Source organism: Pseudomonas sp. V88_4 (assembly GCF_029967985.1).
In the GTDB taxonomy this organism is placed as follows: domain Bacteria; phylum Pseudomonadota; class Gammaproteobacteria; order Pseudomonadales; family Pseudomonadaceae; genus Aquipseudomonas; species Aquipseudomonas glycinae.
Genome location: NZ_JASCAF010000041.1, coordinates 55,470 through 170,812, shown reverse-complemented (window position 1 = coordinate 170,812; position 115,343 = coordinate 55,470). Strand labels below are relative to the sequence as shown.

The 115,343-nt window shown below is 60.7% G+C and carries 109 protein-coding genes (2 of these 109 cut by a window edge); 90 read left to right on the top strand and 19 right to left on the bottom strand.

What is annotated here, in order from left to right; all coding sequences use genetic code 11:
• From QLG12_RS18150 to flhB, 45 genes are all read left to right on the top strand, one after another.
• On the top strand, positions 1-2,197 hold the 3' portion of the coding sequence (locus QLG12_RS18150; RefSeq protein WP_282475019.1) for a glycosyltransferase. 1,397 nt of this gene lie to the left of the window's left edge; the window shows 2,197 of its 3,594 coding nt (coding positions 1,398-3,594); its start codon lies off the left edge, out of view; its stop codon occupies positions 2,195-2,197.
• Positions 2,198-2,419: 222 nt separating this feature from the next.
• A complete protein-coding gene (locus QLG12_RS18145) occupies positions 2,420-4,435 on the top strand; it encodes a calcium-binding protein (protein ID WP_282475018.1) in 2,016 nt (671 codons plus the stop codon).
• 247 nt (positions 4,436-4,682) lie between these two features.
• Positions 4,683-5,456 carry a glucose-1-phosphate cytidylyltransferase gene (gene rfbF, locus QLG12_RS18140; RefSeq protein ID WP_103385729.1) on the top strand — a complete coding sequence of 258 codons (774 nt, stop codon included), beginning with the start codon at positions 4,683-4,685 and terminating at the stop codon, positions 5,454-5,456.
• Positions 5,438-6,520 (top strand): CDP-glucose 4,6-dehydratase, encoded by a 1,083-nt coding sequence (rfbG, locus tag QLG12_RS18135; protein ID WP_282475017.1) that lies wholly within the window; start codon positions 5,438-5,440, stop codon positions 6,518-6,520. The genes rfbF and rfbG overlap by 19 nt, the downstream gene beginning before the upstream one ends.
• Positions 6,517-7,077, top strand: a complete 561-nt coding sequence (rfbC, locus tag QLG12_RS18130; RefSeq protein WP_039765543.1) for a dTDP-4-dehydrorhamnose 3,5-epimerase — start codon at positions 6,517-6,519, stop codon at positions 7,075-7,077. Before rfbG ends, rfbC begins: the two co-directional genes overlap by 4 nt.
• Positions 7,074-8,300, top strand: coding sequence for a class I SAM-dependent methyltransferase (locus tag QLG12_RS18125; RefSeq protein WP_282475016.1), 1,227 nt, complete (start codon positions 7,074-7,076; stop codon positions 8,298-8,300). The genes rfbC and QLG12_RS18125 overlap by 4 nt, the downstream gene beginning before the upstream one ends.
• On the top strand, positions 8,297-9,148 hold the full coding sequence (locus tag QLG12_RS18120) for an NAD(P)-dependent oxidoreductase (protein ID WP_282475015.1): 852 nt from the start codon (positions 8,297-8,299) through the stop codon (positions 9,146-9,148). Before QLG12_RS18125 ends, QLG12_RS18120 begins: the two co-directional genes overlap by 4 nt.
• Entirely contained in the window at positions 9,145-10,218 is a 1,074-nt protein-coding gene (locus tag QLG12_RS18115; protein ID WP_282475014.1) for a class I SAM-dependent methyltransferase, read from the top strand. Before QLG12_RS18120 ends, QLG12_RS18115 begins: the two co-directional genes overlap by 4 nt.
• A 17-nt stretch (positions 10,219-10,235) precedes the next feature.
• Positions 10,236-10,973: a cephalosporin hydroxylase family protein gene (locus QLG12_RS18110; RefSeq protein WP_282475013.1), complete on the top strand. Its 738-nt coding sequence runs from the start codon at positions 10,236-10,238 to the stop codon at positions 10,971-10,973.
• A gap of 54 nt (positions 10,974-11,027) precedes the next feature.
• On the top strand, positions 11,028-13,943 hold the full coding sequence (locus QLG12_RS18105) for a TIGR00180 family glycosyltransferase (protein ID WP_282475012.1): 2,916 nt from the start codon (positions 11,028-11,030) through the stop codon (positions 13,941-13,943).
• Positions 13,944-13,973: 30 nt separating this feature from the next.
• A complete protein-coding gene (gene pseB / locus QLG12_RS18100; RefSeq protein WP_064594325.1) occupies positions 13,974-14,975 on the top strand; it encodes a UDP-N-acetylglucosamine 4,6-dehydratase (inverting) in 1,002 nt (333 codons plus the stop codon).
• The gene (gene pseC / locus QLG12_RS18095; protein WP_282475011.1) at positions 14,972-16,129 is read left to right on the top strand and encodes a UDP-4-amino-4,6-dideoxy-N-acetyl-beta-L-altrosamine transaminase; all 1,158 of its coding nucleotides are present in this window, start codon (positions 14,972-14,974) and stop codon (positions 16,127-16,129) included. The genes pseB and pseC overlap by 4 nt, the downstream gene beginning before the upstream one ends.
• 31 nt (positions 16,130-16,160) lie before the next feature.
• A complete protein-coding gene (locus QLG12_RS18090; protein ID WP_236193821.1) occupies positions 16,161-16,781 on the top strand; it encodes a pseudaminic acid biosynthesis-associated methylase in 621 nt (206 codons plus the stop codon).
• Positions 16,778-17,473, top strand: coding sequence for a pseudaminic acid cytidylyltransferase (gene pseF, locus QLG12_RS18085; protein ID WP_282475010.1), 696 nt, complete (start codon positions 16,778-16,780; stop codon positions 17,471-17,473). Before QLG12_RS18090 ends, pseF begins: the two co-directional genes overlap by 4 nt.
• Positions 17,470-18,972 carry a UDP-2,4-diacetamido-2,4,6-trideoxy-beta-L-altropyranose hydrolase gene (gene pseG, locus QLG12_RS18080; RefSeq protein WP_282475009.1) on the top strand — a complete coding sequence of 501 codons (1,503 nt, stop codon included), beginning with the start codon at positions 17,470-17,472 and terminating at the stop codon, positions 18,970-18,972. The genes pseF and pseG overlap by 4 nt, the downstream gene beginning before the upstream one ends.
• Positions 18,969-20,021 (top strand): pseudaminic acid synthase, encoded by a 1,053-nt coding sequence (gene pseI / locus QLG12_RS18075; RefSeq protein WP_236193816.1) that lies wholly within the window; start codon positions 18,969-18,971, stop codon positions 20,019-20,021. The genes pseG and pseI overlap by 4 nt, the downstream gene beginning before the upstream one ends.
• A 227-nt stretch (positions 20,022-20,248) precedes the next feature.
• Entirely contained in the window at positions 20,249-21,175 is a 927-nt protein-coding gene (locus QLG12_RS18070; RefSeq protein WP_108560254.1) for a ketoacyl-ACP synthase III, read from the top strand.
• Positions 21,176-21,261: 86 nt separating this feature from the next.
• Positions 21,262-22,554 (top strand): 6-hydroxymethylpterin diphosphokinase MptE-like protein, encoded by a 1,293-nt coding sequence (locus QLG12_RS18065; protein WP_236193815.1) that lies wholly within the window; start codon positions 21,262-21,264, stop codon positions 22,552-22,554.
• Positions 22,551-22,817: a hypothetical protein gene (locus QLG12_RS18060; RefSeq protein WP_236193814.1), complete on the top strand. Its 267-nt coding sequence runs from the start codon at positions 22,551-22,553 to the stop codon at positions 22,815-22,817. Before QLG12_RS18065 ends, QLG12_RS18060 begins: the two co-directional genes overlap by 4 nt.
• A gap of 243 nt (positions 22,818-23,060) precedes the next feature.
• Complete coding sequence (locus QLG12_RS18055; protein ID WP_007958307.1) at positions 23,061-23,921, top strand: flagellin domain-containing protein; 861 nt, start codon at positions 23,061-23,063, stop codon at positions 23,919-23,921.
• 71 nt (positions 23,922-23,992) lie between these two features.
• Positions 23,993-24,349 (top strand): flagellar protein FlaG, encoded by a 357-nt coding sequence (locus QLG12_RS18050; protein ID WP_236193812.1) that lies wholly within the window; start codon positions 23,993-23,995, stop codon positions 24,347-24,349.
• An 80-nt stretch (positions 24,350-24,429) separates the two neighbouring features.
• Positions 24,430-25,896 (top strand): flagellar filament capping protein FliD, encoded by a 1,467-nt coding sequence (gene fliD / locus QLG12_RS18045; RefSeq protein ID WP_108560260.1) that lies wholly within the window; start codon positions 24,430-24,432, stop codon positions 25,894-25,896.
• Positions 25,897-26,025: 129 nt separating this feature from the next.
• A complete protein-coding gene (fliS, locus tag QLG12_RS18040; RefSeq protein ID WP_007958302.1) occupies positions 26,026-26,424 on the top strand; it encodes a flagellar export chaperone FliS in 399 nt (132 codons plus the stop codon).
• Positions 26,425-26,434: 10 nt separating this feature from the next.
• Positions 26,435-26,731, top strand: coding sequence for a hypothetical protein (locus QLG12_RS18035; RefSeq protein WP_039765621.1), 297 nt, complete (start codon positions 26,435-26,437; stop codon positions 26,729-26,731).
• 172 nt (positions 26,732-26,903) lie between these two features.
• Positions 26,904-28,379, top strand: a complete 1,476-nt coding sequence (locus QLG12_RS18030) for a sigma-54 dependent transcriptional regulator (protein WP_039765583.1) — start codon at positions 26,904-26,906, stop codon at positions 28,377-28,379.
• Between the two features lie 128 nt (positions 28,380-28,507).
• Positions 28,508-29,701: an ATP-binding protein gene (locus QLG12_RS18025; protein WP_162803862.1), complete on the top strand. Its 1,194-nt coding sequence runs from the start codon at positions 28,508-28,510 to the stop codon at positions 29,699-29,701.
• 5 nt (positions 29,702-29,706) lie between these two features.
• The gene (locus QLG12_RS18020; RefSeq protein WP_282475008.1) at positions 29,707-31,098 is read left to right on the top strand and encodes a sigma-54 dependent transcriptional regulator; all 1,392 of its coding nucleotides are present in this window, start codon (positions 29,707-29,709) and stop codon (positions 31,096-31,098) included.
• A gap of 128 nt (positions 31,099-31,226) precedes the next feature.
• Positions 31,227-31,556: a flagellar hook-basal body complex protein FliE gene (fliE, locus tag QLG12_RS18015; protein WP_011333048.1), complete on the top strand. Its 330-nt coding sequence runs from the start codon at positions 31,227-31,229 to the stop codon at positions 31,554-31,556.
• 15 nt (positions 31,557-31,571) lie between these two features.
• On the top strand, positions 31,572-33,359 hold the full coding sequence (gene fliF / locus QLG12_RS18010) for a flagellar basal-body MS-ring/collar protein FliF (protein WP_221398978.1): 1,788 nt from the start codon (positions 31,572-31,574) through the stop codon (positions 33,357-33,359).
• Complete coding sequence (fliG, locus tag QLG12_RS18005; protein ID WP_007958288.1) at positions 33,352-34,371, top strand: flagellar motor switch protein FliG; 1,020 nt, start codon at positions 33,352-33,354, stop codon at positions 34,369-34,371. The genes fliF and fliG overlap by 8 nt, the downstream gene beginning before the upstream one ends.
• A 4-nt stretch (positions 34,372-34,375) precedes the next feature.
• Positions 34,376-35,182 carry a flagellar assembly protein FliH gene (gene fliH, locus QLG12_RS18000; RefSeq protein ID WP_197869635.1) on the top strand — a complete coding sequence of 269 codons (807 nt, stop codon included), beginning with the start codon at positions 34,376-34,378 and terminating at the stop codon, positions 35,180-35,182.
• Positions 35,172-36,530, top strand: coding sequence for a flagellar protein export ATPase FliI (gene fliI, locus QLG12_RS17995; protein ID WP_197869634.1), 1,359 nt, complete (start codon positions 35,172-35,174; stop codon positions 36,528-36,530). The genes fliH and fliI overlap by 11 nt, the downstream gene beginning before the upstream one ends.
• A 6-nt stretch (positions 36,531-36,536) precedes the next feature.
• The gene (fliJ, locus tag QLG12_RS17990; RefSeq protein ID WP_011333052.1) at positions 36,537-36,986 is read left to right on the top strand and encodes a flagellar export protein FliJ; all 450 of its coding nucleotides are present in this window, start codon (positions 36,537-36,539) and stop codon (positions 36,984-36,986) included.
• A gap of 101 nt (positions 36,987-37,087) precedes the next feature.
• The gene (locus tag QLG12_RS17985; protein WP_011333053.1) at positions 37,088-37,387 is read left to right on the top strand and encodes an STAS domain-containing protein; all 300 of its coding nucleotides are present in this window, start codon (positions 37,088-37,090) and stop codon (positions 37,385-37,387) included.
• 5 nt (positions 37,388-37,392) lie between these two features.
• The gene (locus QLG12_RS17980; RefSeq protein WP_197869633.1) at positions 37,393-39,096 is read left to right on the top strand and encodes a fused response regulator/phosphatase; all 1,704 of its coding nucleotides are present in this window, start codon (positions 37,393-37,395) and stop codon (positions 39,094-39,096) included.
• Positions 39,097-39,126: 30 nt separating this feature from the next.
• Positions 39,127-39,474, top strand: a complete 348-nt coding sequence (locus QLG12_RS17975) for an Hpt domain-containing protein (protein ID WP_007951942.1) — start codon at positions 39,127-39,129, stop codon at positions 39,472-39,474.
• 105 nt (positions 39,475-39,579) lie between these two features.
• A complete protein-coding gene (locus QLG12_RS17970) occupies positions 39,580-40,941 on the top strand; it encodes a flagellar hook-length control protein FliK (RefSeq protein ID WP_282475007.1) in 1,362 nt (453 codons plus the stop codon).
• Positions 40,942-41,183: 242 nt separating this feature from the next.
• The gene (fliL, locus tag QLG12_RS17965; protein WP_011333056.1) at positions 41,184-41,687 is read left to right on the top strand and encodes a flagellar basal body-associated protein FliL; all 504 of its coding nucleotides are present in this window, start codon (positions 41,184-41,186) and stop codon (positions 41,685-41,687) included.
• Positions 41,688-41,696: 9 nt separating this feature from the next.
• Positions 41,697-42,665 (top strand): flagellar motor switch protein FliM, encoded by a 969-nt coding sequence (fliM, locus tag QLG12_RS17960; RefSeq protein ID WP_003222890.1) that lies wholly within the window; start codon positions 41,697-41,699, stop codon positions 42,663-42,665.
• A gap of 54 nt (positions 42,666-42,719) precedes the next feature.
• The gene (fliN, locus tag QLG12_RS17955; protein ID WP_162831786.1) at positions 42,720-43,181 is read left to right on the top strand and encodes a flagellar motor switch protein FliN; all 462 of its coding nucleotides are present in this window, start codon (positions 42,720-42,722) and stop codon (positions 43,179-43,181) included.
• The gene (fliO, locus tag QLG12_RS17950; protein ID WP_007951949.1) at positions 43,182-43,640 is read left to right on the top strand and encodes a flagellar biosynthetic protein FliO; all 459 of its coding nucleotides are present in this window, start codon (positions 43,182-43,184) and stop codon (positions 43,638-43,640) included.
• Positions 43,640-44,398, top strand: coding sequence for a flagellar type III secretion system pore protein FliP (fliP, locus tag QLG12_RS17945; RefSeq protein ID WP_007951950.1), 759 nt, complete (start codon positions 43,640-43,642; stop codon positions 44,396-44,398). Before fliO ends, fliP begins: the two co-directional genes overlap by 1 nt.
• A complete protein-coding gene (gene fliQ / locus QLG12_RS17940) occupies positions 44,395-44,664 on the top strand; it encodes a flagellar biosynthesis protein FliQ (protein WP_007951951.1) in 270 nt (89 codons plus the stop codon). Before fliP ends, fliQ begins: the two co-directional genes overlap by 4 nt.
• A gap of 3 nt (positions 44,665-44,667) precedes the next feature.
• A complete protein-coding gene (gene fliR / locus QLG12_RS17935) occupies positions 44,668-45,453 on the top strand; it encodes a flagellar biosynthetic protein FliR (RefSeq protein ID WP_039765607.1) in 786 nt (261 codons plus the stop codon).
• Positions 45,454-45,456: 3 nt separating this feature from the next.
• Entirely contained in the window at positions 45,457-46,596 is a 1,140-nt protein-coding gene (gene flhB / locus QLG12_RS17930) for a flagellar biosynthesis protein FlhB (protein ID WP_236193805.1), read from the top strand.
• Between the two features lie 226 nt (positions 46,597-46,822).
• Here the strand turns inward: flhB and QLG12_RS17925 are convergent, their stop codons facing one another.
• The 3 genes from QLG12_RS17925 to QLG12_RS17915 all read right to left on the bottom strand — a co-directional run bounded on the left by QLG12_RS17925 (position 46,823) and on the right by QLG12_RS17915 (position 50,751).
• Positions 46,823-47,197, bottom strand: a complete 375-nt coding sequence (locus QLG12_RS17925; protein ID WP_282475006.1) for a hypothetical protein — start codon at positions 47,195-47,197, stop codon at positions 46,823-46,825.
• Between the two features lie 517 nt (positions 47,198-47,714).
• Entirely contained in the window at positions 47,715-50,150 is a 2,436-nt protein-coding gene (locus QLG12_RS17920) for an Ig-like domain-containing protein (protein WP_282475005.1), read from the bottom strand.
• A 241-nt stretch (positions 50,151-50,391) separates the two neighbouring features.
• Positions 50,392-50,751, bottom strand: coding sequence for a hypothetical protein (locus tag QLG12_RS17915; RefSeq protein WP_282475004.1), 360 nt, complete (start codon positions 50,749-50,751; stop codon positions 50,392-50,394).
• Positions 50,752-51,279: 528 nt separating this feature from the next.
• On the opposite strand from QLG12_RS17915, the gene flhA reads away from it, so the two are divergent.
• The 14 genes from flhA (at position 51,280) to QLG12_RS17845 (ending at position 65,675) form a co-directional block, all read left to right on the top strand.
• Positions 51,280-53,409 (top strand): flagellar biosynthesis protein FlhA, encoded by a 2,130-nt coding sequence (gene flhA / locus QLG12_RS17910; RefSeq protein WP_282475003.1) that lies wholly within the window; start codon positions 51,280-51,282, stop codon positions 53,407-53,409.
• Between the two features lie 11 nt (positions 53,410-53,420).
• Positions 53,421-54,761, top strand: a complete 1,341-nt coding sequence (gene flhF / locus QLG12_RS17905) for a flagellar biosynthesis protein FlhF (RefSeq protein WP_197869627.1) — start codon at positions 53,421-53,423, stop codon at positions 54,759-54,761.
• A 113-nt stretch (positions 54,762-54,874) separates the two neighbouring features.
• Positions 54,875-55,705: a flagellar synthesis regulator FleN gene (gene fleN / locus QLG12_RS17900; RefSeq protein WP_003222917.1), complete on the top strand. Its 831-nt coding sequence runs from the start codon at positions 54,875-54,877 to the stop codon at positions 55,703-55,705.
• Positions 55,702-56,442 (top strand): RNA polymerase sigma factor FliA, encoded by a 741-nt coding sequence (fliA, locus tag QLG12_RS17895; protein ID WP_007951959.1) that lies wholly within the window; start codon positions 55,702-55,704, stop codon positions 56,440-56,442. The genes fleN and fliA overlap by 4 nt, the downstream gene beginning before the upstream one ends.
• 167 nt (positions 56,443-56,609) lie before the next feature.
• Positions 56,610-56,981, top strand: a complete 372-nt coding sequence (locus tag QLG12_RS17890; RefSeq protein WP_064378627.1) for a chemotaxis response regulator CheY — start codon at positions 56,610-56,612, stop codon at positions 56,979-56,981.
• Between the two features lie 17 nt (positions 56,982-56,998).
• Positions 56,999-57,787 (top strand): protein phosphatase CheZ, encoded by a 789-nt coding sequence (locus QLG12_RS17885; protein ID WP_108560282.1) that lies wholly within the window; start codon positions 56,999-57,001, stop codon positions 57,785-57,787.
• A gap of 54 nt (positions 57,788-57,841) precedes the next feature.
• Positions 57,842-60,109: a chemotaxis protein CheA gene (locus tag QLG12_RS17880; protein WP_282475002.1), complete on the top strand. Its 2,268-nt coding sequence runs from the start codon at positions 57,842-57,844 to the stop codon at positions 60,107-60,109.
• Positions 60,110-60,158: 49 nt separating this feature from the next.
• On the top strand, positions 60,159-61,289 hold the full coding sequence (locus QLG12_RS17875; RefSeq protein WP_197869625.1) for a chemotaxis response regulator protein-glutamate methylesterase: 1,131 nt from the start codon (positions 60,159-60,161) through the stop codon (positions 61,287-61,289).
• Positions 61,289-62,029, top strand: coding sequence for a flagellar motor protein (locus QLG12_RS17870; protein ID WP_064384022.1), 741 nt, complete (start codon positions 61,289-61,291; stop codon positions 62,027-62,029). Before QLG12_RS17875 ends, QLG12_RS17870 begins: the two co-directional genes overlap by 1 nt.
• Before the next feature lie 12 nt (positions 62,030-62,041).
• A complete protein-coding gene (motD, locus tag QLG12_RS17865) occupies positions 62,042-62,932 on the top strand; it encodes a flagellar motor protein MotD (RefSeq protein ID WP_011333075.1) in 891 nt (296 codons plus the stop codon).
• A 43-nt stretch (positions 62,933-62,975) separates the two neighbouring features.
• Complete coding sequence (locus QLG12_RS17860) at positions 62,976-63,764, top strand: ParA family protein (RefSeq protein ID WP_011333076.1); 789 nt, start codon at positions 62,976-62,978, stop codon at positions 63,762-63,764.
• 2 nt (positions 63,765-63,766) lie between these two features.
• On the top strand, positions 63,767-64,720 hold the full coding sequence (locus QLG12_RS17855; protein WP_282475001.1) for a CheW domain-containing protein: 954 nt from the start codon (positions 63,767-63,769) through the stop codon (positions 64,718-64,720).
• A gap of 73 nt (positions 64,721-64,793) precedes the next feature.
• Complete coding sequence (locus QLG12_RS17850; protein WP_007959223.1) at positions 64,794-65,279, top strand: chemotaxis protein CheW; 486 nt, start codon at positions 64,794-64,796, stop codon at positions 65,277-65,279.
• Positions 65,280-65,675 (top strand): DUF2802 domain-containing protein, encoded by a 396-nt coding sequence (locus tag QLG12_RS17845; RefSeq protein WP_197869623.1) that lies wholly within the window; start codon positions 65,280-65,282, stop codon positions 65,673-65,675.
• Between the two features lie 69 nt (positions 65,676-65,744).
• Here QLG12_RS17845 and QLG12_RS17840 read toward each other — a convergent pair whose 3' ends face one another.
• Together QLG12_RS17840 and QLG12_RS17835 are read right to left on the bottom strand one after the other, a co-directional pair.
• Entirely contained in the window at positions 65,745-66,074 is a 330-nt protein-coding gene (locus QLG12_RS17840; RefSeq protein ID WP_197869622.1) for an EscU/YscU/HrcU family type III secretion system export apparatus switch protein, read from the bottom strand.
• Entirely contained in the window at positions 66,071-67,645 is a 1,575-nt protein-coding gene (locus QLG12_RS17835) for a flagellar hook-length control protein FliK (protein ID WP_282475000.1), read from the bottom strand. The genes QLG12_RS17840 and QLG12_RS17835 overlap by 4 nt, the downstream gene beginning before the upstream one ends.
• Before the next feature lie 197 nt (positions 67,646-67,842).
• On the opposite strand from QLG12_RS17835, the gene ccmA reads away from it, so the two are divergent.
• From ccmA to QLG12_RS17775, 12 genes are all read left to right on the top strand, one after another.
• Positions 67,843-68,478, top strand: a complete 636-nt coding sequence (ccmA, locus tag QLG12_RS17830) for a cytochrome c biogenesis heme-transporting ATPase CcmA (RefSeq protein ID WP_282474999.1) — start codon at positions 67,843-67,845, stop codon at positions 68,476-68,478.
• Positions 68,475-69,143 carry a heme exporter protein CcmB gene (ccmB, locus tag QLG12_RS17825; RefSeq protein ID WP_011333083.1) on the top strand — a complete coding sequence of 223 codons (669 nt, stop codon included), beginning with the start codon at positions 68,475-68,477 and terminating at the stop codon, positions 69,141-69,143. The genes ccmA and ccmB overlap by 4 nt, the downstream gene beginning before the upstream one ends.
• 78 nt (positions 69,144-69,221) lie before the next feature.
• Positions 69,222-69,977, top strand: coding sequence for a heme ABC transporter permease CcmC (ccmC, locus tag QLG12_RS17820; RefSeq protein ID WP_236193792.1), 756 nt, complete (start codon positions 69,222-69,224; stop codon positions 69,975-69,977).
• Positions 69,974-70,150: a heme exporter protein CcmD gene (gene ccmD, locus QLG12_RS17815; protein ID WP_011333085.1), complete on the top strand. Its 177-nt coding sequence runs from the start codon at positions 69,974-69,976 to the stop codon at positions 70,148-70,150. The genes ccmC and ccmD overlap by 4 nt, the downstream gene beginning before the upstream one ends.
• Positions 70,147-70,602 carry a cytochrome c maturation protein CcmE gene (ccmE, locus tag QLG12_RS17810; RefSeq protein WP_011333086.1) on the top strand — a complete coding sequence of 152 codons (456 nt, stop codon included), beginning with the start codon at positions 70,147-70,149 and terminating at the stop codon, positions 70,600-70,602. The genes ccmD and ccmE overlap by 4 nt, the downstream gene beginning before the upstream one ends.
• Before the next feature lie 3 nt (positions 70,603-70,605).
• On the top strand, positions 70,606-72,594 hold the full coding sequence (locus tag QLG12_RS17805; protein ID WP_282474998.1) for a heme lyase CcmF/NrfE family subunit: 1,989 nt from the start codon (positions 70,606-70,608) through the stop codon (positions 72,592-72,594).
• The gene (locus QLG12_RS17800; protein ID WP_011333088.1) at positions 72,591-73,127 is read left to right on the top strand and encodes a DsbE family thiol:disulfide interchange protein; all 537 of its coding nucleotides are present in this window, start codon (positions 72,591-72,593) and stop codon (positions 73,125-73,127) included. Before QLG12_RS17805 ends, QLG12_RS17800 begins: the two co-directional genes overlap by 4 nt.
• Complete coding sequence (locus QLG12_RS17795) at positions 73,124-73,594, top strand: cytochrome c-type biogenesis protein (protein ID WP_197869618.1); 471 nt, start codon at positions 73,124-73,126, stop codon at positions 73,592-73,594. Before QLG12_RS17800 ends, QLG12_RS17795 begins: the two co-directional genes overlap by 4 nt.
• On the top strand, positions 73,591-74,790 hold the full coding sequence (gene ccmI / locus QLG12_RS17790; RefSeq protein ID WP_282474997.1) for a c-type cytochrome biogenesis protein CcmI: 1,200 nt from the start codon (positions 73,591-73,593) through the stop codon (positions 74,788-74,790). The genes QLG12_RS17795 and ccmI overlap by 4 nt, the downstream gene beginning before the upstream one ends.
• Before the next feature lie 25 nt (positions 74,791-74,815).
• Positions 74,816-75,223: a hypothetical protein gene (locus QLG12_RS17785; RefSeq protein ID WP_282474996.1), complete on the top strand. Its 408-nt coding sequence runs from the start codon at positions 74,816-74,818 to the stop codon at positions 75,221-75,223.
• 236 nt (positions 75,224-75,459) lie between these two features.
• Entirely contained in the window at positions 75,460-75,672 is a 213-nt protein-coding gene (locus tag QLG12_RS17780; protein ID WP_085611511.1) for a type II toxin-antitoxin system HicA family toxin, read from the top strand.
• On the top strand, positions 75,672-76,076 hold the full coding sequence (locus tag QLG12_RS17775) for a type II toxin-antitoxin system HicB family antitoxin (RefSeq protein WP_085666700.1): 405 nt from the start codon (positions 75,672-75,674) through the stop codon (positions 76,074-76,076). Before QLG12_RS17780 ends, QLG12_RS17775 begins: the two co-directional genes overlap by 1 nt.
• Before the next feature lie 46 nt (positions 76,077-76,122).
• Here QLG12_RS17775 and QLG12_RS17770 read toward each other — a convergent pair whose 3' ends face one another.
• Positions 76,123-77,310, bottom strand: coding sequence for an MFS transporter (locus QLG12_RS17770; RefSeq protein WP_064378641.1), 1,188 nt, complete (start codon positions 77,308-77,310; stop codon positions 76,123-76,125).
• A gap of 240 nt (positions 77,311-77,550) precedes the next feature.
• Between QLG12_RS17770 and QLG12_RS17765 the strand changes: the two genes are divergently transcribed.
• The gene (locus QLG12_RS17765) at positions 77,551-78,171 is read left to right on the top strand and encodes a DUF5666 domain-containing protein (RefSeq protein ID WP_282474995.1); all 621 of its coding nucleotides are present in this window, start codon (positions 77,551-77,553) and stop codon (positions 78,169-78,171) included.
• A gap of 55 nt (positions 78,172-78,226) precedes the next feature.
• Here the strand turns inward: QLG12_RS17765 and QLG12_RS17760 are convergent, their stop codons facing one another.
• From QLG12_RS17760 to gcl, 8 genes are all read right to left on the bottom strand, one after another.
• A complete protein-coding gene (locus QLG12_RS17760) occupies positions 78,227-79,225 on the bottom strand; it encodes a sulfate ABC transporter substrate-binding protein (protein ID WP_011333096.1) in 999 nt (332 codons plus the stop codon).
• Between the two features lie 104 nt (positions 79,226-79,329).
• On the bottom strand, positions 79,330-80,154 hold the full coding sequence (locus QLG12_RS17755) for an ion transporter (RefSeq protein ID WP_064378643.1): 825 nt from the start codon (positions 80,152-80,154) through the stop codon (positions 79,330-79,332).
• 21 nt (positions 80,155-80,175) lie between these two features.
• Positions 80,176-81,090, bottom strand: a complete 915-nt coding sequence (locus tag QLG12_RS17750) for an urea transporter (protein ID WP_282474994.1) — start codon at positions 81,088-81,090, stop codon at positions 80,176-80,178.
• A 145-nt stretch (positions 81,091-81,235) separates the two neighbouring features.
• Entirely contained in the window at positions 81,236-82,651 is a 1,416-nt protein-coding gene (gene pyk, locus QLG12_RS17745; protein WP_282474993.1) for a pyruvate kinase, read from the bottom strand.
• Positions 82,648-83,922 (bottom strand): glycerate kinase, encoded by a 1,275-nt coding sequence (locus tag QLG12_RS17740; protein WP_282474992.1) that lies wholly within the window; start codon positions 83,920-83,922, stop codon positions 82,648-82,650. Before QLG12_RS17740 ends, pyk begins: the two co-directional genes overlap by 4 nt.
• Before the next feature lie 170 nt (positions 83,923-84,092).
• A complete protein-coding gene (locus QLG12_RS17735) occupies positions 84,093-84,986 on the bottom strand; it encodes a 2-hydroxy-3-oxopropionate reductase (protein WP_085605836.1) in 894 nt (297 codons plus the stop codon).
• 167 nt (positions 84,987-85,153) lie between these two features.
• The gene (hyi, locus tag QLG12_RS17730; RefSeq protein WP_011333102.1) at positions 85,154-85,936 is read right to left on the bottom strand and encodes a hydroxypyruvate isomerase; all 783 of its coding nucleotides are present in this window, start codon (positions 85,934-85,936) and stop codon (positions 85,154-85,156) included.
• A gap of 87 nt (positions 85,937-86,023) precedes the next feature.
• Complete coding sequence (gene gcl, locus QLG12_RS17725) at positions 86,024-87,799, bottom strand: glyoxylate carboligase (RefSeq protein WP_064594456.1); 1,776 nt, start codon at positions 87,797-87,799, stop codon at positions 86,024-86,026.
• A 268-nt stretch (positions 87,800-88,067) separates the two neighbouring features.
• Between gcl and QLG12_RS17720 the strand changes: the two genes are divergently transcribed.
• Together QLG12_RS17720 and QLG12_RS17715 are read left to right on the top strand one after the other, a co-directional pair.
• Positions 88,068-88,508, top strand: coding sequence for a heme-binding protein (locus QLG12_RS17720; protein WP_007959289.1), 441 nt, complete (start codon positions 88,068-88,070; stop codon positions 88,506-88,508).
• A 209-nt stretch (positions 88,509-88,717) separates the two neighbouring features.
• Positions 88,718-89,176, top strand: a complete 459-nt coding sequence (locus QLG12_RS17715; RefSeq protein ID WP_282475031.1) for a transposase — start codon at positions 88,718-88,720, stop codon at positions 89,174-89,176.
• Between the two features lie 146 nt (positions 89,177-89,322).
• Here the strand turns inward: QLG12_RS17715 and QLG12_RS17710 are convergent, their stop codons facing one another.
• Entirely contained in the window at positions 89,323-89,928 is a 606-nt protein-coding gene (locus tag QLG12_RS17710; protein ID WP_064378648.1) for a TetR/AcrR family transcriptional regulator, read from the bottom strand.
• 134 nt (positions 89,929-90,062) lie between these two features.
• Here QLG12_RS17710 and QLG12_RS17705 point away from each other — a divergent pair, with 134 nt between their 5' ends.
• Positions 90,063-90,977: a DUF808 domain-containing protein gene (locus QLG12_RS17705; RefSeq protein WP_282474991.1), complete on the top strand. Its 915-nt coding sequence runs from the start codon at positions 90,063-90,065 to the stop codon at positions 90,975-90,977.
• Positions 90,978-91,041: 64 nt separating this feature from the next.
• Here the strand turns inward: QLG12_RS17705 and QLG12_RS17700 are convergent, their stop codons facing one another.
• Together QLG12_RS17700 and QLG12_RS17695 are read right to left on the bottom strand one after the other, a co-directional pair.
• Positions 91,042-91,830 (bottom strand): VacJ family lipoprotein, encoded by a 789-nt coding sequence (locus tag QLG12_RS17700; protein ID WP_197869609.1) that lies wholly within the window; start codon positions 91,828-91,830, stop codon positions 91,042-91,044.
• A complete protein-coding gene (locus tag QLG12_RS17695) occupies positions 91,823-93,121 on the bottom strand; it encodes a serine/threonine protein kinase (protein WP_197869608.1) in 1,299 nt (432 codons plus the stop codon). The genes QLG12_RS17700 and QLG12_RS17695 overlap by 8 nt, the downstream gene beginning before the upstream one ends.
• Before the next feature lie 223 nt (positions 93,122-93,344).
• Here QLG12_RS17695 and QLG12_RS17690 point away from each other — a divergent pair, with 223 nt between their 5' ends.
• Positions 93,345-93,713 (top strand): hypothetical protein, encoded by a 369-nt coding sequence (locus tag QLG12_RS17690; protein WP_197869607.1) that lies wholly within the window; start codon positions 93,345-93,347, stop codon positions 93,711-93,713.
• Between the two features lie 122 nt (positions 93,714-93,835).
• On the opposite strand, the gene QLG12_RS17685 is transcribed toward QLG12_RS17690, so the two are convergent.
• Positions 93,836-95,431 (bottom strand): glycosyl hydrolase family 17 protein, encoded by a 1,596-nt coding sequence (locus tag QLG12_RS17685; RefSeq protein WP_282474990.1) that lies wholly within the window; start codon positions 95,429-95,431, stop codon positions 93,836-93,838.
• A 287-nt stretch (positions 95,432-95,718) separates the two neighbouring features.
• On the opposite strand from QLG12_RS17685, the gene QLG12_RS17680 reads away from it, so the two are divergent.
• The 3 genes from QLG12_RS17680 to QLG12_RS17670 all read left to right on the top strand — a co-directional run bounded on the left by QLG12_RS17680 (position 95,719) and on the right by QLG12_RS17670 (position 98,767).
• Positions 95,719-96,570 (top strand): glycine betaine ABC transporter substrate-binding protein, encoded by an 852-nt coding sequence (locus tag QLG12_RS17680; protein WP_197869605.1) that lies wholly within the window; start codon positions 95,719-95,721, stop codon positions 96,568-96,570.
• 230 nt (positions 96,571-96,800) lie between these two features.
• Positions 96,801-97,112 (top strand): DUF485 domain-containing protein, encoded by a 312-nt coding sequence (locus QLG12_RS17675; RefSeq protein WP_011333111.1) that lies wholly within the window; start codon positions 96,801-96,803, stop codon positions 97,110-97,112.
• A complete protein-coding gene (locus QLG12_RS17670) occupies positions 97,109-98,767 on the top strand; it encodes a cation acetate symporter (RefSeq protein ID WP_011333112.1) in 1,659 nt (552 codons plus the stop codon). Before QLG12_RS17675 ends, QLG12_RS17670 begins: the two co-directional genes overlap by 4 nt.
• A 1,030-nt stretch (positions 98,768-99,797) precedes the next feature.
• Here QLG12_RS17670 and gltA read toward each other — a convergent pair.
• On the bottom strand, positions 99,798-101,087 hold the full coding sequence (gene gltA, locus QLG12_RS17665) for a citrate synthase (RefSeq protein WP_007959044.1): 1,290 nt from the start codon (positions 101,085-101,087) through the stop codon (positions 99,798-99,800).
• A gap of 364 nt (positions 101,088-101,451) precedes the next feature.
• On the opposite strand from gltA, the gene sdhC reads away from it, so the two are divergent.
• The 11 genes from sdhC to QLG12_RS17610 form a co-directional block, all read left to right on the top strand.
• Positions 101,452-101,826, top strand: coding sequence for a succinate dehydrogenase, cytochrome b556 subunit (sdhC, locus tag QLG12_RS17660; protein ID WP_011333113.1), 375 nt, complete (start codon positions 101,452-101,454; stop codon positions 101,824-101,826).
• Complete coding sequence (gene sdhD / locus QLG12_RS17655) at positions 101,820-102,188, top strand: succinate dehydrogenase, hydrophobic membrane anchor protein (protein ID WP_007977503.1); 369 nt, start codon at positions 101,820-101,822, stop codon at positions 102,186-102,188. Before sdhC ends, sdhD begins: the two co-directional genes overlap by 7 nt.
• Positions 102,189-102,191: 3 nt before the next feature.
• Positions 102,192-103,964, top strand: coding sequence for a succinate dehydrogenase flavoprotein subunit (sdhA, locus tag QLG12_RS17650; protein WP_085655464.1), 1,773 nt, complete (start codon positions 102,192-102,194; stop codon positions 103,962-103,964).
• 11 nt (positions 103,965-103,975) lie between these two features.
• On the top strand, positions 103,976-104,680 hold the full coding sequence (locus QLG12_RS17645; protein ID WP_007959035.1) for a succinate dehydrogenase iron-sulfur subunit: 705 nt from the start codon (positions 103,976-103,978) through the stop codon (positions 104,678-104,680).
• 253 nt (positions 104,681-104,933) lie between these two features.
• Positions 104,934-107,765 carry a 2-oxoglutarate dehydrogenase E1 component gene (locus QLG12_RS17640; RefSeq protein ID WP_011333115.1) on the top strand — a complete coding sequence of 944 codons (2,832 nt, stop codon included), beginning with the start codon at positions 104,934-104,936 and terminating at the stop codon, positions 107,763-107,765.
• Between the two features lie 42 nt (positions 107,766-107,807).
• Positions 107,808-109,031, top strand: a complete 1,224-nt coding sequence (gene odhB / locus QLG12_RS17635) for a 2-oxoglutarate dehydrogenase complex dihydrolipoyllysine-residue succinyltransferase (protein ID WP_282474989.1) — start codon at positions 107,808-107,810, stop codon at positions 109,029-109,031.
• 97 nt (positions 109,032-109,128) lie between these two features.
• Positions 109,129-110,565, top strand: a complete 1,437-nt coding sequence (gene lpdA / locus QLG12_RS17630; RefSeq protein ID WP_011333117.1) for a dihydrolipoyl dehydrogenase — start codon at positions 109,129-109,131, stop codon at positions 110,563-110,565.
• A gap of 201 nt (positions 110,566-110,766) precedes the next feature.
• Positions 110,767-111,933 (top strand): ADP-forming succinate--CoA ligase subunit beta, encoded by a 1,167-nt coding sequence (gene sucC / locus QLG12_RS17625; protein ID WP_007959029.1) that lies wholly within the window; start codon positions 110,767-110,769, stop codon positions 111,931-111,933.
• Positions 111,933-112,817, top strand: coding sequence for a succinate--CoA ligase subunit alpha (sucD, locus tag QLG12_RS17620; RefSeq protein WP_011333119.1), 885 nt, complete (start codon positions 111,933-111,935; stop codon positions 112,815-112,817). The genes sucC and sucD overlap by 1 nt, the downstream gene beginning before the upstream one ends.
• A 328-nt stretch (positions 112,818-113,145) precedes the next feature.
• Entirely contained in the window at positions 113,146-114,459 is a 1,314-nt protein-coding gene (gene brnQ, locus QLG12_RS17615) for a branched-chain amino acid transport system II carrier protein (protein WP_282474988.1), read from the top strand.
• 151 nt (positions 114,460-114,610) lie between these two features.
• A protein-coding gene (locus QLG12_RS17610) for a DUF599 family protein (protein WP_011333121.1) crosses the window boundary here: on the top strand, positions 114,611-115,343 show its 5' portion. Its footprint extends 5 nt past the window's final position; only the first 733 of its 738 coding nucleotides appear in the window; its start codon is at positions 114,611-114,613; its stop codon lies off the right edge, out of view.

Below are 115,343 nucleotides of genomic sequence, written 5' to 3'. Positions count from 1 at the left end.
GATGCGCAGCTACCCCTATGTCGGTCGGGCATTGGCATTCGAGCGTGAGCGTTTTCTGGCGCTCGGTGGTTTTGCCCCTGACTTCGCACAGCTCGCGCCGCACGATGTGCTGTGGCGTCTGGTCGAGAGCGATGGCACACAGGTTGTCGGCCACATTGCCGAGGTCATGCTGGAGTCGCCGTTCGACCTGTCCAAGTGGCTCGTGGCCCCGGGTGTCCTCGAACAGAATCCGCGGGTGCTCGAAGCGCATCTGCAGCGCCTCGGTCTGGCCCATGACATCCGTCGTGGCAGCTGTGAACTGCTCAATCGGGTCGACTACCACCACGGCCGGCGTCCGCTGGTATCGATCATCATCGTGACCCGGGATCAGACTGCCGCCTTGCAGCGCTGCGTCGAGACGCTACTGGAAAAAACCGCCTACACCGAATACGAGCTGTTGCTGGTCGATAACGGCAGCACCAGCGCCGAAGCACTGGTCTGGCTGGACGGCATGGCACAACTGGGCAGCGACCGGGTTCGTGTGCTGAGCTTTGCGCAGCAGGGCAATGCAGCCGCCACGCACAACTTTGCGGTAGGGCAGGCCCGCGGCGAATACGTGCTGATGCTCAATGGCTTTGCGGTGATCACCCAGACCGACTGGCTGGACGAACTGCTCAACCATGCACAGCGCCCGGAAGTCGGGGTCGTCGGTGCCAAGTTGTACAATCCGGACGGTTGCGTGCTGCATGCCGGCCTGATTCTGGGCATGCAAGGTGCCGTGGGATTGCCCTTCTATGGTCAGTCGTTGCAGGCGGACGGGTACATGTTCCGCTTGCAGGCGGTGCATGACCTGAGTGCTGTCGGCGGCGATTGCCTGATGATTCGCAAGGCTGTCTATGAAGCTGTCGACGGGCTCGACGAGCAGGATCTGGCGCAGGCTCTGAATGTGGCGGATCTGTGTCTGCGCGTCGGCATGGAAGGTTACCTGGTGGTCTGGACACCTTATGCCATGCTGGCCTTGGGCGCGCGGCCGACGGCCGAGGCCACGGCAGAAGAAGAGCAACTGCAGATTCAGGAGCACGAAACGTTCTACAAGCGTTGGTTGCCACTGATTGCGCGCGATCCTGCGTTCAACGTCAATCTGGCGGTGCATGGGGTAGGTGCGACCAGCTTCAGTCTGGAACCGGGCCTGCGTACCGGCTGGAGCCCGTTTTCACGCAAGCAGTTGCCGAATGTGCTGGCGGTGCCTATCAACGCCTCCGCCATCGGCCACTATCGCATCAGCCAGCCGATGATCGAGCTGGAGGCGGCCAATCGTGTCGAAGGGCGGATCTGCTACGGCTTGCCTTCGATCATCGACATCGAGCGCCAGGCCCCCGACGTGATCGTATTGCAAGGGCGTTACTCGGAAGGTGCCATCGAAGAAATTCCGCCGTTGAAAAACTTTTTCAACGCCCGGCGGATCTACGAACTTGATGACTATGTCATCGATGTCCCTCATCGCAACGCGCACATTCGCAACATGCCGAACAAGCAGGAAATGGAGCGGCTGGTGCGGCGGGCGATCGGCCTGTGCGATCGGGTGGTGGTGTCGACCCAGCCGCTGGCGAACGTTCTGTCGGACATGCATCACGACATCCGGGTCGTACCGAACATGTTGTCGCGGCACTTGTGGACTGACCTGCACAGCCAGCGTCGCACCTCGAAAAAACCGCGGGTCGGCTGGGGCGGCGGCACCAGCCATCACGGAGATCTGGCGGTGATTGCCGATGTGGTCCGTGAACTGGCGAACGAGGTCGACTGGGTGTTCTTCGGTATGTGCCCGGATGACTTGCGTCCGTACATGCACGAGTTCCACGGCGTGATCCCGCTGGATGTGTATCCGGCGAAACTGGCCAGCCTCAACCTCGACCTGGCCCTTGCACCGCTGGAGTTTCACATCTTCAACGACTGCAAGAGCAACCTGCGCCTGCTGGAGTACGGTGCGTGCGGTTATCCGGTGGTCTGTACCGACACCGAGGCCTATCAGGGTTATCTGCCGTGCACCCGGGTCAAGACCAACTCCACGGACGAGTGGCTGCAGGCAATCCGCATGCACCTGGCCGATCCCGATGCGAGCTATCGCATGGGCGATGAACTGCGAGAAATCGTATTGCGCGACTACGTGCTGCGTGGCGACAACCTGCGGTACTGGGAAAATGGCTGGCTGGCGGACTGACCGGCACTGCTGAAAAAAGGCGACTTTCGAGTCGCCTTTTTTGCGTCTTCAAGATTCTGTTTGTATCGGTATCGATACTTTTTCCACCGCAGAGCCTCAAGAATCGGAATTTTCCTGTCGATACTTCTCTATTCGCTGACCTCGGACGGTTGCTGCTGGCGTGATCGGCTTGTGCCCGTGAGGCAGGTTTCCGGATTCAACAACAACGCAAGGAAGACGCAAATGTCAGTAGTGAATGGAACGAGTGAGGCGGATGTCCTGTCGGGCACCGATGGCAATGACGAACTCTATGGAATGGAGTCTGATGATCAACTATTGGCCAGTGCAGGATCAGACGTGCTGGACGGCGGTGAAGGGTTTGATACGGCGAATTATTACGCCTTGTCCTCGGGGGTGAGCGTCGAGTTCAACGATACCTCGACGACCGTCACTGCCGCTGACGGCAAGGTCGATACGCTGATCGGCGTGGAGAAGGTCTTCGGCACTTTTCAAAATGACACCTTCAACAGCAACGTGGCCGGCGTGACGCTGGAAGGCAGTGTCGGTGACGATGTGTATATCGTCGGCAGCGAAGGTGTGACGATCATCGAGGAAAACTATCTCGGCTACGACGAGCTGCGCACCAGTCTCAATACCATCAAGATGGACCCTTTCATCGAGAAGCTGACCTTTACCGGCACGGGAGACTTCAAGGGTTACGGCAATGCCAGCGACAACGAGATCATCGGTGGCACCGGCAACGACTGGCTGTGGGGCGGCGCCGGCGCTGATCACTTCGTGGGTGGCGAAGGCTTCGATACCGTCAGCTATTCCGACAGCCTCGAAGGAGTGAGAGTCCTGGACTTCGAGAACTTCGACGCATTGTCCATCGCCGCTGGCGACTCCTTCACCGGTATCGAGGCGATTCAGGGGTCGAATTTCGATGACGCGGTGTATCTGCTCGATAACGCCATGATCGTGGATGGAGCTGATGGTTACGACACCGTGAGCTACCGCCTCTCCTGGGACGGCGTCAATATCGGCATTGGTCAGCAGGCAGGTGCTCCGGATGTCACGTTGGTGAACGTGGAGAAAGTCATCGGTACGCCGTTCGCTGACCACTTCACCGCCAACGTCGGCGGCCTGACCCTGGAGGGCGGCGCGGGTGATGATGTGTACACGATCAACAGCGAGGGTGTGACCATCGTCGAGCAGAATTTCCCCGGTGGCATCGATCAACTGAACACCAGCCTGTCGTCGATGCACATGGCTGCGTTCATCGAGAACATGACCTACACCGGCACTGCGGACTTCACTGGATACGGTAATGACGAATCCAACAGAATCATCTCCGGTGCCGGCAATGACGTCCTGTCGGGTGGCGCGGGCGGTGATCGCTTTGAGGGCGGAGCCGGTATCGACATCGTCAGCTACGACGACAGCAACGAAGGGTTGAGCGCCTCGCTGGGCTGGGGGCCGCAAAGCGGTATCGCGCTCTACGATACCTACGTCGATATTGAAGGGCTGCGCGGTAGCCGGTTCGATGACTTCCTGCGAGGCGACTCGGGTGACAACGTCCTCGAAGGCGGGTCTGGTAGTGACCAGATTGTGGGTGGCGATGGCAATGACTATCTCTATGGCGGACTGAAATCCGGTCTCGACACAAATGTCGCGCAGGCCGACTTGCTGTCTGGCGGTTCGGGCGATGACGTCATCGTCAGTGTCGTGAATGACCTGGGTACATTGGCTCATGGAGACGAGGGCGATGACACCGTCACGGTCAACCGCGGCGGTGCCTACGGTGATGAAGGCAATGACGTGCTGACCGGGACCGGCAGCAACTACATGCTGTTCGGTGACAGCGGTAATGACGTGCTCGTTCTCAACCTTGCGGGCCAGTCCGGCAGTGGCGGCTTCGCGTTCGGCGGTACGGGTGATGACACCTATGTCGTGAACACCACCGGGCTGGTAACGATTCAGGACGAAGGCTGGGACCTCAATGACACGCTGATCCTGAATACTGTCGCCAATCTCAGCCAGCTGAACGTCACTCGCATCGGTGATGACGCCTATCTGCATGGCGCCAACGACGGCAGCGTCGGCGTTCCCTACAGCGGCGTGAAACTGCAAGGCTGGTACGCCGAGTCTGCCGGGTATCCCGGGTATGCCGGGTACAACAAAATCGAGCATCTGCAGACCGCTGACGGCCAGGTCTACGACCTGCCGGCCACGATCGATGGATTCGCGATGTTTGGCTGATCCGTCTGATTGATTGAAGCTGCTCGATGAAAGGGATGAGTCCGGCAACGGATTCATCCCTTTTTTCATGCCTGCATTTCCTCGCCGACGCGGTGCTGGCGGAGCTGGCGCGTTTCCTGCAAGTCCCCCTCAAATCGCCATAAAACGAGCGCTCGCGGTCATTCACCTGCGCCCGGACTGGCAAAGGTTCAGCCGCAAAGGCCTGCAACAGCGAGGCCGAGCCCTGTGACGTAGAAGAGGGGAGACGATGAAGGCAGTTATTTTGGCGGGTGGCCTCGGCACGCGCATCAGTGAAGAGTCGCACCTCAAGCCCAAGCCAATGATCGAGATCGGCGGCAAGCCAATTCTCTGGCACATCATGAAGCAGTATTCCGCCCACGGAATCCATGACTTCGTGATCTGCCTCGGCTACAAGGGCTACGCGATCAAGGACTTCTTCGCCAACTACTTCCTGCATACCTCCGACGTCACGTTCGACATGCGCAACAACCGCATGGACGTTCACCAGAACTACAGCGAGCCGTGGAGCGTCACCCTGATCGACACCGGCGAGGAAACCATGACCGGTGGCCGTCTGCTGCGTGCCGGTCGTTACCTCAAGGATGAAGAGGCGTTCTGCTTCACCTACGGCGATGGTGTTTCCGACATCAACATTGCGCAACTGGTGGACTACCACAAGGGCCACGGCCGTCTGGCGACCGTCACCGCCGTGCAGCCGCCGGGCCGCTACGGCGCCCTTGAGCGGCAGGGCGATCAGGTCCTCGGCTTCACCGAAAAACCGCGCGGCGACGGCGGCTGGATCAATGGCGGCTTCTTCGTGCTGTCGCCAAAAGTGCTGTCGTACATCGCCGGTGACGAAACCACCTGGGAAGCCGAGCCTCTGGCTCGCCTGGCCCAGGACGAACAACTGAAAGCCTTCGAGCACGAAGGCTTCTGGCATCCGATGGACACCTTGCGCGACAAGAACCACCTCGAAGCGCTGTGGCAGAGCGGGGAGGCCCCATGGAAGCAATGGGCCTGAGTCCTGAGTTCTGGCGCGGCAAGCGGGTTCTGGTCACCGGTCACACCGGTTTCAAGGGCAGTTGGCTGACCCTGTGGCTGCAAAGCCTCGGCGCGCAAGTCAGCGGTTTTTCCCTCGATCCGTCGACCGAACCGAGCCTGTTTGAACTGGCGCGCGTGCACGAAGGCATCAACGATCAGCGCGGCGACCTGCGTGATCTGGGCGCCTTGCTCGAGATCATCGCCGACACCGAGCCGGAGATCGTCCTGCACCTGGCGGCCCAGCCGCTGGTGCGCGAAGGCTATCGCGATCCGCTCGGCACTTATTCCAGCAACGTCATGGGCACCTTGAATCTGCTCGAAGCGATTCGTCAGGTCGGTTGCGTGCGGGCCTGCGTGCTGGTGACCACCGACAAGGTCTACGCCAACAAGGAATGGCTGTGGCCGTACCGCGAAGACGAAGCCCTCGGTGGCCACGATCCTTACAGCAGCAGCAAGGCCTGCTGCGAGTTGCTGGCGCAGTCTTACGCGGCATCGTTCTTCCCGGCCGACAAGTACGCCGAGCACGGTCTGGCGCTGGCCACCGCGCGGGCCGGCAATGTGTTGGGCGGCGGCGACTTCGCCCCTGAGCGTCTGATCCCCGACGTGCTCAAAGCCTGGACGGCAGACGAGCCAGTGACGCTACGTTATCCGCAAGCGGTGCGCCCGTGGCAGCACGCGCTGGAGCCGCTGGCCGGCTACCTGCAACTGGCCGCCGGGCTCTATGAAGATGGCCCGGAATACGCCGGCGCGTGGAACTTCGGTCCGGGCGAGGCGGACATGTGCAGCGTCGGCGAAGTGGTCGAACTGCTCGCCAACCGCTGGCCTCAGGCCCGAGGCCTGCGTATCGAAAAGAGTGACCTGCACGAAGCCGGGCTGCTGCGTCTGGACAGCAGTCGCGCCCGTCAGGTGCTGGGCTGGCAACCGCGCTGGACGTTGCAGCAATGCCTGACCCAGACCCTCGACTGGCACCTGGCGTGGCAGAACGGCGACGACATGCGCACTGTGACCCTCGGCCAACTGAACCTGTACTGGGGCGCGCTGTGAGCGAGTTTTCCTTGAAACAGCTACCGCTGGCCGGGTTGTTCAGCGTCCAGCACAAACGCTTCGAAGATCAGCGCGGGCACTTCGCCCGGCTGTTCTGCGAAGGCAGTCTGAAGGCATTCGGCAGTGAGTTTCACATCCGCCAGATCAACCATTCCTGCACCCGCGAAAAGGGCAGCGTGCGCGGTCTGCATTATCAGAATGCCAACGCGCCGGAAGCCAAACTGATCACCTGCCTGCGCGGTGAAGTGTGGGACGTGGCGGTGGACCTGCGCCCGGACTCGGAAACCTTCCTGCACTGGCACGCCGAGCACCTGAAGGCCGGCGACGGTCGCAGCCTGTTGATTCCGGCCGGCTTCGCCCACGGTTTCCAGACCCTCACCGAAGACGCCGAACTGCTTTACCTGCACAGCGCCGATTACGCGCCGGAGCACGAGGGCGGTCTGTCGGTGAACGATCCACGGCTGGCGATTGCCTGGCCGTTGCCTGTCAATAATTTGTCAGCGCGTGATTCCAGCCATCCCGCGCTCGATCAACACTTTGCTGGAGTGCGTCTATGAACTGCCGTGGGTGCGCCGCACCGCTGAGCCTGCCGCTGATCGACCTCGGCACCTCGCCACCGTCCAACGCCTACGTGCACGCCGATCGAATCGAGCAGGCCGAGCAATGGGTGCCGCTGAAGGTCGCTGTTTGCGAGCAATGCTGGCTGGTGCAGACCGAGGATTACACAAGCGCCGACAGCCTGTTCGACGCCGAGTATGCCTACTTCAGTTCGTTCTCCAGTACCTGGCTGGCCCACGCCGAGCGTTATGTGGCCGAGATGGTCGAGCGCTTCGGCCTGACCGCCGACAGCCGCGTGGTGGAGGTCGCCGCCAACGACGGTTACTTGCTGCAATATGTGGCCGGTCGCGGCATCCAGTGCCTGGGTGTCGAGCCGACCCGCAGCACCGCGCAGGCGGCACGGGACAAAGGTCTGGAGATCCGTGAACTGTTCTTCGGCCGCGACACCGCCGCCCAGCTGAAAAGCGAAGGCTGGGCCGCCGACCTGATGGCCGCCAACAATGTGCTGGCCCACGTGCCGGACATCAACGATTTCCTCGGTGGTTTCGCCACGCTGCTCAAACCGACCGGCGTCGCCACTTTCGAATTCCCGCAACTGCTGACGCTGATGGCTGGCGCGCAGTTCGATACGCTGTATCACGAACACTATTCCTATCTGTCCCTGACCGCCGTGCAGACCCTGTGCGAACGCAACGGCCTGGAAGTGTTCGACGTCAGCCAGTTGTCCACCCATGGCGGATCGCTGCGGGTGTTCGTGCAGCGCAAGGACGGTGAACGCCGCGCCGTGCAGCCGACCGTGCAACAGCAATTGCAGGCGGAACTTGACGCAGGCGTGAAAACCAGCGGGTACTACGCGACGCTGGCGCCGGCCGCCGAACGCATCAAGCATGACCTGCTGCGGTTCCTGTTGCAGGCCAAGGCCGACGGCAAACGTGTGGTCGGCTACGGCGCCGCTGCCAAGGGCAACACCTTGCTCAACTACGCCGGGGTCAAACCGGATCTGCTGGCCTGGGTCGCCGATGCAAACCCGCACAAGCAGGGCAAGTTTTTGCCGGGCAGCCGCATCCCGATCGTCGCACCGGCGCAGATCGACATCGAAAAACCGGACTACGTGCTGGTGCTGCCATGGAACCTGCTTCACGAAGTCAGTCAGCAACTGGCTCAGGTGCGTCAGTGGGATGGCCGCTTCGTGATCGCCGTGCCTGAGTTGAGCGTGCTGTGAAGATTCTGGTCACCGGGGCAACGGGCTTCGTCGGTCGTCATCTGGTCGCGGCATTGCTGGCCCGTGGTTGCACGGTGCGGGCGGTTGCACGCGACGCGCAGAAAGCAGCGGACATGCCGTGGATCAAGGACGTCGAGTTCGTGAGCGCGGATATTCACGCGGCGGATCTGGATGTCGCGGCGCTGACCGAGGGCGTCGATGCACTCGCGCACCTGGCCTGGCCGGGGTTGCCGAACTATCGGGCGCTGTTCCATTTCGAGCACAACCTGATGGCTGACTACCGCTTCATCAAAGGCGCGGTAGGGGCGGGCGTGAAGCAGGTGCTGGTGACCGGCACGTGCTTCGAGTACGGCATGCAGAGCGGCCCATTGAGCGAACAGAACGACGCGCAGCCGGCCAATCCCTACGGTCTGGCCAAGCACACCCTGCACCTGTTTTTGCAAAGTCTGCAGCAGGAGCATCCGTTCACCCTGCAATGGGCACGGCTGTTCTACCTGCATGGTGAAGGGCAGAACCCCAACAGTCTGCTGGCGGCGCTGGACCGGGCCATCGATGCCGGCGATGCGACGTTCGACATGTCGGCGGGCGAGCAGCTGCGAGATTTTCTGCCGATCCGGACAGCTGCGAATCACCTCGCCGCGATCCTGCAACAACGCGATTTCGACGGCACGATCAACTGCGCCAGCGGCCAGCCGGTTTCGGTGCGGGCGCTGGTCGAACAGCGCGTGCGTGAGCGCGGCGCGACCATCGGCCTGAACCTCGGCCACTACCCGTATCCGACCCACGAACCGCTGGCGTTCTGGGCGGTGACCGAGCGCTTGCAACAGTTATTGGGAGAGCCGCAATGAGGCACGAGTTGTATCGGGTCACCGACCTGCCGGTGCTGCAGAACCGCACCTTTGCCGATCCCGAATCGGCGAAGGCATCGGCCAGCGCCGATATGTTGCTGGTGCAGGATGAGCGCAGCGGTCTGATCTTCAATGCGGCGTTCGACGCCGACAAGCTCAGCTACGACGCCGACTACCAGAACGAACAGGCGCATTCCGGCCAGTTCCAGAAGCACCTGAGCGATGTCGAAGGCATCATTGCCCGGCACTTCAAGGGCCAGGAACTGATCGAAGTCGGCTGCGGCAAAGGTTATTTCCTGGAGCTGCTCAAGGGCCTGGGTTACCACATCACCGGCATCGACCCCGCCTACGAAGGCGAGAACGCCGACGTGATCAAGGCCCCGTTCACCCGAGGCCTGGGTCTTGCGGCGGACGCCATCGTGCTGCGTCATGTGCTGGAGCACATCCAGGATCCGCTGGGCTTTCTGGCGGTGATCGCCGAAGCCAACCAGGGCGGCGGGCAGATCTACATCGAAGTGCCGTGCTTCGACTGGATCCTCGAACACCGCGCCTGGTTCGACCTGTTCTACGAGCACGTCAATTATTTCCGCCTCGATGATCTGCGCCGGATGTTCGGCACCGTGCACGAGGCCGGTCACCTGTTCGGTGGCCAATACCTGTACATCGTCGCTGACCTTGCCACGTTGCGCCTGACCCCGGAACAACCGGTGCCACGCCTGGCGTTGCCGGACGATTTCACCGCCAGCCTCGAGCGCGCGGTGCAGATCATCCAGGGTGCACCCGAGCAGGGTTCGGCGATCTGGGGCGCCTCGTCCAAAGGCGTGATCTATTCGCTGTTCCTGCAACGCGCCGGCGTGGCGGTGGATCGCGTGGTCGATATCAACCCGGCCAAGCAGGGGCGTTACCTGCCCCTGAGCGGCGCCCGGGTGTCTTCGCCGCAAGAGGCGATGGACGCCTTGCCCGAGGGCGCCAACCTGTTTGTGATGAATTCCAATTACCTCGAAGAGATCAAGCGGATGACCGGTGGACGTTACGTCTATCACGCCGTCGACAGCGCTTCGTTCCAGTGACCCTTGAGATTTTGAAAATGACCGACAACAGCATCAACAAAGCTTTCGAAGCCGAATGCCGCGAGCAGATCGCCCAGCAGGGTGACGACCAGAAACTCACCAGCCTGGCCCGCGATTTCTTCAACGAATCAGCCAAGCACAAGTACAGCTACCACTTCTCGTGGATGGGCCGTCCGATCATCCAGCTGCCGCAAGACATGATGGCGATGCAGGAAATCATCTGGCAGGTGAAGCCGGATCTGGTCATCGAGTGCGGCATCGCCCACGGCGGTTCGATCATCTACTACGCCTCCCTGCTGGAACTGCAAGGTCACGGCGAAGTGCTGGGCATCGATCTGGACATCCGTGCGCACAACCGCGAAGCCATCGAAAGCCACCCGATGAGCAAGCGCATCAAGATGATCGAAGGTTCGAGCATCGACCCGGCCATCGCCGCCCAGGTTCGCGCTGCCGCCGAAGGCAAGAAAGTCATTCTGGTGCTCGATTCCAACCACACCCACGACCACGTGCTCGAAGAGCTGCGCCTCTACGCGCCACTGGTTTCGGTCGACAGCTACTGCGTGGTGATGGACACCGTGGTTGAAGACATGCCGGCCGATTTCTTCCCGGATCGTCCATGGGGCCCGGGCGACAACCCGAAGACCGCCGTGTGGAAATACCTGGAAGAGAACAAGGATTTCGAGATCGATGTGCAGCTGCAGAACAAGCTGCTGATCACCGTGGCGCCGGACGGCTATCTGCGTCGCGTTCGTTAATTCGCAACATCACCCAAGCGTTGTCTCGGCGGATCGCCGGTTGTGGAGAAAGTTATGCAAGGCAAGTTCAGTTCTGAATTGACGCTACCGCTCAACGAGCTGTTGACCGTGGTGCTGATTACGCACAATCGTCCGGCGTTCCTGCGTCGGGCGGTGAAGTATTACAGCAGCTTGCCCTGCAGAATCATGGTGCTGGACTCCACGGCCGAGCGGCCGGAAGGCGACTTCTCCGCAGTCGATTACCACCACGTGCCGCAGTTCGCCTACTGGGGCATGCAGGCCAAGCTGGCTTATGGCGTGGAGCAACTGACCACGCCGTACATGGTGCTGGCAGCCGACGACGACTTCATCCTGCACGACTCGCTGGCCGAGTCGGTGGGCTTCCTGCAGGCGAACCCTGACTACGGCATGTGCCACGGCTACTGCATGATGTACCTGACGCTGGGCGGTGGCGTGAGCTACTACCGCCGCGACAAGAAAGTGCAGGAGGACTATGCGTCCGAGCGGGCGCAGGACCGCGTCGTCGACTACATGAGTCAGTACATCCCGCCGTTCTACGCGGTGACCCGCACCGATCTGATGAAAACCTGGCATTCGGCATTGCCGCCGGGCACCAGCTTCCAGTGGCAGGAGATCGGCCACGTGTACTTCCTGCTGGCCAGTGCCAAGGCACGGATCCTGCCGATCCCGTATGTGGTGCGTGAGATCAACTATGGCAACTCCGAACACAGCACCGAGGTCTACCACTCTCTGACCTATATCGATGCCAAATCCGTGGCCGAGCGCGAAGCCTTTGCCGAATTCCTGGCGGGTCTGCCGACCGGTATCAAGGACTTGAATGCAGAGCAGGGCAAGGCGTTTGCCCTGCAAAGTTTCGAGGCGATGGTCGACAGTCTGCAAAGCGGCCGCGCTCTGACGGCGGAGCTGATTATTCAGTCGACCTGGAACCATGAACTCAAGCGGCCGGACCGCCGCTTCGGCCCCCTGCAGTACGTCGAAATGCCGTTCTACAACCAGGCTTTCTTCGATCGCCTCGAACAGTTCGAATTCATGCTGCATGCGATGCCGGCAGGGCGTATTCAACTGGAGAAACTCGAGGGCGTGTGGACGCGTCAGGCGCACCTGATCCAGGCGCGCAACAACGATACGCCGGCAAGCGTGCTCGACCGCCTGTGGCAGGCCCATGACCTCAATGCGTTCAACCGCACCGTAGCCAAGCGCCTGGCCGAGCAACTGGAGCTGTCTGGTGAGGATGAGCAAGCGCAGACGATGCGTGACTGGATCGCACGTCTGGAAACGTTGACTGTCGCCGATCACCATCAGGTGTTCGACCAGATGCAGTCCGGCCGTCTGCTGAAGTGGCTGGAGACGCGTCAGGCCGATGCGGGGCAGATCGAGGCGATTGCCGAACATCTGGCCGTGAACGGTGGTGGCCCGCAGTTCGCCATCTTCCTGCTGGATATGGATGACGACATCGACAAGCTGCAGGTCAGCCTCGACAGCCTGCTCGAAGGTCAATGCAAGGCGTTCCGCATTGTCGTGTTCACCACCGGTGAAGCACCGGCGGCGACCACTGCGCAGAACACCCTGCACTTTGTCCGCGTGACGCCCGACAATCTCGTCGACAAGCTCAACCAGAGTGCTCGTCAGTCGCCTTGCGACTGGTTGCTGCTGGCTGAGGCGGGAGATGAGTTCACTGCCGGCGGCCTGTTGCGCGCCAGCCTGGAGCTGATGAACGCCGGTGGTATCAGCGCTGTTTCCACGGACGAGATTCAGCGCCGGGAAAACGGTGCGCTGATGGATGTGTTCCGTCCGGGCTTCAATCTCGACCTGTTGCTGAGCCTGCCAGGCCTGATGGCGCGGCACTGGTTGATCCGGCGTGAAGTATTGCTGGAAGTTGACGGCTACCGCGCTGATTTCAGCAAGGCGCTGGAGTTCGATCTGCTGCTGCGCATTATTGAACAGGGTGGCCTGAACAGCCTGGCGCACCTCGATGAGCCGCTGCTGATCACACAGGCGCCGGAGCTGGAAGAGAATCCGCATGAGCGTCTGGCATTGCTGCGTCATCTGGGCAATCGCGGTTATAAGGCCAAGGTCACGTCGGCGGTGCCGGGGCTCTACCAGATCGATTATCACCATAGCGATCGCCCTCTGGTTTCGATCGTTATCCCGGCCGGGGACGATCTGTCTGCTCTGCAACGCTGCCTGGAAGGCGTACTGTTGCGCACCCGCTATCACAAGTACGAAATCCTGATAGCAACCACGGCCTCGCAATCGGCCGAGGTCAATGACTGGCTCGGGACTTATCAGCACGCGAAAGTCAGCGTGCTGCGTGCCGATCAATCACTCAGCACGGCTGCGCTGTGCAACGCGGCCAGCCAGCAGGCTCAGGGCGAATTTCTGGTGCTGTTGGCGGCGGATGCGGAAGTGGTCAATCCGAACTGGCTGGACTCGTTGCTCAACCATGCCCTGCGCCCGGAAATCGGTGTGGTCGGCCCCAAACTGGTCAACCGCGACGGCAAGATCAGCCAGGCCGGCCTGATCCTGGGCATGAACGGTGGGGTCGGCTCTGCATTCATCGGCGAGAAACACGACGCCGAAGGCTACCTGTACCGTTTGTCCGTGGACCAGAACTACTCGGCGGTTTCGAGCGTATGCCTGATGGTGCGCAAGGAGCTGTTCGAGGCGCTGGGCGGTCTGGACGACAGCACGTTCGCTGCTGGCTTCAGCGATGTCGACCTGTGCCTGAAGGCCGGCCAGGCCGGCTATCTGACGGTCTGGACGCCTTCGGTGCAAGTCATCCATCAGGGCGATATCGCCCAGGCTGATCAGGCACTGGCTGCGTTGCAGGAAAAATGGGCGGCGGCGTTCGCCCAGGATCAGGCGTACAACGCCAACCTGAGCCTGACTGGCAAAGGCTTTGTGCTGAACGACAGCGCTTCGCTCAATTGGGCGCAGTTGATCGCCTAGGTCTGGCGGACAAGGAACGGGACTCAAGACATGTTCAACGGAAAGTCGATTTTCATCTCCGGCGGCACCGGCTCGTTCGGGCGCAAGTTCATTGCGCGCCTGCTCGAGCAATACCAGCCCAAGCGCGTGGTGGTGTTCTCCCGGGATGAACTCAAGCAATACGAAATGCAGCAGACGTTCAATGCGCCGTGCATGCGCTACTTCCTCGGCGATGTGCGCGACGCCGACCGTCTGCGTCAGGCCATGCGCGGCATCGATTACGTGGTGCATGCCGCGGCGTTGAAGCAGGTGCCGGCGGCGGAATACAACCCGACCGAATGCATCCGCACCAACGTCAACGGCGCGGAAAACATCATCGCTGCCGCCATCGACAACGGGGTGAAGAAAGTCGTCGCGCTGTCCACCGACAAGGCCGCAAGCCCGATCAACCTGTACGGCGCCACCAAGTTGCTGTCGGACAAATTGTTCGTCGCGGCCAACAATATCGCCGGCGAACAGCAGACGCGTTTTGCCGTGGTGCGCTACGGCAACGTCGCCGGTTCGCGCGGATCAGTGGTGCCGTTTTTCAGCAAGCTGATCGCTGACGGTGCGACAGAGCTGCCTATCACCGATGAGCGCATGACCCGGTTCTGGATCACCCTCGATCACGGCGTGCAGTTCGTGCTCGACAGCTTTGCGCGGATGCACGGCGGTGAAGTGTTCGTGCCGAAGATCCCGTCGATTCGCGTGGTCGATCTGGCGCGCGGCATGGCCGAGCATCTGCCGCACAAGAACGTCGGCATTCGTCCGGGCGAGAAGCTGCACGAGTTGATGGTGCCGCTGGACGATGCGCGGATGACCCTGGAATTTGCCGACCACTACACCATCCAGCCGTCGATCCGCTTCACCAGCGTCGATGTGGATTTTGCCGAGGACAAACTTGGTGAGCGTGGCGTGCCGGTCGGCGAAGATTTCGAATACCGCTCCGACACCAACCCGCACTTCCTCTCGGTGGGTCAGATCGCCGACCTGCACGCGAAGCTCTCGGTATGATTCCCTACGGTCGGCAGAGCCTCGACCAGAGGGACATTGACGCGGTGGTCGAGGTGTTGCAGTCCGACTGGTTGACCCAGGGGCCGACCATCGAACGCTTCGAGCAGGCGATGGCCGAGCGTTGTCAGGCCGACTTTGCCGTGGCGGTGTGCAACGCCACGGCGGCGCTGCACATTGCCTGTCTGGCGGCGGGGCTCGGCGCGGGCGACCGCTTGTGGACCACGCCGAACACCTTTCTCGCGTCGGCCAACTGCGGCCGTTATTGCGGTGCCGACGTTGATTTCGTGGACATCGATCCGCTGACCTGGAACCTCGATGCCGAAGTTCTGGCAAGCAAACTCGATGCGGCCGAACGCGACGGCATGCTGCCCAAAGTGCTGGTGGCGGTGGCGTTCTCCGGGCAGAGCTGCGACATGCGGCGAATTGCCGAACTGGCCGAACGCTACAACTTCACGGTCATCGAAGACGCCTCCCACGCGGTCGGCGCCCGTTACGCCGGGCGCCCGGTGGGTTGCGGTGAGTTTGCCGCGATGACCGTGTTCAGTTTCCACCCGGTAAAGATCATCACCAGCGGCGAAGGCGGTATGGTGCTGACCAATCGCCCGGAACTGGCCGAGCGCCTGCAACGCCTGCGCGGCCACGGTATGACCCGCGATCCGCAACAGATGACCGAACCCAGTCACGGCCCGTGGTACTACCAGCAGGTCGAGCTGGGGTTCAATTACCGGATCACCGATCTGCAAGCCGCGCTGGGCCTGTCACAGCTAGGCAAACTGGACGAGTTCATCGCCCGTCGCAGGGAGTTGGCCGCGCGTTACGATCGCTTGCTGGCTTACTTGCCGGTTACCGTGCCGAGCCCCCAGCCGGACGCCGAGTCGGCCTGGCATCTTTACGTGGTGCGTTTGCAGACCGAACGCATCAGCCTCAGCCACCGTCAGGTATTCGAAGGCTTGCGCGCCGTTGGCATCGGCGTGAACCTGCACTACATTCCGCTGCATTTGCAGCCGTACTATCGCGACCTGGGTTTTGCCGAGGGTGACTTCCCCGAGGCCGAGCGTTATTACGCCGAAGCGATCAGCCTGCCGCTGTTCCCGTTGCTGAGCGATCAGCAGCAGGACTACGTGGTCGAGCAATTGCGTCGGTTGACCGAATGATTGCCGCCGCGGCGGTGAATGGAAAACGGTGATGCGTGATCTGAGCGAGCAGGAACAATTCTGGCAGGGCGAATTCGGTAACCAGTACGTGGATCGCAATATCGGTCAGCCACTGGTGGCGGCCAATCTGGCGTTGTTCGCCAAGGCGCTGACCCGGGCCGGGCGGATCGACAGCCTGCTGGAGCTGGGCACCAATGCCGGCAACAACTTGCAGGCGCTGCGTCAGTTGCTGCCGCGCTGCGAGCTGTTCGGGGTCGAGATCAATGCCAGTGCCTGCGCTCAGGCGCGTGCGCTGGAGATTGCGAACATCTGGCACGGTTCGCTGTTCGACTTTCCCCGTGAGCGCCAATACGACCTGACCCTGAGCAAAGGCGTGCTGATCCATCTGGCGCCGGAGCTGCTGCCGACGGCGTATGCGCAGTTGTATGCGTTGAGTTCGCACTACATCCTGATCGCCGAGTATTACAATCCCTCGCCGGTGGAAGTGTCCTATCGCGGCAACAGCGGCAAGCTGTTCAAGCGCGACTTCGCCGGGGAACTGCTCGATCGCTATCCCGATCTGCAACTGCTGGATTACGGCTTCGGTTATCACCGCGATCCGCAATGTCCGGTGGACGACATCACCTGGTTCCTTTTGGAAAAACGTCCTTGAACAACGTCGCAATCATCCCGGCCCGCGGGGGCAGCAAACGCATCCCGCGCAAGAATCTTGCGCCGTTCGACGGTGTGCCGATGATTGTCCGTTCGATTCGTACGGCCCTCGATTCAGGCTTGTTCGAGCAGGTGGTGGTCAGCACCGACGACGCAGAGATCGCCGACGTGGCGCGAGCCAACGGTGCTCATGTGCCGTTCATGCGTCCGGCGGAACTGGCCGATGATTTCACCGGCACTGCGGCGGTCATCGTGCATGCCTTGCAGCAACTGCCGGCCTTCGATTACGCCTGCTGTGTGTACGCCACGGCGCCGCTGCTGCAGGCGCGCTTTCTGCGTCAGGGCTTTGAATTGCTGGCGCAGCATCCGGACAAGTCCTTTGCTTTTTCGGTCACCGATTTCGGCTTTCCGGTGCAGCGCGCCTTGACCCTCGACAGGCAGGGCGCACTGACGGCGTTGTACCCCGAATTTCGCAATACCCGTTCGCAGGATCTGCCGGCTGCCTTTCAGGATGCCGGCCAGTTTTATTGGGGGCGCAGCGAAGCCTGGCTGGGTGGCGAGGTGTTGTATTCGCCGGCCAGTCTGCCGGTGATCCTGCCACGCCATCTGGTGCAGGACATCGATACCGCCGAAGACTGGAAGCGCGCCGAGTACCTTTACGCCGCCCTCAAGGCTGGTGGAGAACTGCAATGAGAGTGCTGATCCGCGCCGACGCCTCGCCGACCATCGGCAGTGGCCACATCGCCCGGTGCCTGACACTGGCGCGAGTACTGCGCACGCAAGGCAGTCACGTTGCGTTCGCCTGTCGTCGTTTGCCGGGGCATCGGCTTGATGCGTTGCAAAGCGAAGGCTTCGAGACCTTCGCGTTGCCGGATCGCTATGCCGGTGAAGACCCGGAGCAGGCCATCGAATCGATGCTGCCGTGGCAGGCGGATATCGATGCACTGGCGGCGCAGCTGGAAGGGCAGCCCGGATTTGACTGGGTCATCGCCGATCATTACGGCCTCGACCATCACTGGCAGACCGCTGCCCGTCGCTTCGCGCCACGGATCGCCGCCGTCGACGATCTGGCGACCCGCCGGTACAGCGTGGATCTGCTGCTCAATCAGAACCTCTCCGGGCTCAGCGAAAATTATCAACCGCTGCTGCCGGCCGGTTGCCGAACACTGCTCGGCCCGCGCTTCGCCATGCTGCGCGAAGAGTTCAGTGGCCCGGCCATCGAGATCAAACCGGTGGCGCGCCGGGTGCTGGTGAATTTCGGTGGTTTTGATGCGGCACGCCAGACTCATCACGCCATGCTGGCGCTGGCGGATTTTTCGGCGCTTGAAGTGGATTTTGTCGCCGGCGCCGACAACCCGGCCTGGGCAGAGATGCAGGCACTGGCCGAAACGCGGCCGCACTGGTGCCTGCACAGTTTCGTCAGCGATTTTCATCGGCGCATGACCGAGGCCGACCTGTTTATCGGCGCTGGCGGCGGCACCAGTTGGGAGCGCGCGGCCTTGGGCCTGCCGACGATCTGCATTGCGGTGTCGAACAACCAGCAGGCCAACGGTGAGGTGATGGCGGCGGCCGGGGCGCATGTGTTCATGGGCGCGCGGGAGCAGGTCAGTGTCGAGCAACTGCGCGATGCCATCGGCTTTGTCGTAGGCAACTTTTATCTGCGCCAGAGCCTGGCCGAACGTTCGCGGCAACTGGTCGACGGGCGCGGCGCGCTGCGAGTGGCGGCGGCACTGGCCGGCGCGGTGCTCAAGTTGCGCCCGGCGACGCCGGAGGATGCGCAGTTGCTGTTCGACGGGCGCAATGCCGAGGTGGTGCGCCGCTGGTCGCTGGACAGCGGGGCGATTGACTGGACGCAACATGTGAACTGGCTGGGCGCGAGCCTGCGCAATCCTCAGCGGTTGCTGCTGGTGGCCGAGGCGGATGACGGCCCGGTCGGCGTCCTGCGCTACGATTTGCGCGGCTTTGAGGCAGAGGTTTCGCTGTATCTGCTCGAGGGGCGTTTTGGCCTGGGTTGGGGTCGGGCACTGCTGGCGCAGGGTGAAGCCTTTGTGGCTGCACACTGGCCGCAGCTGACCGCCATCACCGCCCAGGTCTTACCGGCCAATCAGCCCTCGATGAATGTTTTTCGTGACGTCGGGTTCACCCAGAGTGCCTGCGCGTTCACCAAGGTTTTGAAGGAATCCCGTCAATGAGCAGTTTCAAGATCGGCAACCGCCGGATCGGTGCCGATGCGCCGCCGTTCATCATCGCTGAAATGAGCGGCAACCATAACCAGTCGCTGGACGTCGCCTTGCAGATTGTCGAAGCGGCGGCACAGGCCGGTGCCCATGCCTTGAAGCTGCAAACCTACACTGCCGAAACCATGACCCTGGATCTGGCGGAGGGCGAGTTCTTCATCAAGGATCCGAACAGTCTATGGGCGGGCACTTCGCTCTACGACCTGTATGAAAAGGCCCACACCCCGTGGGAATGGCATGCGCCGATCTTCGCCCGGGCCAAAGAGCTGGGCATGCTTGCGTTTTCGACACCGTTCGATGACAGCGCCGTGGACTTTCTCGAAAGCCTCGATGTGCCGGCCTACAAGATCGCCAGTTTCGAGAACACCGATCTGCCGTTGATCCGCCGTGTCGCAGCGACTGGCAAACCGTTGATCATTTCCACCGGCATGGCCAGCCTCGCCGAACTCGACGAAACCGTGCGCGCCGCCCGTGAGGCGGGATGCAAGGATCTGGTGCTGCTCAAGTGCACCAGCACCTACCCGGCGACCCCGACCAACAGCAACGTGCGCACGATCCCGCATCTGCGTGAGTTGTTCGGTTGTGAGGTCGGGCTGTCAGACCATTCGATGGGCGTCGGCGTGTCGGTGGCGGCGGTGGCGCTCGGTGCGACGGTGGTAGAAAAACACTTCACCCTCGACCGATCGGCCGGCGGCGTTGACGCCAGTTTCTCGCTGGAGCCGGCGGAACTGGCCAGTCTGGTGGTCGAAACCGAGCGCGCCTGGCAGGCCATGGGGCAGGTGCACTACGGCGTGACCGAGGCTGAGCAAAAGTCGCTGGTCTACCGTCGGTCGCTGTACGTCACGGCCGATATGGCGGCCGGTGAACCCTTCACGGCGGCCAATGTGCGTGCCATTCGTCCCGGTCTCGGCTTGCCGCCCAAGCACACCGACGCCGTCCTCGGGCGCCGTGCGCGCCAGCCGATCAAACGCGGTACGCCGCTGGACTGGTCATTGGTCGAATGAGCCAATCTGCCACCGATTCGGCAAAATAGCGTGACCTGCGAGTCATAACGCGCATCTTCACTGTATTGTAATGACCGGGGAGATGGCGCCTGGCCCGTTTTTCGGTCCCAGTGGTAGCCCTTTGCGCTCCCCGTGGCTGCCCGTTGTGGCGGCCGTTTTCTGTTTGTCGGCGCCCCTCGAATCCTTGCGAGCGGTGGTATTGGGCTGTTTATTATTGGGAAGCCGTAATGATTGGCATAAAAAGCATTGCGAGCTACGTTCCTGTAGCCGGCGTGGACAATTACGCACAAGGTGCAAAATTCGAGAAGGATGAAGAATTCATCCTCGGCAAGATCGGTTCGGCCTTCCTCCCACGCAAAGACGCGGAACAGGAAACCTCCGATCTGTGCGTTGAAGCGGCCAATGCGCTGTTTGCCAACAACCCTGAACTGAAACGTGAATCCATCGATGCACTGATCGTCGTCACCCAGAACGGTGACGAAGAAGGCCTGCCGCACACCGCTGCCATCGTCCAGGACAAACTCGGCCTGCCGACCCATGTCGCGGCGTTCGATATTTCTCTGGGTTGCTCTGGCTACGTTTACGGCATCTACGCGATCAAGGGCTTCATGGAAGCTGCCGGTTTGAAGAACGGCCTGTTGATCACAGCCGACCCGTATTCGAAGATCGTTGATCCGGAAGATCGCAACACCACCATGTTGTTCGGCGATGCCGCTACCGCGACCTGGATGGGGGAAGACCCGGTCTGGGCACTCGGCAAGGCCAAATTTGGCACCGACGGTTCCGGCGCACCGCACCTGAAAGTCACCGATGGCGTGTTCTTCATGAACGGCCGCCAGGTGTTCAACTTCGCACTGCTCAAAGTACCGGCGCACTTGCATGAGTTGCTCGACGATTCCGGCCTGAAGGCCGATGACATCGACGCCTTCTGCATTCACCAGGGCAGTGCGGCCATTGTCGATGCCGTGGCGCGGCGCTTCGAAGGCGAGCCGGAGAAGTTCATCAAGGACATGGTCGAGACCGGTAATACCGTGTCGTCCAGTGTGCCATTACTGCTGGAAAAACACGTGATGGATTCCGACTGGAGCCGCATCGCCATCAGTGGTTTCGGCGTCGGTCTGTCTTGGGGTTCGGCGATCATTTATCGTCCTTGAATCCGCTAAGAACGACGGATACAAAAATAGCGTTCAGGGGTTAACCTTGAACGCTATTTTTTTGCCTGAAGGGAGCGCGAGGCGTCATGAGTGAGTTTTTCCAGGCCAACGCTGAAGTCATCGAACGACGCTGGCCGGCGCTGTTCGCCCGATTGCTGAACGAAGACAGTTCGGCAATCGAGGCCGAACTGACGCAGGGGCTGGGCTCGACGCTGAGCGTTGGCGGCATTCAGCTCACCAGTCGGCATGACCGTGTCCGCGAAGCGCAGATTCAGGCTGCCAGCCTGCCGGCAGACAAGCCGCAACTGCATGTCTACGGCACCGGACTCGGGGATTTGCCCACGGTGCTGCTGGAACGCTCCGGGCTTGAGCGGCTATATGTGCACATCCTCAATGGCGCGCTGTTCGCTTTGGTGCTGCAACTGCTCGATCAGCGGGAGTGGCTGCAGGATCGGCGGGTTGAATTGCTCTACGCCGGCGACTTGCCCGACATCTGCACACCGTTTTTCGCATTGCCTGCCGAGATGCTGCTGGCCGATGACTTCAACGCGAAGATCCGTGATCGGCTGGTCAGCGAAGTGCACCTGAGCTTCAACAACCGCGAGTTCGATCCGCAGTCACCGTTCATTCAACAGCGTCTGCAGGACTGCTTGCCGGTATTGCTGGCTGACGATGATGTGGCGACGCTGTTCGGCACCTGTGCCGGTCGGGAGATTTTCGTGATCGGCACCGGGCCGACCCTTGAGCAGCACTTCGAACGTCTGGCGGCGATTCGCGAGCGGGCGGAGCGTCCGCTGTTCATTTGCGTCGACACCGCGTACCGGCCGCTGCGCGAGCACGGGATCGTGCCCGACTATGTGGTGAGCATCGATCAGCGCATCAGCTTCCGGCATTTGCCCTTCGAGGAATCCGACGGCATCCCGCTGGTGTATCTGCCGATGAGTGACCCGCAGGTGTTGAGGGCCTGGAAGGGCAGGCGTTATGGCGCTTACTCGGCCAGTCCGGTCTATGCGGCATTGCGTGAGCAGCACCCGAGGGCGCTGCTGCATGTGGGTGGCAGCGTGATTCACCCGGCCGTGGACCTGGCGGTGAAGATGGGCGCTGCACGCATCACCCTGTTCGGCGCCGATTTTGCCTTCCCGATGAACAAGACCCATGCCGGCTGGAATGACGGTGACCTGGGGCCATCGGTGAATCAGGCGCGGCACTGGGTGCGTGACGGATATGGCCAGCGTGTCAGTACCCAGCTCAATTTTCGCGGTTACCTGTGCGTGCTGGAACGATACATCGCCAGTCAGCCGCAGGTGGCGTTCTTCAACAGCAGCCGCGCGGGGGCGCAGATTGCCGGTACAGCGTTCAATCAGGAGTTTGTGCAATGACTGCACTGAAAGGCTGGGTAGACGAGTGCCACCAGTGTGCCGGGCTGTTCCGCTTGGGACGTGACGTCGAGGCCGCGTTGACCATGGTCGATGTATTCGAGGGCGCGCAGCGGTCATTGCAGTCGGCCGGTGTACAGAAGCAGCACGCCTGGGCGCAGTTGCTCACGCAAATGCTCGAGTGCCAGGAGCGTCAGGACTGGTTGGGACTTGCCGATTTCATGGACTACGAGTTGATCCAATTGCTGGAGCAATCGTCCGCCTGACGAGGGGCGAAGGCGCTGGCCCGCCGGTTTGCGCCATGGACGGTTTTATGACGTCATTTTTTCGAGGGTAAAGTGCTGCTAAGTCTTTGTTTTCTAGGGGGTGGCAGGGTGATGGCAAATTTTTTCAAAAAAGCCCTCAAGCAACCTGCAAACCCGACGATAACTATTACGAAGGTTCTCTAGGCCATACCCGGCGGTTGCCAGGGCCGGAAGCCGCAGTACCCAACCAACGAGGAATTCGTCATGGCTTTAACAGTAAACACCAACACCACGTCGTTGAACGTTCAGAAAAACCTGAACCGCGCTTCCGACGCTCTGTCGACTTCGATGCAGCGCCTGTCTTCCGGCCTGAAAATCAACAGCGCTAAAGACGACGCCGCTGGCCTGCAGATCTCCAACCGTATGTCTTCCCAGATCCGCGGTAACACCCAGGCAATCCAGAACGCCAACGACGGTATCTCCGTTGCCCAGACCGCTGAAGGCGCTCTGCAAGCTTCGACCGACATTCTGCAGCGTATGCGTGAACTGGCTGTTAAAGCACGTAACGGTACCAACGGCACTGCTGACCAGACCGCTACCAACGCTGAATTCGCTCAGATGTCCGACGAGATCACCCGTATCTCGGCTGCTACCAACCTGAACGGCAAAAACCTGCTGGACGGTTCGGCTGGTACTGTGACCCTGCAAGTGGGCGCAAACACCGGTTCGGCTAACCACATCGACCTGGTACTGAGCTCCAAGTTCGACGCCGTCAGCCTGTCCGTAGGCAGCGGTACTGTAGTTCTGACCGGTACCACCGGTACTGGCGCTGGTTCTGCTTCGCAGAACATCGACAACGCGATCACTGCAATCGACGCCGCTATCGCTGCAATCGGTGCAACTCGTGCCAGCCTGGGTGCTTCGCAAAACCGTCTGACCAGCACCATCCAGAACTTGCAGAACATCACCGAGAACACCACTGCTGCACAAGGTCGCGTACAAGATACCGACTTCGCCGCAGAGACTGCTAACCTGACCAAGCAGCAAACCCTGCAACAGGCTTCGACCTCTGTTCTGGCTCAAGCCAACCAACTGCCTTCCGCTGTGCTGAAGCTGCTTCAGTAATTTCGGAATGAGTTTTAGCGGGGGAGTGCGCTTGCGTGCTCTCTCGCTTTTTACGTTATGAGGTGATGAGCATGGACATGAGCGTCAAGCTTAACGTGTCTTATCCGGCTCCCAAGCCAGTCAATACCGTCACCGACAAGCCGTCGGAGACCAAGCCTCAGGCCGTTGAAGCGGTTCCTGCCTCGAAAAAGAGCCAGGAAGCAGATGAAACCAAGCTGAAGCTGGCGGTGCAGGAGATCGAGAAGTTCGTTCAGTCGATCAAGCGCAATCTGGAATTCTCGATCGACGAGCATTCCGGCAAGGTCATCGTCAAGGTGATTGCAAGCGAGACGGGCGAGGTCGTACGACAGATCCCTTCCGCAGAAGCCCTCAAGCTGGCAGACAGCCTCGCCAACGCAAGTCACGTGTTGTTCGACGCCAAAGTCTGATAGCTGGCATGAATAGTGTTTGAAGTTCTTTAGACGCAGGTAGTGGTCAAAAGACTGGCAACAACCCAAGGGAGATGCACATGGCAAGTCCAATTTTACCGGGTTCGGGCCTGGGTTCCGGCCTGGACATCGGTGCAATCGTTACTGCGCTGGTCAACGCCGACAAGTCGCCGAAGCAGACGCAGATCGACAATGCGACGAAAACCAACACGCTGAAGATTTCCGGTGTAGGTACGCTGAAGAGTGCGCTGACCGCCTTCCAGACGGCGATGACGAACCTTGGCAGCAAGACCAATCCTGCATTTGCCGGCTACACCGCCACGTCGAGTACGCCTGCGGTTTTGGGTGTGACTTCGGATAACACCGCAGTTTCCGGTACTTACAGTGTTGTCGTGAGTAAACTGGCCACCGGTTCGAAAGTAGCCAGTGCATCCTTTGCCGGCGGTGCGGCCAGTGCCATTCCGAGTGGTACCCTGAAAATCAGTCAGAATGGCACTGATTACAATGTCACGATTCCGGCCAACGCGACCTTGCAGAGCACGCGTGACGCCATTAACACGGCTCAGGGCTCCAACGGTATTTCTGCCAACATCGTCACCGACAGTAGCGGTGCGTCGCGGTTGGTGATCAGTTCGAGCAAGACGGGTGCAGGTTCCGACCTCTCGGTCAGCGGTATTGCCGGTCTGGAAATCGATGGCACCCAGGTGATGGGCGCTGCTCCGGCGGCGGGCGCGTCCGGATCGGTCGGCGGCCTCGCTCAGGATGCCTCGTTGACCATTGACGGTCTGGCGGTAACCAGCAAGAGCAACACGGTGACCGGTGCAATCAGCGGTCTGACATTGAACCTGCTGACTGTTCCGGCGACGCCCGGGACGCCGGTCACGGTGACTGTCGATACCAACACCAAGGGCTTGCAGACGTCTGTTCAGGCATTCGTTGATGCCTACAATACCTTGAAGAGCACCATTGACACTTTGTCCAAGGCAACACCGGATGAGGATGGCAAACTGACCGTTCAGGCGGCCTTCACAGGTGACTCTCTGCCACGTTCGTTGATTGCCGATATTCGTGGGCAGCTGACAGCTCCGGGTGCCGCTGCTGCGGGGAGCCCGATGGCCTATCTGTCGCAGCTGGGTGTGATGACCGACAAACTCACCGGCAACCTGTCGCTCGATACGACTGCTTTCAACAAGGCCATGTCCACGCCGGGCATGACCGGTCAGGTCCAGCAGATGTTTACTGGTACCAATGACACCAACGGTCTGTTGGCACGCATGAGCAAGGCTGTGGATCCGTATCTGAAGCCTCCTGCCGGTAGTCTCCCTACCGCCAAGGGCCTGCTTGATCAGCGCATGGGCATCCTGAACAACAACACCAAGAGCCTGACCAGTCAGCAACTGGCGCTCGATCTGCGTGTTGCCAACCTGACCAAGACGTTGACTGCAAAATACAACGCCATGGACTTGCTGGTAGGTCAGATGAAGTCTACGGCAAGCAGTATTACGTCGTTCTTCGCCTCGCTCAACGCACAGCAATCCGCGAAGTAACATGCAAGAGCGACAAAAACCCGGCTACGCTTTCGAGCGTGTGCCGGGTTTTTGTCTTGTGGTCTAAAGTTTTTCGACTCGCTGGCGATACACTGTTCATACGAGTCATTGTGGCAAATGAGGTAGAACATGAATCCGATGTTAGCCCTTCGGCAATACCAGAAAGTAGGCGCGCACGCTCAGACATCTGAAGCGAGCCCTCATCGCCTGGTGCAAATGCTGATGGAAGGCGGCCTGGACCGTATCGCTCAGGCCAAAGGTGCGATCGAGCGCAAGGATATTCCGGCCAAGTGCACGTCGATCAGCAAGGCCATCGGCATCGTCAGCGGACTGCGTGAAGGTCTGGATCTGGAAAATTCCGCGGACACGCTGGCTGATCTGGACGGTCTTTACATCTACATGATGAAGCGTCTCGCCGAGGCGAACATCAGCAGCGATCCGCGCATTCTAGATGAGGTCGCCGGCTTGCTGAGCACCGTCAAGGAAGGCTGGGACGCGATCGCACCTGCGCCCGCTCCGCAGTTCTGAGGAGATCACCATGAGTCTTGTATTGCAGCGAATCGAAGAAACCCGAGTAGCCTTGGTCGGAGCCCTGGCCGAGCGCAACTGGGAGGCGATCGGTCAACTGGATCTGGATTGCCGTTCCTGCATGGAAGATGTCTTGAGTGAAGCCTCGGTGGACGAGGTCGCGTTGCGCGATAATCTTGAAGAGTTGCTGCATGTCTACAAGCAGCTGCTTGAAGTGGCGATGGGTGAGCGTCAGGCGATAGTCGACGAGATGTCGCAGATCACCCAAGCGCAGAACGCAGCAAAGGTTTACCATCTGTTTGGTTAATTAACCCTCAGTTAATCCAGACATGTGCGCCATAAATTTGACTGTGCACGGTTTTTTGACTTAACTAGTGGCTGTTTTCAGATTTCAGGCGTCTACAGGCACAAGGTGTCCTGCAAGCGTCTCGCTTGCCCCTCATTTTGGGCATTGAGTTGACTAGGGAAGTTGCTATTGCATGTGGCGTGAAACCAAAATTCTGCTGATCGATGACGATAGCGTCCGCCGCCGCGACCTGGCGGTGATCTTAAATTTTCTTGGCGAAGAAAATTTACCCTGCGGAAGCCATGACTGGCAGCAGGCAGTCGGCTCTTTGTCGTCTAGTCGTGAGGTCATTTGCGTACTGATCGGGACGGTTAATGCTCCTGGTGCGCTTTTGGGCTTGCTAAAGACACTCTCAACCTGGGATGAGTTCCTTCCGGTTTTGCTGATGGGCGATAATTCTTCGGTTGACTTGCCTGAAGACCAGCGCCGCCGGGTACTTTCGACTCTCGAAATGCCGCCGAGCTACAGCAAGCTGCTCGATTCTCTGCACCGTGCCCAGGTCTATCGCGAGATGTACGACCAGGCTCGCGAGCGCGGCCGTCATCGCGAACCCAACCTTTTCCGCAGTCTCGTCGGCACCAGCCGCGCGATCCAGCACGTGCGTCAGATGATGCAGCAAGTGGCCGACACCGATGCCAGCGTCCTGATCCTCGGCGAGTCCGGGACCGGCAAGGAAGTGGTTGCGCGCAACCTGCATTACCATTCCAAGCGGCGTGACGCGCCATTCGTCCCGGTCAACTGCGGGGCGATCCCGGCCGAGTTGCTGGAAAGCGAACTGTTCGGTCACGAGAAGGGCGCCTTTACCGGCGCGATCACCAGCCGTGCCGGCCGCTTCGAGCTGGCCAACGGCGGTACGCTGTTCCTCGACGAAATCGGCGACATGCCGCTGCCGATGCAGGTCAAGCTGCTGCGCGTGCTGCAGGAGCGCACCTTCGAGCGCGTGGGCAGCAACAAGACCCAGAGCGTCGACGTGCGGATCATTGCCGCGACCCACAAGAATCTCGAAAGCATGATCGAGATCGGCACCTTCCGCGAAGACCTCTACTATCGCCTGAACGTGTTCCCGATCGAGATGGCACCGCTGCGTGAGCGCGTCGAAGACATTCCGCTGCTGATGAACGAGCTGATCTCGCGTATGGAGCACGAGAAGCGCGGTTCGATCCGCTTCAACTCCGCCGCGATCATGTCGCTGTGCCGCCACGGCTGGCCGGGCAACGTCCGCGAGCTGGCCAACCTGGTGGAGCGCATGGCGATCATGCATCCTTACGGGGTGATCGGCGTGGTCGAGCTGCCGAAGAAATTCCGCTACGTCGACGACGAAGACGAGCAGATGGTCGACAGCCTGCGCAGCGATCTGGAAGAGCGCGTGGCGATCAACGGCCATACGCCGGACTTCAGCGCCAACGCCCTGTTGCCGCCGGAAGGTCTGGATCTGAAGGACTACCTCGGTGGTCTGGAGCAGGGCCTGATCCAGCAGGCGCTGGACGATGCCAACGGCATCGTGGCCCGCGCCGCCGAACGCCTGCGCATCCGCCGCACCACGCTGGTGGAGAAGATGCGCAAGTACGGCATGAGCCGTCGTGAAGGTGATGAACAGGCGGATGATTGACGCCTGTTTTTCAAATGCTTCATTTATAAGCGGTTTTTTTTAGGCACGGGTATTGCTACATCCCTCGCAACGTTCCGTTTCACTGACGGTCAGCCAAGCGAGAGAGCACAATGCCCCAAGCCTCCCAGATGTCTTCTGTTCCCGAGTCCTCGGGGCAACTGCCGTCCGTAGAGCAGGCGAGCCGCCAGGGGCTTGAGCAGGCATTCGCCCTGTTCAACCAGATGTCCAGCCAGTTGACCGACTCCTACAGCATGCTCGAAGCCCGGGTCACCGAGCTCAAGGGCGAGCTGGCCGTGGTCAGCGCCCAGCGCATGCAGGAACTGGCGGAAAAAGAACGCCTGGCCAACCGTCTGCAAAATCTCCTCGATCTGTTGCCCGGTGGCGTCATCGTCATCGACGGTCATGGCATTGTGTGCGAGGCCAATCCTGCCGCCATCGAACTGCTCGGCCTGCCGCTGGAAGGTGAGCTGTGGCGCCATGTCATCGCCCGTTGCTTTGCGCCCCGTGAGGACGACGGTCACGAAATTTCCTTGAAGAACGGTCGACGCCTGTCGATTGCCACCCGCTCGCTGGATGCCGAGCCGGGGCAGCTGGTGCTGCTCAACGACCTGACTGAAACCCGTCACTTGCAGGATCAGTTGGCCCGCCACGAGCGGCTGTCGTCCCTGGGGCGGATGGTTGCGTCGCTGGCGCATCAGATCCGCACGCCGTTGTCCGCCGCGTTGCTGTACGCCAGTCATTTGACCGAGCAGGAACTGCCGGTCGCGACCCAGCAGCGTTTTGCCGGTCGCCTCAAGGAGCGTCTGCACGAGCTGGAGCATCAGGTGCGCGACATGCTGGTGTTCGCTCGCGGTGAGCTGCCGCTGACCGACCGTGTCACGCCGAATGCCTTGATGCAGTCGCTGCAGGCCGCGGCGCTGACCCACGTGCAGGATCTGCCGATCCGCTGGCAGTGCGACAGCCATGCCGGTGAGTTGCTGTGCAATCGCGACACGCTGGTCGGGGCACTGCTCAATCTGATTGAAAACGCGATTCAGGCGAGTGCCGGTGAAGTGCGTCTGAAAGTGCATTGCTATACCCGCGACAACACCTTGCGTTTATGTGTCAGTGACAGCGGCAGCGGTATTGATGCGGCGGTGCTGGCGCGGCTGGGCGAGCCGTTTTTCACCACCAAAGTCACCGGGACCGGCCTGGGCCTGACTGTGGTCAAGGCCGTGGCGCGTGCGCATCAGGGAGAATTGCAGCTGCGTTCGCGGGTCGGGCGCGGTACGTGCGCGCAGGTCATCCTGCCGTTGTTTTCTGCTGTACAGGGAGCTGAGTGAAGGTCATGGGCATCAAGGTTCTGCTGGTCGAGGATGACCGCTCGTTGCGCGAAGCGCTGGCCGATACGCTGTTGCTGGCCGGTCACGACTATCACGCGGTGGGTTCGGCCGAAGAGGCGCTGAACGCCGTCGAGCGCGAAGCGTTCAGTCTGGTGGTCAGTGACGTCAACATGCCGGGCATGGACGGCCATCAATTGCTCGGCCTGCTGCGCGCGCGGCAACCGCAATTGCCGGTGCTGCTGATGACCGCCCATGGCGCGGTCGAGCGCGCGGTCGATGCCATGCGCCAGGGCGCGGCGGATTATCTGGTCAAGCCGTTCGAGCCCAAGGCTCTGCTGGATCTGGTGGCGCGTCACGCCTTGGGCAGTCTTGGTGCAAGCGATGCCGAAGGGCCGGTCGCGGTCGAGCCCGCCAGTGCTCAATTGCTGGATCTGGCGGCGCGGGTCGCGCGCAGCGACTCGACCGTGCTGATTTCCGGCGAGTCCGGCACCGGCAAGGAAGTGCTGGCGCGCTACATCCACCAGCAATCCCATCGTGCCAGTCAGCCATTCATTGCGATCAACTGCGCGGCGATCCCGGACAACATGCTCGAAGCCACTCTGTTCGGTCACGAAAAGGGCTCGTTCACCGGTGCCATCGCGGCCCAGGCCGGCAAGTTCGAACAGGCGGACGGCGGCACCATTCTGCTCGACGAAATTTCCGAAATGCCCCTCGGCCTGCAAGCCAAGCTGCTGCGAGTGTTGCAGGAGCGGGAAGTCGAGCGGGTCGGCGCACGCAAGCCGATCACCCTCGATATTCGCGTGGTAGCCACCACCAACCGCGATCTGGCCGGTGAAGTGGCGGCGGGGCGATTCCGTGAAGACCTCTATTATCGTCTGTCGGTATTTCCCCTGGCCTGGCGTCCGTTGCGCGAGCGCACCGCCGATATCCTGCCGCTGGCCGAGCGTCTGTTGGCCAAACACGTCAATAAAATGAAGCATGCGATGGCGAAGTTCTCGCCCGAGGCGCAAGCGTGCCTGATCGGTTATCCGTGGCCGGGCAATGTGCGCGAGCTGGATAACGCGGTTCAGCGGGCCTTGATTCTGCAGCAGGGCGGGTTGATCCAGCCGCAGGATTTCTGTCTCTCCGGGCCTGCGTTGTTTGCTCCATTGCCGGCGGTGGTGCCCGCCGCATCGATCATTCGAGAGGTCGAAATCGACGCGGATTCGGCCGGTGCGCTGGGCGATGACCTGCGTCGTCGCGAGTTCCAGATGATCATCGACACCCTGCGTACCGAGCGCGGTCGACGCAAGGAAGCAGCGGAAAAACTCGGCATCAGCCCGCGCACCTTGCGGTACAAACTGGCGCAAATGCGCGATGCGGGCATGGATGTCGAAGGCTACCTGTTCGCCACCTGACGGGTGGCGCAAACGTTTGAAACGGCTTTTCTCAAAGCGGTGCCCATGAGCTGGCACCGTTGTTGCTAACACCTGAGTACCCGCCGAGTGAGTGTCAAAAAATTGCGGGCCGCCCAAGAGAGTAGACCATGAGCCAAGGTATTGAATTTAATCGGTTGATGATGGACATGAAGGCCATGCAAATGGACGCCATGTCGAAGCCGAAATCGACTTCCGCTGTCCCGGAAGTGGCAGGCAGCAACTTTTCCGACATGCTCGGTCAGGCCATCAACAAAGTGAACGATACCCAACAGGCGTCGAGCCAATTGGCCAACGCGTTCGAAATCGGCAAGAGCGGCGTCGATCTGACGGACGTGATGATTGCCTCGCAAAAGGCCAGCGTGTCGTTCCAGGCCCTGACCCAAGTGCGCAACAAGCTGGTTCAGGCTTATCAAGACATCATGCAGATGCCGGTTTAAGGACGAGATTGAGTCATGGCAGAAGCAGTCGCCGATAACGTTCCGGCCAAGGCCACCCCGATAGACGGCAAACCGCCGCTGTTCGGCCTGTCCTTCCTGGAAAACCTCTCCGAGATGACCATGCTGCGTCAGGTAGGCCTGTTGGTCGGCCTGGCCGCGAGCGTGGCGATTGGCTTTGCCGTGGTGCTGTGGTCGCAGCAGCCGGATTACCGTCCGTTGTACGGCAGCCTTGCCGGCATGGACGCCAAGCAGGTCATGGACACCCTGGCCTCCGCCGACATTCCCTACACCGTCGAACCGAATTCCGGCGCCTTGCTGGTCAAGGCCGATGACCTGTCCCGTGCGCGGCTCAAGCTCGCGGCCGCTGGTGTCACTCCCAGCGACGGCAACATCGGTTTTGAAATCCTCGACAAGGAACAGGGTCTGGGCACCAGCCAGTTCATGGAAGCGACCCGTTATCGTCGCGGCCTCGAAGGCGAGCTGGCCCGCACCATTTCCAGCCTGAACAACGTCAAGGGCGCACGCGTTCACCTGGCGATTCCGAAAAGTTCGGTATTCGTGCGTGACGAACGCAAGCCAAGCGCTTCGGTACTGGTCGAGCTGTACTCCGGTCGTTCGCTGGAGCCGGGCCAGGTGGTTGCCATCATCAACCTGGTGGCGACTTCCGTTCCCGAGTTGAGCAAATCGCAGATCACCGTCGTCGACCAGAAGGGCAACCTGCTGTCGGATCAGGCGGAAAACTCCGAAATGACCATGGCCGGCAAGCAGTTCGACTACAGCCGCCGCATGGAAAGCATGCTCACCCAGCGCGTGCACAACATTCTGCAACCGGTACTGGGCAACGATCGCTACAAGGCTGAAGTCTCGGCCGACGTCGATTTCAGTGCCGTCGAATCGACCGCCGAGCAGTTCAACCCGGATCAACCGGCGCTGCGCAGCGAACAGTCGGTCAACGAACAACGCACCGCCAGCAATGGCCCGCAAGGTGTGCCGGGTGCCCTGAGCAACCAGCCGCCGTCACCGGCCTCGGCACCGCAAACCACCGGTGGCGCCGCCGCCCCGGCGAGCATGGTGCAACCAGGCCAGCCACTGGTTGATGCCAACGGTCAGCAGATCATGGACCCGGCCACCGGCCAGCCGATGCTCGCGCCGTACCCGGCGGACAAGCGTCAACAATCCACCAAGAACTTCGAGCTCGACCGTTCCATCAGCCACACCAAACAGCAGCAGGGTCGCCTGAATCGCCTGTCGGTGTCGGTAGTGGTGGACGATCAGGTCAAGATCAACCCGGCCAACGGCGAAACCACCCGTGCGCCGTGGAGCGCCGACGAATTGGCGCGCTTCACCCGTCTGGTACAGGACGCCGTCGGCTTCGACGCCAGCCGTGGCGACAGCGTCAGCGTGATCAACATGCCGTTCTCCGCCGAGCGCGGCGAAGTGATCGCCGACATTCCGTTCTACTCCCAGCCATGGTTCTGGGACATCGTCAAACAAGTGCTGGGTGTGCTGTTCATCCTGGTGCTGGTGTTCGGCGTGCTGCGTCCGGTGCTCAACAACATCACCGGTGGCGGCAAAAGCAAGGAGCTGGCCGGTCTGGGCGGTGACATGGAACTCGGTGGCATGGGCGGTCTGGATGGTGAACTGTCCAACGATCGCGTCAGCCTCGGCGGCCCGACCAGCATTCTGCTGCCGAGCCCGAGCGAGGGTTATGACGCTCAGTTGAACGCAATCAAGAGTCTGGTGGCAGAAGACCCGGGTCGTGTGGCCCAGGTCGTGAAAGAGTGGATTAACGCAGATGAGTGATAACCGAGCCGCCGTCGCCAAACTGTCCCGGGTCGATAAAGCCGCGATTCTGCTGCTGTCCCTGGGTTCGACCGATGCCGCACAAGTGCTGCGCCACATGGGCCCCAAAGAGGTCCAGCGAGTCGGCGTGGCCATGGCCCAGATGGGTAACGTCCACCGTGAGCAGGTCGAGCAGGTCATGAGCGAGTTCGTCGACATCGTCGGCGACCAGACCAGCCTGGGCGTCGGCTCCGACGACTACGTGCGCAAAATGCTCACCCAGGCCCTGGGTGAAGACAAGGCCAACGGCCTGATCGACCGCATTCTGCTGGGCGGCAACACCAGTGGCCTCGACAGCCTGAAATGGATGGAGCCTCGCGCCGTTGCCGACGTGATCCGTTACGAACACCCGCAGATCCAGGCGATCGTGGTCGCGTACCTCGACCCTGATCAGGCCGGTGAAGTGCTGGGCAACTTCGACCACAAGGTACGTCTGGACATCATCCTGCGCGTCTCGTCGTTGAACACCGTGCAGCCGGCCGCGCTGAAAGAATTGAACCAGATCCTCGAGAAGCAGTTCTCCGGCAACTCGAACGCCTCGCGTACCACCCTGGGTGGCATCAAGCGGGCGGCGGACATCATGAACTTCCTCGACAGCTCGATCGAAGGCCAGCTCATGGACTCGATCCGCGAAGTCGACGAAGACCTCTCCGGCCAGATCGAAGACCTCATGTTCGTTTTCAACAACCTGGCCGATGTCGACGACCGCGGTATCCAGGCGCTGTTGCGCGAAGTGTCTTCCGATGTGCTGGTGCTGGCCCTCAAGGGTTCGGACGAAGGCGTCAAGGAGAAGATCTTCAAGAACATGTCCAAGCGTGCCGCCGAACTGCTGCGCGACGACCTCGAGGCCAAGGGCCCGGTGCGCGTCAGCGACGTGGAGACCGCGCAGAAGGAAATCCTCACCATCGCCCGTCGTATGGCCGAAGCCGGAGAAATCGTGCTCGGTGGCAAGGGCGGCGAGGAAATGATCTAAGCCCATGGACAAGCATGACGACGATGTGACGGACCTGATCCGTGCCCGGGACGTCCGCGGTTTCGAAACCTGGGCAATCCCGAGTTTCGATCCGCCGCCACCGGAGCCCGAGCCGGAACCGGAGCCTGAACCGCCGGAAATGGAAGAAGTGCCGCTGGAGGAAGTCCAGCCACTGACTCTGGAAGAACTCGAAAGCATCCGTCAGGAGGCCTACAACGAGGGCTTCGCCATTGGGGAAAAGGAAGGCTTTCACAGCGCCACCCTTAAGGTGCGCCAGGAAGCCGAAGTGGTCCTGACGGCCAAGGTCAACAGCCTTGAGCAACTGATGGGCCACCTGTTCGAGCCCATCGCCGAGCAAGACACGCAGATCGAAAAGTCGCTGGTCGACCTCGTGCAGCACATCGCCAAACAGGTGATTCAGCGCGAACTGGCCATCGACTCGACGCAGATCGAACACGTCATGCGCGACGCGCTCAAGCTGTTGCCGCTGGGCGTGGGCAATGTCCGGCTGTACGTCAATCCGCAGGATTTCGAACAGGTCAAAGCCCTGCGCGAACGTCATGAGGAAACCTGGCGCATTGTCGAAGACGAATCCCTGCTGCCGGGCGGTTGCCGGGTCGAGACCGACCACAGCCGGATCGATGCCAGCATCGAAACCCGCGTCAGCCAGGTCATGGCCAAGTTGTTCGACCAGTTGCACGAACAGGCCCTGCACCCGGCCGAGCCGGACCTGAGCCTGGACCTGCCGGAAACACCGAAGCCGGCACCGATTACAGAAGAGCCGCTCGCGGACGCCCCCGATGCGCCTTGAACGCACCAGCTTCGCCAAGCGCCTGAGCACCTACGCCGAGGCCACTGAAATCGCCGGTGCGCCGATTCTCGAAGGGCGCCTTTTGCGCATGGTCGGCCTGACGCTGGAAGCCGAAGGCCTGCGCGCCGCCATGGGCACCCGCTGCATGGTGATCAACGACGACACCTATCACCCGTCCCAGGTGGAAGCCGAAGTCATGGGCTTTTCTGGCAGCAAGGTGTTCCTGATGCCGGTCGGCAGTGTGGCCGGCATTGCTCCGGGCGCCCGCGTCGTACCGCTGGCCGACACCGGTCGCTTGCCGATGGGCATGAGCATGCTCGGTCGTGTGCTGGACGGTGCCGGACGTGCGCTGGACGGCAAGGGCGGCATGAAGGCCGAAGACTGGGTGCCGATGGACGGCCCGGCCATCAACCCGCTCAATCGTGACCCGATCAGCGTGCCGCTGGATGTCGGCATTCGAAGCATCAACGGTTTGTTGACGGTCGGTCGTGGTCAGCGTCTGGGCCTGTTCGCCGGTACCGGTGTCGGTAAGTCGGTATTGCTGGGCATGATGACCCGCTTTACCGAGGCCGACATTATCGTCGTCGGCCTGATCGGTGAGCGGGGTCGTGAGGTTAAGGAATTCATCGAGCACATCCTCGGTGAAGAAGGCCTCAAGCGCTCCGTGGTGGTCGCGTCGCCGGCGGACGATGCGCCGCTGATGCGTCTGCGTGCAGCGATGTACTGCACGCGGATCGCCGAATATTTCCGCGACAAGGGCAAGAACGTCCTGTTGCTGATGGATTCCCTGACCCGTTTCGCCCAGGCCCAGCGGGAAATCGCTCTGGCCATCGGTGAGCCGCCGGCGACCAAGGGTTATCCGCCGTCGGTATTCGCCAAACTGCCGAAACTGGTGGAGCGTGCCGGTAACGCGGAGAAGGGCGGGGGTTCGATCACCGCGTTCTACACCGTATTGTCCGAAGGCGATGACCAGCAGGATCCGATCGCCGACTCCGCGCGGGGTGTGCTCGACGGGCATATCGTGCTGTCGCGGCGGCTGGCCGAGGAGGGTCATTACCCGGCTATCGACATCGAAGCCTCGATCAGCCGGGTGATGCCGGCAGTCGTGGCGCCGGAACACATGCAGCGCGCGCAGTACTTCAAACAGCTGTGGTCGCGCTATCAGCAGAGCCGCGACCTGATCAGCGTCGGCGCCTATGTCGCTGGCGGTGACCGCGAGACTGACCTTGCCATCAATCTGCAACCACAACTGGTCAGATACCTGCGTCAGGGTCTCAACGACAAAATCAGCCTGGGTGAAAGCGAGGCGTACCTCGAAACGATTTTCGCCCCGGCGGCCGGCGGGTAACCGGTCATGGCCCTGAGTCGCGCCGCGCGTCTGGCGCCGGTGGTGGACATGGCCGAGAAGGCCGAAAAAACCGCCGTGCAGCGCCTGGGTTATTTTCAGGGGCAGGTGAAAGTCGCCGAGAGCAAACTCGCTGACCTCAACGCCTTTCGTCTGGATTACTCGCAGCAGTGGATCGTGCGCGGCAGCACCGGCGTGACCGGCCAATGGCTGCTGGGTTTTCAGGGCTTTCTGGCGCAACTCGACACCGCCGTCGATCAGCAGCGCCAAAGTCTGCAGTGGCACCAGAACAATCTGGACAAGGCCCGAGATGCCTGGCAACAGGCATTCGCCCGGGTCGAAGGTCTGCGCAAACTTGTACAACGCTACCGCGACGAAGCCCAGCGTGCCGAAGACAAGCGTGAGCAGAAGCTGCTCGACGAGTTGTCCCAGCGTTTGCCGCGCCACGAGGCGTTTTGACGGGCAGATCTCGCACAGATCCCGACGCCATCGCACCTTGCCCATGGCCCCTCCAAGTGCTAAACCTTGTACAGGTTCGTCAATGACAAGGAAGCCAGTACATGTCAGTCGTTACAGAAGTTTCTGCGGACAAGAAAAAACTGACGATTTCGGTCAAGGGGCGATTTGATTTCGCCAAGCATCAGGAATTTCGCCAATCCTACGAAAAAGAGCAGCCCGAATCGGTGATTGTCGACCTCAAGGAGGCGACCTATCTCGACAGTTCGGCCCTCGGCATGCTGCTTCTGCTGCGTGATCACGTCGGTGGCGACGATTCGGAAATCCGCGTGGTCAACAGCAGTTCCGATGTGAAGAAGATTCTCGCCATCTCCAATTTCGACAAACTGTTCGACATCAGTTGACGGCCATGCAGCCGCAAGAGCCGCTGACGATCCTGATTGCCGAAGATAGCGCCGCTGACCGGTTGCTGTTGTCGACCATCGTCCGTCGTCAGGGGCATGAAGTGCTGACGGCCACCCACGGTGCGGAGGCGGTCGAGGCATTTATCCGGCAAAAGCCGCATCTGGTGTTGATGGACGCCATGATGCCGGTGATGGACGGGTTCGAAGCCGCACGGCAGATCAAGAAGCTGGCGGGTGAGAACCTGGTGCCGATCATCTTCCTCACGTCGTTGACGGAAAGTGAAGCCTTGGCTCGCTGTCTTGAGGCCGGCGGTGACGACTTTCTGGCGAAGCCCTACAACCAGGTGATCCTCGCCGCCAAAATCAAGGCGATGGATCGCTTGCGACGTTTACAGGCCACGGTTCTTCAGCAGCGCGACCTGATCGCCAGACACCACGAGTATCTGCTCAACGAACAGCGGGTCGCCAAGGCCGTGTTCGACAAGGTGGCGCATTCCGGCTGCCTGAGCGCGCCGAACATCCGTTACCTGCAATCGCCCTATGCGCTGTTCAACGGCGATCTGCTGTTGGCCGCGTACACCCCGGCCGGCGACATGCATGTGTTGCTCGGTGACTTCACCGGTCATGGATTGCCCGCGGCGGTCGGCGCAATGCCGCTGGCCGAGGTGTTCTACGGCATGACCGCCAAAGGGTACGGTCTGGCCGAAACCCTGCGGGAAATGAACGCCAAGCTCAAGCGCATCCTGCCGGTGGACATGTTCTGCTGCGCGACGCTGTTGTGCCTGAGTTTTCAGCGGCGCTCGGTGGAAGTCTGGAACGGCGGCATGCCCGACGGTTACCTGCATTGCCTCGCCACCGGGGAGCGCAAGCCACTGGCGGCGCGCCACTTGCCGCTGGGTGTGCTCAGCCCGCAGACCTTCGATGACCGCACCGATGTTCACTCGATGGCGTTGGGCGATCGGGTGTTTCTGCTCTCCGACGGGGTCATCGACACCTGCGATGCCAACGACCAGCTGTTCGGTGTCGAGCGCTTGCATAAGGTGTTCGCCGCCAATCGCCAGCCGGATCGATTGTTTGAAGAGATCGAGCAGGCGCTGCAGGACTTTCGCGGAGAGGCCCGGGACGATGTGAGCATGGTCGAGGTCAGCCTGCTGGAAGCCGAGCAGGTCAACCCGCCGGCGCCGGTGTATTCGGACAGTGGTCAGTCCTGTCCGCTGGACTGGTCGGTGAGCTTCGAATTTCGCGGTGCCACGCTCAAGCGCTTCAATCCGCTGCCTTACCTGTTGCAGTTGCTGCTTGAGGTGCATGGATTGCGGGCACAGAGTGGCGCACTGTACAGCGTGCTGGCCGAGCTTTATTCCAACGCGCTGGAGCATGGCGTGCTGGGGCTGGATTCGAGCCTCAAGCGCGATGCTTCAGGTTTCGCCCGATATTACGAGCAGCGCAATGCCCGTCTCGAAGCCTTGCAGGACGGTTATGTGCGCGTGCATTTGCAGGTGCGGCCGGAAGGCGAGGGCGGTTGTCTGGTGGTGCGGGTCGAAGACAGCGGCCAGGGATTCGATGTCTCGCGCGTGATGGAGCGGCCGCTGGACGGTGTCCGTCTGTCGGGACGCGGAGTCAGCCTGATCCGGCAATTGGCCCGAAATGCCAGCTGGTCAGACGATGGTCGCAGTGCTCGCGTGGAGTTTTTCTGGGAGGCTCTGGCATAATCCGCGCATTCTTGATCAGGGAGTGAACAAGTGGCTGATACACATGTGGACCACGAGGCGCTGAGCGCGCTGCGGGAAGTGATGGAAGACAGCTATCCGGAACTGCTGGATACCTTCCTCGCCGATTCCGAAAACCGCCTGCGGGAGTTGCAGCAGACTGCCGACGCCGACGCATTGTCCTCCGTTGCGCACAGCTTCAAGGGCAGCAGCAGCAATATGGGCGCGACCCGTCTTGCCGTGCTGTGCCAGGAGCTGGAACAGCATGCCAAAGACAAAAGCCCTTCCGAAATCATCAAACTGGTCGCCGATATTCATAGCGAATTCGCCGATGTGCGGCCCGTTTATGTCGCCGAGCGGCAGCGCTCGCTGACGCACTGATCCTGCCGTCGGGCGGTTTTGTCGGATTTCTGACGAAACTGGCCCGGCACTTGCAGTCATCTATCCCAACTGTACCTACGATCCCAGTGCAGCGGAGACCGTGCCATGCCTGCAAGCCCCAACATTCTTCTTCAGACCGCCGCCCAGGCCAAGGCACAAGCTGCCTCGACCAAATCATCGGCAGTGGCCGCAGAGCCCGGGGACAAGGCCTCCAGCTTCGCTCAGGTGTTTGCCGATCAAGGCTCGAACAAGCCTTCGGTGACCGTCGACAATTCGGCAAAACCTGCCCGTGACAAGGTGGCCGACAACGGCGGCAAGAAAGACCTCGGCAAGGATCAGTCTGCCGCCCCGGAGCCGGCGGTTGCCGATAGCGGCAAAGCCTTGCCCGCCGACAAACCGGCGACGGCGGCAACGGACGACAAGACCGCTACTGATGATGACTCGGCCGACACCGCGCCGGCTCCCGTTGTCGATACGGCGCCGGTGGACCCGGCGTTAGTGGCGGCGGTAGAGCCGGTCGTCACGGCGCCGGTAGTCGCCACTCCAGTCGTCGATACCGCCGCGAAGCCTGAAACCGACAAACCAGCCGTGGTGGCATTGCCGGGTATGGTCAAGGATCCGGCGCCGGCCACTGACCCGGCTTTCGACCCCGAGGCGGATCCGCTCGATTCACTGCCCGCCGTGCGCATGGCCATGGAGCAGAGTGGTCACATTTCTGCTTCCAGCCAGTCCCAGCCCAAGGCCACCCCGGCCCAGGCTCAGGCTGACGGCGAATTGACCTCGGCGCAGAACTTCGCTGCCGGCATGGCCAGCATGCTCGATGTGCAGGCTGACAAGGACAGCACCAGCCAGGGCGGTGAAAAGGCGTTCAGCGGTTTGATCGATGACGGCCTGAAAGACCTGAAGACCGCCACCAGCGACACCCGCGTGGATGATTTCGCCAACCGTCTGGCGGCGCTGACCCAGGCTGCCACGCCGAAAACCGCCAACGCGGTGCCGGTGAACCAACCGATTGCCATGCACCAGAACGGCTGGACCGAAGAAGTGGTCAACCGGGTCATGTACCTGTCGAGCAACAACCTGAAGGCGGCTGACATCCAGTTGCAGCCAGCGGAGCTTGGGCGTCTGGATATCCGGGTGAACATGGTGCCGGACCAGCAGACCCAGGTGACCTTCATGAGCGCGCATCCAAGCGTGCGTGAAGCCCTCGACGGTCAGATGCACCGCCTGCGCGACATGTTCAACCAGCAAGGCATGGGGCAGGTCGACGTCAACGTTTCCGACCAGAACCGTGGCTGGCAGGGCCAGGGCCAGGAACAGGCGCAGCAGGGGCAGAGTGGTCGCACCAGCGCTGCCGGCGGTCGCCTGGATTCGGCTGAAGAAGAGTTGACGCCGACGGCTGTGGCTGAAGCGGCAGCTACTGCCACTCACGTGATCGGCTCCAGCGCCGTCGACTACTACGCCTGATTTAAAGCGCTTCTTCAAAATCTGTGGGAGCTGGCTTGCCAGCGATGGCTGCGGCACATTCAAAACTAATGTGTCAGACAAATCGCTATCGCTGCGATGCGGCGTGCCGACAAGCCAGCTCCCACAAGGATTTGCATCAACTCGCCATTCCCTCTCGTTCTCCCCTCCGACACTTCTGGCATAACACTTGCTCTTGCCTTGCCGTGCGACTGTGAAAACCCGATTAGTGACGGATTATTGGCATGGCGAAGAGCGAAGCTGCAGCAGTAAAAGACCCCGCAACCAAAGGCAAACTCAAACTGATCATCGTGATCGTGCTGGGTCTGTTGCTGGCGATCGGCACGTCCGTGGGGGCGACCTGGTTCTTCATGCACAGTGCCCAGAGCAAGCCTGCGGCGACCGCCGAAGCGGCCCCGGTCGGCAAGCAACCGGCGATTTTCGAGCCGATGGCGCCAGCCTTCGTGGCCAACTACAACCAGAACGGCCGTCAGCGCTACATGCAGGTGAGCATCACCATGCTGGCGCGCAACCAGGCTGATCTGGAAGCGCTCAAAGTGCACATGCCGGTGATCCGCAACAACCTGGTGATGCTCTTCTCCGGTCAGGATTTCGCCACGCTGGCGACCCCGGTCGGTCAAGAGATGTTGCGCCAGAAGGCCACAGCCAGCGTCCAGGAAGTGGCGCAGAAAGAGCTTGGCAAAGTGGTGATCGAACAGTTGCTTTTCACTAATTTCGTACTGCAGTAGGAACACGACATGGCCGTGCAGGATCTGCTGTCCCAGGATGAAATCGACGCGCTGTTGCATGGTGTCGACGATGGTCTGGTACAGACCGATAACGCTGCCGAACCCGGCAGTGTCAAAAGCTACGACCTGACCAGCCAGGATCGCATCGTCCGTGGACGCATGCCGACTCTGGAAATGATCAACGAGCGTTTTGCCCGCTACACCCGCATCAGCATGTTCAACATGCTACGCCGCTCGGCGGACGTTGCTGTCGGTGGCGTACAGGTGATGAAGTTCGGCGAATACGTGCACTCGCTGTACGTGCCGACCAGCCTCAACCTGGTCAAGATCAAACCCCTGCGCGGCACCGCGCTGTTCATCCTCGACGCCAAACTGGTGTTCAAGCTGGTGGACAACTTCTTCGGCGGCGACGGCCGTCACGCCAAGATCGAAGGGCGTGAATTCACCCCGACCGAACTGCGCGTGGTGCGCATGGTGCTGGAGCAGGCGTTCGTTGATTTGAAAGAAGCCTGGCAGGCGATCATGGAAGTCAACTTCGAGTACATCAACTCGGAAGTGAACCCGGCCATGGCCAACATCGTCGGCCCGAGCGAAGCGATCGTGGTCTCCACGTTCCACATCGAACTCGACGGCGGTGGCGGCGATCTGCACGTGACCATGCCGTACTCGATGATCGAGCCGGTGCGCGAAATGCTCGACGCCGGTTTCCAGTCGGACCTCGACGACCAGGACGAACGCTGGGTCAACGCCCTGCGCCAGGACGTGCTGGATGTCGACGTGCCGATCGGTGCCACCGTGGCCCGCCGCCAGTTGAAGCTGCGCGACATCCTGCACATGCAGCCGGGTGACGTGATTCCGGTCGAGATGCCGGAAGACATGATCATGCGCGCCAACGGCGTGCCGGCCTTCAAGGTCAAGATGGGCTCGCACAAAGGCAACCTTGCGTTGCAGGTGATCGAGCCGATCGAGCGTCGCTGAAGCGGCGCCCTCACTCCCTGATTCTTTTACCGGTTTTTTGCCCGCCGAGGACAAATGATGAACGACGATATGAACACCCAGGACGATCAGGCACTGGCCGATGAATGGGCTGCCGCCCTGGAAGAAACCGGTGAAGCCGGGCAGGCCGACATCGACGCGCTGCTGGCCGCCGATGCCGGTGCTTCGAGCTCCAACCGTCTGCCGATGGAAGAGTTCGGCAGCGTGCCGAAGAACAACGATCCGGTGACCCTCGACGGTCCGAACCTGGACGTGATCCTCGACATTCCGGTGTCGATCTCGATGGAAGTGGGCAGTACCGACATCAACATCCGCAACCTGCTGCAACTCAACCAGGGTTCGGTGATCGAGCTCGATCGTCTGGCCGGCGAGCCGCTGGACGTGCTGGTCAACGGCACCCTGATCGCTCACGGTGAAGTGGTGGTGGTCAACGAAAAGTTCGGCATCCGTCTGACTGATGTGATCAGCCCGAGCGAACGCATCAAGAAGCTGCGCTGAGTGAAAAAGGTTCTGGGAGCTTTGTTCGGCCTGGCGCTGGCGTTGCCGTTCAGCGTGCTGGCGGCCGAGCCGGTGGCGACCACGGCAGCGGCGGCTGCGCCAGCCGTCAACAGCGGCGTGGCCGGACAGCTGACGCAATTGGTGCTGGGTCTGTTACTGGTGCTGGGGTTGATCTTCTTCCTCGCCTGGCTGTTGCGCCGGGTGCAGCAGGCAGGTCCCGCTGGCAAGGGTCAGGTGATCGAGTTGATCGGTTCCCGCGCGCTCGGGCCGCGTGACCGTCTGATGCTGGTGCAGGTCGGCAACGAGCAGATCCTGCTCGGCCTCAGCCCCGGAACCATCACTGCGCTGCACGTGCTCAAAGAGCCGGTCGAGGTGCCGAGCACCGCCGACAAAGCGACTCCGGAATTTGCCCAGCATCTGTTGAAGATCCTCGGCAAGGATCAGAAGGATAAGAAGTAATGGGTGCTTTGCGCATCGTCTTGACCCTGGCGTTGATGTTGGCCGCGCCGCTGGCATTCGCCGCCGATCCGTTGTCGATCCCGGCGATCACCCTGGGCACCAACGCCGAGGGCGCGCAGGAGTACTCGGTCAGCCTGCAGATCCTGCTGATCATGACGGCGCTGAGCTTCATTCCGGCCGCCGTCATCCTGATGACCAGTTTCACCCGGATCATCATCGTCTTCTCGATCCTGCGTCAGGCCCTCGGTCTGCAGCAGACACCGTCGAACCAGATTCTCACCGGCATGGCGCTGTTCCTGACGCTGTTCATCATGGCGCCGGTGTTCGATCGCGTGAACAACGATGCCTTGCAGCCGTACCTTGCGGAAAAGCTGACGGCCCAGCAGGCAGTGGAAAAGGCCCAGGTGCCAATCAAGGACTTCATGCTCGCCCAGACCCGCTCCAGCGATCTGGAGCTGTTCATGCGCCTGTCCAAGCGCACCGACATCGCGACGCCGGATCAGGCGCCGCTGACGATTCTGGTGCCGGCGTTCGTGACATCTGAACTGAAGACCGCGTTCCAGATCGGCTTCATGATCTTCATCCCGTTCCTGATCATCGACCTGGTGGTGGCGAGCGTGCTGATGGCGATGGGTATGATGATGCTGTCGCCGCTGATCATTTCCCTGCCATTCAAAATCATGCTGTTCGTGCTGGTGGATGGCTGGGCGCTTATCATCGGCACCCTGGCCAGCAGTTTCGGAGGTGTATCGCCATGACGCCAGAAGTAGCGGTCGACATCTTTCGCGAAGCCCTGTGGCTGACCACCATGATGGTGGCGATCCTGGTGGTGCCGAGTCTGTTGGTGGGCCTGCTGGTTTCGATGTTCCAGGCTGCCACTCAGATCAACGAACAGACCCTGAGCTTTCTGCCGCGTCTGCTGGTGATGCTGGTGACGCTGATCGTCGCCGGCCCGTGGCTGGTGCAGACGTTCATGGAATACATCACCCAGTTGTACAAAAACATTCCGATGGTCATCGGCTAAGCCATGCAATCGCTGCTTCAGCTGACCGATACCCAGATCAGTACCTGGGTGGCGACGTTCATGCTGCCGCTGTTTCGCGTCGCCTCGATGTTGATGGTGATGCCGGTCTTCGGAACCACGCTGGTGCCCCGGCGGATCCGTCTGTATTTCGCCTTCGCGATCACCGTGGTGATCACGCCCAACCTGCCGCCGATGCCGGCGGTCAGTCCTCTGGACCTCAGTGGCCTGCTACTGATCGCCGAGCAGATTCTCGTTGGCGCGGTGCTGGGTTTCTCGCTGCAATTGTTCTTTCAAGCTTTCGTGGTGGCCGGGCAGATCGTCGCGATCCAGATGGGCATGGGCTTCGCGTCGATGATTGACCCTACCAACGGCGTGTCGGTGGCGGTGATCGGGCAGTTCTTCACGATGCTGGTGACCTTGCTGTTCCTGTCGATGAACGGGCATTTGGTGGTCTTCGAAGTGCTCACCGAAAGCTTCACCACGCTGCCGGTCGGCGGCGGGTTGATGACCACGCATTACTGGGAACTGGCCGGTAAACTCGGCTGGGTGCTGGGCGCCGCGTTGTTGCTGGTGTTGCCGGCGGTCACCGCGCTGTTGGTGGTCAACATCGCCTTTGGCGTGATGACCCGCGCCGCGCCACAGCTCAACATTTTCTCCATCGGCTTTCCGCTGACCCTCGTACTCGGCCTGTTCATCGTCTGGGTCGGGCTGGCGGACATTCTCAATCAGTATCAACCGCTGGCCACCGAGGCCTTGCAGTTTTTACGCGAACTGGCACAGGCGCGCTGAGTCATGGCTGAGAGCGAAAGCGGTCAGGACAAAACAGAAGACCCCACGGAGAAGCGCAAAAAGGACTCCCGGGAAAAGGGTGAGATTGCGCGCTCCAAGGAGCTCAACACCCTGGCGATCATGCTCGCCGGCTCTGCCGCGCTGCTGATTTTTGGCGGGATGCTGGCGCAGGAATTGATGGACCTCATGCGCCAGAACTTCACGCTGTCGCGGGAAGTGATCATGGACGAGCGCTCGATGGCGACGTTCCTGATGAACTCCGGATTGCAGGCATTGCTGGCGATTCAGCCGATCATGATTACTCTGTTGCTGGCGGCATTCCTCGGGCCGATTGCGCTGGGCGGCTGGTTGTTTGCCGCCGGTTCGCTGGCGCCCAAGTTCAGCCGGATGAACCCGGCGGCGGGCCTCAAGCGGATGTTCTCGATGAAGGCCGTGGTCGAACTGCTCAAGGCGCTGGCCAAGTTCCTTATCACCTTGGGCGTCGCGCTGGTGGTACTCAATTCGGACATCGACGACCTGCTGCGCATCGCTCACGAGCCGCTGGACCGGGCGATCATTCACAGCTTGCAACTGGTGGGCTGGAGTTCGCTGTGGCTGGCCTGCGGTTTGATCATCATCGCCGCCGTCGATGTGCCCGTGCAGATCTGGGAGAGCATCAAAAAGCTCAAGATGACCAAGCAGGAAGTGCGCGACGAGCACAAGGACCAGGAAGGTCGCCCGGAGGTCAAGCAACGCATTCGCCAGGTCCAGCGCGAGATGTCGCAGCGGCGGATGATGGCGGCGATTCCGGATGCCGACGTGGTCATCACCAACCCGACCCACTACGCCGTGGCGCTCAAGTACGACGCCGAGAAGGGCGGGGCGCCGATGCTGCTGGCCAAGGGCAGCGACTTCCTGGCGCTGAAGATCCGCGAAATCGCCGTGGCCAACAACGTCATGCTCCTCGAATCGCCGGCGCTGGCGCGTTCGATCTACTACTCCACAGAGCTGGAAGAAGAAATCCCCGGCGGGCTGTACTTGGCGGTCGCCCAGGTACTGGCCTACGTCTACCAGATCCGCCAGCACCGCGCGGGCAAGGGCAAGTTCCCGGAACCCCTCAAGGACGACCTGCCGATCCCGCCGGATTTGCGGCGCGATTCCTGATGCTGATGAAACAAAAAAAACCGCCATCCGGTTGCATCCGGTAGCGGTTTTTTTATGTCCGATGACCTGTGTTGCCTGTGAGGCCGCCTTCGCGGGCAAGTCGAATCGTCGCACCGCCGCTCCCACAGGTTTAGCGTCGCTCGGAAAATATGAGCACACCACAAATCACTGTGGGAGCGGGCTTGCCCGCGAAGGCGTCAGTCGCCACGACACATCTATCAAGCCTTTACACGGAGACCTGCGACGGCGGTATTTCCAGATTATCCAGCACCCGATTCACTGCCAGCTCGCCGAGCATGATCAGTTGCGCAATCCCCACCAGCGTCCTGCGCTGCGAGGCGGGCATGAGGTGGGTGAAGTCATTGACGATGCTTCTGGCTGAGGCCAGGGTTTCGCAGGCATCGGCCAGCAGCTCTTCGTTTTTGAAGTCCGCGGTGACGGCGTACATTCTGCGGTTTTTGCGCGGTGGTGGCGTGGAGCCGGGCGGGCAGAGATAGTGATCAAGAGCGCGGTCGGCGGCTTCGTGAAGCTTTCTGGAATCGGCGGATTCGTAGGGCGAGGCGGGGTCGGTTACGGGTGGGTTGGGTGTGGGTTTGATCATAGTGAAGCTCCTATAAAGTGGAGCCGCCCAGAACTGTCGCTAAACAGTAAGGTGGCGGCTGTACGCAGGTTAGCGAACCGGTTATAGGCACCCGGCAGACCCGAGGGTCTCCCGCATACAGCCACCATAGCGGAGTTGCAGACATTGAATCTGCGACAAGGCATCGAGCGCTGGTGCACCTATTTATGATTCGAGTCGCTAAACCCGATCGCTGATTCGTCAGCGACCGAACCACAATAGAACCCGACCCCAAGGCGCACAAGCCGGCGGATTCTGGCGTAGCCGTAGGCAATGGCGCAAGGATTCGTAGCCTGTAAGGCGTGTCTGAAGGTGTCTTTTAAACGCACGAGTTTAAAAGACATTTTGGGCTGATTTCTCGGGCGCCTTCGCGAGCAAACTCGCTCCCACCTTTGGAATGCATTTCCCTGTGGGAGCGACTTTGCTGGTAAATAAATATGTCCCCTTCTTTCTTATTTCCTCTGCGTCGAGCGCGCGTGCCGTTTGTTGCGCGTCAAGCTCAGCCAGGCAGGAGACACCAGCCATGTGCCTGTGAGTTATTGCCGGTGAAACAGACGATGGACCATGCGTTTGGGTTATTGGTTGCGACCGCAAGGTATTGTCCGGCGCCACATCCATCATTACGACATAGCCAGCCGCCTGCGCTGGATACCAGTGGTCTGTATTTGATTTTCAGCACATCGATTGCTGTATTTGAAACAGGTGATCCGCCGATTGAATTCATCCAGTTGATAGCTGCGCTGATGCTGTAGGTATGTGTAGGGGTCATGACAAGGCGTACAACATTTTGTACTTTGACGGGGAACGAAACTTCACGTTGAGTGCTGTTTTCTCGCACGGTAATAGTCGCATCGCCGTTTTTGAGACCGCTGACCAGCCCGACACCATTAACTGTCGCGACATCGGTAGCGTTGGAAAAATAGTAGTAGCCGCCATCTCCAGAAGTTGGAACCCGTGTTTGTGTCGTGCCGGGTGCAGGGGTTCCGGTCAGGGCAAGAAAGTCCGCGTTGACGTTCAGGCCATTAAGCTCCATGAGGGCGGGTTCTATGGTGAAAGGATGCAATGCCTTGACGGTATAAGTGCGCAATGGCAAGGCCACCGCCGTGTCGGCATCGACGATCCTATCCAGATTTACTTCTACCTTGGTCGTCAGTTCAGTCCCGTCTTTGAGGCCTTTAAGCCATTCAACCGGCGCCTCTACCGACAAACCATCCACTGAATCATTAAGCTCTCCCGACCTGACCTCCTTGCTGACTGGATTGCCGTTCTTGTCAAAGCCTGAACACGTCACCCAGATCGGCTGCCCAGGCTCGAACAGCGGCCACTTCGCTGCGAGAATCCGCGCATCTGTTGTGAGTTCTTGAACCTTCAGCTCTGAACTCGTATTGCCGGCGATATTGGGTGTCGGCAAGCGCGGATCATTCTCGGCGACAGGTCGGATGGTCAGCGCCAAATCAGTAGATTCGTCTTCGGGTTTTCCTCCGCGAACCAGTTCCCAGCGCAACTTTATGGTTGTCCCGCGCCGTGCCACGAGAAACGCTGGGTCAAGTTTGAAGTTGGCGCGTTTGTTCTCGTTGAGTGTCAGTAATGGAAAGGGTTCTGTGCCGGGTAACGGGTTAACTTCCAGCAACCGAGCCTGGTCACCCGGCAACGCTGACAGGTGTTCGACGCGCACGGTGACTCCGTTTTCGTAGGACAGCACATCAATGGGGTTGGTCGCCGGTGCCACCAGTGTTGGCGGTTTCAGATTGACCGGGGCTGTCCCTGTTACTGTGGCATTCGCCAGTTTGGAAGTGCCCACCAGATCACCGTTCGGCTTGCGCAGTTCGTAAGTCACGATGACGTTGCTACCGGCAAAGATTTTGTTGTTCGGCACTTCAAGGATGCAGGGTTTTTTCTGCCCGAACGGATCCGCTTCGACTTTGCCGCTGACGGTAACCACCACATCAGCGGGTTGCCCCGTGTTTTTCGCTGTGTACGTCGCGATGACTTCATAGCCCGCGACAAAGCGCGGGTCTATCGTCAGGACCACCAGCAGCAATGGCTTGCCCGCCAGTTTTACCAGATCGATTTCCTCGGCGTCGTCGCCGGGATAATCCTCCATCCGCTCCAACAGGATCGCCATTGGCAGACGCGTACCATCCAGGTCCTCATCTACCGTCTGTACCGGCGACCACGGTGCATCGGTGTCCGGGCTGTTGCCGAGCTGATCCGTGATGGTGTAGGAGAAATGCAGTTTTTTGTCCTGACGTTTCGCCTTGTCCAGATAGGCCCGGGTGATGGTGAAGCAAATGGTAATGGGGATTTCGTCACCGGGATTCGGCGGTTGCGGCGCCTGATTCGGATCGACCTTGGGCTTGGGTTCCAGCAGTTCGCCATTGCACTTGAGGGTGATGAGGTCATACGCCCGGCAATATGGATAGGCCACACACACTTCGGCGCTGACGAAATCCGGGCCGACGCCGTTCTTGATCGCGTCAGGTAGAAGGAGCTTGAGTTCAGAGTGGCCACCGGGATCGGTCAGGCGATCCTTCAGGCCGGGACGGATGCGGTTGTAGAGGATTTCCAGCGGTGGTGTGGATGTGCCTCGATTGGCGCTGCCACGCCTGACGGTGTAGTACAACATGTTGACCTTGTCCGGGTGCAGGCGACCCTTGGGAATGCGCAACGTGGTGCGCACGTCCGGATCGACAATGGTTTCGCTGTCCAGTGCGGCCGTTTCATTCTCAAGCCAAAGCTCCATGACGTCGTCGGGATCCATGTTGCCCGCCAACGGTGGGTCGACGAGGACAACGGCGCCTTCACCGTCGGTGACCAGATCATAGGCCACCAGGGGCACGCCGATATGTGCACCTGCCACGGGCGTGGTCTGGCCGTTGACTATTGGCGGGCTAAGGACGAGAACGGTGTTGTCCGGTGGGGTTGAGGTGGTCATGGATGAGGCTCCTGCGCGGCGGGAACGGGCAGGGTTATCAGAGCGCTTAATTGCAGATTGCGCACCTGTCAGATCTGGCAGGTGTCGACGGTTTAACGACTAGTGGTCGTGTACTGTATGAAAAAACCGCCGTCCCGGTTGATTCGGAACGGCGGTTCTTTTTGTCTGGAAAGATGTGTTGCCTGTAAGTCAGCCTTCGTGAGTAAGCTCACTCCCACAGGGGAGCATCAGTGGCTACGTGTTAATTCGGCAATTCCAGATTATCCAGCACCCGATTCACTGCCAGTTCGCCGAGCATGATCAGTTGCGCAATCCCCACCAGCGTCCTGCGCTGCGAGGCGGGCATGAGGTGGGTGAAGTCATTGACGATGCTTCTGGCTGAGGCCAGGGTTTCGCAGGCATCGGCCAGCAGCTCTTCGTTTTTGAAGTCCGCGGTGACGGCGTACATTCTGCGGTTTTTGCGCGGTGGTGGCGTGGAGCCGGGCGGGCAGAGATAGTGATCAATAGCGCGGTCGGCGGCTTCGTGAAGCTTTCTGGAATCGGCGGATTCGTAGGGCGAGGCGGGGTCGGTTACGGGTGGGTTGGGTGTGGGTTTGATCATGGTGAAGCTCCTTTGGGGTGGAGCCACCAAAGCCAGTCGCTAAACAGGAAGGGTGGCGGCTGTACGCAGGTTAGCGAACCGGTCAAAGGCACCCGGTAGACCACAAGGGTCTCCCGCATACAGCCACCATAACGAAATTGCAGACATACAGATCCGCAACGAAGCCTGGCACGCTGGTGCACCTTTAAATTGAGCCGAGTCGCTAAACCCGATCGCTGATTCGTCAGCGACCGACCCACAATAAAACCCGCCCCCAAGGCGCACAAGCCGGCGGATTCTGGCGTAGCCGTAGGCAATGGCGCAAGGATTCGTAGCCTGTAAGGCGTGTCTGAAGGTGTCTTTTAAACACCTGAGTTTAAAAGACGCTTTTTGCTGAACTCTTGCGAAGGAAACATCCCGCCCAGCAGAAAAACCACGCCCAAACCACTCTGTTTCAATCATCGGCAAAAGTTGGAAGGCTTCTTGCAGTAGCCGCCGTGCGCCTGCTTCGGGCGTCAAAAGTTTGCTTTAAAGGAACGGGGAAAACCGGTGGATCGCTCTCAGTTAATCAACAGTGCTCGCTCGAACATTGCCGATCTCAGTCGAGGCAATCTGGGTGTGCCGCTGTTGCTGCTGGTCATGCTGGCGATGATGATGTTGCCGGTGCCGCCGTTCCTGCTCGACGTGTTCTTCACCTTCAACATTGCCCTGTCGATCGTCGTGCTGCTGGTCTGCGTGTACGCCTTGCGGCCGCTGGATTTTGCGGTGTTCCCGACGATCCTGCTGGTGGCAACGCTGTTGCGACTGGCGCTGAACGTGGCGTCGACGCGGGTGGTGATGCTCCACGGTCAGGACGGCCACGCCGCCGCCGGTAAGGTGATCCAGGCCTTCGGTGAGGTGGTGATCGGCGGTAACTACGTGGTCGGTATCGTGGTCTTCGCGATCCTGATGATCATCAACTTCGTCGTGGTGACCAAGGGTGCTGGCCGGATCTCCGAGGTGAGCGCGCGTTTCACCCTCGATGCGATGCCGGGCAAGCAAATGGCAATCGACGCCGACCTCAACGCCGGTCTGATCGACCAGGCGCAGGCCAAGGCCCGTCGTCAGGAAGTGGCCCAGGAGGCAGAGTTCTACGGCTCGATGGACGGTGCCAGCAAGTTCGTGCGTGGTGACGCCATCGCCGGCCTGCTGATTCTGTTCATCAACCTGATCGGCGGCATGGCCGTCGGTATCTTCCAGCACAACATGACTTTCGCCGACGCGGGCAAGGTTTACGCCTTGCTGACCATCGGTGACGGTTTAGTGGCGCAATTGCCATCACTGTTGTTATCTACAGCGGCGGCGATCATGGTGACCCGTGCTTCCGGCTCGGAAGACATGGGCAAGCAGATCAATCGCCAGATGTTCGCCTCGCCGAAAGCGCTGGCCGTCGCCGCCGGTCTGATGGCGGTCATGGGCCTGGTGCCGGGCATGCCGCACTTCTCGTTCCTGACCATGGCTGCCCTGGCGGCCGGTGGCGCTTACCTGTTCTGGAAGAAGCAGAACGTGGCCAAGGTCATCGCGCTGGAAGAGGTCAAGCGTCAACAGGAGCTGCTGCCGTCGCCGGCCCGCGCCATGGAAACCAAGGAGCTGGGCTGGGACGACGTGACCCCGATCGACATGATCGGCCTGGAAGTCGGCTACCGCCTGATTCCGCTGGTGGACCGCAACCAGGGCGGGCAATTGCTGGCGCGGATCAAGGGCGTGCGCAAGAAGCTCTCGCAGGATCTGGGCTTCCTGATGCCGACCGTGCACATCCGCGACAACCTCGACCTGGCGCCGAGCGCCTATCGCCTGACCCTGATGGGCGTGATCCTGGCCGAAGCCGAGATCTACCCGGATCGCGAACTGGCGATCAACCCGGGTCAGGTCTACGGCTCGCTCAACGGCATTACCGCCAAAGATCCGGCTTTCGGCCTGGAGGCGGTGTGGATCGAAGTCAGCCAGCGCGCCCAGGCGCAATCGCTCGGTTACACCGTGGTGGACGCCAGCACCGTGGTTGCGACCCACTTGAACCAGATTCTGTACAAGCACTCCAGCGAGCTGATCGGCCACGAAGAAGTGCAGCAACTGATGCAATTGCTGGCCAAGAGCTCGCCGAAACTGGCTGAAGAGTTGGTGCCGGGCGTGGTCACGCTGTCGCAGTTGCTCAAAGTGCTGCAGGCGTTGCTGGCCGAACACGTGCCGGTGCGCGATATCCGCAGCATTGCCGAAGCCATCGCCAACAATGCCGCCAAGAGTCAAGATACCGCCGCTTTGGTGGCCGCTGTGCGGGTCAGCGTATCGCGAGCCATCGTCCAAAGCATTGTAGGGACTGAGTCGGAGCTGCCAGTTATCACGCTGGAGCCAAGGTTGGAACAAATATTGCTCAATAGTCTGCAGAAGGCAGGACAAGGCTCTGAAGAGGGTGTCCTGCTGGAGCCGAGCATGGCCGAGAAGCTGCAGCGTTCGCTGATCGAAGCGGCGCAGCGCCAGGAAATGCAAGGTCAGCCGGTGATCCTGTTGGTAGCAGGCCCGGTTCGCGCGATGCTCTCGCGCTTTGGTCGCCTGGCAGTTCCCGGACTGCATGTGCTGGCCTACCAGGAAATTCCGGACAACAAGCAAGTGACCATCGTTGCGACAGTAGGGCCCAACGGCTGAGGTAGTGGTTTATGCAAGTTAAGCGTTTTTTCGCCGCCGATATGCGTCAGGCCATGAAGCTGGTTCGTGATGAGCTGGGCGCTGATGCCGCCATCATTGGCAACCGCCGCATCGCCGGCGGCGTTGAGCTGACCGCGGCGCTCGATTACAAACTGTCGGCGCTGGCCCCGCGCGTTCCGAACATGGAACTTGAGGATGAGCTGCGCAAGACCCAGTCGCGCATCGTCACCGCCCAGGCCGAGCTGAGCCTGCGTGGCGAAGCCGACGGCAACACCAATCGCCAGTTGTTCGCCGGGCTGCCGTTGACGGCCGGCCTGCCGCTGACCGCTGCCGAACCGCTGACCGAACCGACCTACGAAGCTCCGGCTCGTCCGGCACCAGCGCCCGCAGCGGTTTCCGCCGGCGTCGACCCGCGTGCTCTGGACTCGATGCGTTTCGAGCTCAACAGCCTGCGCGAGCTGATGGAAGTGCAACTCGGCACCCTGGCCTGGAACCAGCTGCAAGGCAGCCGTCCGGCTCAGGCCAATCTGTACCGTCGTTTGCAGCGAATCGGTTTGTCCGGCCCGTTGTCCCGGGATCTGCTGTCGATGATCACCGAGATCGAAGAGCCTCGTCAGGCCTGGCGCATGCTGCTGGCGCACCTGGCGCGGATGATTGCCGTACCGGAAGTCGAGCCGCTGGAAGAGGGCGGGGTGATTGCGATGGTCGGCCCGGCCGGCATGGGCAAGACCACCACCCTGGCCAAACTGGCCGCCCGCTACGTGCTCAAGTACGGCGCGCAGAACATCGCGCTGGTGAGCATGGACAGTTTCCGTATCGGTGCTCAGGAGCAGCTCAAGACGCTGGGCCGCATCCTCAATGTGTCGGTGACCCACGTCGATCCGGGCCAGTCGCTGGTACAGGCGCTGGATCCACTGCTGCGCAAACGCGTGGTGCTGATCGACACCGCCGGCCTCCAGGCCAGCGATCCGGCCCTGCGCATGCAGCTGGAAAGTCTGGCCGGTCGTGGCATTCGGTCAAAAAATTATCTGGTTCTGGCAACCACCAGCCAAAAACAGGTTCTAACCGCCGCTTATCACAGTTACAAGCGTTGCGGGCTTGCCGGCTGCATCCTGACTAAACTGGATGAGACGGCCAGTCTGGGCGAAGTGTTGAGCCTGGCAATCAGTCACGAACTGCCGGTTGCCTACCTGACCGATGGCCCACGGATTCCGGATGATCTGCATCTGCCGCGGCGTCATCAACTGGTCAGTCGCGCCGTCAGCGTGCAAATGCAGGAAGAACCCAGCGAAGAAGCCATGGCTGACATGTTCGCTGATATCTACCACAGTCCGACCAAGCAGGTTGGCTGAGGTAATGAACAGTTTTCGTACCTACATCGATGGCCTGCCACGCATTGTTCCGGTTGTGAACGCGCAGCCAGTAATGTGGCCTCCGTCTATGCAAGACAAGGTAAAGAAATAACATGGGCAGCATGCATCCCGTACAGGTGATCGCGGTGACCGGCGGCAAAGGTGGCGTCGGCAAGACTAATGTGTCAGTGAACTTGTCCCTGGCCCTGGCAGAGCTTGGCCGTCGGGTCATGCTGCTGGACGCCGACCTGGGGCTGGCGAACGTCGACGTTCTGCTGGGCCTCACACCCAAACGCACCCTGGCCGACGTGATCGAAGGCCGCTGCGAGCTGCGCGACGTGCTGTTGCAGGGCCCCGGCGGGATCCGCATCGTGCCGGCCGCCTCCGGCACCCAGAGCATGGTTCACCTGAGCCCGGCCCAGCATGCCGGTCTGATTCAGGCGTTCAGCGACATCGGCGACAATCTCGACGTACTGGTGATCGACACCGCTGCGGGTATTGGTGACTCGGTAGTCAGTTTCGTTCGCGCAGCCCAGGAAGTATTGCTGGTGGTCTGCGACGAGCCGACCTCGATCACCGACGCCTACGCGCTGATCAAGCTGCTCAACCGCGATTACGGCATGAACCGCTTCCGCGTCCTGGCCAACATGGCCCAGAGCCCGCAGGAAGGTCGCAATCTGTTCGCCAAGTTGACCAAGGTCACGGATCGCTTCCTCGACGTCGCCCTACAATACGTCGGCGCGGTGCCCTACGACGAAAGCGTGCGCAAGGCGGTGCAGAAGCAGCGTGCGGTCTATGAAGCCTTCCCGCGTTCCAAGTGCGCACTGGCGTTCAAGGCGATCGCACAGAAGGTCGACACCTGGCCGCTGCCCGCCAACCCGCGCGGCCACCTCGAATTTTTCGTCGAGCGCCTCGTGCAGCAAACGGCAGGACCTGTGCTATGACCGCCAGCGGTATGAACCTTTACAAGAAGTCGGCGCGTGACGCGCAGTACGAGTTGATCGAGCGTTATGCGCCACTGGTCAAACGCATCGCCTACCACTTGCTGGCGCGCTTGCCGGCCAGTGTGCAGGTCGAAGACTTGATCCAGGCCGGGATGATCGGCCTGCTCGAAGTCTCGACCAAATACGACGCCAGCAAGGGTGCCAGTTTTGAAACGTACGCGGGCATCCGGATCCGCGGCGCGATGCTCGATGAAGTCCGAAAAGGGGACTGGGCGCCGCGCTCGGTTCACCGCAATACCCGTATGGTCAGCGACGCGATTCGCTCGATTGAAGCTAAAACCGGCCGTGACGCTAAAGATCATGAAGTTGCGGCCGAACTCCAATTGAGTCTCGACGATTACTACGGGATTTTGAACGACACCCTGGGCAGCCGCCTGTTCAGTTTCGACGACCTGTTGCAGGACGGCGAACACGAAGGGCTGCACGAGGATGGCGCCAGTGCTCATCTGGAGCCGTCGCGCGATCTGGAAGACGAACGTTTCCAGGCCGCGCTGGCGGACGCGATTGCCAATTTGCCGGAGCGTGAGCGACTGGTGTTGGCGCTGTACTACGACGAAGAGCTGAACCTCAAGGAGATCGGTGAAGTCCTTGGCGTCAGTGAATCGCGGGTCAGCCAGTTACACAGCCAGTGCGCGGCCCGCTTGCGGGGGCGTTTGGGGGAGTGGCGAGCGCGCTGAAGGCAGTGTGGGGACACTGCGAACGAGGCTGGTGCGGTGGTGAACGGCACCGGTCTTGCTCTGTTGTGCTCCAGACAGTCATCGAGTGTTTTGCCGGATTGATTGAAATGGCGCGTCCAGGTGCTGGGCGCGTTTAAGACTGCTTGGAGGTCGAATTGAACAAAGACATGAAAATCCTCATCGTTGATGACTTCTCAACGATGCGGCGGATCATCAAGAACCTGTTGCGTGATCTCGGGTTCACCAACACCGTTGAAGCCGACGATGGCGTCACTGCCATTCCGGTGCTCAACAGCGGCAGCATCGACTTTCTGGTAACCGACTGGAACATGCCCGGCATGACCGGCATCGATCTGCTGCGCCACGTGCGCGCCGATGAAAAGCTCAAGCACCTGCCGGTGCTGATGGTGACTGCTGAAGCCAAGCGCGAGCAGATCATCGAAGCGGCCCAGGCCGGCGTTAACGGCTACGTGGTCAAACCTTTCACGGCTCAGGCGCTGAAAGAAAAAATCGAGAAGATTTTCGAACGCATCGGCTGATGACGCGCGGGGGAGCTATGGAGCATAACGAATCTTCATTGGGCGATTTCGAGTCGACCCTGAAAAAACACGCAGTCGAACTGGTCGAAAGCCTTGAAAAAGGCAAGTTCGGCGACGCCGTGCAACTGATCCATGAGCTCAATCAGACCCGTGACCGTGGCCTGTACCAGGAAGTGGGCAAGCTCACGCGTGAACTGCACAGTGCGATCGTCAACTTCCAGATCGATCCGCACATGCCGCAGGCAGAGGAAGTGTCGCAAATCACCGACGCTACCGAGCGCCTGGGCTACGTGGTCAAGCTGACCGAAGCTGCCGCCAACCGCACCATGGATCTGGTGGAAAGCGCGACCCCCGTGGTCAATGGCCTGGCTGACGAAGCCCAGGCCTTGAGCGCCGATTGGGGCCGCTTCATGCGCCGTGAAGTCGGGGCTGAGGAGTTCCGTGAGCTGGCGCGCCGGGTCGACGGTTTTCTGGCACGCAGCAGCGCGGACAACCGCGCGGTGTCGAGCAATCTGAACGATATTCTGCTCGCCCAGGATTACCAGGATCTCACCGGCCAGGTGATCAAGCGCGTGACCCAGTTGGTCACCGAAGTCGAAAGCAACCTGCTCAAGCTCGTGCTCATGGCCAGCCAGGTGGACCGCTTTGCGGGCATCGAACATGACCGTGCGGCGATGCTTGCTGAAAAAGATCCACAAAAACATCTCTCGCAGGGTGAAGGTCCGCAGATTCATGCCGATAAACGAGAAGACGTTGTGTCCGGTCAGGACGATGTGGACGATTTGTTATCCAGCCTTGGATTCTAGAGTTTTGGAATTATAGGTTTTTTGGGTTTTTAGACCTGTAGGAGCACCCCATTAATGAGCTTCGGCGCCGATGAAGAGATCCTTCAGGATTTCCTGGTTGAGGCCGGCGAGATTCTTGAGCAACTGTCCGAACAACTGGTCGAGCTGGAAAGCCGCCCGGATGACGCAGATCTGCTCAACGCAATTTTTCGCGGTTTCCACACTGTAAAAGGGGGCGCCGGCTTCCTTCAGCTCAACGAGCTGGTGGAGTGCTGTCACATCGCCGAAAACGTGTTCGACATCCTGCGCAAGGGTGAGCGTCGCGTAGATGCAGAACTGATGGACGTGGTGCTCGAAGCGCTGGACGCGGTGAACAGCATGTTCAGCGAAGTCCGCGATCGCAGCCCGATCACTGCCGCCACCCCGGAACTGCTGGCCGCCCTGGCGCGTCTGGCCGAACCGCAATCGGCGGATGAAGCTCCGGCTTCGCCCGTTGCCGAGATGATCGAAGAACTGGTCGTCGAAGGCGATTCGGGTGACATCACCGATAACGAATTTGAGCAGTTGCTGGACTCGCTGAACGCCGTCAAGGCCGAAGCCGAAGCCCCGGCGGCTGCCGCTGCGCCAGCTTCCGGTGAAGCGGCCAGCGATGAAATCACCGACGCCGAGTTCGAGTCGCTGCTCGATCAGTTGCACGGCAAGGGCCAGTTCGCGGCCGACGCCGTGGCACCGGCGGCCGCTGCACCTGCTGCTCCGGCGGCGGGCGACAGCTCGGACATCACCGACGACGAATTCGAAGCCTTGCTCGATCAGTTGCACGGCAAGGGCAACTTTGCCGTCGATGCGCTGGAGTCGGCGATTGCTGCGGTCCCTGCGACATCTGCCCCGGCAGCGGCGGCGGCCGGTAGCGATCTGATCACCGACCACGAGTTCGAATCGCTGCTCGACGATCTGCATGGCAAAGGCAAGTTCACTGACGTCGCCACCGGTGCTGTCGTGACTGCCGGCAATGCTTCTGCTGTTGCAGCGCCAGCTGCGAAGGCCCCGGCCGCTGCGGCAAAACCTGCTGCAAAAACACCTGAGCCGAAAGCCGAACCGGCCAAGCCAGCCGCTGCGGCACCGGCTCCGGCCCGTGCACCGGCGACGCCGCCACCGGAAAAACCGACGACTGAAGCCGAGACCACCGTGCGTGTGGACACCGCACGTCTCGACGAAATCATGAACATGGTCGGCGAGCTGGTGCTGGTGCGTAACCGTCTGGTGCGCCTGGGCCTGAACAGCGGCGACGAGTCGATGCAGAAGGCCGTGTCGAACCTCGACGTGGTCACCGCCGACTTGCAGACCGCGGTGATGAAGACCCGGATGCAGCCGATCAAGAAAGTCTTCGGTCGCTTCCCGCGTCTGGTTCGCGATCTGGCACGCCAGCTCAAGAAAGAGATCAACCTGGAACTGGTGGGTGAAGAGACCGATCTCGACAAGAACCTCGTCGAGGCATTGGCCGACCCGCTGGTCCACTTGGTGCGCAACGCCGTCGACCACGGCATCGAGTCGCCGGAAGAACGCGAAGCCTCGGGCAAGGCCCGTGGCGGCAAGGTGATCCTGGCGGCCGAGCAGGAAGGCGACCACATCCTGCTGTCGATCTCCGACGACGGCAAGGGCATGGACCCGAACGTCCTGCGCGCCATCGCCGTGAAACGCGGTGTGATGGACAAGGATGCCGCCGATCGCCTGAGCGACACCGAGTGCTACAACCTGATTTTCGCCCCGGGTTTCTCGACCAAGACCGAGATCTCCGACGTGTCCGGCCGCGGTGTCGGCATGGACGTGGTGAAGACCAAGATTTCCCAGCTCAACGGTTCGATCAACATCTACTCGACCAAGGGCCAGGGCTCGAAGATCGTCATCAAGGTGCCGCTGACGCTGGCGATCATGCCGACCCTGATGGTGATGCTCGGCAACCAGGCATTCGCGTTCCCGCTGGTGAACGTCAACGAAATCTTCCACCTCGACCTGTCGACCACCAACGTGGTGGATGGCCAGGAAGTGGTGATCGTGCGGGACAAGGCGCTGCCATTGTTCTACCTCAAGCGCTGGCTGGTCAGCTCCGCCGCTCACGAAGAGCAGCGTGAAGGCCATGTGGTGATCCTTTCGGTGGGCACCCAGCGGATCGGCTTCGTCGTCGATCAACTGGTCGGCCAGGAAGAAGTGGTCATCAAGCCATTGGGCAAGATGCTCCAGGGAACTCCGGGCATGTCCGGCGCCACCATCACCGGTGACGGCCGCATTGCACTGATTCTCGATGTTCCGAGCATGCTCAAGCGTTACGCCGCACGGCGTATTTGAATCCGGGGCGGCGGGGCGACAACGTCCCGCTGCACCTAATGGAGTGTTTATGGCAGTCAAAGTCCTGGTGGTGGACGATTCGGGTTTTTTCCGCCGCCGCGTCTCGGAAATTCTTTCAGCGGATCCGAGCATCCAGGTTGTCGGCACGGCAACCAACGGTAAAGAGGCGATCGATCAGGCCCTGGCCCTCAAGCCGGACGTGATCACCATGGACTACGAGATGCCGATGATGGATGGCATCACGGCGGTGCGGCACATCATGCAGCGCTGCCCGACCCCGGTGTTGATGTTCTCCTCGCTGACACACGAAGGCGCCCGGGTCACCCTGGATGCGCTGGATGCCGGCGCGGTGGATTTCCTGCCGAAGAATTTCGAAGACATCTCCCGCAACCCGGAGAAGGTCAAGCAACTGCTGTGCGAGAAGGTGCACAGCATCTCGCGCAGCAACCGTCGTTTCAGTGCCTACAGTGCGCCGGCACCTGCCGCTGCACCTGCGCCGACTCCTGCGCCAGCGCCTTCGAGCTTTGGCAGCCACAGCGCTCCGGCCCGTCCGGCACCTGCGCCTGCACCGACTCGCGCGCCAGCGGCCAGCGCTTCGTCGCCGGCCCCGAAACGCAAAAACTACAAGCTCGTGGCGATTGGTACATCGACCGGCGGCCCGGTAGCCCTGCAACGGGTCCTGACCCAGTTGCCGGCCAGCTTCCCGGCGCCGATCGTGCTGATCCAGCACATGCCGGCGGCCTTCACCAAGGCCTTCGCCGAACGCCTGGACAAACTGTGCCGCATCAGCGTCAAGGAAGCCGAGGATGGCGACATCCTGCGTCCGGGCCTGGCGCTGCTGGCGCCGGGTGGCAAGCAGATGATGATCGACGGCCGTGGCGCGGTGAAAATCCTGCCGGGCGACGAGCGTCTGAACTACAAGCCGTGCGTGGACATCACCTTCGGTTCTGCAGCCAAGTCCTACAGTGACAAAGTTCTGGCGGTCGTACTGACCGGCATGGGCGCCGACGGCCGTGAAGGCGCACGTCTGCTCAAGCAGGGCGGCAGCACGGTCTGGGCCCAGGACGAAGCCAGTTGCGTGATCTACGGCATGCCGATGGCCATCGTCAAGGCTGACCTCGCCGACGCGGTGTACAGCCTGGACGATATCGGCAAGCACATCGTCGAGGCGTGCGTCTGATGGATGTTCTAAGCCTTATCGGGATCATCATGGCGTTCGTCGCCATCATCGGCGGCAACTACCTTGAAGGTGGTCACCTCGGCGCGCTGGCCAACGGCCCGGCGGCGCTGATCGTGCTCGGTGGCACCATCGGTGCCGCGCTGCTGCAATCGCCGATGAGCGCGTTCAAGCGCGCCATGCAGATTCTGGCCTGGATCTTTTTCCCGCCGCGTGTGGACCTGGCCGGCGGCATCGACCGCGTGGTCAACTGGAGCCTCACCGCGCGCAAGGAAGGCCTGCTGGGTCTGGAAGGCGTGGCGGATGCCGAGCCCGATGCCTACTCGCGCAAGGGCCTGCAACTGCTGGTCGACGGCGCCGAGCCGGAAGCGATCCGCAGCATCCTCGAAGTGGATTTCTACACTCAGGAAGCCCGCGATGTCGAAGCGGCCAAAGTGTTTGAAAGCATGGGCGGCTACGCGCCGACCATCGGCATCATCGGTGCGGTGATGGGCCTGATCCACGTGATGGGCAACCTGGCCGATCCGTCGCAACTGGGCAACGGTATCGCCGTGGCATTCGTCGCCACCATTTATGGTGTGGCCAGTGCCAACCTGGTGCTGTTGCCGGTTGCCGCCAAACTGAAGTCAATCGCGTTGCGGCAATCGCGTTATCGCGAAATGTTGTTGGAAGGTATTTTGTCGATCGCTGAAGGTGAAAACCCACGCTCCATCGAGTTGAAGCTCCAGGGCTTCATGGATTAAGGGACTGACCTCATGGCACGTCGTCGCCAGCATGAAGAGCACGTAAACCATGAACGTTGGCTGGTTTCCTACGCCGACTTCATCACCCTGCTCTTTGCCTTTTTCGTGGTGATGTACTCCATCTCGTCGATCAACGAAGGCAAGTACAAGATTATCTCCGAAGCGCTGATCGGAGTTTTCACCGACTCCGACCGCGCACTCAAGCCGATCCCGATCGGTGAAGAGCGACCGAAGACCGTGACCCCGGCCAAGCCGCTGGTCAAGGACGCCGAACAGGTTGATGCCGGCATTGCCGGGGCCAGCGATCCGCTGAAAAGCATCGCCGATGACATCAGCGCCGCGTTCGGCGACCTGATCTCGTCGAACCAGATGACCGTGCGCGGCAACGAGCTGTGGGTCGAGATCGAACTCAACTCCAGCCTGTTGTTCGGCAGCGGAGATGCGATGCCGAGCGACATCGCGTTCAACATCATCGACAAGGTCGCAGCGATTCTCAAACCGTTCGACAACCCGATCCACGTCGAAGGCTTCACCGACGATCAACCGATCCGCACCGCGCAGTATCCGACCAACTGGGAACTGTCCTCGGCGCGTTCGGCGAGCATCGTGCGCATGCTGGCGATGCAGGGCGTAAACCCTGGCCGCCTGGCCTCAGTGGGCTACGGCGAATTCCAGCCGGTGGCCAACAACGCCACCGCCGAAGGCCGGGCGAAGAACCGTCGTGTGGTGCTGGTGGTGTCGCGCAATCTCGATGTGCGCCGCAGCCTGACCGGCACCGGAACCGCCCATGCGCAACCGGATGCCGCGTTGAAGCGTGCTGGCACACAAACTGCACCGACCCCGGTCAAGACGCCGGGACGCGAGAGTGCCGTCAATTCTCCGTCGCCCGCATTAATACGCTGAACCATGTCTCGGCCGAATATTCCGGCCGGGAGGAACGATCCGAATGAGAGTCTGGGCAGTCGCCAATCAAAAGGGTGGTGTTGGTAAAACCACTTCTTCCATCGCTTTAGCCGGGTTGCTGGCAGAGGCGGGCAAGCGCGTGGTCGTGGTCGATCTCGACCCGCACGGCTCGATGACCAGCTATTTCGGTTACGACCCTGACAGCCTGGAACACAGCAACTACGACCTGTTTCTGCACAAGGGCGGGGTGCCGCAAGGCCTGCCCGGCCAACTGCTGCTGTCGACCAGCGACGAACGCATTTCCCTGTTGCCGTCGAGCACCGCGCTGGCCACCCTCGAACGCCAATCACCGGGGCAGAGCGGGCTGGGTCTGGTGATCGCCAAGAGTCTGGCGCAGCTGTGGCAGGACTTCGATTACGCAATCATCGACAGCCCGCCTTTGCTCGGCGTGCTGATGGTCAACGCCCTGGCCGCGAGCCAGCAACTGGTGATCCCGGTGCAGACCGAGCACCTGGCCGTCAAAGGCCTGGAGCGCATGGTCAACACCCTGGCGATGATCAACCGCTCGCGCAAACAGGCGCTGCCGTTCAGTATCGTGCCGACCCTGTTCGACCGCCGCACCCAGGCCTCGATGGGCACCTTGCGCGTACTGCGCGACAAATTCCCCGACGAGATCTGGCAGGGTTACATCCCGGTCGATACCCGTCTGCGCGACGCCAGCCGTGCCGGTGTCACGCCTTCGCAGTTCGACGGCAAGAGCCGTGGTGTGCTGGCTTACCGCGCGCTGCTCAAGCATCTGCTGGCGCAGCAACTCGTTCCGCAGGTGGCTTGAGCATGAATCGGCCGATCAAGCTGACGTCCAAGCCGCAACTGGCGCTGCAGTCCTATCTGGACGGCTTGCTGCAGGAAGTGACGGACGAGGTCGAGCAACCCGTCGTGGCGTCGGTCGAGGTGGTCGAGTCCGCTGCGGCGCTCGATGAATTCCAGGCCGCCGTGCTTGAAGAGCAGGCCCGGGATGCGCAAAAAGCCGCCCGGCCGATCGCCCCGGTTGCAGCGCCTGCCGCTGTGGTGGCCAAAGCGCCCGCGACCCTGATCAAAGAGCCTGAGCCGGTGCGCGTGGTCTCGACCCTGGCACCGCTGCTGCAAACTCAACTTTTGCAATCACCTGCGGTTCCGGCAGTGCCAGAGCCCGAGCCCGAAGTGCCTGCGCCAGCCCCGGTCGAACCAACCCGGGTTGCGCCGCTGGTGGAAGTGCATCTGCCGCCGAGCAACACGCCGCCACCGGTGGAAACCGACGGCCGTCCCGCCTGGGCTTCGGAAGCGTTCGAATGCCTGCTGTTCGACGTGGCCGGCCTGACGTTGGCAGTGCCGCTGGTGTGCCTCGGCTCGATCTATTCGCTGGCCGGCCATGAGCTGACACCGCTGTTCGGTCAGCCGGAATGGTTCCTCGGCATCCTGCCAAGCCAGGCCGGGAATCTGAAGGTGCTGGACACCGCACGCTGGGTCATGCCGGACCGTTATCGCGACGATTTCCGTCAGGGCCTGCAATACGTGATTTCGGTGCAGGGTTACGAGTGGGGCCTGGCAGTGCATCAGGTCAGTCGCTCGTTGCGCCTGGACCCGAATGAAATCAAATGGAGAAGTCACCGGGGTCAGCGGCCATGGCTCGCCGGCACGGTGATTGAACACATGTGCGCCTTGCTCGATGTTTCCGCACTGGCCGAGTTGATCGCCAGCGGTGGGGCAAAGCACATGTCCGGCAGTAAGCCGAACCACAAACCGACATAACGACAGTACCGGCATTCAAATGCCGGCGAACGAAACACACACCGCCAGGCGCGGTTTTTCGAGGGGCTAGGGTATGAACGACAAGGCTACGGCGGCAAAGGGTTCCGAAGATCCGATCCTGCAATGGGTGACCTTCAAGCTGGACAACGAAACCTACGGCATCAACGTGATGCGCGTTCAGGAAGTCCTGCGCTACACCGAGATCGCTCCGGTTCCGGGTGCGCCAAGCTACGTGCTGGGCATCATCAACCTGCGCGGCAACGTGGTGACCGTGATCGACACCCGTCAGCGCTTCGGCCTGATGAGCGGTGAGATCAGCGACAACACCCGTATTGTCATCATCGAAGCCGACAAGCAAGTCGTGGGCATCATGGTCGACAGCGTGGCTGAAGTGGTTTACCTGCGTCAGTCGGAAATCGAGACCGCACCGAACGTCGGTAACGAAGAGTCGGCCAAGTTCATCCAGGGCGTGTGCAACAAGAACAACGAGTTGCTGATCCTGGTCGAGCTGGACAAGATGATGAGCGAAGAAGAGTGGTCGGAACTGGAGAACATCTGATTGATTCTCGAGGTAGCGGTCATTGTCCTGTTCCTGTTCTGGGCAGGCACGCTGGCGATGTTTCTGGCGTACATCAAGGCGCAGCGGGTGATCGCTGCGCAACAGGCCCAGGGCGATGCGCTGCGTGATCAGCGCATCAGGGACCTGGCCAAACGTGTCGACGATTACCAGAACGGCAACGTGCGCATGGGCGAAGCCCTGCACGAGCTGCGCGCGGTAGTCAGTCCGATTCCGGACAAGCTTTCCCAGCTCGAACAGCGTGATCCTTCCAGCCTGTCATTCGCCCAGGCGGCGAAACTGGTGGGAATGGGCGCGAGTGTCGATGAGCTGACCCAGTCCTGCGGGTTGACCCAGGCTGAGGCGGAGTTGATGCGCAAGCTGCATAGAAGCAGCTGAGAGTTTCGAGCTTCGAGCGGCAAGTAAAATCAAAAAAATCGCAGTTTATGACTGCGATTTTTTTTGCCCTTAGTAATCGTCACCGCGTTCGGTGATGTCCTTCTCGACCATCGGTGCATCCGGGTCCTGTCCCGCCGGGAACTTGCCCTTTAGGTTCCAGGCAAACGCGATGATCTCGGCGATCGTGCGGTACAGCTCTTCGGGGATGCTGTCGCCCAGTTCCATCCGCGCCAGCAACTTCACCAGCTCGGCGTTTTCGTAGATCGGCACTTCACAGTCGCGGGCGATGCGCAGGATTTCTTCGGCCAGTTCTTCATCGCCCTTGGCGGTGAGAGTCGGGGCGTGGCTGCCGTCGTATTTGAGGGCGATGGCCTGGCGTGGAGCGGTGGTGTCATTCATGCGGTTTCATCGACCCAGCGGTGTTCGAGGCGGGTTTGGATGCCTTGCGGCGGGGTGCCGAGGTGGCAGTCGAGATCGCCGACGTTCAGCCCGGAATCCAGCAGACGCTGGCGCAGGGCGGTCAGGTTGCTTTCGATCAGGCTCGCGGTGTACGGCCGCTCGGCCCACAACTGGCTCGATAGGCTGCCGCTGATCAATTGCGCCTGAATCTGCATCGGCCCCAGTGGTTCCATGTCGAACGCCAGATCGACGCGCCACAGTTGCTGCTTCGGTTCGCGCTCATCGCGGCGCTGCTCGTTCGCTTGCTGTTTCTCCGGCGCTTCTTCGCGCTGGAACTTGACCTGCAACGGCACGATGTCCTGTAGGTTGCGCATCGGGATTTCCAGTTGCCAGGTGCTGAGCAGACGGCCGTCGTCGGTCACGCCGGTCTGTTCCAGGCTCGACAGCTGATGGCTTTGCAGGCGCGACACGGCAGCGGCAGCGAGGCGTAGCAAATGTTCCAGATCGCCTTCACCTTCCAGGCTTTGCAGCAGCCGGTCGGGCAACGGGAAACTGCTCGGCACCGGTTTCGCACTGACCTGACCGAGCATGCCGAGGGCGTTGCGCACGAAGCTCGGTAGCGCCTGGGCCAGCGTGTTGGCGGCGATGATCGCATTCAGATTGGTGTTGCCGGGCAGGCCGGGTGTGATCTGGGCGATCAGCTTGAGCAGATCGGCTTTCAGGTCCGGGGCCAGCGACGGGGTCTGCCCGGTTAACAGCTTGGTTTCGAGGAACACGCCGCTGTTGGCCAGCGCCTGGGCCAGACCTTTTGGCGTGCTCAGTTGCTGCACGTCCGGCAGATTGGCGAGCAGCTTGTCCACGGCGGTGCGCAAGTCCTGGGACGTCTGATCGGTGGCGGGGGGCAGGCTCTGGAGCATTTTCAGCAAGCCGTCGAGGGAACCCTGACGGCTTTGCTGACTGACCAGTTGCTGACTGACCGCCAGTTGTTCCTGGCGATTGCTCAGCGGCAGGAACTTCAGGGTCTGCGAGTCCTGCACCAGCGCCGACAGCAGGGTGCCGATGCGCAGCGGTTGCGGGCTGTCGATGCTGAGGGTGCTGCCACTCAACGCGGTGTTGAGCAGGCTGACCATCGAGCGGTAAACCGTCGGTTGCCCCGGCACCTTCGGCAAGACCTGAGCCGTCAGCACCTTGCCTTGCAGCAGCGTGCCGACCGGCAGTTGCGCAGTGTCGATGCGGGTGAGGGTGGCGACGCTGCTGGCGATGGCCTGTTGCACGGTGATCGCCAGATTGCCCGCCGACGGCTGGGTGATCGCCAGGCTGGTGCCTTGAGGCAGCGGCAGATTGCTGGTCGCCTGCACGGTGGTCTGACGGCCGCTGTCCAGTGTCACCTTGAGCAGCAACTGAAAGGTTTGATCCGCCTGCTTGAGTGACAACACCTCGGCCTTGGCGCTCTGGCCGGCGGCAATCAGCCCGTCGACCGGCGTCAGCAACTTCAGCAGCTCACCCACCTGCGGGCGAACGGTCGCCGGGGTGGTGGGCGGGAGCGGGAGGATGTTCATTTCGCCTGTCATACGCGGACACAACCTGAGGAAAATGCACTCGGGAGAGCGGGGGACGCCATGTATAATGCCGCCCGTCCTTCCATTCGTTCAAAAAACATAGCAATTGTTTGACGCAGCTCTCTGGATTGAGCCGTCATTGCATTTATGCTGCAACTCTTTAACGGCCGCGCCAGAGCCGACTTGAACCGTATAAGGCCCGTGATCCCTTGACCAGTCCTGTCCTGCAAACCGTCGCCCTCGCGTGTGAACGTGATCTCAGACTGCTCTTCGACAATCTCGAATTGAGACTGGCCAGTGGCGATATGGTGCAAATCAGCGGCCCCAACGGCAGCGGCAAGACCAGTTTGCTGCGTTTGCTGGCCGGTCTGATGCAGCCGACCGATGGCCAGGTATTGCTCAACGGCAAGCCACTGGGCGAGCAACGCAGCGAACTGGCGCGCAACCTGCTGTGGATCGGCCATGCTGCCGGGATCAAGGACTTGCTCACCCCGGAAGAAAATCTCGCCTGGCTCTGCGCCCTGCATCAACCCGCCGAACGCGACGTGATCTGGCAGGCCTTGGCGGCGGTTGGATTGCGCGGTTTCGAGGATGTTCCCTGCCACAGCCTGTCCGCCGGCCAGCAGCGCCGTGTGGCGCTGGCGCGGTTGTATCTGGACAGCCCGTCGTTGTGGATTCTCGACGAACCGTTCACCGCACTGGACAAGCAGGGCGTGGCACAGCTTGAAGAACACCTGGCCGGGCACTGCGAACGGGGAGGCCTGGTGGTGCTCACCACGCACCACACGCTGAGCCGGATGCCGGCCGGTTATCGCGACATCGATCTGGGGAACTGGGCAGTATGAGTGTGTTCGGCCTGCTGGTTGCCCGTGAATCCCGACTGCTGTTCCGCCGCCCGGCGGAGCTGGCCAATCCGCTGATTTTCTTCGCCATCGTCATCGCGCTGTTCCCGCTGGCCGTCGGTCCGGAAACTCAAGTATTGCAAAACTTGTCCCCGGGGTTAGTCTGGGTGGCGGCACTGTTGTCGGTCCTGCTCTCGCTGGACGGGCTTTTCCGCAGTGATTTCGAAGATGGCTCCCTTGAACAGTGGGTCCTTTCGCCGCACCCCCTGCCACTTCTGGTATTGGCCAAGGTGCTGGCACACTGGCTTTTTTCCGGGCTGGCACTGGTTTTGCTCTCGCCGTTACTGGCGTTGATGCTCGGGTTGCCGGCTGCGTGTCTGCCGGTATTGCTGCTCTCGTTGTTGCTGGGAACACCGGTGCTGAGCTTGCTCGGCGCGGTGGGCGCGGCGCTGACGGTCGGTCTGAAACGCGGTGGCCTGCTGCTGGCGCTGCTGATTCTGCCGTTGTACATCCCGGTGTTGATCCTCGGCAGTGGCGCCTTGCAGGCGGCTTTGCAGGGCATGCCGGCGCTTGGTTATCTGTTGTGGCTCGGTAGCCTGACCGCCCTGGCGATAACCCTGACACCTTTTGCAATAGCGGCTGGCCTGAAGATCAGCGTCGGCGAATAATGAGGTCTGGTTAAAATTTAACCAGCAAAGACCCTGAGACTGCTCACACCGATGAGCGGCACCCGTGATGGAAACAGTATGAACTGGACCTGGTTTCACAAGCTCGGCTCGCCCAAGTGGTTCTACGGCATCAGCAGCAAGTTGCTGCCGTGGTTGAGCATTGCAGCGTTGTTGCTGATCTGCGTTGGCGTCATCTGGGGCCTGGCCTTCGCGCCGCCGGACTATCAGCAAGGCAACAGCTTCCGCATCATCTATATCCACGTACCCGCCGCGATGCTCGCTCAGTCGATCTACGTGATGCTGGCGGTGTGCGGGGTGGTCGGGCTGGTGTGGAAGATGAAACTGGCCGACGTGGCCCTGCAATGCGCCGCACCGATTGGCGCGTGGATGACCGCCGTGGCGCTGGTCACCGGGGCGATCTGGGGCAAGCCGACCTGGGGTTCTTGGTGGGTCTGGGACGCACGCCTGACCTCGATGCTGATTCTGCTGTTTCTGTACTTCGGTGTGATCGCCCTGGGCAACGCCATCAGCAATCGCGACAGCGCCGCCAAGGCTTGCGCGGTGCTGGCCATCGTCGGTGTGATCAACATCCCGATCATCAAATACTCGGTGGAGTGGTGGAATACCCTGCACCAGGGCGCGACCTTCACCCTCACCGAAAAACCGGCGATGCCCGTCGAAATGTGGCTGCCGCTGCTGCTGACGGTGCTGGGTTTCTACTGTTTCTTCGGCGCCGTGCTGTTGCTGCGCATGCGCCTTGAAGTGCTCAAGCGCGAAGCCCGCGCCAGTTGGGTGAAAGAAGAAGTGCAGAACAGCCTGGAGGCCGCTCGATGAGTTTCGCGTCATTCGGCGACTTCCTCGCCATGGGCCATCATGGCCTGTACGTCTGGTCGGCCTACGGCATCTGTCTGGCGGTACTGATCCTCAACGTGGCGGCGCCGATCGCGGCCCGCAAGCGTTATCTGCAACAAGAGGCGCGTCGTCTGCGCCGGGAGAACGGCAAGTGAATCCGCTGCGTAAAAAACGTCTGATCATCATCCTGGCAATTCTGGTCGGGGTCGGCGCTGCCGTCGGCCTGGCCCTGAGCGCCCTGCAGCAGAACATCAACCTGTTTTACACCCCGACCCAGATCGCCAACGGCGAAGCGCCGCAGGACACCCGCATCCGCGCCGGCGGCATGGTCGAGAAGGGCTCGCTGCAACGCTCCACGGATTCGCTGGACGTCAAATTCGTGGTCACTGACTTCAACAAGTCCGTGACCATCACCTACCGTGGAATCCTGCCGGATCTGTTCCGCGAAGGGCAGGGCATCGTCGCACTGGGCAAGCTCAACGCCGACGGCGTGGTGGTCGCCGATGAAGTGCTGGCCAAGCACGACGAGAAATACATGCCGCCGGAAGTGACCAAAGCCCTGAAGGACAGCGGTCAATCCGCGCCAACCCCTGCGAAGGAGGGTTGATCGATGACATCCAGCATTTTCATTCCTGAGTTGGGCCATCTGGCCATGATCCTCGCGCTGTGTTTCGCGCTGGTGCAGGCCGTGGTGCCGTTGCTCGGTGCCTGGCGCGGCGATCGTCTGTGGATGGGCTTGGCCCAACCGGCCGCGTGGGGGCAATTCGCGTTCCTGCTGTTCGCCTTCGGTTGCCTGACCTACGCCTTCATGACCGACGATTTCTCCGTGGCCTACGTCGCGATGAACTCCAACAGCGCGCTGCCGTGGTACTACAAGTTCAGCGCGGTGTGGGGTGCCCACGAAGGGTCGCTGCTGCTGTGGGCGTTGATCCTGGGCGGCTGGACCTTCGCGGTGTCGGTGTTCTCCCGGCAACTGCCGCAAGTCATGCTCGCCCGCGTGCTGGCGGTGATGGGCATGATCAGCACCGGTTTTCTGCTGTTCCTGATTCTGACCTCGAACCCGTTTTCGCGGATCCTGCCGCAGATCCCGGCCGACGGTCGTGACCTCAATCCGTTGTTGCAGGACATCGGCCTGATCGTGCATCCGCCGATGCTCTACATGGGCTACGTCGGTTTCTCCGTGGCCTTCGCGTTTGCCATCGCCGCACTGCTCGGCGGTCGTCTCGATGCGGCGTGGGCACGCTGGTCGCGTCCGTGGACGATTGTTGCCTGGGCCTTCCTCGGCATCGGCATCACCCTCGGTTCGTGGTGGGCCTACTACGAACTCGGCTGGGGCGGCTGGTGGTTCTGGGACCCGGTGGAAAACGCCTCGTTCATGCCATGGCTGGTGGGCACGGCGCTGATTCACTCGCTGGCGGTCACCGAGAAACGTGGCGTGTTCAAGAGCTGGACGGTGTTGCTGGCGATTGCCGCATTCTCCCTGAGCCTGCTCGGTACGTTCCTGGTGCGTTCCGGCGTGCTGACCTCGGTGCACGCGTTTGCCTCCGATCCTGAGCGCGGCGTGTTCATCCTGATCTTCCTGCTGTTCGTGGTCGGCGGCTCGCTGACCCTGTTTGCGCTGCGGGCGCCAGTGGTCAAGAGTCAGGTCGGCTTCAACCTGTGGTCGCGGGAAACCCTGTTGCTGGGTAACAACCTGGTGCTGGTGGTGGCGGCGTCGATGATCCTGCTCGGCACGCTGTACCCGCTGATTCTTGATGCGATCAGCGGCGCCAAACTGTCGGTCGGCCCGCCGTACTTCAACGCGCTGTTCATTCCGTTGATGGCGCTGTTGATGCTGGTGATGGCTATCGGCGTGATCGTGCGCTGGAAAGACACCCCGGTGAAATGGCTGGTCAGCATGCTGACGCCGGTGCTGCTGGGCAGCGTGGCGCTGGCGGTGGTGGCCGGTGTCGCTTATGGCGATTTCAACTGGGCGGTGATCGCGACGTTCCTGCTCGCGGCCTGGGTGTTGCTGGCCGGTGTGCGCGACATCTTCGACAAGACCCGCCACAAGGGTCTGATCAGAGGCCTGCCGACCCTGACCCGCAGCTACTGGGGCATGCAGATCGCGCACTTGGGTATCGCCGTCTGCGCGCTGGGCGTGGTGTTGTCGAGCCAGAACAGTGCCGAGCGTGACCTGCGCCTGGCACCGGGCGAGTCGATGGATCTGGCCGGTTATCAGTTCGTGTTCGAGGGCGCCAGGCACTTCGAAGGCCCGAACTTCACCTCCGACAAGGGCACCGTCCGGGTGATCCGCAACGGTCAGGAAGTCAGCGTGCTGCACCCGGAAAAACGCCTGTACACCGTGCAGAACTCGGTGATGACCGAGGCCGGGATCGACGCCGGTTTCACTCGTGACCTCTACGTCGCCTTGGGTGAACCGCTGGGTGACGGCGCCTGGGCGGTGCGGGTTCACGTCAAACCGTTCGTGCGCTGGATCTGGTTCGGCGGCCTGCTGACCGGTTTCGGTGGTTTGCTGGCGGCGCTGGATCGGCGTTATCGAGTGAAGGTCAAAGCCAAAGTGCGTGAAGCGCTGGGCATGGAAGGAGCCGCTGCATGAGACGTTGGTTGATGCTGGTGCCATTGGCGATTTTCCTGCTGGTGGCCGTATTCCTTTATCGCGGTCTGTACCTGGATCCGGCGGAACTGCCGTCGGCGATGATCGGCAAACCGTTTCCGGAGTTTTCCCTGCCGGCGGTGCAGGGCGACAAGACTCTGACCAAGGCTGACATCCTCGGCAAACCGGCACTGGTCAACGTCTGGGGCACCTGGTGCATTTCCTGCCGGGTCGAGCACCCGGTGCTGAACAAACTCGCCGAGCGCGGCGTGGTGATCTACGGGATCAACTACAAGGACACCAACGCCGATGCGTTGAAGTGGCTGGCCGAGTTCCACAACCCTTATCAACTGGACATCCGTGACGATGAGGGCTCGCTGGGCTTGAATCTGGGTGTCTACGGCGCACCGGAAACCTTCTTCATCGACGCCAAGGGCATCATCCGCGACAAGTACGTCGGCGTGATCGACGAGCAGGTCTGGCGGGAAAAACTGGCGGCCAAGTATCAGGCGCTGGTCGATGAGGCCAAGCCATGAAGCGCTTTTTAGCGGCCATGGTGTTGGGCTTGAGCCTGGCCGGTGTGGCCCACGCCGCCATCGATACCTACGAGTTCGCCAAAGAAGGCGATCGCGAGCGTTTTCGCGAACTGACCAAGGAACTGCGCTGCCCCAAGTGCCAGAACCAGGACATCGCCGATTCCAACGCGCCGATTGCCGCCGACCTGCGCAAAGAGATTTTCCGCATGCTCGGCGAGGGCAAGGACAATCAGCAGATCATCGACTTCATGGTCGACCGCTACGGTGATTTCGTGCGCTACAAACCGGCGCTCAATGCCAAGACCGCGCTGCTGTGGTTTGGCCCTGCGGGACTGTTGCTGGGCGGTTTTGTCGTCATCGCCGTGATCGTCCGCCGTCGTCGCGGGCAACCCGCCGAGACGCCGCAATCGCTGTCCCCTGAAGAGCGTCAGCGCCTCGACCAACTGTTGGATAAAAACCAAGAATGATTGATTTCTGGCTTGCCGCAGGGCTGTTGCTTCTGGTCGCCCTGAGTTTTCTGCTGATCCCCGTCCTGCGCGAACGTCGCGCCCAGCGTGAAGAGGATCGAACTGCTCTCAACGTCGCTCTGTATCAGGAACGCGTCGCCGAGCTGCAATTGCAGCAGGCTGAAGGTGTGCTCGATGCTGCGCAAATGGACAGCGGCCGTGCCGAAGCAGCCCGTGAACTGCTGGCTGACACCGAAGGTGTGGCGCCGGCGCGGGTTTCGCGTCTGGGCAAGCCTTTGCCATTGCTGGCAGCGGTGCTGGTGCCGGTGTTGGGCCTCGGTCTGTACCTGCACTTTGGCGCGAGCGACAAGGTCGAGCTGACCCGGGAGTTCGCCCAGGCACCGCAGTCGATGGAAGAGATGACTCAGCGTTTGGAGCGAGCAGTCGCCGCGCAACCGGATTCGGCTGAAGGCGTGTATTTCCTCGGTCGTACCTACATGGCTCAGGATCGCCCGGCGGACGCGGCGAAGATGTTCGAACGCGCGGTCAATCTCGCCGGTCGTCAGCCGGAACTGCTCGGCCAGTGGGCGCAGGCCCAATACTTCGCCGACAACAAGAAATGGTCGGACAAGGTTCAGGCCTTGACCGATGAAGCACTGAAAGCCGATCCGAAAGAAGTCACCAGTCTCGGCCTGCTGGGCATCGCCGCGTTCGAAGGCGAGCGTTATCAGGAAGCCATCGACTACTGGAACCGTCTGCTGGCGCAACTGCCGCCGAATGACAAATCCCGCGAAGCCCTGCAGGGCGGTATCGCGCGAGCGACGGAGAAACTTGAAGCCAACGGCGGCAAGGTGGCTCAGGCGCCAGTGGCGAAAACTGCATTGCTGAAGGTCAGCGTCGATCTGGCCAGCGAACTCAAGGGCAAGGTGCAACCGGGCGACAGCGTGTTCATTTTTGCCCGCGCCACCTCGGGCCCACTGGCGCCGCTGGCGGCCAAGCGTCTGACCGTCGCCGACCTGCCGGTGACCGTCGAACTGGGCGATGCCGACGCAATGATGCCGCAATTGAAACTGTCGAACTTCCCCGAAGTCCAACTGGTTGCGCGCATCTCCCGTGCCGGTCAGCCGACCGCCGGTGAGTGGGTCGGTCGCAGCGGGCCTCTGCCCAGCAGCACCACCGCGCCGCAGACACTGACCATCGACAGCCCGGACAAATAGCCGGACACAACAGGAAAGCACCGCCATGAACGCCATCGCCCGAATCACAGTCCTCACACTGGCCCTGGGCTTGAGCGCATGTGCGGTGCAACGACCGGAGCCGACCACACGGCTGCCGCCGATCCCGCCGTCACAACCCGGCCCGACCCCGTCAACCACCCCGACGCCGAGCAAACCGGGCATCCCGGCCAAACCCGCCAAACCCGTCCCACGCACCTCCGCCAGCTTCGCCCCGCCCCCGGGCGGCAACAGCCACTGGGACCAGAAACTGGGCGTGTACGTACTCGACGACCAGACCAACATTTTCTACCGCCAGCGCACCTACTACCGCTGGAACAACGGCTGGAGCCGCTCGATCAGCCCGAACGGACCGTGGGAAGACACCAACATCCACGGCGTACCGGCGGGACTGGGCAAGCAGTTCGGGGAGTAATGAAAAACGGCGATCTCAGGATCGCCGTTTTGCTGTCTGGGGTGATGAGCAATACCTCACTCGTATCCTGTCCTCAACGCCTGAGCTTGCTCTGCAAGAAGCGTCATTGTCTGCTCGCTGGGGCAGTGCATCAATCACATGCTGCAAAACAACCGAACGTCGTGCTGCGAATTTCTGTGCTTGAGTAAAGATAACTCTAGGGTTACTTTTGTTAGGCCGAAGCAAGGAGGCGGTTGGTGCAGAGCAGGTTATTGATCAAGGAGCTGGAGGAGGCAGGCTGGACGCTGGACCGGATAACCGGCAGCCACCACATCTTCACGCACCGTTACAACCCATACACGATTCCCGTCCCTCATCCGAAAAAGGATTTGCCGGTCGGGACGGTCAAGAGCATCAGGAGGCGTGCCGGGTTGTACAACCCGCCAGCCAGTTACAGAGGAGATCCGTAATGCAATACCCAATCTGCATCGAGTGGGGTGACGAGAACACCGCCATCGGTATTCAGATCCCAGATATTCCCGGCGCGGTAACGGCCGGGGATACGTTTGAGGATGCCTACAACGCAGCCGTTGAAATTGCCCACATCATGCTGCAGGAAATCGCGGCGGATGGTGATTCGATTCCGATGCCGACCTCGGCGGCGACCCATCGCAACAACCCGGAGTTTGCCGATATGGGTTGGGGCATGCTGGAGCTGGACATCTCGCCGTACATGGGCAAGACCGAAAAGGTCAACGTGACGTTGCCGGGCTATGTCATCCAGCGGATCGACCGCTATGTGCGTGAGCACAATGTCAAAAGCCGCTCCTCTTTTCTGGCGGATGCCGCCATGGAAAAGCTGGTCCGGCATTGAACCTCGAGCCCTGTCGGATCAGCGATCCAACAGGGCTTTTCAGGTTCTAGGCCGTTGCCAGAACGGTCTTCTGCGAAGCACTCAAAAACCGCACCAGCGCCAGCAGCGGGAACGCGCTGCCGACAATCACGATCCACAACCAGCCGCCATGCTCGTACACCGCACTGGCCACCGACGAGCCGAAGGCGCCGCCGACGAAGATGCTGGTCATGTAAAGCGCGTTGAGGCGGCCGCGGCTTTTGGCGTCGAGGGAGTAGACCGCGCGCTGGCCGAGCACCATGTTCATCTGCACGCAGAAGTCGAGCACCACGCCGGTCACGGCCAGGCCGATCACGCTGTAGGCCGGGTGGATGAAGGCGGGCAGGAAGCTCAGGCTGGCAAACAGCATGGCCAGCAACGAAGCGATGCGGGTGTGGCCAGCGTCGGCCAGGCGTCCGCTGATCGGGGCGGCGATGGCACCGATGGCGCCGACCAGGGCGAAGATCGCGATTTCACTCTGGGACAGGCCATGGTTGCGTGCCAGCTCCAGCGGCACGGCGGTCCAGAACAGGCTGAACGTGGCGAACATGCAGGCCTGGTAGAACGCGCGCTGACGCAGCACCGGTTGTTTGCGCAGCAGCGTCCACAACGATCCGAGTAATTGGCCGTAGGAGGCGCTGTGATCCGGCTGGCGCTTGGGCACAGTCAGCGCCAAAACCACGCTGATCGCGGCCATCAAGCCTGCCGCGATCATGAACATCGCCCGCCAGCCGAGATGGTCGGCGACCACGCTCGACACCGGCCGCGCCAGCAGAATCCCCAGCAGCAGACCGCCCATGATCCCGCCGACCACCCGGCCACGGGATTCCTCCGGCGCCAGGTGCGCCGCCAATGGAATCAGCACCTGCACCGACACCGAGCTGAACCCCACCAACAACGAAATCAGCAGGAACACATTCGGTTGATCGGTAAACGCCGCACCCAGCAGGCTGGCAATTGCCACCACGGTGGTGATGATCATCAGGCGGCGGTTTTCCAGCAGGTCCGCCAACGGCACCAGGAAGAACAGGCCCAGCGCATAGCCGATCTGGGTCAGCGACACGATGAAACTGGCCATGGTGTCGCTCAGGCCGATGTCCGGCGCGATCAGGCCGATGATCGGCTGGGCGTAGTAGATGTTGGCAACAATGGCGCCGCAGCAGAAAGCGAACAGCAGCACCATGCCTCGGGTCATTGCGTGAGTTGTAGCGGTCATGGGTTTCTCGATCCAGCGAAAAGGAATGCGGTGAGGCTAAGGGACGGGCCGAGCCGGCAGTAGAGGCTTCTGATCGATATCAGTTATTCCGTTGCGGAATGGGTGGCGCCGAACAACCCATTGTTCATCGGCGAACCTTGCGTCCGACCGTTGAGCGTCGATGATACATTCACTTACATCTTGTTCGATAGCGTGCTTATGTTGTGACCGGGTTTCAGCATTCATCAACGGAGGATTGCGATGTTTCGTCAGTTGCTTCGCCACACCACAACGATTGCCCTGATCAGTCTGCTCGGCGCCACGGCCGTGCAGGCCGCCGAAGCGCCCGGCATGCGCATGGGCGTGCGCGGCGAAATCACCGGGGTCAGTCCCGACTCGCTCAAGATTCACGTCAACACGGGTGAAAACGTGGTGGTCCAGTTGACCCCGGACACCAGGTTTCGCGCGGTCACCCTGGCCAATATCGAAGACATCAAGCCCGGCAGCTACATTGGCGCGGCCGCCATTCCCCAGGAAGATGGCACGCTCAAGGCGCTGGAGGTTCACGTGTTCCCGCCGGAGCTGGCCGGCAGCGGCGATGGCCACCGGCCGTTCGACCTGGCCAAGGGCAGCAGCATGACCAACGGCAGCGTCGGCGATCTGGTGGTCAGCAACGGCCGGGTGCTGACCGTCAACTACAAGGGCGGCCAGCAGAAGATCCTGGTGCCGGAGGATGTGCCGATCGTCAACCTGACGCCGGGCGATCGCAGCCTGCTCAAGGTCGGGGTGAAGATCGTGACCTTTGTGACCCAGAGCGCGGACGGCACGCTGACCGCGCAATCGATTTCGGCGGGCAAGGATGGCGTGAAGCCTCCGATGTAAACGCATACAAAAAAGGCGACCTCTTCAGGTCGCCTTCTTCATATCAGCTCACGCCTTATTGGCCGTTGTAGATCTGGTCGAAGATCCCGCCATCGTTGAAGTGGGTCTTCTGCACGGTGCGCCAGTCGCCGAAGGTCTTCTCGACCGACAGGAAGTCGACTTTCGGGAAACGGTCGGTGTATTTGGCCAGCACTGCCGGGTCACGTGGACGCAGGTAGTTGGCGGCCGCGATTTCCTGTCCTTCCGGCGACCACAGGAACTTCAGGTATTCCTCGGCAGCGGCGCGGGAGCCTTTCTTCTCGACCACTTTGTCGACCACCGACACCGGTGGCTCGGCTTCGGCGGAGACGCTTGGGTAGATGACTTCGAACTGGTCGCGGCCGAACTCGCGGGCGATCATTTCGGCTTCGTTTTCGAAGGTCACCAGGACGTCGCCGATCTGGTTGGTCATGAACGTGGTGGTCGCGGCGCGGCCACCGGTGTCCAGCACCGGTGCCTGTTTGAACAGCTTGCCGACGAAGTCTTTGGCCTTGTTCTCGTCGCCGCCGTTTTTCAGCACGTAGCCCCAGGCCGACAGGTAGGTGTAGCGGCCGTTACCCGAGGTTTTCGGGTTCGGCACGATCACCTGCACGCCGTCCTTGAGCAGGTCCGGCCAGTCTTTCAGGGCTTTCGGGTTGCCTTTGCGCACGATGAATACGGTCGCGGAGGTGAACGGCGCGCTGTTGTTCGGCAGACGGGTGACCCAATCCTTCGGCACCAGTTGGCCGTTGTCGGCCAGGGCGTTGATGTCGGTGGCCATGTTCATGGTGATGACGTCAGCCGGCAGGCCGTCGATCACCGAGCGCGCCTGTTTGCTCGAACCGCCGAAAGACATCTGCACCGTGATGTTTTCGTTGTGTTCGGCCTGCCAGTGTTTCTGGAACGCAGTGTTGTAGTCCTTGTAGAAATCGCGCATCACGTCGTAGGACACGTTGAGCAGGGTCGGTGCGGCCTGAGCCACGCTGCCGAAGGCAAGACCTGCGGCGAGAAGTGAGGCGCCAAAGAGTTTTTTCACTGCGCATTCCTTGTTCTGTGGGGGTGTTGTTACAAAGATGAGGCCATTTGCCAGCGACTATAGCGGGGCACGCATAGTCGTTTAAAGATTAAAAAGAACTTTGCTTATTCCATTTTCTTGAATAACGGGTTGCCGCATCGCGAACAGAAGGCGGCGCTGCTTTCGTGGCTCTTTTTCTGGCAAACCGGGCAGTCGTGTTGCAACTGTTCACCACGCATCGCATTGGCCAGTTCAGCGGTGAAGATCCCGGTGGGCACGGCGATGATCGAGTAACCGGTGATCATCACCAGCGACGAAATCACCTGGCCCAGCGGAGTCTTCGGCACGATGTCGCCGAAGCCGACGGTAGTCAGGGTCACGATAGCCCAATAGATGCCCTTGGGAATGCTGGTGAATCCGTGTTCCGGGCCTTCGATCACGTACATCAACGTGCCGAAGACCGTCACGAGTGTGCAGACGCTCACCAGAAACACCACGATCTTCTGCTTGCTGCCGCGCAGCGCCGACATCAGGTAGTTGGCTTGCTTGAGATAGGGACTGAGTTTGAGGACGCGGAAAATCCGCAGCATCCGGATGATCCGGATAATCAGCAAGTACTGCGCATCGCTGTAGTACAGCGCGAGGATGCCCGGCACGATTGCCAGCAGATCCACCAATCCATAAAAACTGAAGGCGTAGCGCAGCGGTTTCGGCGAGCAGTACAGACGCAGGATGTACTCGCCGGCAAAGATGATGGTGAACCCCCACTCGATATACGCCAGCACATCGGCGTAATTGCGGTGAACGCTGTCGATGCTGTCGAGCATCACGATCACCAGGCTGGCCAGAATGATCAGCAGCAGAATGCCGTCGAAACGTCGCCCGGCGGGGGTGTCGCTCTGGAAAATCATGACGTAAAGCTGTTCACGCCAGTGCTTGTTACTGTCCATGGATCACGCCTGAATCAAAGATCAGCGCAGCCTAGGTTGATTCTCCCCGTGAGCGCAAGGCGCGCCGCTGATCTGCGGTTGCTGCATCAGGCGAATGCCGGTGCGCAGCAGCCAGCAGGCAAGAATGAACGGTGCCGTGAGAGTCGCAAGACCCAGGGCACTGAACAGCGGCGTCAGCAGCAGCGCCAGGCCGATGCCGAACAGCGGCAGCCACGGTTGCTGGCGCTGGGCGCTGAAGGCGAGGGCGGCAAGGACCGCGTTGTAGCCACCCAGACCGAGCAACGCGACCTGACTGTCGTGGTGCAACAGGCTGGAACCCAGACCCATCGCCGAAGCCAGCAGCGCCCAGGCAAAGGCCCGACGATCGGCGATCAGCAAACCGGCGGCGATCAATCCACCGGCCAGCGGGTGGTCGAGGAACATCACCTGACCGAAGCCTTTCAGGGCGGCACCGAGCAGGTTCACGGTGTTCAGTTCAAGCACCGGTGCGGCGGACAAAGGCTCGGCGAAACACACGAACACCCAGCTCAGCAGCACGAACGGCGCGGTGTAGGCGGGCAGGTATTCGGTGAGGCGTGCGCGTTTGAGCCACTGCTGCGTGATCATCGCACTCAGACCACCGGCCGCCAGAATCAGCGGCGGCAGCATCGGCGACCAGGGGAAATACAGGCTCAGCAACAGGCCGACCAGCACGCCGTTGTAGCTGAACAGTCCGGCCTGGCGATCAGCCTTGGCGTAGTTGCGCCGTTGCGCGGTGAGCAAGCCGGCGACCGCGCCGAGCAGCGCGCCGGCGAACAGCACCGGCGCGGTGAATAAAATGGCCAGGAGGCACAGGAGGCCACACAGCGGATGGCGCTGGAGGAAGATTTGACTGAAGCCGTTGAGCAAAGCCTCGGCCCAGTCAGGGCAGTGGGTGTTGAAATGATTGGCAGGCATGTTTGGAGAATCTGGGCAGTAGGAAAATCAAAGGGTCTTGCGTGAAGCGGTGGCGAGGGAGCTCGTGCCCGGTGCATGCGGCGTCTCTTGTGGAAACCGTCATGCCGAGCGACGGGAGCACGCTCCCTCGCCACACAGGTGTTGCTTAAATCAATGTTTCAATCCGCAGCGAATTAGTCGACCCCGGTTGCCCGAACGGCACACCCGCGGTGATCAGCAACGTATCGCCACGCTCGGCCATTCCTTGAGCCTGAGCGATTTCCAGCGCGGTCGAGCACACCTCGTCGACCTGACGCAGGCGATCATTGACCACCGAATGAATGCCCCACGCCACGCTCAACCGGCGGGCGGTCTGCAGGTTCGGCGTCAGGTTGAGGATCGGCGCCTTCGGCCGCTCCCGCGCGGCACGCAGACTCGATGCGCCGGACTCGCTGTAGTTGACCAGCACCGCCACCGGCAGCACGTTGCTGATCCGGCGAATCGCGCAGCTGATCGCGTCGGACACGGTCGCCTCGGCTTTCGGCCGGCTGACGTCGAGTTGGGTCTGGTAATCCGGACCGTTCTCCACCTGGCGGATGATCTTGCTCATCATCTGTACGGCTTCCAGCGGATACTCGCCGGACGCGGTTTCCGCCGACAGCATCACCGCATCGGCGCCTTCGGCCACGGCGTTGGCCACGTCGGTGACTTCGGCGCGGGTCGGGGCCGGCGAGAAGCGCATCGACTCGAGCATCTGCGTCGCCACCACCACCGGTTTGCCGAGATGACGGCAGGTGGTGATGATGTTTTTCTGGATCTGCGGCACGCTCTCGGCCGGCACTTCCACACCGAGGTCGCCGCGAGCCACCATGATCGCGTCGCTCAGCTCGGCGATCTCGCGCAGTTGCTCGACCGCCGACGGCTTCTCGATTTTCGCCATCAGGAACGCCTTGTCGCCGATCAGTTCGCGGGCCTCGAGGATGTCTTGCGGACGCTGCACGAACGACAGCGCGACCCAGTCCACACCCAGCTCCAGACCGAAGCTCAGGTCGCGGCGATCCTTGGTGGTCAGCGGGCTCAGGTCGAGCACCGCTTGCGGCACGTTCACGCCTTTGCGATCCGACAATTCGCCGCCGTTGAGCACGGTGGTGTCGATCGCGTCGATGTATTTGGTGACGACCCGCAGACGCAGTTTTCCGTCATCGAGCAGCAGATCCATCCCGGCTTCCAGCGCGGCGATGATCTCCGGATGTGGCAGGTTCACCCGGCGTTCGTCGCCCGGTGTTGCGTCCAGATCGAGGCGGAAGGCCTGACCGCGATGCAACTGAACCTTGCCGTCCGCGAACTTGCCGACCCGCAGTTTCGGCCCTTGCAGGTCCATCAGGATCCCGAGCGGGTAGTTGAGCTGGCGCTCGACTTCGCGGATCCACTGATAGCGCTTGGCGTGGTCGGCGTGATCGCCGTGACTGAAGTTGAGGCGGAAAATATTGACCCCGGCCTCGACCAGCTCGCGGATGTCTTCGATGCCGTCGACGGCAGGCCCGAGGGTGGCGAGGATTTTGACCTTTTTATCAGGCGTCATGATTTAGAGCTCTCGAGGATCAGGATGGCGCGGAAGTCGTTGACGTTGGTGCGAGTCGGCTCGGTGACGATCAGCGCATCAAGCGCCTCGAAGTAGCCGTAGCCGTTGTTGTTATCCAGCTCGTCGCTGGCGCTCAGGCCCAGGGCGGCGGCGCGGGCGTAGCTGTCCGGGGTCATGATCGCGCCGGCGTTGTCTTCCGAGCCGTCGATGCCGTCGGTGTCACCGGCCAGCGCATAGACGCCGGGCTGGCCCTTGAGGCTGTCGGTGAGGCTGAGGAGAAATTCGGCGTTGCGCCCGCCACGGCCATTGCCGCGCACGGTCACTGTGGTTTCGCCACCGGAGAGAATCACGCACGGCGCCGCCAGCGGCTGGCCGTGATGGATGATCTGGCGCGCGATGCCGGCGTGGACTTTCGCCACTTCGCGGGATTCGCCCTCCAGGTCGCCGAGGATCAGCGTGCTGAAACCGGCCTGACGGCATTTCACCGCCGCCGCATCCAGCGATTGCTGAGGACGGGCGATCAATTGGAAGTGACTGCGGGCCAGGCTCGGGTCGCCGGGTTTGACGGTTTCCGATTCCGGGCTTTGCAGCCAGTTGCGCACGGAGGCCGGAATCTCGATGCCGTAGCGCTTGATGATCGCCAGCGCTTCGGCGCTGGTGCTCGGGTCGGCCACGGTCGGGCCGGAGGCTATGACCGTGGCGAGGTCGCCCGGTACATCGGAAATCGCGTAGGTATAAACAATCGCCGGCCAGCAGGCCTTGCCCAGGCGTCCGCCCTTGATCGCCGAGAGGTGCTTGCGCACGCAGTTCATCTCGCCGATGGTCGCGCCGGATTTGAGCAGGGCTTTGTTGATCGATTGTTTGTCGGCCAGGGTGATGCCTTCGGCCGGCAGCGCCAGCAGGGCAGAGCCGCCGCCGGACAACAGGAAGATCACGCGGTCGTCTTCAGTCAGGTTGCTGACCAGTTCCAGCACGCGCTTGGCCACGGCCAGCCCGGCAGCGTCCGGCACCGGGTGCGCGGCTTCGACCACTTCGATTTTTTCGCACGGGGCGCCGTGACCGTAGCGGGTCACCACCAGGCCCGAGACTTCACCTTCCCAGCAGCGCTCGACCACTTGCGCCATGGCGGCGGCGGCCTTGCCGGCGCCGATGACGATCACGCGACCTGTGCGATCGGCCGGCAGATGCGCTTCGAGGACCTGGTTCGGATGGGCCGCGTCGATGGCTGTGGCAAACAGCTCGCGCAGCAGTTGTTGCGGATCGACCGACATGGCGGGCTCCCGGAATTCTTGTTATTGGGATAGAGCGACAGCGATGCAGCGACGCGATCCTTGTGGGAGCTGGCTTGCCAGCGATTCAGGCGCTGCGGTCTTTCAGGCCGAGCGAGTCGATGCCATCGCGGGCAAGCCCGCTCCCACAGGGAGCGGGTCAGGGACGCAACTTACTTCTTGTCGCGAATCGAGAAGTTGGCCATGTGTTCCAGGCCCTTGATCAGCGCCGAGTGGTCCCAGTTGCTGCCACCGATGGCCGCGCAGGTGCTGAACACTTGCTGGGCGTTGGCGGTGTTCGGCAGGTTGATGTTCAGCTCCTTGGCGCCTTGCAGGGCCAGGTTCAGGTCTTTCTGGTGCAGGCTGATACGGAAGCCCGGATCGAAGGTGCCCTTGATCATGCGCTCGCCGTGTACTTCGAGGATCTTCGAGGAGGCGAAACCGCCCATCAGCGCTTCACGCACCTTGGCCGGATCGGCACCGTTTTTCGAAGCGAACAGCAGGGCCTCGGCGACGGCCTGAATGTTCAGGGCAACGATGATCTGGTTCGCAACCTTGGCGGTCTGACCGTCGCCATTGCCGCCGACCAGGGTGATGTTCTTGCCCATGGCCTGGAACAGCGGCAGTGCGCGTTCGAAGGCATCGGCGTCGCCACCGACCATGATGCTCAGGGTCGCAGCCTTGGCACCGACTTCACCGCCGGACACCGGGGCGTCGAGGTATTGCGCGCCTTTCTCGTTGATCTTCGCCGCGAAAGCCTTGGTGGCGGTCGGCGAGATCGAGCTCATGTCGATCACGACCTTGCCTTTGCCGATGCCGGCCGCGACGCCGTCGGCGCGGAACAGCACGTCTTCGACCTGCGGGGTATCCGGCACCATGACGATGATGAATTCAGCTTCCTGGGCCACTTCGCGCGGGTTGGCCAGGGCAACGGCGCCAGCGGCGACCAGGTCGGCAGGGGCGGCGTCGTGGTGCGCCGACAGGAACAGGCTGTGACCGGCTTTCTGCAGGTTCGCCGCCATTGGGTGGCCCATGATGCCGGTGCCGATGAATCCGATTTTAGCCATGAGAAATTCCTCTTTTTATTCTGATGCTGCATGCCGTCTTAGAGACGCAGCAGATTCAATGTGGGAGCTGGCTTGCCAGCGATGGCGGTGGATCGGGCAACATGTTTGTTGTGTGTGCCGTCGCCATCGCGGGCAAGCCCGCTCCCACAGGGTTTTGTATTGCTCGTTCAGATTGCGTTGTGAGTCTTCAGCCAGCCGAGGCCTGCTTCAGTGGTGGTCAGCGGTTTGTACTCGCAGCCGACCCAGCCCTGATAACCGATGCGATCCAGGTGTTCGAACAGGAAGCGGTAGTTGATCTCGCCAGTGCCCGGCTCGTTGCGGCCCGGGTTGTCGGCCAGCTGCACATGGTTGATCTCGGCCAGGTGCGATTGCAGGGTGCGGGCCAGATCGCCTTCCATGATTTGCATGTGATAGATGTCGTATTGCAGGAACAGATTGGCGCTGCCGACCTGCTCGCGAATCGACAGGGCCTGCGCCGTGTTGTTCAGGTAGAAACCCGGGATGTCGCGGGTGTTGATCGCTTCCATCACCAGTTTGATGCCGACGGCTTGCAGCTTGTCGGCGGCGTACTTGAGGTTGGCGACGAAGGTCTTTTCAACGGTGGCATCGTCCACGCCCTGCGGACGGATACCGGCCAGGCAGTTGACCTGGGTGTTGCCCAGAACCTGCGCGTAAGCGATGGCCAGGTCGACCCCGGCGCGGAACTCTTCGACCCGGTCCGGCAGGCACGCGATACCGCGCTCGCCCTTGGCCCAGTCACCGGCCGGCAGGTTGAACAGCACTTGGGTCAGACCGTTGGCGTCGAGTCTGGCCTTGATTTCTGCGGAGCTGAAATCGTACGGGAACAGGTACTCGACACCGCTGAAGCCAGCCTTGGCGGCGGCGTCGAAACGGGCAAGGAAATCCTGTTCGGTGAACAGCATGGACAGGTTGGCTGCGAAACGCGGCATGGTGGTCTCCTAAAACGGTTTTGACGCGGGTGGTCAGACTAAACGCGATCAAGTCCCCTCTCCTGGGGGAGAGGGAGCCGGTTACGTTCAGTCGAGCAACGAAATCGCGGTAGGCGCATCGTTGCCGACCAGCGCCAGGTCTTCGAATTCGTTGACGGCGTTGATCTCGGTGCCCATGGAGATGTTGGTCACACGCTCCAGAATGATCTCGACGATCACCGGCACCTTGAACTCTTCGATCAGCTCTTCGGCCTTGCGCAGGGCAGGGGCGATGTCAGCCGGTTCGAACACACGCAGCGCCTTGCAGCCCAGGCCTTCGGCGACTGCCACGTGGTCGACACCATAACCGTTGAGTTCCGGCGCGTTCAGGTTATCGAAGGACAGCTGCACGCAGTAGTCCATATCGAACCCGCGCTGGGCCTGACGGATCAGCCCCAGGTACGAGTTGTTCACCACGACGTGGATGTACGGCAGTTTGAACTGAGCGCCGACCGCCAGTTCTTCGATCATGAACTGGAAGTCATAGTCCCCCGACAGGGCCACGACTTTACGGTTCGGATCGGCCTTCACCACGCCCAGCGCTGCCGGAATGGTCCAGCCCAACGGGCCGGCCTGGCCGCAGTTGATCCAGTGGCGCGGTTTGTAGACGTGCAGGAACTGCGCGCCGGCAATCTGCGACAGACCAATGGTGCTGACGTAGCAGGTGTCCTTGCCGAACACCTGGTTCATTTCTTCGTAAACGCGCTGCGGCTTGACCGGCACGTTGTCGAAGTGGGTCTTGCGATGCAGGCTGGCCTTGCGCTGCTGGCAATCCTGCAGCCAGGCGCTGCGGTTTTTCAGCTTGCCGGCGGCTTGCCATTCACGGGCGACTTCGATGAACACGGTCAGCGCGGCAGCCGCGTCGGAAACAATGCCCAGGTCCGGGGTGAACACGCGGCCGATCTGGGTCGGTTCGATGTCGACGTGAATGAACTTGCGGCCTTCGGTGTAAACGTCGACCGAGCCGGTGTGGCGGTTGGCCCAGCGGTTGCCGACACCCAGCACCACGTCGGACTTGAGCAGGGTGGCGTTGCCATAGCGGTGCGAAGTCTGCAGACCGACCATGCCGACCATCAGCGGGTGATCGTCCGGGATGGTGCCCCAGCCCATCAGGGTCGGAATAACCGGAATGCCGGTCAGCTCGGCGAACTCGACCAGCAGCTCGCTGGCGTCGGCGTTGATGATGCCGCCGCCGGCCACCAGCAATGGACGCTCGGCCTGATCGAGCATCGCCAGGGCTTTTTCGACTTGCACGCGGGTCGCGCTCGGCTTGGCCAGCGGCAGTGGCTGGTAGGCGTCGATGTCGAATTCGATTTCAGCCATCTGCACATCGAACGGCAGGTCGATCAGCACCGGGCCTGGACGGCCGGAGCGCATTTCGTAAAAGGCTTTCTGGAAGGCGTAAGGCACCTGGCCCGGCTCCAGAACGGTGGTCGCCCATTTGGTCACCGGCTTGACGATGCTGGTGATGTCGACGGCCTGGAAGTCTTCCTTGTGCATACGGGCGCGGGGTGCTTGACCGGTGATGCAGAGGATCGGGATCGAGTCCGCGGAGGCGCTGTACAGACCGGTGACCATGTCGGTACCGGCCGGGCCGGAAGTACCGATGCACACGCCGATGTTGCCGGCCTTGGTGCGGGTGTAGCCCTCGGCCATGTGCGAGGCGCCTTCAACGTGGCGAGCGAGGACGTGATCGATGCCACCGACTTTCTGCAGGGCGGAGTACAGCGGGTTGATTGCAGCGCCCGGAATGCCAAAAGCGGTATCAACCCCTTCACGGCGCATCACCAGAACGGCGGCTTCGATTGCTCTCATTTTGCTCATGGTTTTGTGCCTCTTTACGTTTTGTAATTGTATACAAGTGGCTTTGCGCAGAGTGTATTCACGGCGGACGGCGCAGGTCAATCCATTTTCTCAAGCGTCTGTTTCATTCGTCGGAAGCCCGTTCCGCTGTGGCTTTTCGTCGCATGAGGCGCTTTTCGAGAATTATTGTATACAAAAAAATAATTCATTGTGTTCTATTTGTTGCGCCGGGCTGCGGCAGAAAAGCGCAGCCCAACGACTTTCCCAATAACAAAATGAGGACGGCACCATGAGCGCTTTAACCTTGAAAGTCGCAGTCAAGCTGGTCAACGAAGCTATCAGCGCAGGGCGGGCCATCTCCGCTGCGCCGCTGACCATTGCAGTACTGGATACCGGCGGCCACCTGGTCACCTTGCAACGCGAAGACGGCGCCAGCCTGTTGCGCCCGAACATCGCCATCGGCAAAGCTTGGGGCGCTATCGCTCTTGGCAAGGGCTCACGCCTGCTGGCGCTGGACGCGCAACAACGCCCGGCGTTCATCGCCGCACTTAACAGCATGGGGCAGGGCAGCGTCGTGCCGGCACCGGGTGGTGTGCTGATTCGTGATCAGGCGGGGAACGTGCTGGGTGCGATCGGCATCAGCGGCGATCTGTCGGACATCGATGAGCAGGTGGCAATCAAGGCCGTAGAGGCCCTGGACCTGCGGGCGGATGCGGGGGTGGCTGCGTGATGTGCGGCGTTTGATCGAAAGTCATCGCTGCAAGCCAGCTCCCACACATTGTGCGTTGAATTAAAACTCTGCGAACGACACAAAACCCTGTGGGAGCTGGCTTGCCAGCGATGGCGGTCTTACTGACACATCCAGATAACAGACTGACCCAGTCAAAGGAATCATTGAGGTCTAGCCTTCTGATGAACTCATCAGAAAGGGGCAACGGATTGCCTGATCTTCCTGCTTCGCATCGTCTGCGAACCGGTCGCTATGCCGAGCCGAATCAAATCTATTTACTGACTTCAAACACTCTTGATCGAGAACCGATCTTTGCCGATTTGGCGTTGGGCAGACTGTTTGTTCATCAACTTCGTCGCGCACAGGACCACGGAATGGCGAAATCGTTGGCGTGGGTTGTGATGCCCGATCATTTTCACTGGCTGGTCGAGCTGGAAAATTGCTCTCTCCGCAAACTGATGCGCGAGACCAAATCCCTGATTGCGCGAGAGGTGAATCTGCACAGTGGCAGACATGGGCCATTATGGCAGCAGGGTTACCATGACCGGGCGTTGAGGCGGGAAGATGACTTGGTGAAAATGGCACGGTATGTAGTGGCCAACCCTTTGTGCGCTGGGCTGGTGGGTAAAATCGGCGACTATCCGCTGTGGGATGCAGTTTGGCTTTAGCAACTTTGAACCGAGTTGCCTTCATCGCTGGCAAGCCAGCTCCCACAGGGATGTGTGTTGTTTGCTAAATCTGAATTCAGCACAGAAATCTGTGGGGGCTGCGGTGCGACGATTCGACTTGCTCGAGATAGGCGCACCGCGAATTTTCAGTCCGGCTCGCAGCCCTTGAGCACCAACCGGATGATGGTTTGTGCTGCCGCTTCATAATCGGCTTCGTCGAGTTTGTCCTTGCCGGTGATGGCGGAGATCTGCCAGTCGAAGTCGGCGTAGGTCTGGGTTGCGGCCCAGATGCTGAACATCAGGTGGTTGGGGTCGATCGGGGCGATCTGGCCGCGGTCGATCCAGGTCTGGATGCAGTCGATGTTGTGCTTGGCCTGGCCGTTGAGCTGCTCGACCAGGTCGGCGCTCAGGTGCGGGGCGCCGTGCATGATTTCGCTGGCGAACACCTTGGAGGCAAAGGGCAGGTCGCGGGAGATGCGGATCTTCGAGCGGATGTAGCCGCTCAGCACTTCGCTTGGTACGCCGTCCGGATTGAACGGGGTCGAGGCCTGCAGAATCGGCACGATGATACTTTCCAGCACCTCGCGGTAGAGGTTTTCCTTGGACTTGAAGTAGTAATAGACGTTGGGCTTGGGCAGTCCTGCCTTGGCGGCGATGTCGCTGGTTTTGGTCGCAGCGAAGCCCTTGTCGGCAAACTCTTCACTGGCTGCACGCAGGATCAGTTCTTTGTTGCGCTCGCGGATTGTGCTCATAAACCCGGTGGTTCCTTGCCTGTTCTGGCGGTTGCGCATGGTAGCACCGGCCTCGCGCGGCGCTCAACAATGCCCCGTGTGGCCCGCAGTCGCGGTATGCTGCGCGGCATTATTCACATAAGGAAACATGATTCATGGCAGGAAGCAGTTTGCTGGTGCTGATCGACGACATCGCCACCGTTCTGGACGACGTTGCGTTGATGACCAAAATGGCTGCCAAGAAGACCGCCGGCGTGCTCGGCGACGACTTGGCGCTCAATGCCCAGCAGGTCTCCGGCGTACGCGCGGAGCGGGAAATCCCCGTCGTTTGGGCGGTGGCCAAGGGTTCTTTCGTCAACAAACTGATCCTGGTGCCGTCGGCGCTGGCGATCAGTGCGTTCGTGCCGTGGCTGGTGACGCCACTGTTGATGGTCGGTGGCGCTTACCTGTGTTTCGAAGGTTTCGAAAAACTCGCGCACAAGTTCCTGCACAGCAAGGCCGAGGACGAGGCCGAGCACGCCCAGTTGGTTGAGGCCGTGGCTGATCCGGCAACCGATCTGGTGGCGTACGAGAAGGACAAAATCAAAGGCGCGATCCGCACCGACTTTATCCTCTCGGCGGAAATCATCGCCATCACCCTCGGCACCGTGGCCGATGCTTCGCTGACCCAGCAAGTGATCGTGATGTCGGGCATCGCCATCGTCATGACCGTCGGCGTTTACGGTTTGGTGGCCGGTATCGTCAAACTCGATGACCTCGGTCTGTGGCTGACCCAGAAGCCCGGGCAGATGGCCAAAAACATCGGCAACAGCATTCTGCGTGCGGCGCCGTACATGATGAAAGGCCTGTCTGTGATCGGTACGGCAGCGATGTTCCTGGTGGGCGGCGGCATCCTGACCCACGGTGTGCCGGTGGTGCATCACTGGATCGAAAGCGTCGGCGCGGCGGCCGGTGGCGCCGGGTTCGTGGTGCCGATGCTGTTGAACGGCGTGGCGGGGATCATCGCGGGTGCGGTGGTGCTGGCCGGTGTATCCGTGATCGGCAAAGTCTGGAAAGCGCTGAAGGGTTGAATCCTGAGGCAAACAAAAAGGCCATTCGACTCGCATCGAATGGCCTTTTTTGTGGCTGGCGTTTTTACTCGGCGATCTGCAACTTGCGCGACTCGGTGTAGACGTAGCGCACCTTTTCGTACTCGAACGGTGAGTTCAGCTGACCGTAGCGGAAGCTGGTCTGGTAGCGCTTGTCGACGGCGCGCAAGGCCCAGACTTCCGGATGGTTGGAACTGACTTCCGAAACGTTGAGGAAGTTGATCGCGGATTCGGCGGTGTAATCCACAGCCAGGCCTGCGGTATCGCGCAGGTTCGACGGGCCGAGGATCGGCAGCACGAAGTAAGCACCGCCCGGTACGCCGTAGAAGCCCAGGGTCTGGCCGAAGTCTTCGTTCTGGCGCGGCAGGCCCATGGCGGTGGCCGGATCCCAGAGCCCGGCGATGCCGATAGTGGTGTTGAGCAGCAGGCGCGCGGTGGTTTCCATCGAGCGCTTGCCCTTGAACTGCAACAGGCTGTTGACCAGGTTCGGTACGTCGCCAATGTTGTTGAAGAAGTTGCTCACGCCGGTGCGCACGAAGCTCGGGGTGACGTAGCGATAGCCATTGACCACCGGCAGGAACACCCATTGGTCGAAGCGGTAGTTGAAGTGGTAGACGCGGCGGTTCCACTCTTCCAGCGGGTCATAGACGTTCAGCGCGCTGAGGGTCGAGCGCTCGAACTCGCGCTGATCCAGCCCCGGGTTGAACTTGAGTTTGGACAGCGGCTCCTTGAAGCCGTCGCTGTCGATGACCACCGGTGCATTGGCTTTGCTGTTGTCGGCCTGGGCCATACCTGCACTGAGGAGTGCTGCAATCAGCAGGAGATATTTAGCCACGGAAGAACTCCAGCATGGCGTCGCTGTTGACGCGGTAGTTAAGGTTGCCGCAATGGCCGCCCAGCGGGTAAACGGTCAGGCGATCACCGAAGGTTTTGCGCAGGAAACCGAGGTCGCCCGGGCCGAGGATCACGTCGTCGGCATTGTGCATGACGGCGATTTTCGGGCTGTCGTGCAGGTAATCCTTCAAGGCGTACAGGCTCACCTGATCGATCAGCTGCAGCAGGCTGCCGCCGTCGGTGCGGGCGCGCCACATCGGGATCACCTGTTCGGTGAGGTAGCAGTCGAAGTCGCATTGCAGCGCACGCTTGAGGAACGGCGTGAGGCTGGTGCCTTCGGTGATCGGGAATTTCGGCGGAGTGATCAGGCCGCGACGGTTGATCAGGTCCGAAGTGAACGCGATATCGGCCGCCGAGAAGCGGAATGACGTGCCGATCAGCATCGCCATCTGCTCGTTGCTCAAGTGTTGCTTGGACTGCTGGAAGTCGTAGAGCAGCGCATCGTTGAGGTCGATGTAGCCCTTTTGCTGGAAGTAGCGGGTCAGTTTGTTCAGCACCAGTTCATAGAAGGTGGTGCTGTTGTTGATGCCCTTGACCTCGGTCTGTACCAGCTTGTCGAGGTTGGTAATCGAGGTGTAGAGGTTGACTGGCGGATTCAGCAGCAGGACTTTCTTGAAGTTGAAGCTGCGACGGGTTTCATCCAGATGGGCGACGAACGCCGCGTCCAGCGCACCCAGGCTGTAGCCGCTGAGGTAATAGTCAGTGACCGGCACTTTCGGGTTTTGCGCCCGCACCGCCTGCATCACCCGGTACATGTCTTCGGCGTCTTCCTTGGTCACGCCGGGGGTGGCGAAACGCGAGGCGGCGCTCATGAAGTCGAAGCTGGTCGGCGATGACAGCTGCACGACGTGGTAGCCAGCCTTGTAATAAAGCTTCTTCAGGTACTCGTTGAGCGTGCTGTCATAACGCGCGCCGGTGCCGGCGATCAGGAAGATCAGCGGTGCGGCCTTGTCCTGGGTGGCGATGCGGTAGGTCAGTTTTTTCACCGGCCAGAAATTGTCCGGCAGGATGAATTCGCGCTCGGGGCGCAGGGTGACGCTGCGGTCGGCCTGATCGATGTCGTCGTCCACTGGCAGTTCCGGGCGCAAGTCCGGCGGCGTGGTAGCGATGGTCGCCTCGAATGGATTGGTCAGGGGATAGCCATAGCTGGCGGCGTCGATATCCACCGCCAGTGCGGACGCACTCAGAATAAGGCCGCCAAACAGGGCGGCGAAGCGCAAGGAACGGAGCATGACTGGATCCCTTAGAGGAAGGTGCCGAATGAAGTTCGCAGGCTATGACCACCGGGGTTGCGCCAAAGTGCCATGCCTCGGCACCAAACTGACGGAATTCGGAGTAATAGTAGCCGGACGATACACTTTGCAAGGAAGGAATGACCAGTTAAGAGTTGTTAGTCCTTGCGTATGCGCCGCGGCAGATTAAGCTGGCCGCCGATTTCATCGATTGGAGTGTTCCATGTCCCGCCGCTTGCCCGTGATTCTGCTGCTCGTTCTGTTGCCGCTGTGGCTGGCTGCCAGTTATGGCGCGCGTTATGGCTTCATGGAGGACGCGCAGTGGGTGGGCATCTGCGTGGATGAGGCGAGCCGCTGGGAATGCTCGGTGCGCTCGAATCTGGGCCTGATGATTCATTTCCAGCTGCTTGGCTGGGCGGCGGTCGTGGCTGCGGTGATCGGTTTTGTCGTCCCGGGCCGGGCAGGGTGGTGGCTGGCGGTGCTGGCGCTGGTGTTCGGGTTGCCTGGGCTGGCGCTGTACAACACGACGCTGGCGGTGTTTGCGGTGGTGATTGCCGGTTTGCGACTGGTTAGAGCGCCTCGCGGCGTCTGACAGTCAGCCATCGCTGGCAAGCCAGCTCCCACACTTGATCCATGTAGATACAGAACCTGTGGCAGGCAGGAATCCTGTGGGAGCTGGCTTGCCAGCGAAGAGGCCGGTTCAGCCTCTGAAGATCAGCCCTTGCGAACCCGCAGGCAGCGCCATAGTGCAGCCACCATCAACACGCTGACCAGCGCCCAGCCCCAGGCCTGCTGATTCTGCAGTCCTTCGCTGTAGAGCTGCGGCGCAATGCCGGCGCCGATGATGAAGGTCAGCAGGGCGATCTCTCGACGGGCCACGGGCACTGGACGGCACAGGTAAACCAGCGCCGGCAGGATGAACGCCACGCTCGGGAAGCTGCGATAGCGCGGATCGAACACCAACTCCAGCATCATCACCGCAGCGGCAAAACCGGCTGCCGCCACCAGCCAGCCGGCCCGTCGCTCGAAAGCGTTGAACGCCCGTTCACGCCAGCCATTACGGGCGCTCAAGGTCAGCGCGGCATGGGCCAGCACCAACAGATTCAGAGCCGTCAGCAAGCCGACCCAGAGCCATTCGCTGGCAAATCGCGTGGTCACCCGCGCCAGATCACCCCAGGCACCGATCGAGCAGGCGGCGAGGGCGCCGAGCAGCGGCAGGATCAGCGCCGAGCGCGTCGTGCGAACCCGGCCGCCCAGCAGTAATGTGCCGAGGACGATCAGCCCGCCGACCGCCAGCCACTGCGACCAGTACGGCACGTTCGACACCGGGCCGGCCAGCACGCCTTTGTCCTGGCGATCCGCATCGAACAGCCCCCAGTAACCGCCGACCGCGCCTTCGCTGCCGCGCTTCCATGGCTGGTCGAACGCTTCGACCAGGTTGTAACGCCAGCCTTCCTTCTCGGCCATCGCGACGAAACCACGAATAAATCTGGCTTCGTTTTCGCGGCTCGGTATTGCTGTCTTGCGTTGCCGACCTTCGCTCGGCCAACCCGTTTCGCCGATCATTATTTCTTTCGACTCAAATGTATTGCCGAAGCTGCGACGTATTTCGGCCACATGGGACAATGCCACATCGACACCCCATGGATGATCTTCCCAATACGGCAATAAATGAATGGTGATGAAGTCAACTGCCGGCGCGACTTCCGGGTGCTTGAGCCAGAACTCCCAGACATCGGCATAGGTCACCGGCTGCTTGATGTGGCTCTTGACCTTGTTGATCAGCTTCGCCAACTGCGCGCCGGTCACTTCATTGCGCAGCAAGGCTTCGTTGCCGACGATCACGGCGCTGACCACGTCCGGGTTGGCATTGGCCGAGGCGATCAGCAAGTCGACTTCCTTCTCGGTGGCCACCGGATTGCTGTTGACCCACGCGCCGCTCATCAACTTCAAACCATGTTTGCGCGCCAGATCCGGCAGCGCTTCGAGACCGCTCATTGAGTAGGTGCGGATGCATTCAAAGCGGGTGGCGAGCAGGGCGAGGTCGGCGTCCATGCGCTCCGGGCGCAGTTTGAACGGCACGTCGAACGGCGACTGGTCTTTATCGAACGGGGTGTAGGAGGCGCATTGCAACTTGTGGGTCGGGGTGGCGACGTCCGGCAGGATCACCGGTTTACCGAGGCCGTACCAGAAACCGCACAGGGCAAACAGCCCGAGCAGGCAGGCGAACAGATAAGGAAGAAAGGGGAAGCGGGAAGTCGCGGACATGGTCAGGCCGAGTGGCTGCAAAGCGACGCATGTTACCTGCATTTATAAGCAGGTTGGTGGCCCGCACGATTTTGACATGCAAAGTTCGGGCGGATTGTCTGGCGCCAAATATCCGGACGCAGTTAATGGCGTTCTGATGTCGTTTCTCGTTGCTTCGAGGTCGCTGGCAGAGCAGGTCTTATCGGGCGTCAGGTTGATGATCAAAAGCGTCAGTACTCCGCTGATGTTCGAACGAGTTTGCGGTCAGGCGTGATGGGGGCGCTGTGCACCATAACAATACGTTGACGATGCCCGGCATCCGTCGGGCGCAGCATTTCGGGGAAGTAACGATGAAGATGCGACGACTTTTAGGCGCAGGTGCCGCTCTGGTACTTGCGATGAGCTCCACTTTCGCCAGCGCTGAAAAACAGACCCTGAACATCGGTTACGTTGACGGCTGGTCCGACAGCGTCGCGACCACTCACGTGGCAGCCGAAGTGATCAAGCAGAAACTCGGCTACGACGTGAAACTGCAGGCCGTGGCCACCGGCATCATGTGGCAGGGCGTTGCCACCGGCAAACTCGACGCCATGCTCTCGGCCTGGCTGCCGGTGACTCACGGCGAATACTGGACCAAGAACAAGGATCAGGTCGTCGATTACGGCCCGAACTTCAAGGACGCGAAAATCGGTCTGATCGTGCCGGAGTACGTCAAGGCCAAGTCGATCGAGGACCTGAAAACCGACGACTCCTTCAAGAATCGCATCGTCGGCATCGACGCGGGCTCAGGCGTGATGCTCAAGACCGATCAGGCGATCAAGGATTACGGCCTCGACAAATACACCCTCAAGGCCAGTTCCGGCGCCGGCATGATTGCCGAGCTGACCCGCGCCGAGAAGAAAAACGAATCCATTGCCGTCACCGGCTGGGTGCCGCACTGGATGTTCGCCAAGTGGAAACTGCGCTTCCTCGACGACCCGAAAGGCGTATACGGGGCGGCTGAAACCGTGAACAGCATCGGCAGCAAGGAACTGGCGACCAAGGCGCCGGAAGTGGCCAAGTTCCTGAAGAACTTCCAGTGGGCTTCGAAAGACGAAATCGGCGAAGTCATGCTGGCGATTCAGGACGGTGCAAAACCTGACGTAGCGGCCAAGGATTGGGTTGCCAAGCACCCTGAGCGTGTTGCCGACTGGACCAAGTGATCTAAGCCGAAGCGTCTAATCTGCGCTTTCCAGGGCCGCCCGACATGACCGTCGGGCGGCCTTTTTTGTTTGTCCTCTATTAATAGGAAGGGGTGGGCGTTTTCGGCTGGTCTGGAAATTGGCAAAAACGTCATGGCGTTCTACTACTAAGGTCGTCTGGAACCCGGCTCGCAGCCGCATACAGTGGATATGTTCCAAAAATAAAAATCTGTGCTGCGAGGATAAAAACAATGAACGACAGCATTTACCTCTCGATTCAGAACAGCCCGCGCTTCAAGGAGCTGGTCAAGAAAAGAGAAAGGTTCGCCTGGATACTCTCGGCGATCATGCTCGGGCTTTATTCCGGCTTCATCCTTCTGATCGCGTACGGGCCGCAAGTGCTCGGGACGAAAATCAGTCCCGAATCATCCATCACCTGGGGCATCCCGATCGGTGTCGGACTGATTGTCTCGGCCTTCATCCTGACCGGCATTTACGTACGTCGCGCCAATGGCGAGTTTGACGACCTGAACAATGCGATTCTGAAGGAGGCTCAGCAATGATCCGGCGTCTACTGGCTCTTTTGAGCATCGCAGCGTTCGCTCCGGCCGTCTGGGCCGCTGACGCCCTGACCGGCGAAGTCCACAAACAACCACTCAACGTTTCCGCGATCGTCATGTTCGTGGTGTTCGTTGGCGCGACCTTGTGCATCACCTACTGGGCGTCCAAGCGCAACAAATCGGCGGCCGACTACTATGCGGCGGGCGGCAAGATCACCGGTTTCCAGAACGGTCTGGCAATTGCCGGTGACTACATGTCGGCGGCGTCCTTCCTGGGTATTTCCGCGCTGGTGTTTACCTCCGGCTACGACGGCCTGATCTACTCGATCGGCTTCCTGGTGGGCTGGCCGATTATTCTGTTCCTGATCGCCGAGCGTCTGCGTAACCTGGGCAAATACACCTTTGCCGACGTGGCGTCCTACCGCCTCGGGCAAACCCAGATTCGCACGCTGTCGGCCTGCGGTTCGCTGGTGGTGGTAGCGTTCTACCTGATCGCGCAAATGGTCGGTGCCGGCAAGCTGATCCAGCTGCTGTTCGGTCTCGACTACCACGTCGCGGTGATTCTGGTCGGTATCCTGATGTGCCTGTACGTGCTGTTCGGCGGCATGCTGGCGACCACCTGGGTGCAGATTATCAAGGCGGTGCTGTTGCTGTCCGGTGCCTCGTTCATGGCGCTGATGGTGATGAAGCACGTCAACTTCGACTTCAACACCCTGTTCTCCGAAGCGATCAAGGTTCACGCCAAGGGCGAAGCGATCATGAGCCCGGGCGGTCTGGTAAAGGATCCGATCTCGGCGTTCTCCCTGGGGCTGGCACTGATGTTCGGTACCGCCGGCCTGCCGCACATCCTGATGCGTTTCTTCACCGTGAGCGATGCGAAAGAAGCCCGTAAGAGCGTGCTGTACGCGACCGGTTTCATTGGCTACTTCTACATCCTGACCTTCATCATCGGCTTCGGCGCGATCCTGCTGGTCAGCACCAACCCGGCCTTTAAAGATGCGGCGGGCGCTCTGCTCGGCGGCAACAACATGGCGGCGGTGCACCTGGCTAACGCCGTAGGCGGCAGCGTGTTCCTCGGCTTCATCTCGGCGGTAGCGTTCGCGACCATTCTGGCGGTCGTGGCCGGCCTGACCCTGGCCGGGGCTTCGGCGGTGTCTCACGACCTGTACGCCAGCGTGATCAAGAAGGGCAAGGCCAACGAGAAGGATGAGATCCGCGTTTCGAAGATCACCACCATCGCGCTGGGCGTTCTGGCCATTGGCCTGGGCATCCTGTTCGAAAGCCAGAACATTGCGTTCATGGTGGGTCTGGCGTTCTCCATCGCGGCAAGCTGCAACTTCCCGGTGCTGCTGCTTTCGATGTACTGGAAGAAGCTGACCACCCGTGGCGCCATGATTGGCGGCTGGCTGGGCCTGGTGAGTGCGGTGGGTCTGATGATTCTTGGCCCGACCATCTGGGTGCAGATTCTGCATCATGAGAAGGCGATCTTCCCTTACGAGTATCCGGCGTTGTTCTCGATGATCATTGCGTTTATCGGGATCTGGTTCTTCTCGGTCACCGATAAGTCGGCCGAAGCCGAGAATGAGCGTGCGCTGTTCTTCCCGCAGTTTGTGCGTTCGCAGACTGGGTTGGGGGCTAGTGGGGCGGTTTCGCACTGAGGCTTCTAGGTTGAATATGTAGGTTGAGTTGGATGGAAGTGCCCTGGTCGAGAGATTGGGGCATTTTTTTGTGGGCGGTTATCGGACTTTCTTTGGGGTGGTTTTGATTTGTGTGTATATCCGTTGCTGCGGTAACGGCTTCTTGGGGTTTCGCCCTTACGGCGAGTCACCTTTTCCAAGCGCCGAAAAGGTAACCCAAAAGGCTTTACCCTGACGTACGGCCCTCGCTGTGGCTCGGGTTCCTTCGCTCCGGGATTGATCCGGGGGCATCGCCTACGGTTTGCTTCGCTGCACCTCCTCTCGATGCATGCGGCTGCGCCGCACGGTCGCTGCGCTCCCACCCCCGGATCAATCCCTCCACTCAGCCTGCCGACGGGCCCTGAGATCAAAAGCTTTACTCGAGCTAACGCTCATCGTGTTGAGTGGTGAGGAGCACGGTGTGGTCGACTTTGGTTTTGTGGTGGATTCACCCCTCTCCCCTAGGAGAGGGAGCCGATTGGTGTGCTTTTCAAAGCCTGAGTTCAACTCGGTAATTCATGTCGGCGTACCTCTCCCAAACACCCCGATCAGTCCCCTCTCCCTACGGGCGGTCCGACGTTTCGGGAGGGCTAGGGTGAGGGGCTCTTGATCTGCTTTTGATTTTTTGCCACTTCGGCAGGCCGAGCGGAGGTGTCCATCAGGGGGTAGGCGCGCAGCGCCGTGCGGCGCAGCCGCATACATCGAGAGGAGGTGCAGCGAAGCAAACCGTAGGCGATGCCCCCTGATGGACACCGTAGCGAGGGAACACTGAGCCTAAGCGAAGTGCCGTACGCCGGGGCAAAAGCCTTTTGGTTCCTTTTTGGCGTTTGAAAAAGGGACTCGCTGTAAGAGCGAAACCGCCAGCGGCAGCACCCGAAGCAACGGATATACACCCAATCAACAAAAAAACAGTCGGCCCAAAGGCCGCTGAGATGCCCAAAACGAAAAACGGCCCCCATTCACATGGAGGCCGTTTCCGGTAATACGCTAAGACGCTATCGCAAGAAAGCTCTTATTTGCGGTCTTCCAGCTTGGTGATATCCCGCGACTCGTAGCCAGTGTACAGCTGGCGCGGACGGCCAATCTTGTACGGGCTGGAGAGCATTTCCTTCCAGTGCGAGATCCAGCCGACAGTACGTGCCAGGGCGAAGATCACAGTGAACATGCTGGTCGGAATGCCGATCGCCTTGAGGATGATCCCCGAGTAGAAGTCGACGTTCGGGTACAGCGAGCGCTCGATGAAGTACGGATCGGTCAGGGCGATCTCTTCCAGGCGCATGGCCAGTTCGAGTTGCGGATCGTTCTGGATGCCCAGTTCCTTCAGCACTTCGTCGCAGGTCTGCTTCATTACAGTCGCGCGAGGGTCGCGGTTCTTGTAGACGCGGTGACCGAAGCCCATCAGCTTGAACGGATCGTTCTTGTCCTTGGCCTTGGCGATGAACTTGTCGATGTTCGAAACATCGCCGATTTCATCGAGCATGGTCAGCACGGCTTCGTTCGCACCGCCGTGGGCAGGGCCCCACAGTGCGGCGATGCCGGCGGCGATGCAGGCGAACGGGTTGGCGCCCGAGGAGCCCGCCAGACGCACGGTGGAGGTCGAGGCGTTCTGCTCGTGGTCGGCGTGGAGGATGAAGATCCGGTCCATGGCCTTGGCGAGTACCGGGCTGATCGGTTTGATCTCGCACGGGGTGTTGAACATCATGTGCAGGAAGTTTTCCGCATACGACAGGTCGTTGCGCGGGTACATCATGGGTTGGCCCATGGAGTACTTGTAAACCATCGCGGCCAGGGTCGGCATCTTGGCAACCAGGCGGATCGCGGAAATTTCGCGATGCTGCGGGTTATTGATGTCGAGGGAGTCGTGGTAGAAGGCCGAGAGGGCGCCGACTACACCACACATGACGGCCATTGGGTGGGCGTCACGGCGGAAGCCGTTGAAGAAGGTTTTCAGCTGTTCGTGAACCATGGTGTGGTTCTTCACGGTGCCGACGAACTGGGCCTTTTGCTCTGCAGTCGGCAGTTCGCCGTTCAGCAGCAGGTAGCAGGTTTCCAGGTAGTCCGACTTTTCAGCCAGCTGTTCGATCGGGTAGCCGCGGTGCAGCAGGATGCCGTTGTCGCCGTCGATATAGGTGATCTTCGATTCGCAGGAAGCGGTCGACATGAAACCGGGGTCGAAAGTGAAGCGGCCCGTGGCCGTCAGGCCCCGAACATCGATAACATCGGGACCAACGGTGCCGGTTAAAATGGGCAGCTCGACGGGGGCTGCGCCCTCGATGATCAACTGCGCTTTTTTGTCAGCCATGTGGCCTCCTATTTATGCTTGAAATCATCAGACAGACCCCCCACGCAGGGCCCGCACCACTATAGTGAGATAAATTCGAATGTCAATTTGCCTAAAGTCTTGCTCCAGAAGGCTTTAACCGTACTTTTTCCTCGAAATTGCCTGCCATTTACGCCTTTTATACGACTTGTGCAATCCGCTATTGGGGGTAGGCGATTGCGTTGTCATTAGTAGCCTAACTGTCTATACTCGGCGACCGACCGCCAAGGGCTTTTGGGCTTGCTTTCATTGGGGGTCGCATCCCTGGGTGGTGGTTACCTGACCAGTGCACTCCCCAACAACTTTGCCCTGATTGTTAGGGGCTCTTCAGTGTGAAAAAAAAGCCGTGAAAAGCCAACGACCTGTAAACCTAGACCTAAGGACCATCAAACTCCCCATCACCGGCGTTACGTCGTTTCTTCACCGTGTTTCCGGCATCATCCTCTTCCTGGGCCTTGGCATCATGCTTTATGCATTGGGCAAATCCCTGGGTTCCGAGGAAGGTTATGTCGAGGTGAAGGCATGCTTGACCAGCCCGCTGGCCAAGTTCGTAGCATGGGGCCTCCTGTCCGCTCTTCTGTATCACCTGGTTGCCGGTGTGCGCCACTTGATCATGGACATGGGCATCGGTGAGACGCTGGAAGGCGGCCGCCTGGGCTCGAAACTGATCATCGCCGTTTCCGTGGTGCTGATCGTTCTGGCAGGAGTTTGGATATGGTAACCAGCGTTACAAACCTTTCGCGTTCGGGCCTCTATGACTGGATGGCACAGCGTGTGTCTGCGGTCGTTCTCGCGGCTTATTTCATATTCCTGATCGGCTACCTCGCCGCGAACCCGGGCATTGGCTACGACCAATGGCACGGCCTGTTCGCCCACAACGGAATGCGTATCTTCAGTCTGCTGGCACTGGTTGCCCTGGGCGCTCACGCCTGGGTCGGCATGTGGACCATCGCGACCGACTACCTGACGCCAATGGCGCTGGGCAAGTCCGCGACTGCAGTACGTTTCCTTTTCCAGGCAGTATGCGGCGTCGCGATGTTCGCTTACTTCGTCTGGGGTGTGCAGATTCTCTGGGGTATCTGATTCATGGCTAACATTCCAACGATTTCTTTCGACGCCATCATTATTGGTGGCGGCGGTGCCGGCATGCGCGCAGCGCTGCAACTGGCACAGGGCGGTCACAAGACGGCCGTGATCACCAAGGTTTTCCCGACCCGTTCGCACACTGTGTCCGCACAGGGCGGGATCACCTGCGCCATCGCTTCGGCCGACCCGAACGATGACTGGCGCTGGCACATGTACGATACCGTCAAGGGTTCCGACTACATCGGTGACCAGGACGCTATCGAATACATGTGTCAGGAAGGCCCGGCTGCCGTATTCGAGCTGGACCACATGGGTCTGCCGTTCTCGCGTACCGAACAGGGCCGTATCTACCAGCGTCCGTTCGGCGGTCAGTCGAAGGATTACGGTAAAGGCGGGCAGGCTGCCCGTACCTGCGCCGCTTCCGACCGTACCGGTCACGCGCTGCTGCACACCCTTTATCAGGGCAACCTGAAAGCCGGTACCACGTTCCTGAACGAGTACTACGCTGTCGACCTGGTGAAAAACCAGGAAGGCGAATTCGTCGGTGTGATCGCGATCTGCATCGAAACCGGCGAAACCACCTACATCCGCGCCAAAGCCACCGTACTGGCTACCGGCGGTGCAGGTCGTATCTATGCATCCACCACCAACGCCCTGATCAACACCGGTGACGGCGTCGGCATGGCTCTGCGTGCTGGCGTGCCGGTACAAGACATCGAAATGTGGCAGTTCCACCCGACCGGCATCGCCGGCGCCGGTGTACTGGTGACCGAAGGTTGCCGTGGTGAAGGTGGTTATCTGATCAACAAGCACGGCGAGCGTTTCATGGAGCGTTATGCTCCGAACGCCAAAGACCTTGCCGGTCGTGACGTGGTTGCCCGTTCGATGGTTAAAGAGATCATCGCCGGCAACGGTTGCGGTCCGAATGGCGACCACGTAATGCTCAAACTCGACCATCTGGGCGAGGAAGTGCTGCACAGCCGTCTGCCAGGTATCTGCGAACTGTCGAAGACTTTCGCACACGTTGACCCGGTGGTTGCTCCGGTTCCGGTTGTTCCGACTTGCCACTACATGATGGGCGGCGTTGCCACCAACATTCACGGCCAGGCGATCACCCAGGACGCCGAAGGCGTGGATCAGATCATCCCTGGTCTGTTCGCGGTAGGTGAAGTGGCTTGCGTATCGGTTCACGGTGCCAACCGTCTGGGCGGCAACTCGCTGCTCGACCTGGTGGTATTCGGCCGCGCTGCCGGCCTGCACCTGGAAAAGGCGCTGACCGACGGCATCGAATACGACGACGCTACCGAAGCCGACATCGAAGCTGCCCTGGCGCGTCTGAACGCCCTGAACAGCCGTACCGACGGCGAAGACGTCGCTACTCTGCGTCGCGAGCTGCAAAGCTGCATGCAGAACTACTTCGGCGTATTCCGTACCGGCGAATACATGCAGAAGGGTATTGCCCAGCTGGCCGATCTGCGCAAACGCATCGCCAACGTGAAGATCAACGACAAGTCGCAGGCGTTCAACACTGCACGTATCGAAGCGCTGGAGCTGCAAAACCTACTGGAAGTGGCTGAAGCTACCGCCATCGCTGCCGAAGTACGTAAAGAGTCCCGCGGCGCTCACGCCCGTGAAGACTTCGAAGACCGTGACGACGAAAACTGGCTGTGCCACACCCTTTACTTCCCGGGTGAGAAACGCGTCGCCAAGCGTGCCGTGAACTTCTCGCCGAAGACTGTTCCGACTTTCGAACCTAAAGTCCGGACTTATTAAGGGTGACCGCCATGTTGCAAGTCAGTGTTTATCGTTACAACCCTGATCAGGACGCTGCGCCGTTCATGCAGGAATTCCAGGTCGATACCGGTGGTAAAGACCTGATGGTGCTGGACGTGCTGGCCCTGATCAAAGAGCAGGACGAAGGTTTCTCCTATCGTCGCTCCTGCCGTGAAGGCGTCTGCGGCTCCGACGGCATGAACATCAACGGCAAGAACGGCCTGGCGTGCATCACGCCGCTGTCCGCTGTCGTCAAAGGTAACAAGCTGATCGTTCGTCCGCTGCCAGGTTTGCCGGTTATCCGTGACCTGGTTGTCGATATGAGCATCTTCTACAAGCAATACGAGAAGGTTAAGCCATTCCTGCAGAACGACACGCCGGCTCCGGCCATCGAGCGTCTGCAGTCCCCTGAGGAGCGTGAAAAGCTCGACGGTCTGTACGAGTGCATCCTGTGCGCCTGCTGCTCGACCTCTTGCCCGTCCTTCTGGTGGAACCCGGACAAGTTCCTGGGTCCAGCTGCCCTGCTGCAAGCGTACCGCTTCCTGGCAGACAGCCGTGATACCAAGACGTCCGAGCGTCTGGCGTCCCTCGATGACCCGTTCAGCGTTTTCCGCTGCCGGGGCATCATGAACTGCGTCAACGTATGTCCGAAAGGCCTGAACCCGACTAAGGCCATCGGTCACATCCGTAACATGCTGCTTTCGAGCGGCGTGTGATTCAGCTGCTGTAACCGCTGTACCCGCAGAGGGCTTCGGCGCGGGCTTCAACCCGCGCCATGGCTATAACCAGAGCAGCAGCCATAAGCTGCGGCTCTTATTTTGAAGAAATGAGACAAGCAGGGGCATCCGGGCTGGTACCCGGACTATCAGTGTGATCCTAAGTGGCTTGTTTTGGTCGCTGCATTCGGACTTCTGCAAGCTTGCTCGGTGTCGGCACCGATGGTGTTCCCCTAACCGAGGGTGACCAAGCATGCAAGAAAGCGTGATGCAGCGCATGTGGAACAGCGCCTACCTTTCAGGTGGAAACGCTGCCTATGTGGAAGAGCTCTACGAGCTCTACCTGCACGACCCTAACGCTGTGCCAGAAGAGTGGCGCACCTACTTTCAGAAGCTGCCTGCCGACGGCAGCTCTGCCACCGATGTTTCGCACTCCACAATTCGCGATCATTTCGTGCTGCTGGCAAAGAACCAGCGCCGCGCCCAACCGGTTTCCGCCGGCAGCGTGAGCAGTGAGCACGAGAAGAAGCAAGTTGAAGTGCTGCGATTGATCCAGGCCTACCGTATGCGTGGCCACCAGGCAGCCCAGCTTGACCCGCTGGGGCTGTGGCAGCGTCCTGCACCTGCAGACCTGTCGATCAATCACTACGGCTTGACCAATGCCGATCTTGATACGACCTTCCGTGCCGGCGACCTGTTCATCGGCAAAGAGGAAGCGAGCCTACGCGAAATTCACGAAGCGTTGCAGCAGACATATTGCCGCACCATCGGCGCTGAATTTACGCACATCACCGATTCCGAGCAGCGCCAGTGGTTCCAGCAGCGTCTGGAAAGCGTGCGTGGCCGTCCGGAATATTCCGCGGACATCAAGAGCCACCTGCTCGAGCGCGTGACCGCCGGTGAAGGCCTGGAAAAATACCTGGGCACCAAATACCCGGGCACCAAGCGTTTCGGTCTGGAAGGCGGTGAAAGCCTGATTCCGATGCTCGACGAACTGATCCAGCGTTCCGGTTCCTACGGCACCAAGGAAGTCGTCATCGGCATGGCCCACCGTGGCCGTCTGAACGTACTGGTCAACACCTTCGGCAAGAACCCGCGCGAGCTGTTCGACGAGTTCGAAGGCAAGAAGAAGGTCGAGCTGGGTTCCGGTGACGTTAAATACCACCAGGGCTTCTCGTCCAACGTAATGACCACCGGCGGTGAAGTTCACCTGGCCATGGCGTTCAACCCGTCCCACCTGGAAATCGTTTCCCCGGTGGTCGAGGGTTCGGTTCGCGCCCGTCAGGATCGTCGCAACGACCCTACCGGTGAGAAGGTTCTGCCGATCTCCATCCACGGTGACGCGGCATTCGCCGGTCAAGGCGTGGTGATGGAAACCTTCCAGATGTCGCAGACCCGCGGTTTCAAGACCGGCGGTACCGTGCACATCGTGATCAACAACCAGGTCGGTTTCACCATCAGCAACCCGCTGGACTCGCGTTCCACCGAGTACGCGACCGACGTTGCGAAAATGATCCAGGCGCCGATCCTCCATGTGAATGGTGATGATCCGGAAGCCGTGTTGTTCGTGACCCAGTTGGCCATCGACTACCGCATGCAGTTCAAGCGTGACGTGGTGATCGACCTGGTCTGCTACCGTCGTCGCGGCCACAACGAGGCCGACGAGCCAAGCGGCACCCAGCCTCTGATGTATCAGCAGATCACCAAGCAGCGCACCACCCGTGAGCTGTACGCTGATCGTCTGACCCAGGCCGGTGTACTGGACGCAGAGCGTGTTCAGGCGAAAGTCGACGAATACCGCAACGCGCTGGACAACGGTCTGCACGTCGTGAAATCGCTGGTCAAAGAGCCGAACAAAGAGCTGTTCGTGGACTGGCGTCCGTATCTGGGCCACGCCTGGACTGCGCGTCACGACACTCGCTTCGACCTCAAGACCCTGCAGGAACTGTCCGCCAAGCTGCTGGAAATTCCGGAAGGCTTCGTGGTACAGCGTCAGGTCGCGAAGATCTACGAAGACCGTCAGAAGATGCAAGCCGGCGGCCTGCCGATCAACTGGGGTTACGCCGAAACCATGGCGTACGCGACCCTGGCGTTTGAAGGTCACCCGATCCGCATGACCGGTCAGGACATCGGCCGCGGTACGTTCTCGCACCGTCACGCTGTGCTGCACAATCAGAAAGATGCCGGTACCTACATTCCGCTCAAGCATCTGTATGAAGGTCAGCCACGCTTCGACCTGTACGACTCGTTCCTGTCGGAAGAGGCCGTACTGGCGTTCGAATACGGTTACTCGACCACCACGCCGAACGCGCTGGTGATCTGGGAAGCCCAGTTCGGCGACTTCGCCAACGGTGCACAGGTTGTTATCGACCAGTTCATCACCAGCGGCGAGCACAAGTGGGGCCGTCTCTGCGGTCTGACCATGCTGCTGCCACACGGCTACGAAGGCCAGGGCCCTGAGCACAGCTCGGCACGTCTTGAGCGTTACCTGCAGCTGTGCGCCGAGCACAACATTCAGGTGTGCATGCCGACCACCCCGGCCCAGATCTACCACTTGCTGCGCCGTCAGGTGATTCGCCCGCTGCGCAAGCCATTGGTCGTTCTGACTCCAAAGTCGCTGCTGCGCCACAAGCTGGCCATCTCGACCCTGGAAGATCTGGCCGAAGGTTCGTTCCAGACCGTTATCCCGGAAATCGATGCACTGGACCCGAAAAAGGTCGAGCGCGTTGTTCTGTGCAGCGGCAAGGTCTACTACGACCTGCTGGAAAAACGTCGTGCCGAAGGCCGCGAAGATATCGCCATCGTGCGTATCGAGCAGCTGTACCCGTTCCCTGAGGACGACTTGAAAGAAGTCCTGGCTCCTTACACCAATGCCAAAGCGGCCGTGTGGTGTCAGGAAGAGCCGATGAACCAGGGCGCCTGGTACTGCAGCCAGCACCACCTGCGTCGCAGCATCAGCAACCTCAACAAATCTCTCGTACTCGAGTACGCGGGCCGTGAGGCTTCTGCTGCCCCAGCATGTGGTTACGCATCGATGCACGCCGAGCAGCAGGAACAACTGCTGCAAGACGCGTTTACCGTTTAACGCCTTCGCGCACCTGAAACCGAATTTAAGGAACCACAGATAATGGCTATCGAGATCAAAGCCCCCACTTTCCCGGAATCGGTTGCCGATGGCACCGTTGCCACCTGGCACAAACAACCGGGCGACGCCGTCAAGCGTGACGAACTGATCGTCGACATCGAAACTGACAAAGTCGTACTGGAAGTGCTGGCTACCGCCGACGGCGTGCTGGGCGCAATTGTCAAGGGCGAGGGCGAAACCGTCCTGTCCGACGAAGTCCTGGGCTCCATCGTTGAAGGCGGCGCTGCATCCGCTGCTCCGGCTGCCGCTGCTGCTCCGGCCGCTGCCGCCGCTGCACCTGTTGCCGCTGATGGCGAAGACGACCCGATCGCAGCTCCTGCCGCGCGCAAGCTGGCTGAAGAGAACGGCATCAACATCGCTTCCGTTGCCGGCACCGGCAAAGGCGGTCGCGTGACCAAGGAAGACGTGGTTGCAGCCGTTGCTGCCAAGAAAGCCGCTCCGGCTGCCGCGCCTGCCAAGGCTGCTGCTCCGGCCGCCGCCGCTCCTGTGTTCGCCGCTGGCGACCGCATCGAGAAGCGCGTTCCGATGACCCGCGTTCGTGCCACCGTTGCCAAGCGTCTGGTTGAAGCTCAATCGAACATGGCGATGCTGACCACTTTCAACGAAGTCGACATGACCGAAGTCATGGCCCTGCGTTCGAAGTACAAGGACCTGTTCGAGAAGTCCCACAACGGCGTACGCCTGGGCTTCATGTCGTTCTTCGTCAAGGCTGCCACCGAAGCGCTGAAACGCTTCCCGGCGGTCAACGCTTCGATCGACGGCAACGACATCGTTTACCACGGTTATGCCGACATCGGCGTCGCAGTTTCCAGCGATCGTGGCCTGGTAGTTCCGGTTCTGCGTAACGCCGAGCACATGAGCCTGGCTGAAATCGAAGGCGGCATCGCCACCTTCGGCAAGAAAGCCCGTGACGGCAAACTGTCGATGGACGAAATGACCGGCGGTACTTTCACCATCACCAACGGTGGTACCTTCGGTTCGATGATGTCGACCCCGATCGTCAACCCGCCGCAGGCAGCGATTCTGGGCATGCACAACATCATCCAGCGTCCGATGGCCATCAACGGTCAGGTCGTGATCCGTCCGATGATGTACCTGGCGCTGTCCTACGATCACCGTCTGATCGATGGCAAAGAAGCTGTAACCTTCCTGGTGACCATCAAGAACCTGCTGGAAGATCCGGCTCGTCTGTTGCTGGATATCTGATAGAAGCAGCTGCAAGCTTCGAGCAACAAGCCGCAAGAAAGGGCGGCTTGGCTTGAAGCTTGTGGCTTGAAGCTTTTCGCTAAAGAGGATTTTTTGAATGTCGCAGAAATTTGACGTAGTAGTGATCGGTGCGGGCCCTGGCGGCTACGTGGCAGCCATCAAGGCCGCTCAACTCGGCCTGAGCACTGCCTGCATCGAGAAGTACACCGATGCTGAAGGCAAGCAAGCCCTGGGCGGCACCTGCCTGAACGTAGGCTGCATTCCTTCCAAGGCGCTGCTGGACAGCTCCTGGAAATACAAGGAAGCGAAAGAAAGCTTCAACGTCCACGGTATCTCGACCGGCGAAGTCAAAATGGACGTCGCTGCGATGGTTGGCCGCAAGGCTGGCATCGTCAAGAACCTGACCGGCGGTGTTGCCACCCTGTTCAAGGCCAACGGCGTTACTTCGATCCAGGGCCACGGCAAGCTGCTGGCTGGCAAGAAAGTCGAAGTCACCAAGCCGGACGGCTCGGTTGAAGTCATCGAAGCCGAAAACGTCATCCTGGCTCCAGGTTCGCGCCCGATCGACATTCCACCGGCTCCGGTCGATCAGAAAGTCATCGTCGATTCGACTGGCGCTCTGGAATTCCAATCCGTACCTAAACGTCTGGGCGTGATTGGCGCTGGCGTGATCGGTCTGGAACTGGGTTCGGTCTGGTCGCGTCTGGGTGCAGAAGTGACTGTCCTGGAAGCCCTGGACACCTTCCTGATGGCAGCGGACACCGCGGTTTCCAAGGAAGCGCTGAAAACCCTGACCAAACAGGGTCTGGACATCAAGCTGGGCGCCCGTGTAACCGGCTCGAAAGTGAACGGCGACGAAGTCGTTGTGAACTACACCGACGCCAACGGCGAACAGACCATCACTTTCGACAAGCTGATCGTAGCCGTTGGTCGCCGTCCGGTGACCACTGATCTGCTGGCTGCCGACAGCGGCGTGACCCTGGACGAGCGCGGTTTCGTGCACGTTGACGATCACTGCGCCACCACTGTACCGGGCGTTTACGCCATCGGCGACGTGGTTCGCGGCATGATGCTGGCTCACAAGGCCTCGGAAGAGGGCATCATGGTTGTCGAGCGCATCAAGGGCCACAAGGCCCAGATGAACTATGACCTGATCCCTTCGGTTATTTATACTCACCCGGAAATCGCATGGGTCGGTAAAACCGAGCAGGCCTTGAAAGCTGAAGGCGTTGAAGTTAACGTCGGCACCTTCCCGTTCGCAGCATCCGGCCGTGCCATGGCCGCCAACGATACCGGTGGTTTCGTCAAGGTCATCGCCGATGCCAAGACTGACCGCGTATTGGGCGTGCACGTGATTGGCCCGAGCGCCGCAGAACTGGTTCAGCAGGGCGCGATCGGTATGGAATTCGGCACCAGCGCTGAAGACCTGGGCATGATGGTTTTCTCCCATCCGACCCTGTCTGAAGCCTTGCACGAAGCCGCTTTGGCAGTGAATGGCGGCGCCATCCACATTGCCAACCGCAAGAAGCGTTAAGACACACAATAAGAAACCACGGCGGTACGGCCCGTCGTGAGCCTTGCGTGCAAGACTCACCGCGGAATGTCCGCTGGACGCAGCCTTGCGTAGCTGCACCGGGTATCCGGAAAGGCTACGCAAGCAGCAGTCACAGGTGGCGCGGCACTCATAAAGAGCGCAGCGCCGAATGCGCAGTACCTAACGAAGACGGTAAAAAGCATGAATCTTCACGAGTATCAGGGTAAGCAGCTGTTCGCTGAATACGGCCTGCCAGTTTCCACTGGTTTCGCAGTAGACACCCCGGAAGCAGCAGCAGAAGCTTGCGACAAAATCGGCGGCAACGAGTGGGTTGTCAAAGCCCAGGTTCACGCCGGTGGTCGCGGTAAAGCGGGCGGCGTCAAGCTGGTTCGCAGCAAAGAAGACGCCAAAGCCTTCGCACAGCAGTGGCTGGGCAAGCGTCTGGTGACTTACCAGACTGACGCCAATGGCCAGCCAGTCACCAAGATCCTGGTTGAATCGTGCACTGATATCGCTAAAGAGCTGTACCTGGGCGCTGTCGTTGACCGTTCGAGCCGTCGCATCGTGTTCATGGCTTCCACCGAAGGTGGCGTGGACATCGAGAAAATCGCTCACGACACTCCAGAAAAAATTCTGAAAGCCACTATCGATCCACTGGTTGGCGCTCAGCCATTCCAGGGTCGCGAGCTGGCATTCCAGCTGGGTCTGGAAGGCAAGCAGGTTGCTCAGTTCGCCAAGATCTTCGTAGGTCTGGCCAAGCTGTTCAAGGATCACGACCTGGCTCTGCTGGAAGTGAACCCGCTGGTGATCAAGGCTGACGGCGATCTGCACTGCCTGGACGCCAAGATCAACATCGACGCCAACGCAATGTACCGTCAGCCAAAGCTGAAGACTTTCCACGATCCGTCGCAGGACGATCCGCGCGAAGCGCACGCTGCCAAGTTCGAACTGAACTACGTAGCACTGGAAGGCAACATCGGCTGCATGGTGAACGGTGCCGGCCTGGCCATGGGTACCATGGACATCGTCAACCTGCACGGCGGCAAGCCAGCCAACTTCCTCGACGTAGGTGGTGGTGCTACCAAAGAACGCGTGACCGAAGCTTTCAAAATCATTCTGTCCGACAGCAATGTCGCCGCAGTACTGGTTAACATCTTCGGCGGCATCGTTCGTTGCGACATGATTGCCGAAGGCATCATCGGTGCAGTGAAAGAAGTCGGCGTGAAAATCCCGGTTGTTGTTCGTCTTGAAGGCAACAACGCTGAACTGGGCGCTAAAGTACTGGCAGAAAGCGGTTTGAACATCATCGCTGCTACCAGCCTGACCGACGCTGCTCAACAAGTCGTTAAAGCTGCGGAGGGCAAGTAATGAGCGTCCTGATCAATAAAGACACCAAAGTAATCTGCCAGGGCTTCACCGGTGCGCAGGGTACTTTCCACTCCGAACAAGCCATTGCCTACGGCACCAAAATGGTTGGCGGCGTGACGCCAGGCAAGGGTGGCACCACTCACCTGAACCTGCCAGTGTTCAACACCGTGAAAGAAGCTGTAGAAGCCACTGGCGCCACCGCCAGCGTCATCTACGTTCCGGCTCCTTTCTGCAAGGACTCGATCCTGGAAGCAGCTTTCGGCGGCATCAAGCTGATCGTCTGCATCACCGAAGGCATTCCTACCCTGGACATGCTGGACGCCAAAGTTAAGTGCGACGAGCTGGGTGTTACCCTGATCGGCCCTAACTGCCCAGGCGTGATCACCCCAGGCGAATGCAAGATCGGCATCATGCCAGGTCACATCCACTTGCCAGGCAAGGTCGGTATCGTTTCCCGTTCCGGCACCCTGACCTACGAAGCTGTTAAGCAGACCACTGACGCCGGTTTCGGTCAGTCGACTTGCGTCGGCATCGGCGGTGACCCGATCCCGGGTTCGAACTTCATCGACATCCTGAAGCTGTTCCAGGAAGATCCGAAGACCGAAGCGATCGTCATGATCGGCGAGATCGGCGGTTCGGCTGAAGAAGAAGCGGCTGCCTACATCAAGGCCAACGTGACCAAGCCGGTTGTTTCCTACATCGCTGGTGTGACTGCTCCTCCGGGCAAGCGCATGGGCCATGCTGGCGCAATCATCTCCGGCGGCAAAGGCACTGCAGACGAGAAATTCGCTGCTCTGCAAGACGCAGGCGTGAAAACCGTGCGTTCGCTGGCAGACATCGGCAAGGCCCTGGCCGAGCTGACTGGCTGGGAAGTGAAGAAGTAAGCTTCGGCTGACTTTTTAGCTCCAGCAACAAAGGCCACCTTCGGGTGGCCTTTGTCGTTACTGGCGTTCGGGTGGACGATGGCAATTTATAAGCACTCACCCAATAACATGCAAAAACGCGACACAGAAACGTCGCGTATCGGATAGTTCGCCCTCTAACAGTGCGTTTGTCGGGCAAATTCGTTAGGCTAGCCGCCATTTTGCGTCTGCCGCCCACAAGGCATGCAACGCGCTAAACGGGTCAGTCTTATACGGATTGACAGCATTTCCCTAACCCCACAGGGAAATCCCCCTCTAAATTCCGATTCAGTAGTGTGGTATTTCCTTAATGAAAGTTTTGAAAGGTCAGGACATCCTGGCACTTGGCTTTATGACATTCGCCCTGTTCGTCGGGGCTGGCAACATCATCTTCCCGCCTATCGTCGGTTTGCAGTCCGGGCCTAACGTCTGGATCGCGGCGCTGGGCTTCCTGATCACGGCAGTCGGTCTGCCGGTGGTCACCGTGGTTGCACTGGCCAAGGTCGGTGGCGCAATGGACGCCCTGAGCAGCCCGATCGGCAAGATTGCCGGCGGCGTGCTGGCAGCGGCTTGCTATCTCGCGGTGGGCCCGTTGTTCGCGACCCCGCGTACCGCGACCGTCTCCTTTGAAGTAGGTCTGGCACCGTTGACCGGTGAGAGCCCGCTGGCACTGTTCCTCTACAGTTCGGTGTACTTCCTGCTGGTGTTCTGCATTTCGCTCTACCCCGGGCGTCTGCTGGACACCGTCGGTCGCTTCCTCGCGCCCCTGAAGATCATTGCCCTGGCCGTGCTCGGCATCGCCGCGTTCGCGCTGCCGGCCGGTGACATCGGCGTAGCCACCCCGGAATACGTCGCGGCACCGTTCTCCCAAGGCTTCATCAATGGTTACCTGACCATGGATACCCTGGGCGCGCTGGTGTTCGGCATCGTCATCGTCAACGCGATCCGCTCCCGTGGCGTCGAGTCGCCGGCGCTGATCACCCGTTACGCGATCATCGCCGGGCTGATTGCCGGTGTCGGTCTGGCGCTGGTGTATGTCAGCCTGTTCCGCCTGGGTTCCGGCAGCCACGAAGTCGCTGCGGGCGCGACCAACGGCGCCGCGGTGCTGCACGCTTACGTGCAACACACCTTCGGTTCGCTGGGCAGTGGTTTCCTTGCCGTGCTGATTTCCCTGGCGTGCCTGGTGACGGCGGTTGGCCTGACCTGCGCCTGTGCCGAATACTTCAGCCGCGTATTGCCGCTGTCCTACAAGACTCTGGTGATCATCCTGGCGGCGTTCTCGCTGCTGGTGTCCAACCTGGGCCTGACCAAGCTGATCGCGTTCTCGATCCCGGTGCTGACTGCGATCTACCCGCCGTGCATCGTGCTGGTGGCCCTGAGCTTCTGCGCCGCGTTCTGGCATGAGCAGAGCCGCATCATGGGCCCGGTGATGCTGGTGTCGTTCGTGTTCGGCACCATCGATGCGTTGAAAGGTGCAGGCATGGCTGACTGGATGCCATCGCAACTGGCCCACCTGCCGCTGAGCGAGCAAGGTCTGGCGTGGCTGGTGCCGTGCGTGATGACTCTGGTGGTTGCCGTGGTTTGCGACCGCCTGCTGGGCAAGCGCGCCGAAGCACTCGCCTAAGATTGCCGGGCCGCCACAAGCGGCTCCCGGGCGATTAAACAGAAATGCCCCGTATCAATCGATACGGGGCATTTTTTATGGGCTTCAGGCAGTGTCTTTTTCCCCCGGCTAACGTCGAAGTGGAGCCGAAATCTTCATCACAGGGAATTGCATGTCGTTCATCCAAGCCAACCTGATCCATCTGCTGGCCGCGCTCTGGTTTGTCATCTGCTGGGGCGGTTACACCCGTTATGCCACCTGGAAGGGCCGTGACACGGCGTGCCTGGCCAGCGTGCTGCACCTGTACCGCGAAGACTGGATGCGCCGCATGCTGCTGCGTGACAACCGTATTGCCGACGCCAGCGTAATCGGCAATCTTGAACGCAACGCCTCGTTCTTCGCCTCCAGCACACTGATTATCCTGGCGGGCATCCTGACCGTGCTCGGTGCTTCCGAGCGCGCGGTGTCGCTGCTGGCAGACATTCCGATGGTGCAACAGGCCTCGCAGGGGATGTCGGAGATCAAGTTGCTGTGCCTGGCGCTGGTGTTCGTCTATGCCTTCTTCACCTTCAGCTGGTGCATGCGCCAATACAACTTCGCCGCCATTCTGGTCGGCTCGGCCCCGATGATCGGTGAGCGGCAGGTCTCGGAGCAGGAGCGCAAGGCGTTCGCCTCGCGGGCGGCGCGGGTGATTTCGATGGCGGCCAACCAGTTCAACTTCGGTCTGCGCTCCTATTACTTCGGGATGAGCATGCTGGCGTGGTTCGTCAGCCCGTGGCTGTTCATGTTGATGAGCGCAGGCGTGGTGCTGGTGTTGTATCGCCGGGAGTTTCATTCCGACGTGCTCGATGTAATGGTCTATACCCCTACAGAGGCGCCATTGCCCGAAGCGAACAAAGAGGCTG

Bases quoted from the DNA above. Each gene is read 5' to 3' on its own strand.
- rfbG (WP_282475017.1), top strand. From the start codon at position 5,438: ATGGAAGCAATGGGCCTGAGTCCTGAGTTCTGGCGCGGCAAGCGGGTT.
- fliH (WP_197869635.1), top strand. From the start codon at position 34,376: ATGGACAAGCATGACGACGATGTGACGGACCTGATCCGTGCCCGGGAC.
- fliN (WP_162831786.1), top strand. From the start codon at position 42,720: ATGATGAACGACGATATGAACACCCAGGACGATCAGGCACTGGCCGAT.
- QLG12_RS17850 (WP_007959223.1), top strand. From the start codon at position 64,794: ATGAACGACAAGGCTACGGCGGCAAAGGGTTCCGAAGATCCGATCCTG.
- QLG12_RS17925 (WP_282475006.1), bottom strand. From the start codon at position 47,197: ATGATCAAACCCACACCCAACCCACCCGTAACCGACCCCGCCTCGCCC.
- rfbF (WP_103385729.1), top strand. From the start codon at position 4,683: ATGAAGGCAGTTATTTTGGCGGGTGGCCTCGGCACGCGCATCAGTGAA.
- QLG12_RS18090 (WP_236193821.1), top strand. From the start codon at position 16,161: ATGCGTGATCTGAGCGAGCAGGAACAATTCTGGCAGGGCGAATTCGGT.
- gltA (WP_007959044.1), bottom strand. From the start codon at position 101,087: ATGGCTGACAAAAAAGCGCAGTTGATCATCGAGGGCGCAGCCCCCGTC.
- QLG12_RS17860 (WP_011333076.1), top strand. From the start codon at position 62,976: ATGAGAGTCTGGGCAGTCGCCAATCAAAAGGGTGGTGTTGGTAAAACC.
- QLG12_RS18145 (WP_282475018.1), top strand. From the start codon at position 2,420: ATGTCAGTAGTGAATGGAACGAGTGAGGCGGATGTCCTGTCGGGCACC.
- QLG12_RS17770 (WP_064378641.1), bottom strand. From the start codon at position 77,310: ATGACCGCTACAACTCACGCAATGACCCGAGGCATGGTGCTGCTGTTC.
- QLG12_RS18065 (WP_236193815.1), top strand. From the start codon at position 21,262: ATGAGTGAGTTTTTCCAGGCCAACGCTGAAGTCATCGAACGACGCTGG.
- QLG12_RS17840 (WP_197869622.1), bottom strand. From the start codon at position 66,074: ATGAATGACACCACCGCTCCACGCCAGGCCATCGCCCTCAAATACGAC.
- QLG12_RS17640 (WP_011333115.1), top strand. From the start codon at position 104,934: ATGCAAGAAAGCGTGATGCAGCGCATGTGGAACAGCGCCTACCTTTCA.
- QLG12_RS17800 (WP_011333088.1), top strand. From the start codon at position 72,591: ATGAGACGTTGGTTGATGCTGGTGCCATTGGCGATTTTCCTGCTGGTG.
- QLG12_RS18070 (WP_108560254.1), top strand. From the start codon at position 20,249: ATGATTGGCATAAAAAGCATTGCGAGCTACGTTCCTGTAGCCGGCGTG.
- odhB (WP_282474989.1), top strand. From the start codon at position 107,808: ATGGCTATCGAGATCAAAGCCCCCACTTTCCCGGAATCGGTTGCCGAT.
- QLG12_RS18125 (WP_282475016.1), top strand. From the start codon at position 7,074: ATGAACTGCCGTGGGTGCGCCGCACCGCTGAGCCTGCCGCTGATCGAC.
- QLG12_RS18020 (WP_282475008.1), top strand. From the start codon at position 29,707: ATGGGCATCAAGGTTCTGCTGGTCGAGGATGACCGCTCGTTGCGCGAA.
- QLG12_RS18060 (WP_236193814.1), top strand. From the start codon at position 22,551: ATGACTGCACTGAAAGGCTGGGTAGACGAGTGCCACCAGTGTGCCGGG.
- fliG (WP_007958288.1), top strand. From the start codon at position 33,352: ATGAGTGATAACCGAGCCGCCGTCGCCAAACTGTCCCGGGTCGATAAA.
- QLG12_RS17785 (WP_282474996.1), top strand. From the start codon at position 74,816: ATGAACGCCATCGCCCGAATCACAGTCCTCACACTGGCCCTGGGCTTG.
- QLG12_RS17690 (WP_197869607.1), top strand. From the start codon at position 93,345: ATGTCCCGCCGCTTGCCCGTGATTCTGCTGCTCGTTCTGTTGCCGCTG.
- QLG12_RS18055 (WP_007958307.1), top strand. From the start codon at position 23,061: ATGGCTTTAACAGTAAACACCAACACCACGTCGTTGAACGTTCAGAAA.
- ccmC (WP_236193792.1), top strand. From the start codon at position 69,222: ATGAACTGGACCTGGTTTCACAAGCTCGGCTCGCCCAAGTGGTTCTAC.
- fliI (WP_197869634.1), top strand. From the start codon at position 35,172: ATGCGCCTTGAACGCACCAGCTTCGCCAAGCGCCTGAGCACCTACGCC.
- pseB (WP_064594325.1), top strand. From the start codon at position 13,974: ATGTTCAACGGAAAGTCGATTTTCATCTCCGGCGGCACCGGCTCGTTC.
- QLG12_RS17885 (WP_108560282.1), top strand. From the start codon at position 56,999: ATGGAGCATAACGAATCTTCATTGGGCGATTTCGAGTCGACCCTGAAA.
- QLG12_RS17735 (WP_085605836.1), bottom strand. From the start codon at position 84,986: ATGGCTAAAATCGGATTCATCGGCACCGGCATCATGGGCCACCCAATG.
- sucD (WP_011333119.1), top strand. From the start codon at position 111,933: ATGAGCGTCCTGATCAATAAAGACACCAAAGTAATCTGCCAGGGCTTC.
- fleN (WP_003222917.1), top strand. From the start codon at position 54,875: ATGGGCAGCATGCATCCCGTACAGGTGATCGCGGTGACCGGCGGCAAA.
- QLG12_RS18030 (WP_039765583.1), top strand. From the start codon at position 26,904: ATGTGGCGTGAAACCAAAATTCTGCTGATCGATGACGATAGCGTCCGC.
- QLG12_RS17870 (WP_064384022.1), top strand. From the start codon at position 61,289: ATGGATGTTCTAAGCCTTATCGGGATCATCATGGCGTTCGTCGCCATC.
- flhB (WP_236193805.1), top strand. From the start codon at position 45,457: ATGGCTGAGAGCGAAAGCGGTCAGGACAAAACAGAAGACCCCACGGAG.
- QLG12_RS17855 (WP_282475001.1), top strand. From the start codon at position 63,767: ATGAATCGGCCGATCAAGCTGACGTCCAAGCCGCAACTGGCGCTGCAG.
- QLG12_RS17720 (WP_007959289.1), top strand. From the start codon at position 88,068: ATGAGCGCTTTAACCTTGAAAGTCGCAGTCAAGCTGGTCAACGAAGCT.
- QLG12_RS17675 (WP_011333111.1), top strand. From the start codon at position 96,801: ATGAACGACAGCATTTACCTCTCGATTCAGAACAGCCCGCGCTTCAAG.
- ccmI (WP_282474997.1), top strand. From the start codon at position 73,591: ATGATTGATTTCTGGCTTGCCGCAGGGCTGTTGCTTCTGGTCGCCCTG.
- fliR (WP_039765607.1), top strand. From the start codon at position 44,668: ATGCAATCGCTGCTTCAGCTGACCGATACCCAGATCAGTACCTGGGTG.
- QLG12_RS17695 (WP_197869608.1), bottom strand. From the start codon at position 93,121: ATGCTCCGTTCCTTGCGCTTCGCCGCCCTGTTTGGCGGCCTTATTCTG.
- QLG12_RS17915 (WP_282475004.1), bottom strand. From the start codon at position 50,751: ATGATCAAACCCACACCCAACCCACCCGTAACCGACCCCGCCTCGCCC.
- motD (WP_011333075.1), top strand. From the start codon at position 62,042: ATGGCACGTCGTCGCCAGCATGAAGAGCACGTAAACCATGAACGTTGG.
- QLG12_RS17705 (WP_282474991.1), top strand. From the start codon at position 90,063: ATGGCAGGAAGCAGTTTGCTGGTGCTGATCGACGACATCGCCACCGTT.
- pyk (WP_282474993.1), bottom strand. From the start codon at position 82,651: ATGACGCCTGATAAAAAGGTCAAAATCCTCGCCACCCTCGGGCCTGCC.
- QLG12_RS17880 (WP_282475002.1), top strand. From the start codon at position 57,842: ATGAGCTTCGGCGCCGATGAAGAGATCCTTCAGGATTTCCTGGTTGAG.
- pseI (WP_236193816.1), top strand. From the start codon at position 18,969: ATGAGCAGTTTCAAGATCGGCAACCGCCGGATCGGTGCCGATGCGCCG.
- QLG12_RS17970 (WP_282475007.1), top strand. From the start codon at position 39,580: ATGCCTGCAAGCCCCAACATTCTTCTTCAGACCGCCGCCCAGGCCAAG.
- fliP (WP_007951950.1), top strand. From the start codon at position 43,640: ATGGGTGCTTTGCGCATCGTCTTGACCCTGGCGTTGATGTTGGCCGCG.
- lpdA (WP_011333117.1), top strand. From the start codon at position 109,129: ATGTCGCAGAAATTTGACGTAGTAGTGATCGGTGCGGGCCCTGGCGGC.
- pseG (WP_282475009.1), top strand. From the start codon at position 17,470: ATGAGAGTGCTGATCCGCGCCGACGCCTCGCCGACCATCGGCAGTGGC.
- QLG12_RS17985 (WP_011333053.1), top strand. From the start codon at position 37,088: ATGTCAGTCGTTACAGAAGTTTCTGCGGACAAGAAAAAACTGACGATT.
- fliQ (WP_007951951.1), top strand. From the start codon at position 44,395: ATGACGCCAGAAGTAGCGGTCGACATCTTTCGCGAAGCCCTGTGGCTG.
- sdhD (WP_007977503.1), top strand. From the start codon at position 101,820: ATGGTAACCAGCGTTACAAACCTTTCGCGTTCGGGCCTCTATGACTGG.
- fliS (WP_007958302.1), top strand. From the start codon at position 26,026: ATGAATCCGATGTTAGCCCTTCGGCAATACCAGAAAGTAGGCGCGCAC.
- QLG12_RS17645 (WP_007959035.1), top strand. From the start codon at position 103,976: ATGTTGCAAGTCAGTGTTTATCGTTACAACCCTGATCAGGACGCTGCG.
- QLG12_RS17795 (WP_197869618.1), top strand. From the start codon at position 73,124: ATGAAGCGCTTTTTAGCGGCCATGGTGTTGGGCTTGAGCCTGGCCGGT.
- QLG12_RS17980 (WP_197869633.1), top strand. From the start codon at position 37,393: ATGCAGCCGCAAGAGCCGCTGACGATCCTGATTGCCGAAGATAGCGCC.
- QLG12_RS17775 (WP_085666700.1), top strand. From the start codon at position 75,672: ATGCAATACCCAATCTGCATCGAGTGGGGTGACGAGAACACCGCCATC.
- fliD (WP_108560260.1), top strand. From the start codon at position 24,430: ATGGCAAGTCCAATTTTACCGGGTTCGGGCCTGGGTTCCGGCCTGGAC.
- fliJ (WP_011333052.1), top strand. From the start codon at position 36,537: ATGGCCCTGAGTCGCGCCGCGCGTCTGGCGCCGGTGGTGGACATGGCC.
- QLG12_RS17805 (WP_282474998.1), top strand. From the start codon at position 70,606: ATGACATCCAGCATTTTCATTCCTGAGTTGGGCCATCTGGCCATGATC.
- brnQ (WP_282474988.1), top strand. From the start codon at position 113,146: ATGAAAGTTTTGAAAGGTCAGGACATCCTGGCACTTGGCTTTATGACA.
- fliE (WP_011333048.1), top strand. From the start codon at position 31,227: ATGAGCCAAGGTATTGAATTTAATCGGTTGATGATGGACATGAAGGCC.
- fliM (WP_003222890.1), top strand. From the start codon at position 41,697: ATGGCCGTGCAGGATCTGCTGTCCCAGGATGAAATCGACGCGCTGTTG.
- sdhA (WP_085655464.1), top strand. From the start codon at position 102,192: ATGGCTAACATTCCAACGATTTCTTTCGACGCCATCATTATTGGTGGC.
- QLG12_RS17680 (WP_197869605.1), top strand. From the start codon at position 95,719: ATGAAGATGCGACGACTTTTAGGCGCAGGTGCCGCTCTGGTACTTGCG.
- QLG12_RS17710 (WP_064378648.1), bottom strand. From the start codon at position 89,928: ATGAGCACAATCCGCGAGCGCAACAAAGAACTGATCCTGCGTGCAGCC.
- ccmD (WP_011333085.1), top strand. From the start codon at position 69,974: ATGAGTTTCGCGTCATTCGGCGACTTCCTCGCCATGGGCCATCATGGC.
- fliA (WP_007951959.1), top strand. From the start codon at position 55,702: ATGACCGCCAGCGGTATGAACCTTTACAAGAAGTCGGCGCGTGACGCG.
- QLG12_RS18115 (WP_282475014.1), top strand. From the start codon at position 9,145: ATGAGGCACGAGTTGTATCGGGTCACCGACCTGCCGGTGCTGCAGAAC.
- ccmB (WP_011333083.1), top strand. From the start codon at position 68,475: ATGAGTGTGTTCGGCCTGCTGGTTGCCCGTGAATCCCGACTGCTGTTC.
- QLG12_RS18110 (WP_282475013.1), top strand. From the start codon at position 10,236: ATGACCGACAACAGCATCAACAAAGCTTTCGAAGCCGAATGCCGCGAG.
- QLG12_RS17685 (WP_282474990.1), bottom strand. From the start codon at position 95,431: ATGCAGGTAACATGCGTCGCTTTGCAGCCACTCGGCCTGACCATGTCC.
- QLG12_RS18050 (WP_236193812.1), top strand. From the start codon at position 23,993: ATGGACATGAGCGTCAAGCTTAACGTGTCTTATCCGGCTCCCAAGCCA.
- fliF (WP_221398978.1), top strand. From the start codon at position 31,572: ATGGCAGAAGCAGTCGCCGATAACGTTCCGGCCAAGGCCACCCCGATA.
- QLG12_RS17765 (WP_282474995.1), top strand. From the start codon at position 77,551: ATGTTTCGTCAGTTGCTTCGCCACACCACAACGATTGCCCTGATCAGT.
- pseC (WP_282475011.1), top strand. From the start codon at position 14,972: ATGATTCCCTACGGTCGGCAGAGCCTCGACCAGAGGGACATTGACGCG.
- gcl (WP_064594456.1), bottom strand. From the start codon at position 87,799: ATGAGCAAAATGAGAGCAATCGAAGCCGCCGTTCTGGTGATGCGCCGT.
- QLG12_RS17740 (WP_282474992.1), bottom strand. From the start codon at position 83,922: ATGTCGGTCGATCCGCAACAACTGCTGCGCGAGCTGTTTGCCACAGCC.
- QLG12_RS17920 (WP_282475005.1), bottom strand. From the start codon at position 50,150: ATGACCACCTCAACCCCACCGGACAACACCGTTCTCGTCCTTAGCCCG.
- QLG12_RS18025 (WP_162803862.1), top strand. From the start codon at position 28,508: ATGTCTTCTGTTCCCGAGTCCTCGGGGCAACTGCCGTCCGTAGAGCAG.
- fliL (WP_011333056.1), top strand. From the start codon at position 41,184: ATGGCGAAGAGCGAAGCTGCAGCAGTAAAAGACCCCGCAACCAAAGGC.
- QLG12_RS18035 (WP_039765621.1), top strand. From the start codon at position 26,435: ATGAGTCTTGTATTGCAGCGAATCGAAGAAACCCGAGTAGCCTTGGTC.
- sucC (WP_007959029.1), top strand. From the start codon at position 110,767: ATGAATCTTCACGAGTATCAGGGTAAGCAGCTGTTCGCTGAATACGGC.
- QLG12_RS17875 (WP_197869625.1), top strand. From the start codon at position 60,159: ATGGCAGTCAAAGTCCTGGTGGTGGACGATTCGGGTTTTTTCCGCCGC.
- QLG12_RS17835 (WP_282475000.1), bottom strand. From the start codon at position 67,645: ATGACAGGCGAAATGAACATCCTCCCGCTCCCGCCCACCACCCCGGCG.
- hyi (WP_011333102.1), bottom strand. From the start codon at position 85,936: ATGCCGCGTTTCGCAGCCAACCTGTCCATGCTGTTCACCGAACAGGAT.
- QLG12_RS17750 (WP_282474994.1), bottom strand. From the start codon at position 81,090: ATGCCTGCCAATCATTTCAACACCCACTGCCCTGACTGGGCCGAGGCT.
- flhF (WP_197869627.1), top strand. From the start codon at position 53,421: ATGCAAGTTAAGCGTTTTTTCGCCGCCGATATGCGTCAGGCCATGAAG.
- QLG12_RS18105 (WP_282475012.1), top strand. From the start codon at position 11,028: ATGCAAGGCAAGTTCAGTTCTGAATTGACGCTACCGCTCAACGAGCTG.
- QLG12_RS17670 (WP_011333112.1), top strand. From the start codon at position 97,109: ATGATCCGGCGTCTACTGGCTCTTTTGAGCATCGCAGCGTTCGCTCCG.
- QLG12_RS17890 (WP_064378627.1), top strand. From the start codon at position 56,610: ATGAAAATCCTCATCGTTGATGACTTCTCAACGATGCGGCGGATCATC.
- QLG12_RS17755 (WP_064378643.1), bottom strand. From the start codon at position 80,154: ATGGACAGTAACAAGCACTGGCGTGAACAGCTTTACGTCATGATTTTC.